This is a genomic window from Stenotrophomonas sp. 86428_Sma (assembly GCF_056481585.1).
The window spans coordinates 228940-341791 of the sequence record NZ_CM151156.1 but is presented as its reverse complement, the minus strand read 5'-3'; the positions used below and the strand labels follow the sequence as shown (position 1 = coordinate 341791).

Sequence of the window (112852 nt, the reverse complement as noted above, 5' to 3'; positions counted from 1 at the left end):
CCCCCAGTAGTGGCGCACTGCGTCCCAACGACCGTCCCCGCTGTCCTTCCCCGATGCCGCTCATCGATGTCCCCTGTCAACGCACCCCGGTATGGCCGAATCCACCCGTTCCCCGCACGCTGTCGGTGAAAGTATCCACCACCTGCAGGCTGACGCGGGCAATCGGCACGATCACCAGCTGCGCGATGCGATCGCCCGGCTCGATGGTGAAGGCCTCGCGGCCACGGTTCCAGACGCTGATCAGCAGCGGGCCCTGGTAATCGGCGTCGATCAGGCCGGTGCCATTGCCGAGCACGATGCCGTGGCGATGGCCCAGCCCCGAGCGCGGCAGGATCACCGCGCACAGGTTCGGGTCGGCAATGTGGATGGCCAGGCCGCTGGGCACCAGCGCGGTGTCACCCGGCTGCAGGGTCAGCGCGGTATCCAGCGCCGCGCGCAGGTCCATGCCGGCGCTGGCTTCGGTGGCGTAGGCCGGCAGCGGCCAGCTGTCGCCGAAGCGCGGATCGAGCAGCTTGACCTGCAGCGGTTGGGAAGTGAAAGCCTGGGTCATGCCTGGAGTCTCCGCGCGATCAGCGCCAGCAGTTGTTCGGCCAGCTCACGCTTGGAGGTGGCCGGGAATACCTGTTCACCGTCCTGCCAGAAGGCCGTGGCGGCATTGTTGTCGCTCTCGAAACCGCCGCCGCTGATGCCGACCTGGTTGGCGATCACCAGGTCCAGGCGCTTGTCGACCAGCTTGCCACGCGCGTATTTCTCCACGTCGTGGGTTTCGGCGGCAAAGCCGACCACCAGCTTCAGCGACTGCGTCTGCGCAGCCACCTCGGCAAGGATGTCCGGCGTGCGCACCAGCTCGATCACCAGCGACTGGCTGTCGGCGGTCTTCTTCAGCTTCTGCGGCGCGACCTGGCGCGGCGTGTAGTCGGACACTGCAGCGGCACCGATATAGATGTCGGCCGGCAGCGACTTCAGCACGGCATCGCGCATCTGCGCAGCCGAGCGCACGTCCACACGCTGCACGCCGGGCGGCGTCGGCAGCTGTACCGGGCCGCTGACCAGCACCACCTGAGCACCCATCGCGGCGGCGGCCGCGGCCAGGGCAAAGCCCATCTTGCCGCTGCTGCGGTTGCCGACATAGCGCACCGGATCGATGTCTTCATAGGTCGGGCCGGCGCTGATCAGCAGGCGCAGGCCCTGCAGCGCGCGGGTTTCCGGCGCGGCAACGGACGCCGCGCTGCTGCCATTGGCGGCCAGCGCGGCCACGATGTCGCCCGGTTCGGCCAGACGCCCCGGACCGGACTCGCCTTCGGCCAGCGGGCCATCGACCGGGCCGATCACCTGCGCGCCGCGCTGGCGCAGCAGGGCGATGTTGGCCTGGGTGGCCGGGTGCAGCCACATGCGATGGTTCATCGCCGGGCAGATCGTCAACGGCGCGGTACTGGCCAGGCACAGCGTGCTGACCAGGTCATCGGCATGGCCCTGGGCCAGCCGGGCCAGCAGATCGGCGGTTCCCGGGGCAACCACGATGCGGTCGGCCCAGCGCGCCAGCTCGATGTGGCCCATGGCCTGTTCGGCGGCGCTGTCCCACAGCGTGGTGCGGGTGGGCTGCCCGGACAGGGCCTGGAAACTGAGCGGAGTGACGAACTGCTGGGCACCGGCGGTCATCGCCACCTGCACCTGGGCACCGGCGTCGCGCAGGCGCCGCACCAGTTCCAGGGCCTTGTAGGCCGCGATCCCGCCTCCGACGCACAACAGCAGTTTCTGACCTTCCAGCGCGCGGGCCTGCGCGGGGGAAGCGTTGGGGGAGTCAGCCACCTGGAATTCCTGTGCAAACGAGGGCGCTAGCTTACCCGATGGTCGGTAATGTCCCGGTGCAGGGTGCACATAGCGGACAGCTATCAGTAGATGGAGCGCGCTGCGCCTGACCCTGGGTCAGCCGGGCATCGGTTTCGGACCTTTCCTATACCTCTACGGGTCTGCGCTTTTGCAGAATCAGGCATTGGCTGCCGTCTGCCGTGGCCTGTTCGACCTTCGAGGAGCCTCGTGCATCCACGCATCATCATTGCCGACGACCATCCCGTGGTCCTGCATGGCATCCGTATCGTGCTGCAGACCCACCTGATGGACATCGTCGGCAGTGCACGTGACGGCGCCCAGCTGCTGGAGCTGGTGGACCACCACGACTGCGATGCGGTGCTGACCGACCTGTCGATGCCGGGTGACGGCCCGGACGGTCCAGAGCTGATCGACGCGCTGCGCGTGCGTCACCCCGGGCTGCCGGTGGTGGTGCTGACCGGCGCCCGCCATCCCGGGCTGCTGGACGGACTGCTGCGCGAGGGCATCAGTGGGCTGGTCGACAAATGCGCCGATTTCGCCGAACTGCCGCAGGCACTGAACGCCGCACTGGCCGGGCAGGTCTTCGTCTCCCAGCAGCTGCGCCACCACCTGCAGGCGCGCGACCTGCTGTTTCCACGCGAACCGTCGCCGCTGTCGGCGCGGGAACAGGAAGTGCTGGATCTGCTGGCGGCCGGGCTCAGCGTGAATGCCGTCGCCGAGCGTTGCGGGCGCAGCCCGAAGACCATCAGCCGGCAGAAGGCCGAAGCCAAGCGCAAGCTGGGCCTGCAGAACAACCAGGAACTGTTCGACTATCTGCAGACCCGGCGCGGGCTGCAGACCCGGCGCGGGTGAGGCATCGCCCGACCCGGTGCTGCGGTATGCACCGATGGGAGCCGCCACGCAGGCTGGCGATGATGCAGGCATGCCCATCCATGACTGGCCCGAACAGGAACGCCCCCGCGAGAAGCTGATCGCGCGCGGGCCCACGGCACTTTCCGACGCCGAACTGCTGGCCCTGTTTCTCGGCTCCGGGTTCGGTGGCCGCGATGCCGTGCAGACCGCGCGCGACCTGCTGCAGGCGCACGGCCCGTTGCGGGTGCTGCTGGACCGCCCCGCGCGTGACCTGGCCCGCCTGCCCGGGCTCGGCCCGGCGCGCAGCTGTACGCTGGCTGCCGGGCTGGAACTGGCCCACCGCTACCTGGCTGCCGAGCTGGAACACGGCGAAGCGGTCGGCAACAACCCGGCCGCGGTCGGCCGCTATCTGCAGCACCGCCTGCGCGGGCAGGCCCGGGAGATCTTCATGGCCCTGTTCCTGGACAACCGGCACCGGCTGATCGCCTGCGAGGAGCTGTTCCACGGCACCATCAACGCCGCACCGGTCTACCCCCGCGAAGTGGTGCGGCGCGCCCTGCTGCACAACGCGGCAGCGGTGATCCTCAGCCACAACCACCCTTCCGGCGACCCGGAACCCTCCAGCGCCGATACCCGCATCACCGACGAACTGCAGCAGGCACTGGCGATGGTGGACGTGCGCCTGCTGGACCACTTCGTGGTCGGTGAGGGCCGCCCCGTTTCGTTTGCTGAACGAGGCCTGCTGTCGCCGCCCCAGCCCCGCCTGTTCGGCTGAGCGCCCGCCCTCCAGGCGCCATCGGTCGCCCCCACAGGCAGGTTTCGGTCAGCGTGGCCGCTGGTATCTGCGCTAAAATGGGCGATTCCGCCGCTCATTCTCACAGCAGGCCTCGTGAAAAATCTCCTCCGCGCCCTGATCAGCCAAGGCATCGAAGCCTTGCGCGCCAATGGCACCCTGCCCGCCGACTCCCTGCCGCCGGACTTCGTGGTCGAGCGCCCGAAGACCCGTGACCACGGCGACTTCGCCACCAATGCCGCGATGCTGCTGGCCAAGGCCGCGCGCAGCAATCCGCGCGCACTGGCACAGGCGCTGGTCGAGGCACTGCCGCGCAGCGAGGACGTCAGCAAGGTCGAGATCGCCGGCCCCGGCTTCATCAATTTCCACCTGGCGCCGGCCGCGTACCAGCGTGAAGCCGCGTCGGTCATCAAGGAAGCCCACGACTACGGCCGCAACCTGTCCGGCAATGGCCGCACGGTGGGCGTGGAGTACGTGTCGGCCAACCCGACCGGCCCGCTGCATGTCGGCCATGGCCGCGCGGCGGCGATCGGCGACTGCGTGGCGCGTGTGCTCGACGCCAACGGCTGGAACGCCAAGCGTGAGTTCTACTACAACGACGCCGGCGTGCAGATCGAGAACCTGACGCTGTCCACCCAGGCGCGGATCAAGGGCATCGCGCCGGACCAGGATGGCTGGCCGGAAGGTGGCTACCGCGGTGAATACATCGCCGACGTCGCCCGCGCCTACATGGCCGGCGCCAGCGTCGATCTGGAAGGCAGCACCGTGGTCGGTGCCAAGGACCCGGACGACATGCAGGCGATCCGCCGCTTCGCTGTGGCCTACCTGCGCAACGAGCAGAATCTGGACCTGGCCGCGTTCGGCGTCGACTTCGACATCTATTTCCTGGAAAGCTCGCTGTACGCCGACGGCAAAGTCGCCGAAGCGGTCGCCAAGCTGCAGGCCTCGGGTCATACCTATGAAGAAGGTGGCGCGCTGTGGCTGCGCAGCACCGACTTCGGTGACGACAAGGACCGCGTGATGCGCAAGTCCGACGGCACCTTCACCTACTTCGTGCCGGACGTGGCCTACCACCTGTCCAAGTGGCAGCGCGGCTACGAGCGCGCGATCACCGAGCTCGGCGCCGATCACCATGGTTCGCTGGCACGCGTGCGCGCCGGTCTGCAGGCGATGGAAGTGGGCATCCCGCAGGGCTGGCCGGAGTACGTGCTGCACCAGATGGTCACCGTCATGCGTGGCGGCGAGGAAGTGAAGCTGTCCAAGCGTGCCGGCAGCTACTTCACCCTGCGCGACCTGATCGAGGAGGCCGGCCGCGATGCCACCCGCTGGTTCCTGATCGCGCGCAAGCCCGATTCGCAGCTGACCTTCGACATCGACCTGGCCCGCCAGCAGAGCAACGACAACCCGGTGTTCTACGTGCAGTACGCGCACGCCCGCGTCTGCAGCCTGCTGCGCCAGGCACAGGAGAAGGGCCTGGTGTACGAACAGGGCAATGGCCTGGCCAACCTCGGCCGCCTGGCCGACGACGCCTCGCTGCTGCTGATGAACGAGATCTCGCGGTACCCGGAAGTGGTGGAGGCGGCCGGCGTGGCGCTGGAACCGCATCTGGTGGCGCAGTACCTGCGTGAATTGGCGCACGCGTTCCACACGTGGTATCACGGGACGCCGGTGCTGGTGGAAGACGCTGCGGATCGCAACGCCAAGCTGACCCTGGCCTGCGCCGCGCGCCAGGTGCTGGCCAACGGCCTCGAACTCCTGGGCGTCAGCGCCCCGGAAAAAATGTAAGCATCAGGAGACGCAGTACACATGGCAGCACGACGCGGCAAAAACCAGGCACGACGCAACAGCAGCAGCCAGGGCACACCCGGATGGGTGTGGCTGGTCGCTGGCGTGGCGATTGCGGCCGTGGTGTTCCTGGCGGCGCCGAACCTGTTCAAGGGCGAAGGCGATGGCTTCCTGCGCGCCGGTCCGCAGCCGAACCCGAACGCGCAGCCTGCCCCGGTCGCTGATGCCGACAGCGATGTCGGCACCCAGCCGGCCGCGCAGCCGGCCACGCCGAAGCCGGCCGAACCGGAAAAGCCGGCCGCCACCCAGTACGACTTCTACACCCTGCTGCCGGGCAAGGAAGTTGAAATGTCCGACGCCGAACTGGCTGCCAGCGCGCGTGCAGAAGACCAGCGCCGGGCCAAGGCTGAAGCGCAGCGCGCGCAGGCGGCACTGGAAGGCAAGCCGGTTCCGCCGCCAGCGGCTACCGCGCCCGCACCGACGGCAACCGCCAGCGTGGCCAGTACCGCGCCGGTGACCGCCACCAGCCGTCCGCTGCCGGCACCGCTGAGCGAACGACCGGCTGCGGCAACGCCTCCGGCCAGCACGCCGACGGCGTCGACCAGCACCGCCGCCGCCACTCCGGCAGCGCGTGCGGAAACCGCGCCGACCGCGGCCACTCCCCCGGCCGCTGCGGCACCGGCTGCCGCCGACAATGCCCGCTACATCCTGCAGGCGGGTGCGTTCGGTGCCTCCGGCGATGCCGAAGCGACCAAGGCCAAGCTGGCGATGATGGGCCTGGCGGCACGCGTCGAATCGGCGCAGATCAACGGCAAGACCGTGTACCGCGTGCGCATGGGACCGTATGGCAGTGCAGGTGAACTGTCTGAAGCCAAGCAGAAGCTGGATGGCACCGGCCTGCAGGCGATGGCGATCAAGGCACAGTGAGTCTGCCGAAGTGAATGAAAAAGCCGGGCACAGCCCGGCTTTTTTTTGTCTGTGTAGAGTCGAGCTTGCTCGACTGCCGTTCAAAGCAGTCGAGCAAGCTCGACTCTACAAAGGGCGAAGGGCAGTCGAGCAAGCTCGACTCTACAGACGGCGGTCAGCCTTCGCGGGCGACCTGGAAACCGGCGAAGGACTGGCTGACCGGCATCAGTTCAAGGCGATTGATGTTCAGGTGCGGCGGCAGGCTGGCCACCCAGAAGATCTGTTCGGCGATGTCTTCGGCGGTCATCGGGTTGGCGCCGGTGTAGAGCTTGTCCGACGCCGCCTGGTCGCCATGGGTACGCACCACGGTGAACTCGGTTTCGGCCATGCCCGGCTCGATCGTGGTCACGCGCACGCCGGTGCCGTGCAGGTCCGAACGCAGGCCGAGCGAGAACTGGCTGACGAAAGCCTTGGTGCCACCGTAGGCATTGCCGCCCGGGTACGGGTAGACGCCGGCCACCGACGAAATGTTGATGATTGCGCCCTTGCGCTCCACCAGCTGCGGCAGCAGGCGGTGGGTCAGCGTCACCAGCGCGGTGATGTTGGTGTCGATCATCGTGGTCCAGTCCGACAGCTTGGCGCTCTGTGCCGGCGCGGTGCCCTGCGCCAGGCCGGCGTTGTTGACCAGCAGATCGATCTCGCCAAAGGCCGGCGGCAGTGCCAGCAGCGCCGCTTCCATCGCCACCGGATCGCGGATGTCGAAGGCGGCGGCATGCACCACGTCCTTGCCGTAGCGCTCGACCAGCGGCTGCAGGCGTTCGCCGCGGCGGCCGGTGGCGATCACCTTCCAGCCCGCCTGGGCGAAGCGGTGGACGGCGGCGGCGCCGAAGCCGGACGTGGCGCCGGTAATCAGGACAGTGCGGGTCATCAGGCAACTCCAGGGGGAAAAACCAGACCCCCATTCTGGCACCGTCGGCCGGGGGTTGCGTTGCCTGATCGGCCAGATCCGGCCCCACCTGTCGGGGTGACCGGTACAATTGGGCCCATGATCAACAACGATGTCCTGCGCAGCGTGCGCTACTCCCTGGACCTGGGCGACCACCACGTGGTGACCCTGTGCCAGATGGCCGACCCGGCCTTCGCCGTGGATCCGGAACAGGTGAAGGCCTGGCTGCGCCGCGAGGACGAAGCCGGTTTCGAGGCGATGAGCGACAGCGCGCTGGCGCACTTCCTCGACGGCCTGATCGTGCACCTGCGCGGTCGCGACGAAAGCCAGCCGCAGCGTGCGGTGGAAACCCGCATCGACAACAACCTGGTGCTGAAGAAGCTGCGCGTGGCGTTCCAGCTGCGCGACGTCGATCTGATGGAGATCTTCGCCAGCGCCGGTTTCAACGTCTCCAAGTCGGAAGTGGGCGCCTTGTTCCGCCAGCCCGGGCACACCAACTACCGGCGCTGCCTGGACCAGATGCTGCGCAATTTCCTCAAGGGCCTGAGCCTGCGCCTGCGCGGCTGAGCACGGCCTCGACGAACGCCCGCGCCGCCGGTGTCGGCAGTCGCTGCCAGACCAGGTGCACGCGGCGGGTCGGGGTCGGCTGCAGCGGAATCTGTACCACCCCCTGGAACCCGTCGGCGATCAACGCTGGCACGATGCCAACCGCCAGCCCATGGCGGACGAAGCGCTCGATCAGTTCCATCAGATTGACCTCGAAGCGCACCGTGTGCGGCAGGCCAGCGGCAGCGAAGGCATCGTCGGTCTGCCGCCGCGCACCGGTGCCGCGCGGAAAGTCGACCAGCGCCTCGTCCTGCAGTTCGGTCAATGGCAGCCGCTTGCGGCGGGCCAAGCGGTGTGACGGCGCCAGCACCGCCACCAGGTCTTCTTCCTGCAGCATCTGGTGGCAGACCCCGTCCAGCCCCGCCGACGGCGCCAATCCGACCAGCGCCACGTCCAGCTCTCGCGACTGCACCTGCGCGATCAGGTCCTCGCTCTTGTCGACCCGCAGCTGGAACTCCACCTGCGGGTGCGCCTGCTGGAAGGCCGCCAGCATCGCCACCACATCGATGTCGGTCAGCGAGGAGATCTGCCCGATCGCCAGCAGGCCACGCACCTCGCCACTGACCGCGGCCACGTCGGCACGCAGGTGGCGCAGGCTGGCCAGCACCTGGCGTGCATGCACCAGCAGCGCCTCGCCGGCGGCGGTGGCCCGCACCTGCCGCGGCAGGCGCTCGAACAGGGGCGTACCCAGTTCCTGCTCCAGGTAGGCAATCTGGTGGCTCAACGCGGACTGCACCACATGGCAGCGTTCCGCGGCGCGGGTGAAATTGCCCTCTTCGGCCAGGGCGACGGCAAACTCGAGCTGTTTGAGATTCATCCAACTATCTCGTTTCCAGATGGCATGGATGATGATGATTCATTTCCATCATGGCCGCAGCAGGCGGACACTGTGCATCCCGCTTTGTGGAATACCGCGTGAGTCCGTCCCTCCCCCCTCTGCACCGCTGGCAGGTGCTGCTGATGTCGGTGGCTACCGGCGTGGCCGTGGCCAGCAACTACTATGCGCAGCCACTGCTGCACACCATTGCCGATGCCTTCGGTGTGCCATTCGGCCAGGTCGGCATGGTGGTCACTGCCGCACAGCTGAGCTATGCCGCCGGACTGATCCTGCTGGTGCCGCTGGGAGACCTGTTCGAACGCCGCCGCCTGATCGTGGTGATGAGCCTGCTGTCGGCAGGCGGGCTGGTGATCAGTGCCTGTGCACCGTCGCTGACCTGGTTGCTGGTCGGCACCGCGATCACCGGCCTGTTCTCGGTGGTGGCGCAGGTACTGGTGCCGTTTGCGGCCACGCTGGCCGCGCCGGAACATCGTGGCCGCGTGGTCGGCACATTGATGAGTGGCCTGCTGCTGGGCATCCTGCTGGCGCGCACCGTGGCCGGCCTGCTTTCCAGCCTGGGCGACTGGCGCCTGGTGTATGCGATCGCCGCCGGCACCCTGGTGCTGACCGCGCTGGCGCTGCAGCGCGGCCTGCCGCGATTCCACCACAGCGCCGGCCTCGGCTATTTCGCATTGCTGCGCTCGATCGGCGTGCTGTTCGTGCAGGAGCCGGTGCTGCGCCAGCGCACCCTGCTGGGCGCCTGCAGCTTCGCCATGTTCGCGATCTTCTGGACGCCGCTGGCGTTCCTGCTGGCACAACCGCCCTACGCCTACAGCGATGCCACCATCGGCCTGTTCGGGCTGGTCGGCGCCGCCGGTACGCTGGCGGCCGGCCTGGCCGGGCGCATGTCCGATCGTGGCCAGACCGGACGTGCCACTGCCATTGCACTGCTGCTGTTGCTGCTGTCGTGGCTGCCGCTGGGGCTGTCCGCACACTCGCTGCTGGCATTGCTGGTGGGCGTGGTGGTACTGGACCTGGCCGCGCAGCTGTTGCACGTCAGCAACCAGAACCTGATCTACGCACTGCAACCGGCGGCACGCAACCGCCTCAATGCCGGCTACATGACCGGCTATTTCATCGGCGGTTCGCTGGGTTCGCTGCTGTCGGCGCAGGTCTACCAGCGCTTCGGCTGGACCGGCGTCTGCGTGGCCGGTGCTGCGGTGGCCATGCTGGCCCTGCTGCTGTGGCTGCCCGGCGCGCTGCGCGCGCGCCAGGCTTCGGTGACTGACTAGAAGCTGCCCTGCAGCGCCAGCTCCCAGCGTCCGCCGGCATTGCCCGGAAACAGCCGCTTCGCTGCGTTGTCGGTGTCATGCACGGTGGCGCGCAGTTCCCATGCCGGGGTCAGCGAGGCGATGGCACTGAGCTGGCCATGCAGGTAATCAGGCCCCTGTGCGGTGGCCAGCCAGTACTGGCCTACCGCCGCTTCGAGGCGGAACCGTTCGTGCAACGGCACCCGCACACCCAGCTGGGCGTAGGTGCCGCGATGGCCGCCCGCCAGCGCGTTGTTGGAATGCGCCAGCTGCAGCCAGGCGCGCTGCTTCCAGGTCAGGGTGGTATTGAGCTCGGTCCAGTCCAGCGCGCGGCCGGTGCCCGGGTACACGTAGCGGGTCAGGTTGGCATCCAGTGCCCAGTCCGGTGCCAGTGCACCACTCCAACCGGCCACCAGGTCGAACTCGCTGCGCGCGCCGTTGTCCGGCTTGAACGATACGTTGGACCCCCACACGCTGGCGTACCAGCCCGATGGGATCGAGACCTTCGCGCCGGCCTGCACCGCCGGGTCGCCGTCGCTCTGCGAGCTGCCGCGCCACACGTAATCGCTGGTCAATGCGGCACTGCCACTCACCTGCACCTGCGCCTGGGCGGTGCCGATGCCGAGCAGCCCTGCCAGGGCGGCCACCACTGCCGCCATCATCCCCTTGCTGTTCACTGCACTGTGTTCCTCGTCGAAGGCGGTCACGCCGCCGGGACCGCAGTGTCGAGGCGGTGGCCGTAACGGATCGAGGGTGCTGCCGGGCCCGTGGCGCAAATTCGGCGTAAATCCCGCGGACCGGGGCCACATGCCAGCAGCGCGGTATCATGGCGCCCTGTTTCCAGGAACCAACCGCGTGGACGCCATCCTGACTCCGGTATCGATCGGCGAGCTGATCGACAAGATCACCATTCTCGAGATCAAGGCCGAGCGCATCGACGATGCCGCCAAGCTGAGCAACGTGCGCACCGAGCTGGACGGCCTGCTGCCGTTGCTGCAGCTGCAGCTGCAGGCTCAGCCGGCGCTGGCCGTGCTGAAGCAGCAGCTGAAGGCGATCAACGAGCGCATGTGGGACATCCAGGACCAGCTGCGCGACAAGGAAGCTGCCCAGGTGTTCGACGATGCCTTCATCCAGTTGGCGCGTGGTGTCTATGGCACCAATGGCGAGCGCGTGCAGGTGAAGAACGAGATCAACCGCGTGGCCGGTTCGGCCCTGGTGGAAGAAAAGCAGTACCAGGGCGAGTAACGCCACCTCAATCAGCGTCGATCAGATGGCGGAAGCGGAACAGCTCGCCATCGTTGCGGATACCCAGCTTGCGGTACGCCGCTCGCTTCTGCGTGCTGATGGTGCTGGCTGCACGCCCACTGCGGCGTGCCATCTCGCCGGTGCTGCAACCACGCAGCACCCACTGCAGGACGGTGCGCTCGCGGGTACTCAACCGTGGTGAACGCATGGACTGCTGGCGCTGCCGACGGGACTGGTTCAACTGTGCACGCAGCTCCGGCGGCACGAAGCGCCCGCCACGGGCAACCACGCTCACTGCCCGCAGCAGCATCTGCGGCGCGCAGGCCTTGGACAGGAATCCGCGCGCACCGGCCTGCAGGGCCAAGGACACGACACCCGCGTTGCAGTGTGCGGACAGCACCAGGATCGGCACTGCCGGCCAGTGGCGTGATAGGTGCCGCAGCAGTTCCAGGCCTTCGCCGCTGTCACCGATCGGCAAGGCGTCGACCAGCAGCAGATCGATCGCGGCCGCCTGCTGCTGCAGGCGCTGCAGCAGATCACCGCTGCGGCCGTAGCTTCCATCGACCTGCAGGCCCGCCTGCCGGGCCAGGACTTCCTGCACGCCATGCCGCAACAGCGGGTGTGGATCCAGCAGCAAGAGGCGGCAGGGAGAATCGCGGGGCGACGGAAACGTGGGCATCGTTGCATTCCTGCAGAACAGGCCACTCACCCTAGGGCGCAGCCGACGCCTGCGGAATCCAATTCGTTGCAATGCCGCCCTTCCGCCGCGACACGGTCAGGTAGCGTTTGCCCAGCCGGAAACGCAACAGGCCCGGCATGGGCCGGGCCTGTCGAGGCATCTTCGGCGCGCAGGCGCGCCGAGGAAGCAATTACCAGCTGAAGCGCGGGCCGACGGTGTATTCCTTGTCGCCGTCGCGGTTCATCTTCAGCTCGCCGTTCAGGCCCCAGTTCTGGTTCAGCTTGACCTGACCACCCAGGCGGCCGTACCACTGGCCTTCCGGATTGATGCCGTGCTTCTTCGAGAAATCTTCGTAGCCGACCATGCCGTAGACTTCGGCGTGGGCACCGAAGGCGGTGCGGATACCGGCTTCAGCGCTGTAGCCATTGAAGTCCAGGCCGTGCTTCTGGTCGCGCTTCTGGTAGGCAACGCGGGCAACAAAGTCGGTGGTCGGAGCGATTTCAACGTTGTAGCCGGCGCCGATCTTCCACTGGTCCAGCTTGATGTTGGTGTGGTCGATTTCCTGGCGGCTGTACTCACCGAAAGCGTGGAAGTTCGGCAGGAAGCCGTACGAACCCTTCACGCCCCAGCCGTCGGCCTTGAACGCGTCGATGTCGGTCTTGGCGTAGTCGGCTTCGGCGTAGTTGTACGACAGGTTCTCAGCAGCCGAGGCGGTGAACGGCAGGGCAGCGGCCAGGGCCAGAGCAATCAGCGAATTCTTCATGGGGGTACACCTTTACTTTCTTATGGTGTGCAGCAGCGCCAGGGCGCCATCGCATCGGGAATGTAAATTCTCCGTTATTCGCCACAACGCTCCCTGAAAACAGCGGTCTTCGCATTGCTGAATTTTTTGCCTTGATTCAGGCTGTCTCTGGCATACGCGCGCGGCGCGCGTGCATTTGTGATTCGTCGTCGATTGCAACAGGAGGTTGCCTTGTACGTTTCCGATCCGCCGCTGGTGCCTGTTCGCGCCGCGCTCCTGGCATGCGCTGCCCTGTTCCCGATCCACGCTGCGCACGCACTGCAGGCCGCTGACTACCAGCGCGCCGAACGCGTGCATGACAGTCACCTTCGCGGTGCGCTGCGCAATGCTTCGGTGCTGCCCCACTGGCTGGCCGATGGGCGCTTCTGGTACGAACGCGAAACCACGCAGGGCCGGCGCCAGGCGGTACTGGTCGATCCAGTCCAGGCCACACGCCAGATCCTGTTCGAACCCGATGCGCTGGACGCTGCGGTTGCACCTCTCGGCGCCAGCGGACCACGCCTGCGCTTGAACAACGTGCAGGTACTGGATGGAGGCCTGCGCCTGCAGTTCAACGGCGAGGCGGCGATCAGCTGTCAATGGCCACGCCTGCAGTGCGTGCCTTCGCAGGACGCAGCGCCAGCGGCCGATGCACTGCCATCGCCCGGCGGTGATGCCTGGCTGCAGGTACGCGATCACAACCTGTGGCTGCACTCGCCCGGAACGGCAGCACGAGCGCTGACCAGCGGCGGTGAATCCAATCATGGCTATGGCGTGCTGCCGGACTTCACCCTGCGCGGCATTCCCCGCCGCCAGGGCCGGATGCCGACGCGGCCGTTCGCGGTCGGCTGGTCACCGGATGGCCGCTACGTGGCCGGCATCCGCTACGACGAACGCGCGCTGCAGGACTACCCCTATCTGGAAAGCAGCCCGGCCAACAGCGCGCGGCCGCGCGTGCATACGGTGAAGCTGGGGCTGCTGGGTGACACCCGGCAGGTGCGCGACAGCCTGTATGTGGTCGACACCCGCAACGGCCAGCAGCATGACATCGCCTTGCCGGAAGGCTGGAACACCCTCAGCGAAGCCGGCGTACTCGGCTGGGACGGCGACCGGTTGTATGCCGTGATCGCGCACTTCGGCGCACCGCGCAGGCTGCGCCTGGTGGAGATCGATGCCAACAGCGGCGCGTTGCGCACGGTTCTGGAAGAGGCCAGCGACACCCGCCTGCAGCTCAACGTGTATTCCTACAACCGGCCAGCGGTGGCCATCCTGCCCGGCCAGGACGCGGCGGTGTGGTTCTCGCAGCGCGATGGCTGGGGCCATCTGTACCGGGTCCGCCTGTCCGACGGCAAGGTGCTGCGCCAGCTCACCCGCGGCCAATGGGCGGTGCGCGACCTGCTGGGCGTAGATGCGGCAGGTGGCTGGGCGTACTTCAGCGCCGGCGGCGTCCACGGTGGCGACCCCTACGTGCGCGGCCTGTACCGGGTATCGCTGCAGGGGGGACCGGTCCAGCGCCTGGCCGCCGATGGCAACGACCATCTGGCCGATGCCGGCACCGGTGCGTTGTTCGGCGGGCGCGCCCCCCAGGCGCTGTCGCCTGGCGGTGGCTACTGGTGGATACCGTTTCCCGTCTCGACCAGCCACCACGCACCGTGCTGCGGGCCAGCGATGACGGCCGTGAAGTGATGGTGCTGGAAACAGCCGATAACAGCGCGATCGTTGCTGCCGGCTGGCGCCCCCCACGGCGCGAGCGGCTGCTGGCCGCCGATGGGCGAACGCCGATCTTCGCCACCGTCTACCTGCCCCGCGACTATCGCGACGACGGCCGCTTTCCGGTGATCGACGCGATGTACGGTGGCTCCTTCGTCAGCAATGCGCCGGTGACCTACGCCGAGGCGGTGTCCGCCTTGAATCCGGTGTCACGCGCCAGCCTGGCCGAACTGGGCTTCGTGGTGGTTAGCGTCGACGCGCGCGGCACCGGTGGCCGCGACAAGGCGTTCCATGACAGCAGCTTCCTGCACGGGGCAGATGTGCAGCTGGATGACCATGTGGCTGCGCTGCGCCAGCTGGGCGAACGCTACCGGGGCATCGACCTGCAGCGGGTCGGCATCTACGGGCATTCGTTCGGTGGTTACAGTGCAGCGCGCGCCCTGCTGCGCTATCCGGCGTTCTACAAGGTGGGCGTGGCCTCGGCCGGCAGCCACAATTTCCAGGGCATGTACGGCGGTGCATTGCACGGCATGGACCGGCTGTTCGGTGGCGTGCTGCCGCCAACACCCCTGGCCGATGGCGTGCCGGCGCCCTTTGCCGGACTCGACAATGCAGCGTTGGCCGGCAGCCTGCGTGGGCATCTGATGCTGGTCTATGGCGAACTGGACGAGAACGCGCCGCCGGCGCTGACCCTGCAGCTGGCCGCCGTCCTGAACAAGGCCCAGCGCAGCTACGACCTGCTGTACCTGGCCCGGCAGGACCACGAACTGTTCCGCAACGACGCCACCTACACGCACCGCATGTGGGACTACTTCGTGCGCCACCTGGCCGGCCAGCAGTCACCGGAGACGGTGCTGGCGCCGCTGCCCGGTGGTCCGGGCTGAACGGGCGCACACAGGATGTCGATCCACGGCGCCCTGGTTCGTCGGGTACTTGAAGGCCGTGCATGCGGCACGGTCCATCCGGAGGCAGGCAATGAGCTACATCGATGGTTTCGTCCTTGCGGTGCCCACCGCCAACAAGGAGAAGTTCCTCGCCCATGCACGCACAGGCGATCCCGTTTTCATCGAGTACGGCGCGCTGCGCGTGGTCGAGTGCTGGGGCGATGATGTACCGCACGGCAAGACCACCGACTTCTTCGGCGCGGTGAAAGCCACGCCAGATGAGACGGTCGTATTTTCCTGGATCGAATGGCCGGACAAGCCGACCCGCGACGCCGGCATGAAGAAGATGATGGAAGACCCGCGGTTTGATCCGGCGAAGAATCCGATGCCGTTCGACGGCGCGCGGATGATCTACGGTGGGTTCGTGCCGCTCTACGAACTGACGCGCTGAATCCGGCGGACGTGCTCAGCGCGCGTCCGTCTCATCGCTGGCGGAGGCATGGCCGGCGCCCAGTGCGGCGCCGGCGCCGAGGCCCATGCCGCCCATTCCGGCCCCCATTCCGCCACCGCCGCCGCCACCGCCACCACCCGCACGACCGCCCTTGGCATCGCCATCGTTGCGGCCCTTGCCACCGCCACTGGCAGCGGGCCGGGTCGGGCCCTGCGGTGGAATCTGCAGGTCGGTCGGGATGGGGGCCAGATCCAGCGCTTCGCGCACGAAGTCGCGCAGCGAGACCACCAGTTCGTGGAGGTGCACCGGCCGCCCCTGTGCCAGTTCGTTGGCCGCACGCGCGGCCAGCCGCACCTGCTCGTCGGTGCCCAGCAACAGGATGTCCGACAGTGCCGCTTCAACCGCATCGCGGATACGGCGCGCGCGATCCGAGCGGGGTTCGGCGATGCCTTCGGCATTTTCGCGCTGGCGCAGGTCGCGGCGATGGCTGGGATCCACGCCCAGTTCGCCAGTGAAGGAACCACCCAAGGTCTTGTAGGCCGCCATCAGCGTGCGCAGCCGTTCGTTGATCTGCCGGTTCTCGCGCTCGCGGCGCTGTTGCAGGGTCTGCATCACCAGCAGGCGGATGCCCACGCCCAGCAGGGTGATCAGGACCAGGCCGGCCAACGTGGACAGCACGCCCTGCCAGGAACTGAAGTCGATACCACGCATGCCCCGGGGCTCCTGCAGGAAGAACCTGCATCTTGCCCCAGACCGTGCCCCAGAAACGCGAAAGGCCCCACCACCCGTTGGGTGGCAGGGCCTTCGGTCACGGCGCGATTACTTGCGCTTGGCGACCTTGCGCACGGCCTTCTTGGCCGGAGCCTTCTTGGCGGCGACCTTCTTCAGCGGCGCAGCCTTCTTGGCGACCGACTTGCGGGTGGCGGCAACCTTCTTGCCCACCGCCTTCTTGGCAACGGCGGTCTTCTTGCCGACAACCTTCTTGGCAGCAGCGGTCTTCTTGCCGACGGCCTTCTTGGCGACAGCAGCCTTCTTGCCGACAACCTTCTTGGCGGCCGCGGTCTTCCTGGTGGCGACCTTCTTGGTAGCGGCAACCTTCTTGCCGACAACCTTCTTCGCAGCCACGGCCTTCTTGCCAGCGACCTTCTTGGCGGCGACGGTCTTCTTGGCCACGGCCTTCTTGGCGGTGGCGACCTTCTTGCCGACAACCTTCTTGGCGGCCGCGGTCTTCTTGGCAACGGTCTTCTTCGCGACGGCGGCCTTCTTGGTGGCAGCCTTCTTCACGGTAGCGACCTTCTTGCCAGCAGCCTTGGTGGCAGCCTTGGTGGTCTTCTTGGCAGCGGCGGCCTTCTTGGTCACGGCCTTGCCTGCAGCCGCCTTCTTCTTGGCCACTTCCTTCTTCAGGGCAGCGGCTTCGGCCTTGGCGTTCTTCTTGGCGACTTCCAGCTTCTTCTTGGCGTTGGCAACAGTCTTGCCGACCGACTTGGCAGCCTTCTCGGCCTTCTTGGCAACGGTCTTCTCGACCTTGGCCACGGCCTTCTTGGCCTTGGCAACGCGGGTGCCGGCAGCCTTGGTGGCGCGCTTGACGGTCTTCTTGACCGACTTCACTGCGTCTTCGGCAGCGTGGGCGATGGTCTCGCCAACGTTGGTGGCGGTTTCTTTGACGTTCTCGACGGCGTCGGTCACGACCGACACACCATTACCGTTGCTCATGTTGCCCTCCTGCGGGCCTTAAGTATCAAAACGGGGCGATGCTATACCGACATTGACGATCGTGGAACGGGGCATGCGCCCGCAATCGCATCTGCTGCGACGGTAATGGTGTAGCCCAGCACCCTCTCGAGCACAGTGGGTTGACAGGAAACCCCTTTTTTTCAGTGCTGCGCCGCACGGTGCGGGTAGCGGCAGGTGCTGCCTGCGCGCACCTGCCCGAGTGCTGCGAAAGGCATGCGATATGGCGCATCGCGGCACCAGGATGCGCAGAACTGCGCAAGTATCAGCCTGTATCCACACGCGCTTCGGCAGACGTCGGCACATTGCGAAGCACGCCCGACGTTGTCGCCACCGCCCCACAGATGGCGACGCCGACCCGCGTTCCGGGCGCCCGGTTTTCATGGCGCATTTATCCAGATCGCGACACACTCATTCAGCTTGTTTTACCGTAGGGCCGAACCGCCCCCACCCACGCCAGCGAACCGACTCCCATGCGACCGCTTCCCACCCTGCTCACGCTCGCAATCGCCGCCGCCTTCGGTGGCTTCGTTGCCACCGGCATCAATGCCCACCTGGACAACCGCGCCGACGCCGCGCCGCTGCCTGCGGTACTGCCGACCACGGCGGCATTGCCGGCCTCGGTGGCCGGACAGGCGGTGCCGTCGCTGGCACCGATGCTGGAGAAGGCGATGCCGGCCGTGGTCAGCGTCAACACCAAGCAGGTGGTGCGCGTGCGCAACCCCTTCTTCAACGACCCGTTCTTCCGCCGCCTGTTCCCGGACATCCCGCAGGAGCGCATCAACGAATCGCTGGGCTCGGGCGTGATCATCGACGCCAAGGAGGGCCTGGTGCTGACCAACCACCACGTCATCGACAACGCCGATGACGTGCAGGTGACACTGGCCGACGGGCGCACGGTCAAGGCCGAGTTCCTCGGTTCGGACCGCGATACCGACATCGCGCTGATCCGCATCCCGGCGCAGAACCTGACCGACATCAAGCTCGGCAACAGCGACCAGCTTCGGGTCGGTGACTTCGTGGTGGCCATCGGCAACCCGTTCGGCTTCAGCCAGACGGTCACCTCCGGCATCGTCTCGGCGGTGGGCCGCAGCGGCATCCGCGGGCTGGGCTACCAGAACTTCATCCAGACCGATGCGTCGATCAACCCGGGCAACTCCGGTGGCGCGCTGGTCGACCTGCAGGGCCAGCTGGTCGGCATCAATACCGCCAGCTTCAACCCGCAGGGCAGCATGGCCGGCAACATCGGCCTGGGCCTGGCGATCCCCTCCAACCTGGCGCGCAGCGTGGTCGACCAGCTGGTCAAGCACGGCGTAGTGGTGCGCGGCACGCTGGGCGTGGAGAGCCAGAACCTGACCGCGCAGATCGCGCAGGGCCTGGGCCTGGGCGAAACGCGGGGTGCGCTGATCACCCGCGTGCTGGCCGGTTCGGCCGCTGCGACCGCCGGCCTGAAGCCGGGCGACGTGGTGGTTTCGGCCAACGGCCAGCGCGTGGACAGCGCAGAAGCCCTGCACAACGTGGAAGGCCTGGCGGCGGTCGGCAGCACGCTGACGCTGGACGTGCGCCGCGAGGGCAAGCCGCTGCAGATCAAGGCAACCTTGAAGGAACAGGCGCGCGCGGTCACCGGCGAGAGCCTGGACCCGCGCCTGACCGGGGCCACCTTCGTCGACCTGCCCGAGTCGCTGCGCCAGTCCGGTGTCGGTGGCGTGCTGGTCAGCGAGGTCAAGCGCGGCAGCCGCGCGGCCACCAACGGCCTGCAGCAGGGCGACATCATCACCGATGCCACCGTGGGCGAATTCGCCGACCTGGCCAGCTGGCGCGCCAACTTCCAGCAGCGCCCGCCGACCCTGGTGATACGCGTGCTGCGCAACAATGGCCAGCAGCAGGGCCAGCTCGTGATGCGCTGATCGCCCTGCCGTAACACCCCCTATACCCCGGCAATGCTATTGCTGTCAGTCCAGGTCGGCACCGCCGACTCCCATTCCCCCATCGCAACAGGAGTGATTCGATGAGCCCCACCAATACCGAGAACCTGAAGGAACACCTGGGTGAAGCCGGTTCCCACCTGAAGCAGGCCGCGTCGGCCGCCGGCGGTGCGATCAAGGGTGCAACCGGCGCAGCCGGCGACGAACTGCGCATCGGCAAGGCCAACGTCAAGGCTGAACTGTCCGACAGCGCGCTGTCCGGCCTGGCCGCCGCCGAGTTTGGTGGTGCAGCCGCCAAGGAACAGGTCGACGCACTGATGGACAAGGGCAAGGACCTGATCGACAGCGCCGCTGAGCTGATCCGTGAACGTCCGCTGGCCTCGTTCGGTGTCGCCTTCGCTGCCGGCTGGATCATCGCCAAGCTGGCCCGCGGCAGCAGCGACAAGTAAGCCGCGGCGTGAGCGAAGACAACGCGCAAGCGCCTGATCCGGCGGCTACCCCGCCGCTGGATGAGAGCATCCGCCAAGTCGGCGCGGCCGGTCGTGCCGCTGCCGATTCTGCCAAGCACACGCTGCGCTCGCTGCGCCGGTTGGCCTCGGCCGACTTCGCGCTGGCGCGTAGTGCATTCGGTCGCGCGCTGGCCTGGGCCGGCGTGGCGATCGTGTTCGGTGCCTCGGCCTGGCTGCTGATGGCCGCCACCCTCATCGCCCTGCTGCAGAGCTGGGGCCTGAGCTGGCTGCAGGCGCTGCTGATCACCTCGCTGCTGAGCCTGGCCGTCACCGGTTATGCGATCTGGCGGGTGTCCTACTTCTTCCACCACACCGGCATGCACGCTACCCGGCGCCAGCTGTCACGCCTGGGCCTGTTCGACGAACCCAGCGAAGACGATCCCGATGCCGAGGTGCAGCTGCCCGAGGGCAAGCCATGAAGTTCGGCGCGCTGCAACGGCGGGTGAAACGCTGCGAACAGGTGGTGACCGTGCGCCTGGGCGAAACCCAGGACCACTGGTCCACGCTCAGCGACGTCTGGCGAAAGGGCTGGTCGCCGCTGCGCATCGTGGTGGTCGGCTTGGCCGGTGGCTTCATCGCCGGCAAGCTGGAAGTGCCGGGCAAGGTCAACGGTGCCCGCTGGCTGCAGATGGTGGGTTCGGTCTCGAACCTGTTCGCCAGTGCACAGGCGGCGTTCGCCACGGCGATGGCGGCGCAGGCCGCAGCCACTGCCGACGACGCGGCTGAGGAAGCCGACGAAGCCAGCGAACAGGCACAGGCGGCGGCCTCCGCTGCCGAGCCACGGCCGGCACCGGCTCCACGCTCCGTGCCGGAGCCAGAGCCGGACCCGCGCGGACCGCATCCGGCCGAAGCGGCCACCGAGCTGTCCGAACGTTGATCCATGGAATCCGCCGCGCCGATCGCGGCCGGCGGATAATGCGCTCCCCTTCCCGGTTGGTGCGTCGATGAGCGAGTCCCTCCTGTCCCCGTCACCGGCCGGCCCCGAACAGCCCGACGCCCCGTTGCCGCCACCGTCGCGTCCACGCGGACCGATGTCGCTGGTGGTGCTGGCGACCCTGGCGGTGGGCTACACGCTGTGGGCGGCACAGGACATCATCCTGCCGGTGCTGCTGGCGATGTTCTTCGCACTGGTCGGCAATCCGATCCTGCGCCTGCTGCAGAAGCTGTGGATTCCGCGTGCGCTGGGCGCTCTGCTGATCCTCGGCGCGGGCCTGGGCGTGACCGGTTCGCTGGCGGTGCAGTTGATCGGCCCGGCAATGGAATGGGCACAGGAAGCACCGCAGCAGCTGCGCAAGATCGCCCGCCAGGTGCAGGACCTGACCAAGCCGGTGCAGCAGGCCAACCAGGCCGCGGAGAACTTCGCCCGTGTTGCCGGTGGCGACAGCAACCGCAAGGTGCAGGTGATCCGCGCCCAGCTCGATGACCCGTACCGCATGTTGACCCGTGCGCCGCGGCTGGCCGCCTCGGTGCTGGCGGTGGTGCTGCTGACCCTGTTCTTCATGATCTACGGGCAGAGCCTGCAACGCGCGGCGATCGCCTTGTTCCCGAACCGTCAGCAGCAGCGCTTCACCAGTGACATCCTGCGTTCGATCGAGCGCGAGGTGTCGCGCTATGTGCTGACAATCAGCGTGATCAACACCTTGGTCGGGCTGGTGTTCGCCGGCGTGCTGATGCTGCTCGGCATCGGCCTGCAGGAAGCGTTGCTGTGGGGCACGGTGGCCGCACTGCTGAATTTCGCTCCGTATGTGGGTCCGTTGATCGGCGTGGCGCTGATGCTGCTGATGGGCTCCGTGGAATTCCGCGACCCGCTGCAGGCCCTGCTGCCCGCCGCCGCCTACCTGGGCCTGCACACCCTGGAAGGGCAGATGGTGACCCCGATCGTGCTGGGCCGTCGCATGAAACTGTCGCCACTGGTGCTGATCCTTGCGCTGATGGTGTTCGGCTGGGCCTGGGGCATGATCGGGCTGCTGCTGGCGGTGCCGCTGCTGGTCTGCATCAAGCTGGTGCTGGCGCGGCTGGACGGGATGCAGGGCTGGGCGCGTCTGCTGGAATGAAAGCCCGCGCGGGCAGGGGTAGAATGGCGGGGTGAATTTCCCCGTCCAAGCCATCACCCTCGACCTTGACGACACGCTGTGGCCGTTCGCTCCGATCGGCGCCCGCATCGACCTGGTCCTGCACGAGTGGATGCGTGAGCACAGCCCCGCCACGGCCGAGATGTATCCGGTGGCGGCGATGCGCGAACTGCGCGAGCGCCTGTACCACGCCCATCCGCACCTCCATCACGACCTGAGCGCACTGCGCCGGCTGACCCTGCACGAAGCGCTGCACACCAGTGGTGCCAGCCTGGATCTGCTGGAGCCGGCGTATGACGTGTTCTTCGCCGCGCGCAACCAGGTCGAGTGCTACCCCGATGCGATCGACGCACTGGCGCGGATTGCCGCGCGGGTGCCGGTGGCGGCGCTGAGCAACGGCAATGCCGATCTGGAGCGGATCGGCCTGGCCCATCATTTCGCCTTCCAGCTGGGCGCGCGCGAACACGGCGCGGCCAAGCCGGAGGCGAGCATCTTCCACGCCGCCTGCACCCGCCTGGGTGTTGCGCCGGCACAGGTACTGCACGTCGGCGACCACGCCGAAATGGACGTGGCCGGGGCGATCGCCGCCGGCCTGCGCGGCTGCTGGATCAACCGCGAAGCAGCCACCTGGACCCATCCGCAGCTGCAGCCGGACCTGCAGTTCGACACCCTCACCGGCCTGGCCGACTGGTTGGATGCCAACCTCGACGCTGCCGCACCCCGGAGTACCTGACGCATGAGCGAGATCACTGGTTTCACTGCCGACACCGCCGCAGCACTGCCGCTGTACGTGCTGGACCGCGAGCAGTTCGCGTCCTGGAAGGACGGCCAGCCAGCCGCCACCCAGGCATGGCTGGCGTCGCAGGGCTTCACCGCCGGTGCCTTCACCACGGCGTTGCTGCCCGGCGCCGATGGCCTGGCCGGTGCGGTGATCGGCGTGGGTGATCGTGGCGATGCCTACAGCTACTCGCATGCCCCGCATGCCCTGCCGGAAGGCAGCGTGTGGCAGCTGGCCAGCGAACTGCCGGCCGCCGAACTGGCGCTGCTGCAGCTGGGCTGGGGCCTGGGCAGCTACCGCTTCGATCGCTACCGCAAGCGCCACCGTGCACCGGCACGCCTGGTAGCTGAGCCGACCGGCGAAGTGGCCGACCTGATCGCCGCCAGCCTGCGCGTGCGCGACTGGGTTAACACCCCGACCGAAGACATGGGTCCGCAGCAGCTGGAAGACGCCGCGCGCGCGCTGGCCGATGCGCACGGTGCGCAGGTCGAGGCGATCACCGGCGATGAACTGCTGAAGCAGAACTTCCCGGCCATCCATGCCGTCGGCCGCGCCTCGCACCGCGCTCCGCGCCTGGTCGTGCTGCGCTGGGGCAAGGACACCGATCCGGCACTGGTGCTGGTCGGCAAGGGCGTGTGCTTCGATACCGGCGGCCTGGACATCAAACCGGCCGACGGCATGCGCAACATGAAGAAGGACATGGGCGGTGCCGCGCATGCACTGGCCCTGGCCGGCCTGGTGATGGCGCGCGGCCTGCCGGTGCGCCTGACCCTGCTGGTGCCGGCGGTGGAAAACGCGATCGGCCCCGATGCCTTCCGCCCGGGCGAAGTGATCGCCACCCGCAAGGGCCTGAGCGTGGAGATCGACAACACCGACGCCGAAGGCCGCGTGATCCTGTGCGATGCGCTGACCTTCGCCAGCGAACAGAAGCCGGACCTGGTACTGGACTTCGCCACCCTTACCGGCGCCGCGCGCATTGCGCTGGGCCCGGACCTTCCGGCGCTCTTCAGCAACGACGACAGCGTGGCGCAGCAGTGGCTGCAGGCCGGCGACGCGACCCGCGACCCGGTCTGGCGCATGCCGCTGTGGCGCCCCTACCTGCGTTACCTGAGCAGCGGCATCGCCGACCTGGCCAACGCCGGTTCGCGCATGGCCGGCTCGGTCACCGCCGCGCTGTACCTGGAACGCTTCCTGGAAGACGGCCAGCGCTGGGCGCATCTGGACGTGTATGCCTGGAACGACGGCGAACGCCCGGGCCGGCCGGCTGGCGGTGAAGCACTGGCGCTGCGTTCGGCGTGGGCGATGCTGAAGCAGCGCTACAGCTGATCGGGTGGGTGCCGACCTTGGTCGGCACGCCGTCCCCGGCAAACTTGACGAAAAATTGAATACCGGGCCTGGAAGGGTTCTGCGAGGATGTGTGGGTCGACCACCCACACGCTCCGTGAAGGCAGGACTCCGACCATGTCGCTCTTCCGCTACACCCGCGTCGGCCAGACACCGGGCGCGCCGCGCAAGCATTCCCCCCTGCTCTGGATCGCACTGATCGCACTCATTCTGGGTGCGGTGGCGCTGGCCTTCGCCTGGTTGGCCGGCTGGATTGGCGGCCGCCTGACCGCGCAGCGCTTCACCGACACCATCGAGGCCACCGGCCCGGCCCATCCGGGCTTCCGCCGTGCGCACAGCAAGGGCGTGTGTGTAAGCGGTTGGTTCGAACCCAGTGCGCAGGCCCCCACCCTGTCCAGCGCCCGCGTGTTCTCGCAGCGCCGCGTGCCGGTGATGGGTCGCCTGTCGATCGGCGGCGGCGACCCCTACGGCGCCGACAACACCGCACGCGTACGCAGCCTCGCGGTACAGATGGTCAGCGATGATGGCCAGGAATGGCGCATGGCGATGAACAGCTTCCCGTTCTTCGCCGTGCCCAACGCCGAGGCGTTCTACGCGCAGACGCGCGCCTCCATCCCGGACCCGGCCACCGGCAAGCCAGACCCGCAGAAAATGGCCGCGGTGCTGGCGAAATACCCCAGTGCACAAGCGTTCCAGCAGTGGGCCAAGTCTGCGCCGTGGACCAGCAGCTGGGCTGACACCACCTTCAACAGCGTCAACAGCTTCTGGTTCACCAACGCGCAGGGCCAGAAACGCGCGGTGCGCTGGCGCTGGCAGCCGCAGGCGCCGGTGGTCGAGATGGATGCGGAAACGCGCAAGAACGCCAGCGTCGATTTCCTCAGCCAGGAACTGCAGCAGCGCCTGGCCAGCGGCCCGGTGCGCTGGAACCTGGTCGTGACCACCGCCGAGCCCGGCGATGCCATCGATGATCCGTCGGTACCGTGGCCCGAATCGCGTGATCAGGTGGTGGCCGGCGTACTCAGCCTGGACCGCATGCAGTCGCAGGAACAGGGCGCGTGCGGCCAGATCAACTTCGATCCGCTGATCCTGCCCAGTGGCGTGCGTGGCAGTGACGATCCGATCCTGGCGGCCCGCTCCGCCGTGTACTCGCAGTCCTTCAACCGCCGCGAACGCGAGCGCGCCACCGGCAACGTCGAGCAACCGAAGGAGGCCGCACGATGAGCACCGGCAACGGCCACTTCAACCTGCTCGCGCGCGTGCTGCACTGGTCCATGGCGCTGATGATCATCACCATGCTGTTCATCGGCGTGACCATGGTCGCCTCGCTGCACTTGCGGCCGATGCTGATCGACCTGCACCGTCCGCTGGGCATCGCCATCGGCGTACTGGTGCTGTTGCGCCTGTACAACCGGCTGCGCCATCACCCGCCACCGCTGCCGGCGGATCTTCCCGTATGGCAGGTGATGGCGGCCAAGGCCTCGCACTGGATGCTGTATGCACTGATGCTGGCGATGCCGCTGATCGGCTGGGCGATGCTGTCGGCCGGCGGTTACCCGATCGTGCTGTGGGGCGGCCTGCACCTGCCGCCGATCGTGCCGCACACCCCGGCGCTGTATGCCGCGTTGCGTAACGCGCACAGCCTGCTCGCGTATGTGTTGTTCGCCACGGTGCTGATGCACGTGGGTGCGGCGCTGTTCCACCTGTGGGTGCGGCGTGATGGGGTGTTCCAGGCGATGGCGCGCGGGAAGGATTGAAAGGGTTCGCCGGGTGTTCCCGGCGGATCGTTTCCGCGACCGCGGGGGGTGTCACTTTTCTTTTCGCGCGAAAAGAAAAGTAACCAAAAGAAACGCGCCGCCAGAGCGCGAGCCGGTGCTGCGCACCGGTGCCCTGTGCTTCTCGGTGAATCAGGGGACGGCGCCGAACTCGCTGCGCTCAAACACCGGCGCCTCTTCGCCCCTGATTCCCCTGCGATGCTCGGCTCGCTCAAGGCGGACCCAGATCAAAGACCGCAGCTGCACCCAGTAGATCCACGCCATGCGTGGATGCCTTTGCCGTTGATCTTGACCTTCCAGTCCGCCTTGAGCGAGCCGAGCACCGCAGGTCCGGCGAGGGCGAAGAGGTGCGGGTGTCTGAGCGCAGCGAGTTCCCGCACCGTCCCTCGACGGACCGAGGAGCGCAGGGCACCGGCGTGCGAAGCGCGCCGGCTCGCGGCCGGCGGAGCGTTTCTTTGGTTACTTTCTTGATGGCGCACATCCATGTGCGCCACCCTGCGGGCCGGCTACGCCGTTCCACGCTGCTCCTGCAGCGTGGTGCACGAGCAAAGAAAGTGACACCCCCCGCGGTCGCGGAAATGACATCACCGGGGAAGGCAGGCCGCCCCTACAACCACCCCTTTTGCCGCGCCAGCCGGTACGCCTCGATCCGATTTGCCACACCCAGCTTGCCGATGCACTCGGACAGGTAATTGCGCACCGTACCGTGCGACAACCCCAGCTGCTCGGCGATCTCACTGGCGGTGCGGCCCTCGCCCGCCAGCCGCAGCACGCGGCGTTCGCGGTCGGTCAGCGGGTCGGCCTGCGACCACGCATCCAGTGCCAGCTGCGGGTCGATCGCGCGGATGCCCTGCTTCACCTTGCGCAGGGCGTCGGCCAGGTTCTCGGCCGGTGCGTCCTTCAGCAGGTAGCCCAGCACGCCAGCTTCCAGCGCGCGGCGCAGGAAACCGGTGCGGGCGAAGGTGGTCACGATCACCACCTTGATCGGCAGTTCGTGGCGGGCGATGCGTTGCGCCAGCTCCAGCCCGCTCAGGCCCGGCATCTCGATGTCGGTCACGAGGATGTCCGGCTGCAGCTGCTGCAACATCCGCCAGGCGGCCTCGCCATCGGCTGCACTGCCCAGCACTTCGATGTCCGGCTCCAGGCCCAGCAGCGCCGACAGTGCGCCGCGCACCATGGCCTGGTCTTCGGCCAGCAGGATGCGGATCATGCGGCACCGTCCTGCGCCAACGACGTGGGCGACAGCGGCGTGGTCGCGGCCATCAACGGCACGCGTACCGTCAGCACGGTGCCCGCCCCGCGCGGCGACTGCAGCGTCAACTGGCCACCCAGTGCTGCGGCCCGCTCACGCATGCCACTCAACCCATTGCCCTCGGCCTGCACGCCGCCACGGCCGTCATCGCGTATCTGCATCGCCAACTGTCGTTCCTCAAGCATGAAATCCACCTGCACCCGGGTCGCCTGCGCATGGCGCACGATGTTGGTCGCCGCCTCGCGCAGCACCAACGCCAGCCCGCGCTCCACCTCCACCGGCATCGCAGGTGGCGCCGTGTACTGCAGATGTACCTGCTGGCATTCCAGCAGCAGGCGCGCCGATGCCAGCTCGCCAGCAAGGTCGCTGGCGCGGATGCCGGTCACTGCACTGCGCACCTGTGCCAGCGCTTCGCGTGCAATGTCCTCGGCCTCGCCGATCTCCTGCCGTGCACGCGCGTCATCGCGATCGTAGAGCTTGCGTGCCAGCTCCAGCTTCAGCGTGATCAGCGACAGCGTGTGCCCCAGCAGGTCGTGCAGGTCGCGGCCGATACGCTCGCGCTCGGCGGTGGTGGCCAGTCGCCGCACCTCGTCCTGCGACAGCTGCAGGGCAACGTCGCGCTGCTGGCTCAGGGCCTCCACGTTCACCACCAGCCCGACGATGAACGACACCGCCGGCATCCACACCATGGCCTGCCACGGATAGCCGAAGTACAGCGCGGTGCCGCAGAACAGCAGGTTCAGCGCGGTCAGCTGCAGCAGGTACGCCCACCAGCTGCTGCGCCCGCTCATGCGGATCATCACGCAGCCGAACACGAAGTAGCTCAGTCCCGAGGGGTACCAGGGCAGCAGTACCAGGGCCAGCACGATCATGCCCAGCGCATAGCGCCACCCATGGTGCCGTGGCGACAGCATCACCCTGGCATAGAGCAGCAGGAACAACGGATAGCTGAGCAGGGTCAGCAGCAGCCAGCGCAGCGTGAAGCCATTGCCCAGCACCGGGGTGAGGAAGATCCATACCGACCACAGCAGGTGGATCGCTCCGCTCCAGGGCGACTTGCCACGTCGCAGCAGCTCGGCCACCGCCGAATCCGGTGCGGGGCGCAGCAGGGACGCAAGCCAGCTCGACGACACGGGAGAATCCAGGCGGGGACGATCGCTGCCGATCATGCCAGTTCAGCCGATCCGGCGCAGGCGACGGCGCGCCAGCAGCAGCGCCACCACCGTGACCGCCAGCAGCACCAGCAGGTGGCCGGCGAGGCTGCCCACCGACGGCAGCCCGACCACCGGCAGCGCCAGCTGCGCCAGATGCCAGGTCGGCCACAGTGGGGCCATCGTCGAGAACAGCGTGGGCAGCACAGACAACGGCAGCCACAGGCCCGACAACAGGGCCAGCGGCAGGTAGACCAGATTGACCATCGCCGGTGCCGCGCTGGCACTGACATGGCTGCCGATCAGCAGGCCAATCGCCCCCAGCGGCAGCGCCGCCAGGCCCGCCACCGCCAGCAGCTGCACCATCTGAAACGCCTGCAGCTGCACGCCACCGAGCACGCGCGCGACGCCGATCAGCAGTAACGCCACCAGCAGCGCGAACATCACCGCCATCGCCAGCCGTGCCAGCAGCGGTGCCGCCGCCGGCATCGGCAGCGCGCGCTTGAGAGTCAGCAGGCCGCCTTCACGATCCAGCGCCAACTGCACGCCGAAGCCGAACAGGGCCGGGGCCATCGCGCCGAACACGCAGTAGGTGGCCAACAGGTACAACGGCGCATGACCGCGCCCCAGCAGCACGCCGAACAGCAGATAGAACAGCACCGGGAACAGCAACGAGGGCACCGCGAACGCCGGCGTGCGCCAGGCGCGGCGCAGTTCGGCCATCAGCTCGGCGCGGTACGGACGTAGTGCCTGTCGCCATGCAGGCAGCGGCAATCCGGTGGTACGGACAAGGGTGTTCATGCGGCCTCCCGGGTCATGTCGAGGAAGGCGTCGGCCAGCGCCGCGCCCTGTACTTCCAGTTCGCGCAGCTGCGCATCGGCGGCCAGCAGGCGCGCCACCACAGGCTCGGCCGGGCTCGCCAGCAGCTGCAGGTGCTCGCCGTCGCGCTGCACCTCCTGCACGCCCGGCCACTGCTGCACGTCCGCAATGGGCAACCCGCTGCGGCAGCGGATGCGGCGCGGCCGATCGGCCAGGCGCAGCTCGCTCAGCGGCGCGTCGGCCAGGACCCGGCCCTGCTCCAGCACCACCACCTGCTGCGCCAGCGCTTCGGCTTCCTCCAGGTAATGGGTGGTCAGCAGCACACCACAGCCTTCGGCCACCAGCTGCCGGATCGCCTGCCACATCGCCTGCCGCGCCTGGATGTCCAGGCCGGTGGTGGGCTCGTCCAGGAACAGCACGCGCGGGCGGCCACACAGCGCGATGGCGAACTGCACGGCGCGCTGCTGGCCACCTGACAGCTGGCCGTAGCGGCGGCGCGCGAGCGCCTGCAGGCCAGCTCGCTGCAGCACCTCCTGCAACGGCATCGGGTCGGGATAGCAGGCGCTGGCCTGCGCCACCAGTTCGTCCACCTGCAGCATCGGCGGCAGGCTGGTGCTCTGCAGCATCACGCCCAGGCCGAGACGGCTGGTCCGCTGCTGCGGGTCGCCGCCGAGCAGTTCGACCTGCCCGCCATCGGCGCGGCGCAGGCCCAACAACACGCTGATCGCGGTACTCTTGCCGGCACCGTTGCGGCCCAGCAGCGCCAGCACCTGGCCAGCGCGGACCTGCAGGTCGATGCCATGCAGGGCGGTATGGTCGCGGTAACGCACCTGCACCTGCTGCAGGCGGGCCAGCGACGGGGCGATCGGATCCATGGGCGGTACCGGTAGCGGGGACGTTGCCATCCTGTGCCGCCGTGGTCACGTTTCGCAGTTGCCGCCGTCAGTGTCATCGGGTGACAGCTGTCACTGCCGTCATCGCTGTGCCTGCCTTCATGCTGTGCCGCACGCTCCACCGCCGGAACCGCCGCCGTCCGCCCTTCCGGTCACACCCGCCCGAACGCCTGTGATGGAACGAATGAACGCTTCTGCCGAGCTGTTGAAGGAACTCCGTATCGACCGCAAGTCCCCGCCGCCCGCCTCCGGAGGGAGTGGCAGTGGTGGTGGCCGCCGCTGGCTGTGGATCGCGATCATCGTGGTCGTCTTGTTGCTGGCCGCTGTCGCTTTCGCCCTGTTCGGGCGTACGCCAGCGGTGGACGTGGAAACCGCGCCGGCGGTGGCCATCCAGCAGGGCAACGCCAGCAGTTCGGTGCTCGACGCCAGCGGCTATGTAGTCGCCCGGCGCATGGCCACGGTGTCGGCCAAGATCACCGGCAAGGTGCGCGAGGTGATGATCGAGGAAGGCATGCGCGTGGAGCAGGGCCAGATCATGGCCACGCTGGACCCGATCGATGCCGACGCGCAGCGCAGCCTGTATGCCTCGCAGCTGCAGGCCGCACGCAGCCAGGTGGCCGGGCTGGAGGCACAGCAGAAGCAGGCCGCCGCCGAGGCCAGCCGCCTGCAGGCGCTGGTCGGCCAGCAGCTGGTGTCGCGCTCGCAGTACGACCAGGCCGTGGCCCAGCGCGACAGCCTGCGTGCACAGCTGGACACCGCACAGCGCAACGTCAAGGTGGCCAACGACCAGCTGGCCATCGCCGACCTGGGCGTGGACAACAACATCGTGCGCGCGCCGTTCTCCGGCGTGGTCACCGCCAAGGCCGCGCAGCCCGGCGAAATCGTCTCGCCGCTGTCGGCCGGCGGCGGCTTCACCCGCACCGGCATCGGCACCATCGTCGACATGGACTCGCTGGAGATCGAAGTCGAGGTCGGCGAAGCCTTCATCGGCCGCGTGCAGCCGAAGATGCCGGTGGAAGCCACGCTCAACGCCTATCCGGAGTGGAAGATTCCCGGCGAGGTGATCGCCATCATCCCCACCGCCGACCGCGGCAAGGCCACGGTGAAGGTGCGCGTGGCACTGAAGGTGAAGGACCCGCGCATCGTGCCGGAGATGGGCGTGCGGGTCAGCTTCCTGGAGCAGGCGCAGCCGCAGGCGGCGGTCAAACCGCAGGGCGTGCGCGTGCCGGCGGGCGCCGTGGTCCAGCGCGAGGGCGCCTCGGTGGCCTTCGTGCTGGGCGACCAGAACCGCGTGCAGCAGCGCACGGTCGAGGCCGGCCAGGCGATGGGCAAGGACCGCCAGATCCTCAAGGGCGTCAGCGCGGGTGAGTCGGTGGTGGTGAACCCGCCCGACACCCTGCGCGATGGCGCCAAGGTGCAACAGAAACAAGCGCAGTAACGGCCTGGCGCCCACGGGCGCCGCCGGCAGCACCGCTCGACGCACGCCTGCGGCCCCCGCCGTGGCGCTTCCCCGTTTCCCGCCTTCCGTGGAGAACCACCCATGTCGACCCTGGTTTCACTGCGCAACATCACCAAGACCTACCAGCGTGGCCCCGAGAAAGTGCAGGTGCTGCACGGCATCGACCTGGACATCGCCAGCGGCGACTTCGTTGCGCTGATGGGTCCGTCCGGCTCAGGCAAGACCACCCTGCTCAACCTGATCGGCGGCCTGGACAACCCCAGCGGCGGCGAGATCAGCATCGAAGGCGAGCGCATCGACCAGATGAGTGGCGGCCAGCTGTCGACCTGGCGCAGCCACCACGTCGGCTTCGTGTTCCAGTTCTACAACCTGATGCCGATGCTGACCGCGCAGAAGAACGTGGAACTGCCACTGCTGCTGACCCATCTCAATGCGGCGCAGCGCAAGCGCAACGCCGAGATCGCGCTGACCCTGGTCGGCCTGGCCGACCGCCGCAGCCACCGCCCGAATGAACTGTCCGGCGGCCAGCAGCAGCGCGTGGCGATCGCCCGCGCGATCGTCTCCGACCCGACTTTCCTGATCTGCGACGAACCGACCGGCGACCTCGACCGCCAGTCCGCCGAGGAGATCCTCGGCCTGCTGCAGCAGCTCAACCGCGAGCACGGCAAGACCATCATCATGGTCACCCATGACCCGAAGGCCGCCGAGTACGCCACGCACACGGTACACCTGGACAAGGGCGAGCTGGCCGACGCGCCGCTGGCCCACTGACGGAGGCCACGGCGATGAAATATTTCTCGTTGGTGTGGGCGCAGCTGTTCCGCAGCCGCACCCGTACATTGCTGACCCTGCTTTCGGTGGTGGCCGCGTTCCTGCTGTTCGGCATGCTCGATTCGGTACGCGTGGCATTCACCTCCGGCGGCAGCGTGGAAGGCGCCAACCGGCTGGTGGTCGCCTCGCGGCTGTCGATCACCCAGTCGCTGCCGATCCGTCTGGAAGCCCAGGTGCGGCAGGTGGCCGGCGTGCGTGACGTGGCCTACGGCATGTGGTTCGGCGGCATCTACCAGGACCCGAAGAACTTCTTCCCGAACTTCTCGGTGTCACCCAACTACTTCGATGTCTACCGCGAGCTGCAGATCGATCCGGCACAGCTGGAGGACTGGAAACAGACCCGCACCGGTGCCATCGTCGGCGAGACCCTGGCCAAGCAGTTCGGCTGGAAGATCGGCGACACCATCCCGCTGCAGGCAACCATCTTCCCGCGTGGCGGCAGCAACGACTGGCCGCTGGAGCTGAAGGGCATCTACCGCTCCAAGGACCGTGCGCTGGCCGCCAACGAAGAACGCCAGCTGATGATGAACTGGAAGTACTTCGATGAATCCAACGACTACATCAAGAACCAGGTGAGCTGGTACACGGTGACGCTGGACAACCCGGACCAGTCCTCGCGGGTGGCGCAGGCCATCGATGCGATCTCGGCCAACTCCGACCACGAGACCAAGACCCAGACCGAATCGGCGTTCCAGCAGGCCTTCGTCAAGCAGTTCGCGGACATCGGCATGATCGTTACGTCGATCATGGGTGCGGTGTTCTTCACCCTGCTGCTGTTGACCGGCAACACCATGGCGCAGGCGGTGCGCGAACGCGTGCCGGAGCTGGCCACGCTGAAGACGCTCGGCTTCAAGGACAGCACCGTGCTGACCCTGGTGATGGTGGAGTCGGTGCTGCTGATCGGCCTGGGCGGCCTGATCGGCATGGGCCTGGCCGCCCTGATCCTGCCGGCGATCGGGCCGAAGAGCATGGGCATGCTGCCGCCGCACGTGCCGACGCCGACCTGGCTGATGGGGCTGGGCCTGATCGTGGTGATCGGCATCATCGTCGGCCTGTTGCCGGCGCTGCGTGCCAAGCGCCTGAAGATCGTCGACGCACTGGCCGGCCGCTGAGGAGAACGCAGACATGTTCAAGAGCAAACTCAAGAAGTGGCTGGGCAACGGCGTGACGGTGCTGCTGCTGGTGATCGGCCTGGTGCTGTGGATCAGCCTGCCGTGGATCGGCGTGCTGGCCGTGGCCGTGCTGGTGGCCCTGTGGCTGCTGCTGACCCGCGGTGGGCGACTGGCACTGGCCGCCACCCGCATCGGCGTGGCCAGCCTGCCGCAGCGCTGGGGTGCGTCCTCGGTGATCGTGGTCGGCATCGCTGGCGTGGTCGGCGTGCTGGTGGCGATGCTGGCGATGGGCGAAGGCTTCCAGGCCACGCTCAACAACACCGGCGATGACACCACTGCCATCGTGCTGCGTGGCGGCTCGCAGGCCGAAACCAACTCGGTCATCACCCGCGAGCAGGTACCCACGCTGTCCACCCTGCCCGGCATCAGCCGCGATGCCGAAGGCCGGCCGTTGCTGTCACCGGAGCTGTCGCAGGTGGTCAACCTGGTGTCAAAGTCCGACGGTACCGACGTCAATGCGCAATTCCGCGGCGTCGGCCCGCAGGCGTGGGCGGTGCATGACAAGGTCAAGATCGTCGAAGGCCGCACGTTCGCCACCGGCCTGCGCGAGATCGTGGTCGGCCAGGGCGCCAAGGGCCAGTTCCGCGATCTGGACGTTGGCAAGACGCTGACGCTGGGCAACCAGACCTGGACCGTGGTCGGTGTGTTCGCCACCGGCGATGCACACGATTCGGAACTGTGGACCGACGCCGATACGCTGGCCACCACCTACCAGCGCAGTGCGTGGCAGTCGATCAGCGTGCGCACCGATGGCAAGCCCGGCTTCGAGCAGTTCAAGGCCGCCGTCGCTGCCGACCCGCGCCTGAAACTGGACGTGGAAACCACCCGCGTGTACTACAGCAAGCAGGGCGGTGGCCTGACCAAGCTGATCGACATCCTCGGCAAGGTGATCGGCACCATCATGGCGGTGGGTGCGGTGTTCGGTGCGCTCAACACCATGTATGCAGCAGTGGCCACGCGCGCGCGCGAGATCGCCACCATGCGCGCGATCGGCTTCCGCGGCCTGCCGGTGGTGACGGCGGTGATGCTGGAGACGATGCTGCTGGCCCTGCTCGGCGGCCTGCTGGGGTGTGCAGTGGCATGGCTGCTGTTCAATGGCTACAGCGTGTCCACCATCGGCAGCAACTTCAGCGCAGTGGTGTTCAAGTTCCATGTGTCGCCGGAACTGCTGTGGACCGGCCTGAAATGGGCGCTGGGCATCGGCCTGGTCGGCGGCCTGTTCCCGGCGCTGCGCGCGGCATGTTTACCCATCACCACGGCGCTGCGCGAAACCTGAGCATCACGCAGCGACAGACTGCGCATCACGCAGGGGACGGAGCGAACGCTCCGTCCCTTTTTCTTGCGCGTCATCCGCGAATGGCGTGGATCTACTCAGGGCGATGCAGCCGGGCCTGGTGATGAACCAGTACGTCCAGTAGATCCACGCCATGCGTGGATGGATGCCTGCACACACGCACTGCTACAGATTGCGGGAAATCCGCCGCTATCGATGCCTCTGCCCATCGCCAACGCAACGCACGTGACGTTGCGCACATCACATCTGTGGATTGTTGGTTGCGATTCATTTTCGCGCACATCCGCGGCACAGCGATAAACAGTTACGAATGGAAACATTCTAGAATCGCGCCCCCACGTTGGTTTGCAGCACCCCACGCGCCCACAGAACGGGCGCATGTTTTTTCTGAAGCACGAGATTTCACGGATGTCCCTGAAAACCAATCCGCTGCGCAACGCGATCGTCATTGCGCTGGCCGCCAGCTGCACCACCCCCGCCTTCGCACAGAGCACCGGCGACGCCACCACCACTCTCGACCGCATCGAAATCACCGGCTCGCGCATCCGCCAGGCCAGTGTCGAGACCGCACAGCCGGTGATCGCGCTCAACCGCGCCGAGATCGAGAAGAAGGGCTACGTCAACGTCGCCGACATCCTGCAGGACATTCCCGCTGCTGGTTCGCCGAGCATGAGCCGCGCGTCTTCGCTGACCTCCTCGCGCGACTTCGGCGGCATGTACGTCAGCCTGCGCAACCTCGGCCCGGAACGCAGCCTGGTGCTGATCGACGGCCGCCGCATGGGCGTCAGCGCCGGCGGCTACTCCGACCTGGCCTCGATTCCGTCGGCCATCGTCGAGCGCGTGGAAGTGCTGACCGATGGCGCGTCCGCGCTGTACGGCTCGGACGCCATCGCCGGCGTGGTCAACATCATCACCCGCAAGAACTTCGACGGTGGCGAAGCCAGCGTCTATGTCGGCCAGTACGGCCAGGGTGACGGCCAGAAGCGCTCCTACAGCGCAACCTTCGGCAAGACCTTCGACCGCGGCTGGTTCACCGTGGGTGCTGAGCGCACCAAGGAAGACGAAGTGCTGGGCAAGGATCGCGAGTTCAGCCGCTATCCCAACGGCCCGCGCCACCCGACCGACAACCTGAACGGCAACACCCCGTGGGGCTACGTCACCGTCGGTGGCAAGAACCTGACCGTGGGCCCGGGCGGCGATCCGAGCCAGAAGGGCAACTTCCACGCGCCGGATCCGGCCGATGGTGCCAACAGCAAGACCAACATGAGCCTGCTGACCGGCCTGGAGCGCACCTCGGTGTTCGCCAACGGCGGCTTCTCGATCACCGACGACCTGCGCATCGTCGCCGACGCGCTGTACAGCAAGCGCGAATCGACCAAGCAGCTGGCCGGCTACCCGTACTCGGTCAGCGCCGCCCAGGCGCGCAACGGCAGCCGTGCCGCCCTGTCCAAGGACAGCACGTTCAACCTGTGGGGCCAGGATGTGCTGTTCGCGCACCGCTCCGAGGAGCTGCCGCGCGGCACCGAGAACAATCTGGAGACCAAGCGCGCCAGCATCGGCCTGGAAGGCAGCTTCGAAACCGGTTCGCGGTACTGGGACTGGAACGTCAGCTACATGTACAACCGCAATGAAGGCGAGCGCATCGGTACCGGCAGCATGTACCAGCCGCACGTCAACCAGGCCGTCGGCCCGTCCTTCATGGATGGCAACGTGGCCCGCTGCGGCTCACCGGGTGCGGTGATCGCCGGCTGCGTGCCGTGGAACCCGGCTGCGCCGATGGGTTATACCGGCCCTGGCTCGCTGAGCAACCAGGACGTACAGGACTACCTGTTCGCCCGCTTCGTCGACAAGATGAAGAGCACCACCAAGGTGGCCAGCGCCAACATCTCCGGTTCGCTGTTCACCCTGCCGGCCGGCGACATCATGGGCGCGATGGGCTTCGAGCACCGCAGCGAAGAAGCCAGCTACACCCCGGACATGCGGGTGCAGAAGGGTGAGATTACCGGCACCACCGGCCAGCCGACCCGTGGCGACTACTCGCTCAACGAGGTCTACCTGGAGCTGCAGGTGCCACTGCTGGCCGATCTGCCGTTCGCGCGCGAACTGTCGCTGGACGTGGCCGGTCGCTACTCGGATTACAACAACTTCGGCTCGACCACCAACAGCAAGTTCGGCCTGAAGTGGAAGCCGATCGACAGCCTGCTGGTCCGCGCAACCTATGGCACCGGCTTCCGTGCGCCGACCGTGGATGACCTGTACGGCGGTACCGTCAGCACCCGCGATTCGTTCACCGATCCGTGCGATACCTCGTTCGGTACCGCGGCCACCAGCCCGACCGTTGCTGCCCGTTGCCAGGCGCTGAAGGTGCCGGCCAACTTCCGCCAGCTCAACAGCGATGGCACCGTTGCCACCAAGCCGGGCCAGCAGTCGACCGTCGACTTCAACTCGGGTTCCAACGCGGCGCTGAAGCCGGAAACCGCCAAGACCTGGACCGTGGGCCTGGTGTACAGCCCGGACTTCGTGGCCGGCCTGGATGTCAGCCTCGACTGGTGGAAGATCCGCATCAACAACGCCATCGTCTCCGAGACCACCAACAGCATTCTCGAGCAGTGCTATGTGCAGGGTTCGGACGCCGCCTGTGGCCGCTTCACCCGTGGCAGCAACGGCCAGGTCAACAGCCTGGACCGCTCGCTGGTCAATGCCGGTTTCCGCGAAACCGCCGGCTATGACATCAACGTGCGTTACCGCCTGCCGGAAACCACGTTCGGCCAGTTCGCCGTCAACTGGAACACCACCTACACCGACTACCTGAAGCAGCGCAACGACAACGCCGCGACCACGCCGGTGGAGCAGCGCACCAGCTGGGGCGGCGACTTCCGCGTCCGCTCGACCTTCAACCTGGATTGGCAGTACGGCGACCTCGGCATCGGCTGGACCGCGCGCTACTACTCCAGCATGAAGGAGAAGTGCTCGTACATGGACGAGTGCAACCTGCCGGGCTTCAGTTCGTCGTACACCAGTGCATCGCCGACCAACAAGGTGGGCTCCAACACCTTCCACGACCTGCAGGTGCGCTACAGCCTGCCGTGGGATGGCACCGTGTCGCTGGGCGTGAACAACGTGTTCGACCACCAGGGTCCGATCATGTACAGCCAGCCGAACAGCAGCTTCACCTACTACGGTGGCTTCGACATCGGCCGCTTCATGTACATGAAGTACCAGCAGCGCTTCTAAGCCTGCAACCGCGTTCCCGTCACAGCCAACTCTCTCCTGGCTGTGGATGGAAGCAGAGCGGCGCCCCTCGGGGCGCCGCTCTTTTTTGTGCACACGTGTCAGCCGAGCGGACGCGGCGCTAGCGCTTGGCGCGCATCGTGCGGATGTTGTCGCCGACGAACAGCACCAGGCCGGCCCAGATCGCGGCAAAGCCGATCGCCTTTGCGGTGTCGAACGCTTCGTGGAAGAAGAACACACCCAGCAGCAGCTGCAGGCTCGGCGCGATGTACTGCAGGATGCCGACCAGCGACAGCGGAATGCGCTTCACGCCGTAGGCGAAGCCGATCAGCGGCACGGCAGTGACTGCGCCGCCGAAGATCAGCAGCAGGTCGTTGCGCCAGCCCCAGCCATGGAAGAACGCGCCGCCATGGCCGTTCTCGGCCCAGATCGCGAAGGCCAGCGCCGGCAGGAACAGGTACATGCTTTCCACGCCCAGGCCGGCCACCGGGTCGACCGAAACCAGCTTGCGCAACAGGCCATACAGGCCGAACGAACAGGCCAGGCCCAGCGCGATCCACGGCGGTGTGCCGGCGTCGATGGTCAGCCAGGCCACGCCCACCGCCGCCATTGCCACCGCAACCCACTGCAGGCGGCGCAGGCGTTCCTTCAGCACCAGCACGCCCAGCAGCACGTTCACCAGCGGGTTGATGAAGTAGCCCAGGCTGGTCTCGATGACATGGCCGGCGTTGACCGCCCAGATGTACAGGCCCCAGTTGAAGGCGATGGTCAGGCTCGACACCAGCAGGATCGGCAGCGCGCGCGGCTGCGCGGCGATCTTCTGCCACCAACCCAGGCGCGAGCTGATCAGCAGCCAGCCCAGCACCAGCACGGTGCTCCAGATGATGCGGTGGGCGATGATCTGGAACGAGGGCACCTCGTTGAGCAGGTGCCAGTACACCGGCACCAGGCCCCAGATCACGAAGGTGGACGCAGTGACCAGCAGGCCCCGGCGTTGTTCTTTCTCATCCATGCTCATTTCTTTCTCGTCCTTGCCATCGTCAGCACCACCACACCCAGAAGAATCACCACCATCGCCAACAGGTCGCGCCAGCCGAACCGTTCACCGTTGAGCAGTGCGCCCAGCAGCACCGCGATCACCGGATTGACGTACGCGTAGCTGCCCGCCAGCGCGGGGCGCACGTTCTGCAGCAGCCACACGTAGGCGGTGAACGCGACGATGGAGCCGAACACGCACAGGTAGGCCATCGCCAGCAGGCCACCGGTATCGGGCAGCGTGGTCGGGCGCTCGCCCACCGCCAGGCCGATCAGCACCAGCAGCACGCCGCCGCAGAGCATCTGCCCGGCAGCGGTCATGAACGGGCCCGGCAGATCCAGCCCGCGTGCCCACACCGAACCGAAGGCCCAGCCGATCGGCGCGATCAGCAGCAGCACCAGCCCGGTCGGCGAGGCGGTCAGGCTGCTGCCGGCGTTGAGCCAGACCACGCCCAGGAAACCGATGGCGATGCCCAGCCACTCGCCACGGCTGGCGTGCTGGCCGCGCAGCGCCGAGAACAGCGCCATCCACAGCGGCACCGAGGCCACCGCCGTGGCGGCCAGGCCCGAGGACACCTCACGCTCGGCCAGCACCACCATGCCGTTGCCCAGCACCAGCATGGTCACGCCCATGATGACAAGGTTGCGCCACTGCCGCAGGGTCGGGTTCGGCAGCTTCCAGAACAGGCGCAGCGCAAGGAACATCAGGCCGCCGGCAATGATGAACCGGCTGCCGGAGACCATCGTCAGCGGCAGTGCGCCGCCGTGCAGGGCCTTGGCGATGCCCAGGTAGGTCGAGCCCCAGACCACGTAGACCAGCAGCAGTGCCAGCGCGACAAGGCCACCCCGGGGGGCAGCCGCAGACGAAGAGGGGGGAGCCGACATGACACACCAGGGAGCCGGGGGAAGGCGGATTCTAGGACGTTTTGAGTATGGTCCGGGACCCCATACGGTGGCACGCTGTCATCCATCCATGCACCCTGCTCTGGTCTGCTACCCCGTGTTGACGGTCGATGCAGTACCAAGAGGGCTGCCCGGCCGCGCCGCCCCAAGGCCGGGCGCCGTTTTCCCTGCGCACGGACGCGCCGCATCGAGGATTCCCACCCAGATGAGCACCACGTCCCAACCTGCTGTCCCCGCGAACGACCGCGCCGCCCTGCGGCGGTCGATCTCCAACACCCTCAAAGGCTCCGCCGGCAACCTGGTGGAGTGGTACGACGTCTACGTGTACTCGGTGTTCGCCGTGTACTTCGAATCGCAGTTCTTCTCGCCCGACGACAAGAACTCCACGATGTACGTGTGGGCGATCTTCGCGGCGACCTTCCTGATGCGCCCGATCGGTGCCTGGTTCTTCGGCCGCTTCGCCGACCGCCATGGCCGCCGCCTTGCGCTGACCGTCTCGGTCACGCTGATGGCGCTGTGTTCGTTCCTGATCGCCATCACCCCCACCGCCGCCAGCATCGGCATCTGGGCCGCGGTGATCCTGCTGTTTGCGCGCCTGCTGCAGGGCTTCGCCACCGGTGGCGAATATGGTGCCAGCGCGACCTACATGTCCGAGGCCGCCATTCCCGGCCGCCGCGGCTTCCTGTCCTCCTTCCACTACGTCACCCTGGTCGGTGGTCATGTGCTGGCCCAGCTGACCCTGCTGCTGATGCTGACCTTCTGGGGCAAGCCGGAGATCTCCGAGTGGGGCTGGCGCATCGCCTTCGGCATCGGTGGCATCGCAGCAGTGGTGGTGTTCTGGCTGCGCCGGGGCATGGACGAGTCGCTGTCGGAGTCGTCCATCGAGGCCGCGCGCGAGGGCAAGGCGCAGAAGTCCGGCTCGATGTACGAACTGTTCGTGCACCAGTGGCGGCCGCTGCTGCTGTGCTTTCTGATCACCGCCGGCGGCACCGTGGCCTTCTACACCTACTCGGTGAACGGCCCGAAGATGATCCAGAGCGCCTTCGCCGGCAACGATCCGATGACCGGCACCCTGATCAACCTGGGCGTGCTGGCGTTCCTGATGGTGCTGCAGCCGGTCGGTGGCTGGCTGTCGGACATCATCGGCCGCAAGACCCTGCTGGTGTTCTTCGGCGTCGGTGGCGTGCTGTACAGCTGGTACCTGATCACCCAGCTGCCGCACCAGCATGACGCCACCCTGGCGTTCCTGACCCTGGCGCTGGCGTTCGTCATCCTCACCGGCTACACCTCCATCAACGCCGTCGTGAAGGCCGAGCTGTTCCCGACCCACGTGCGTGCACTGGGCGTGGGCCTGGGCTACGCGCTGGCCAACTCGCTGTTCGGCGGCACCGCCCCGCTGCTGTACCAGGGCGCGCTGAAGACCGGCCACGTCGACTGGTTCGCCATCTACGTGACCGCGACGATCGCGGTATCGTTGGTGGTCTATGTGTTCTTCCTCACCAACAAGGGCCCGAACTGGCTCGACGGCACCCGCAAGTAAGCGCGTTGCCCTGATCGCGGCCACCGGTGCAATGCCGGTGGCCGCTGCGTCTCCCGCCACGCCATTGATGTGGATCGCGGCGACGCTGGCCGCAGCCACGGCATTGGCCTGGCTGCTGCGCCGCCCCAGCGCACAGGCCGCGTGGCCGCGCATCGGATTCGGGATTGCCCTGCTGGTGTTCTGCGCCGCGCTGGCGCTGCAGCTGGCGGTGGACCTGGGCAGCGGCCACAGCTCGCTGCAGCTGCGCCTGCATCGCGGCATCAATGCAGGGTCGCCGGTTGGACTGCGCACGATGGTGGCGTGCTATCTGGCAGCGCTCGCCGCCAGTGGCTGGGGCGCGTGGAAGCTGCTGCGCCGGCGCTGACGAATACCCGGGCGTGCCGGCCGCTGGCCGGCAACGCCACCTCTTTCGGTAGTGCCGGCCGCTGGCCGGCAACGCCATATTCTTTCGGTAGTGCCGGCCGCTGGCCGGCAACCTCATGAACCTCCGGAAAGAGCAGGGAGTTGCCGGCCAGCGGCCGGCACTACCTCAACGGCGGGCCGCTTCGCTCTTGTCGCGCGCGCCGCGGAACTCCGATTCCTTTTCCCACGTCGGCCAGCGGCGGCTGTTGGCCAGCTCGGCGCCCAGGTCGTAGACCAGCAGGGTGTCGGCGGCGTGGCCACTCGGGTCCCAGCTCGGGGTCCAGGCATCGCACGCCTGGTGATAGCAGTCGGCGAAGTACTTCTCGCGCAGCGCGCGGCCGGCTTCAACGCCGCCGTCCAGCTTGTCCAGGCCCGGGCCGATGGTGATCGCCGGCACGCCCAGGCGGGCGAAGGCGAAATGGTCGGCACGGTAGAAGAAGCCGGCTTCCAGGTTCGGGTCCGGGCTGTAGCTGCGGCCGCGGGCCTTGGCCACGCGCTCCAGGTCACCCTCCAGCGAGACCCGGCCCTTGCCCCACGACGCGATGTCACGGGTCGCGCCATCCGGGCTGAACATTTCGATGTTCAGCACTGCAGCGGTCTTGTCCAGCGGCGCCAGCGGGTGCGCGGCGTAGTAGCTGGCACCCAGCAGGCCCTTCTCTTCGGCGGTGAGAGCCACGAAGTACAGCGTGCGCTGCGGCTGCGGGCCGGCGGCGAACACCCGGCCCAGTTCCAGCACCGTGGCCACACCGGTGGCGTTGTCGATCGCGCCGCGGCGGATGCGGTCGCCCTTGGCATCGGCCTGGCCGATACCGAACGCATCCCAATGCGCGGAGAAGATCACCGCCTCGTCGCCATGCTCGCCACCGGGCAGCTTGGCCACCACGTTGCGGGTCACCACCTGCTCGCGCTTCAGCGCGAAATCGACGCTCAGCTTCGCGTTGTCCAGCGCCACCGGGCGGAAGTCGGCACGCATCGCCTTGCGCTTTTCGGCATCGAAGTCGAGGCCGGCGTCGGCGAAGATCGCCTCGGCCAGCTCACGCTGCATCCAGCCACGCAGCGGGGTGTGCTGGGCCATCGCCTCGGCCTGGCCACGCTCGATGTCGAACAGCGGCGAGGTACCCGAGCTCTTCACCGTGGCCCAGCCATAGGCGGCCGGTGCGGTCTCGTGCACGATCAGCACGCCCTCGGCGCCACGGCGCGCGGCTTCCTCGAACTTGTAGGTCCAGCGGCCGTAGTAGGTCACCGCCTTGCCGTCGAACGCGCCCGGCGCATCGGCTTCGAAATCGGCATCGTTGATCAGTACCACGGCGATCTTGCCGTGCAGGTCCACATCCTTGTAGTCGTTCCACTGGCGTTCCGGCGCGTCGATGCCGTAACCGACGAACACCAGCGGCGCATCCTTGATCTGCACGCGCTTGCGCGGCTGCAGGCTCTGCAGGGTCACGTCCATGCCGTTGGCCAGCGCGCGCTTGCCCTGCTTCAGCGACAGGCTGGCCTTGGCCGCGCCGTCCAGCTGCGCGCGCACCAGCGGCACCGGCTGCACCCAGCTGCCGTCCACGCCGCCCGGCTGCAGGCCGTAGCTGCGGAACTGCTCGATCAGGTACTGCACCGTGCGCTCTTCGCCCTCGGTGGCCGGCGCGCGGCCCTCGAATTCATCCGACGCCAGCACGCGCACATGGCGCGACAGTGCCTGCGGATCGATGCCGCCGCCGGGCAGGTCGTTGGCCGCATGGGCCAGGCCACCGACAAACAGGCAGGACGAAAGCAGCAACACGCGCATCGGATTCACGGCAGTACCACGGCTAGCTTGGAAGTCACCAGAGTGTAACGTGGTCGTGACATCACGGCGCAGCCTGGGTCCACGTCATCCACGCGTGGCGTGGATCTACTTGCTGATGCGGTCCAGCCAGCAGGCCAGGCCCTGCGCGTTGAGTTCGATGTCCATCGCCAGCACCGCAGTCACCGCCGCATCGTCCAGCGCACAGCCATGCAGCTGTGCACGTTCCAGGTACAGCGCCTGCAGTGCGGCCAGCAGGCAGCGGTGGCGGTCCGGTCGGCCATCGCACTGGCGGCCGATGGCGGCCATCGCATCGATCTGCTCGAACAGGTCGTCGGCCAGTTTCTCCACCTGTTCCACACGACCGTAGTGGGTCAGGTACATCGCCTGCGGCGCGTAATCGAGCATGCGCCGGATCGAGGCCTTCATCGCCTCCGGATCGAACTGCACCGGCGATGAAGTGGGGAAGATGAAAGCACCCTGCGCACTATCCAGCTCGCGGTAGGAGATACCGAACGTATCGCCGGTGAACCAGCTGCGGCTGCGCGCATCCCACACGCAGTAGTGGTGCAGCGCGTGGCCCGGGGTATGCAGCAGCACCAGCTCGCGGCCGGCCAGATCGATGCGGTGGCCGTCTTCGGCCACCACCACACGGTGCTCCGGAATCGCCTCGATGCGGCCATAGCTGCGCGCGATCTCTTCGGCGCCATATACCGCCGTGGCACCCGCAATCAGGCGCGTCGGATCGATCATGTGCGGCGCACCGCGCGGGTGCAGCACCGCCTTCGCATTCGGCAACTGCTGCATCAGCAGGCCTGCACCGCCTGCATGATCCAGATGCACGTGGGTGAGCAGCAGCCAGTCCACCGCCTCCACGCCCAGGCCGGCCTCTGCCAGCGCCTGCAGCATCGCCGGCACCGACAGGCCGGTGCCGCAGTCGACGAACGCAGCACGGCCGTTTTCAACGATCAGGTACGCCGCGTCGAAATCCGGGCGCTGGAAACCGGTATCGATGGTGTGGATGCTGGGGTCGGCGGTCATCGGCACGCACCTGGCAGGATCGGGAACAGACCCCCATGGTAGGCGCGCAGGCGGCCCGGGTTCGATGCGGCTTTGGTCGGGTAGTGCCGGCCGCTGGCCGGCAACCTCGGGATAGCCAGGAGAATGCATGTGCCGGCCAGCGGCCGGCACTACCGATCAGCCGGAGCGCAATGCGAACCGCGGCCGCAGCAACAGGGCCAACACCAGCACCGCCAGGAACGCGCCGTAGGCGTACAGCACCGCCAGCACCTGCGGCCAGATCGGGCCGGCGCCCGGCTGCACCACGCCGATGCGGTAGCCCCACAGCATCGACACGATGCTCAGCGCGAATGCGAGCACCAGGGTGGTGCTGTCGAACAGGCGCCGCCGCGCGGTACGCGGCTGGCGCGGGAACAGCCAGTACAGGCTCCCCAGCAGCAGGAACCAGGGCAGGAACAGCAGCAGCGACAACCAGGCCATTTCAGACTCCATGTCATCGCGCCGGAGGCGCGCGGACATCATGCCATGGGTCAATGCCGTGGTAGTGCCGGCCGCTGGCTGGCATTTCCTATGCAAATGCCGTGGTAGTGCCGGCCGCTGGCCGGCATTTCCGGGAGCCTGGGGAACGTGCAGTTGCCGGCCAGCGGCCGGCACTACCCCTTACGCTTCGCGCAGCACGGCCAGGGCAGCCAGCACGGCGTCTACCTCGGCGTCCAGCTTGAACAGCTCGCTCTGCAACTGGTCGCCCTGCTCGGCCTGCTTGATCACCGCGATCAGCTGGCCCGCATCGCGCGGCGAATCGAAGCCTTCGCTCTGGATCAGCAGCGTGCCGTCACCGGCGGTCAGCTTGAAGTAGAAACGGCCATCCTTCTCGCGGTACTGCTTGAACAGCGGCGGTGCCACGCGGGCCACGCCGGCATCCTCGCTGGCGATATCGCCCGCGCTGGACAGATCACGCAGGCCCACCGCATGGCGCAGCTCGTCCAGCAGCGGTGCCGCCAGCTGCTCTCGCAGCTGCTGGCCACGGCGCTTGAGCAGCGCTTCGATCTTCTCCGGCTCGGCCATCAGCGCGTTGTAGCGCTCGCGCAGCGGCGACAGCTCGCAGTCGATGCGCTCGAACAGCTGCTGCTTGGCATCTCCCCAGCTGATACCGGCAGCGAACGCCTTGGCGAATTCCGCGGTCTGTTCCGGGGTGGCGAACGCCTGGTACATCTGGAACAGCGCCGAGCCCTCGGTGTCCTTCGGCTCGCCGGGTGCGCGCGAGTCGGTCAGGATCGAGAACACCAGCTTCTTCAGCTCCTCGCGCGGCACGAACAGCGGAATGGTGTTGTGGTAGCTCTTGCTCATCTTGCGGCCATCCAGGCCCGCCAGCGTCGCCACCTGCTCGTCGATCACCACGTCCGGCAGCGGGAAGTACTCCTTGCCGTACACGTGGTTGAAGCGCTGGGCGAAATCACGCGCCATCTCGATGTGCTGGATCTGGTCACGGCCCACCGGTACCTGGTTGGCCTTGAAGATCAGGATGTCGGCGGCCATCAGCACCGGGTACATGAACAGGCCGGCGCTGACGCCTGCATCCTCGTCCACGCCTTCCTCGCGGTTCTTGTCCACGGCCGCCTTGTAGGCATGCGCGCGGTTGAGGATGCCCTTGCTGGCGATGGCGGTCAGGAACCACATCAGCTCGGTGGTCTCGCGGATGTCGCTCTGGCGGTAGAACCACACGTGTTCCGGGTCCAGCCCGCAGGCCAGCCAGCTGGCCGCGATCTCCAGGGTCGCGCGCTGGGTGCGCTGCGGGTCCTGGGACTTGATCAGGCTGTGCAGGTCGGCCAGGAAGAAGAAGCTCTCGATCCCCGGCGCGCGGCTGGCCGCGATGGCCGGACGGATGGCGCCAACGTAGTTGCCCAGGTGGGGCGTGCCGGAGGGGGTGATGCCGGTAAGGACTCGGGTCGTCATGACTGCGTGGGGTAACCTTCGATGAACGGGGCCAGTTTACCTTGCACGCCACCAACCCCGTCAGGGCCTGCGGCGCGTTCATTCACGCAACCCCGCTGGAGACGCCCGATGAAACGCCTGCTGCCCCTGCTGCTGATCCTGCCCCTGGCCGGCTTCCGCCCGGCCCCGATGCCGCCGCCGGTGTACGACGGCGGCCCCGTGCGCATGGCCCTGGTCGACCGCGACCGCGGCACCGAACTGCGCAGCTACCCCGCCGAGGGCCAGCGCTGGGTGGCCGGCGAGCGCGGCCACCGCTACGCCGTGCGCCTGTACAACGACAGCCCGCGCCGGGTGCTGGTGGTGCTGTCGGTAGACGGCATCAACGCCATCTCCGGCGAAGATGCCGATCCTTCGCAGACCGGCTACGTGCTCAACCCCGGCCAGCGCGCCGACATCACCGGCTGGCGCAAGAGCCAGGACGAAGTGGCGCAGTTCGTGTTCAGCAGCCCCAGCGGCAGCTATGCCAGCCGCACCGGTCGCCCGGACAACATCGGCGTGGTCGGCGTGGCGGTGTTCGAGGAAGCGCGCCGCTGGCGTCCGGATCCGATCCTGCGCCGCAGCCTGCCGCTGCCGGCACCGGCCCCGACGGCCGAAGCGGCGGCCGATGCCAGCGCCAGCAACAGCCGCATCGAGGGCTATGCCAGCAAGTCACAGGCCCCTGCGCTGGGCACCGGCCACGGCGCACGCGAGCAGTCGTCGGTACGCGATACCGACTTCGAACGCGCCAGCCGCAGCCCGGCGCAGGTTCTGCAGCTGCGCTACGACAGCGCCCGCAACCTGCGCGCGCGCGGCATCCTGGTCGATACGCCGCCGTCGCGCCTGCCGCGCGAACCGCAGGCGTTCCCGAACCGCTACGTGCCGGACCCGCCGGCGCGCTGAGCGGCCGCCCGGACAGCACAACGCCCGCAACCTCTCGGTGCGGGCGTTGTGCCGTGGGGGGAAAACCGTAGCGCTTACTTGTAGTCCGGGTAGTCCTTGCTCACGGCATCCTGGAACTCACGGACTTCCTTCTCAGCGCGGTCCTTGGCCCAGCCATAACGTTCCTGCAGGCGGCCGGCCAGATACTCGGCATTGCCTTCAGCCACATCGAAGTCGTCGTTGGTCAGATCGCCCCACTTGGCCTGGGCCTTGCCCTTCAGCTGCGACCACTTGCCGGAAATGATGTCTTTGTTCATTGCTGGGAGTCCTTGGTTGCAACGGCGTTCTTACCGTGGCTCCAGCTTCGCGCAGCGGCTGTTGAATACCGGTCAACCGGCAATGAAATAGATGCTCACCTGCTTGAATGGTTCACTCCGCTTCGACAGCACGCAGCGAAAAGCACGCGCAAAAAAAGGCCGGGGAAATCCCCGGCCTTTTCTCTTTCCGTTCCGTGCAGGGCTCAACGGCCCTTCGCGGTGTCCTCGACCTTCTCGCCCGCCTTCTGCACGTCCTTGCCGGCACCGGCAATGGTGTTGCAGCCGGCCAGCAGGGCCACCGAGAACATCGACAACAGCATCAGGGCAACTACGCGCTTCATGGGCTTCTCCTTGGGTTTGCCGCTACACCGCTTCATTCGCGGATGGGATTGTTTCGCTCGGCGGGAGAAGGCCAACGCCCACCACCGCCGCGTGAAGTGCAATCTGGCGGCAGTGGCGTGGAGCGGGCGTGAACGGATCACAGATCCGTTCAGGCGGCGCCGTCAGTCACGCATCAGGGTGGACTTGCCGAACAGGCTTTCGACCAGGTCCACGGCCAGTTCGGCGGTGGCATTCTGCTTGTCCAGCAAGGGGTTGAGCTCGACGATGTCCAGCGAACCCATGCGCCCGGTGTCGGCGATCATCTCCATCACCAGCTGCGCCTCGCGGTAGTTCACCCCGCCCGGCACAGTGGTGCCCACGCCCGGCGCGATGCTGGGGTCGAGGAAGTCCACATCGAAGCTGACATGCAGATGGGTGTTCTCGTCGATGCCTGCCAGCGCTGCTTCTACGGTGCGCTTCATGCCGTTCTCGTCGATGTAGCGCATGTCATAGACATCCACCTTGTGGGTCTTGATCAGGCGCTTCTCGTCCGGGTCCACCGAACGGATGCCGATCTGGTGCATCTGCGCCGGGGTGATCGCCGGCACGGTGCCACCAAGGCGGGTCAACGCATCCGGGCCGAGGCCGCACAGGCAGGCCACCGGCATGCCGTGGATGTTGCCCGACGGGGTCACGTCGCTGGTGTTGAAATCCGAATGGGCATCCAGCCACAGCACGCGCAGGGTCTTGCCCTGTTCGCGGCACCAGCGCGCCACCGCAGTTATCGAACCAATGCCCAGGCAGTGGTCGCCGCCGAGCATGATCGGCATGCGGCCAGCCTGCAGTTCGGCATAGCTGGCTTCCATCAGCGCATGGTTCCACGCCACCACTTCATCCAGGTGGCGGTAGCCTTCCACCGGCGCGGTCCACGGGTTGCGCGGGCCATCCAGGTTGCCCAGGTCACGCACGTCCACGCCGCGCGCCTCCAGCGCCTCCGGCAGGCCCGCCACGCGCAGCGCTTCCGGGCCAAGTCGGGCACCACGATGGCCCGCACCCACGTCGGTGGGAACGCCAATCAGGGATACGGAGATGGGATGGGCCATGGGTGCCTCCTGCGGGGGAAAAAGAAGCACAGTCTAGCCAGAGGGATGTGACACCACTCGCGGCGGTGCAGCAGGACATTGGCATGGCATGATGCCGCGCGGACCCAGCCGCCCCTCATGGAAGATTGCGATGTCGCCCTTCATCAATACCGCGTGGCCACGCTTTTTCACCGTGGCGCTGCCCATCGCCGTTTTCGCAGTTTTTTTGAGCAACTCGATCGATGCGTCGCCGAATGGCTGGCTGATGCAGGCGACGCTGCTGGTGGTGCCGTTCTCCATCCTGGTGTTCCTTGGGCTTGGCTGGCAGCGTCTGCGCAAGGCACACGCCGAATATCCGATCCTGAAAAGCGAGCCGCAGCGGATGCTGGCAGCGTTGATCGGCAACGTGAAGGTGGCGGCGCTGTGGTTTGGCCTGACCTTGGTCGGAACGTTCGCCCTGATGCTGACGTGGGTATTGCTGCGGAAGACGTGTGGCTGACGCGCGGCGGGTCGCGCTCAGAGAATCGCCGACGACCACGCTTCGGTGCGGAACAGGCGCTTCTTCAGCACGTCGATCCGCCATTGCCCTGCCACGCGCTTGAGCACGAACAGGCGTTCGTAACGTAGAGCGCGGGATTTCTGTGCATGGTCACGTACCAGCACTTCGGCCTTGGAGGCCGTCGGCTGACCGACGGCGGCCAGCAGATCCTCCGGCACGTGCACCGGCGGATTGCCCACCGACATGCCCGTGGAATACACCCGCTTCCGGTCGGTACACCAGGCCGCAAGGATGTTCGCGCGCTCCTGTTGGAATGATGGACTACCGAGCAGGTCTCCACCGGCCTTGGCATCACGGTAACCACGCGTTTCCCACGCATGGCAGGCCAGCATATAGCCACGCACCACGGCTGCCGGTTCCCCTTCTGCGGCCGGTTCAGGCCACGCAAGCGGCGACGCCTCCTCCAACACCGGTGGCATCTGTGCGCCCGCTGCCTGCAGGCACTGCACCACAGCCGCATGCCCGCGCGCTTCGGCCAGCGACAGCGCATTGCGTCCTTCGAAATCCACGCGTGCGACATCAGCACCGCCAGCCAGCAGCAGCTCGACCATCGGCAGATGACCGCCCTGCGCCGCCACCATCAGCGGTGTGCGATGCAGTTCCGGCGAGGCCACGTCCAGCGAGGCGCCGCGTGCGATCAGCAGGCGTCCGATGTCTGCGTCGTTGCGCTCGGCCGCCCATCCCAGTGCGGTAAAGCCCACCGCCGTGCAGGCATGCTGGATGTTGGCACCGCGGTCCAGCAGCCGCGCCACCGCGTCAGCCTTTCCGGCGATCACCGCCGACAACAACGGCGTGCGACCGGTGCCCTTGTGCTGCCACTCGATGTCCGCGCCGGCATCCAGCAGTGCGTCGATGCGGTCGAGATCCTGCTTCTCAGCTGCTTTGGCCAGAAGATGGGACATGGAGGTGCCACCAGACGGGTGTATGGGGGGCCACCATACGGCCGCAGGCGCGACGAACTCAACCGCCGCGGCGGCGAACCGGCGTCAAGCTCTGCACCTGGCCGTTGTTGCGCATCATGCACAGGAAGCGGCCATCGGGATAATCGATGATCAGTTCCTGGTAATCGCTGCCCACCGGTAGCTGGGTCACCAGCGTGCCCTGCGCACCCTTGCGCATGTTGCAGGAACCCAGCCCGGTATCGCCCGCCGGCGCGCTGTTGGCCGCCTTGGACACATTGCGGAACACCGCGCGGCACCCGCCATTGACCCACACCGAATGCCGCGACAGGCCCCAGTTCTGGCCTTGTTCGCAACGGGTGTGGCTGAGCTGGCGCACGATTTCCACGTTGCCACGGGTATCCATGTCGCACGACACCTGGCGCTGGTCGGTGGACTCGCAGGTGACTTCGCGCGGTAGTGCCGTGTCGTTGTCGTCATCGTGGCGACGGTGGTCGCGATGTTCAGACGATGCGGGCGTTCCGCTGACAATGACCTGGCAGATGCCATTGGCGCCGCCTCGGCCGGTGTAGCTGATCTGCGGCGTGCCGTCCTCGTTGCTGCTGATCGACAGCGTGATGCCACTGTTGGCATCGCGTGCTTCGAAGTAGCGGTCGTTGAAGCGCTTCAGCGTGGCCTCGCGGCCCTGCACGTAGACCGGCCCGCCATCGTCGGCGTGCACATCGATGCCGCCCGGGCAGCTGGCGTTGAAGAACGGCACGGCGGCCATGGCCGGGGTAACGAAAGCGGTGGACAACAGTGCGACGGTAAGCGGCAGGGCATGGCGACGCATGTGCGGATCCCGAAGGGGCCCAGGATGGGCGTGTGGCGGCAGTATGCGGTGCAGCGCTGCGGGCTGTCCGTGAGGATTATCAAGATCCGCGTGGCGCGCGCGGGGATTCATGTCTGATAGGGTGTTCTTGGAGCTTTGCCGGGACGGTTAAGCCAGCTTTACTTCCTGGGCCATGAAGGGTTGTGCGACAGCAAGACGCACCAGGATTCGTCGTTGGCTGCAGCTCGGCGCGATATGTCGCTTCTGGCATTGCAATGTCAGATCACCCGATGCCATCGAAACAAACGACTGGCAGGCGGTGATTTCACGTGCGCATGATGAATCGCCACCTGCAAAGGTGGTCGGGTCTTCCAAGCCCGCGTAATCGATGCTGTATACGCTTGCCAGCCGGCGCCGTCTTCCCAAGAGCGGCGCCGGCTGGCAATCCGTTCGCCGATCGACGGCGGGCGGTGCGTGGGGGCCCCGTGCCCGCCGGCTCATCGATTCCCGGTCTTGGAAGCCACGCATCGCCCGCCACCCTATCGTGGCGGCACCTCTGTTCCTGACGAGGATGCCCGCATGTCCAACGCCCATCACCCGTACCTGACCGCAACCCTGGGCGAGGCCGCCCTGCGCCTGCCGCCGGAACTGGCGCAGCCGTTGGAAGCGGCCTTCGCCGCTGCGAACGAGGCACCCGCGCCAATCAACCTGCCCAGCTGCCTGCAACGCATCCGCGCCGGTGATGCCGCCGACGGACAGCCGTGGACGGGGCCCGCCAGCACACCCGGCCAGGCCGTGGCCGCCGCACGCCGGGACCGCGCTGCGGTTGGCCTGGTGTCGCTGCTGGAGCTGTATCACGCCGCTGAGCGCGTGCGCGTGGATGGGGAAGAGAAAGACGATATCGGCGATGGTGCGCGCGAGGGGCTGATATTGGCCTGCCGTGGTTTGGCGGAGTATGTGGCGTTGCAGGTGGGTGGGAGGTAGCTGGCGAGAGCTTCTGCACAAACGCCCGGATTCTACTTCGCTGTGGAATGCTTCCTTGCACTCGCACACGCGCCTCATTTCCGAGAGTGATACTCGACGACACCGACGGATACTCAATTCCAAGACCGAAGTCACATCTACCTCTGTCGATCTCATTTCAACTGCTCCGCGTGGTTTCGAAACCACGGTGGACCACGCATCCTTCTAGACCAAGGAGAGATCTAGCATGAGAATGAATTCCAAGAGCATACTGGCCGCCTCCACTATCGCATTGGGAAGCGCACTTCTGTTCACAGGTTGCACCCTGAAGAGTGTTCGAGCTTATGGCGAGTGCAGTGGAAAACAAGCAGGTGGCGGAGAGTGCAAGGCGGGTATGGAAGTTATCTGGGAAGGGGACGGTGGTGGGAAGAGGAGCATCTACAACTCCCTGCTCTCGTCTCTCAGCGTACTCCCAGATGCCGCGACGTTTGAGCTGGATACATCCGGATCAACCATACCGTATCCTGCCACGGGCAATGCGATACTCCGGGTAAAGAACGTCGCTACCGGCGCAATCAGCGCGTCCCAAACGTTTTCATGGGTCAGGACAGGCACCGTGATCCGAGTTGCGGATCCTAACGCGGTGAATGCCTGGATATACGCAAATGTGGGTAATGGCGATGCCTTGAGCTACGACCTGCTCCCCTTCCATTCGGCATACGGAAATGGCCCGCAGGTTATCGCTGGGCAAGCCAAACAGGAAGGCATTACCAAGGCGAGCTACTACCTGGAGTTCGAAGGACGGGATTGCGTCAACCACCCGTCGCCGCACTTGTGCATGGAGATGTAGTAAACAACAGGAGGTGCGGGTGCACCTTGAGCACCCGCACCTTTGGGAGAAGCGATGAAAGGAGTCGTACTCGCCGCATTCGCCGCCTCCATCCTGGCAGGCTGCGCCACAACGATTGGATTTCCACAAGGCATCCCTCCGGATGGCTATACCGAGCTGGTGTCCACGCCTCTCGGGCCATTCCGCTACTTCCGGTCTCTCTCCATTGTTCCAGGGCACAAGGACCTGCCCGCTCTGGAATCGTTTCACTGCACCAACACCCAGCACGGAATCCTGCTCTTGATGGCTGCAGGATCACAGATTGACGTTGCCGATACCTGTACGCGCATTGATGCAGCAGCGAAATTCTCCGAATCATGGATAGAAGCAAAGGCGAACAGATACCGGATTCTTCTCGTGCCAACGGATACCGCCGCGACGATACAGTCGCGTGCTTTGGGATCGTTCTCGGGTGGGAAGACATTGGCACTTGCGGCTTCGATACATGACGACCGCGGACGGACAGTTGCAAACCTTGTCGATCTGGTCGCACACGAGACATTCCATGCGCTGGGTCATGCCACAAGGCACCCTCAGGCGCTTGATGAACGCGTCGCCTACTACGCCGGGCTCTGCGCACAGCTTCAGGTAAATGGCGTTGTTCGAGAGGATTCGCTGCCTGGAGCCGCCATCGGCACGGACGACGCTGCAGTGCAGCTGTCTTCGCAAGCAGCCTATCGTGTCCGTCTCGAGACCTATCCCCTTCTCGTCGATGGCCGCATTCGAATGAATGAACAGTCTGGCGAACGTATGCTCCAGCGTTGCAACCAACTCAGAAGGGGTCTTACGAGGTCGCGTTGAACACGCCTGCAGACCCGCATTCTTTCCGGAACGGCAACGCACAAAAAAACCCGCTATTTCAGCGGGTTGATTGTTCCCCGTAGACATGTGCGGATGCCAAGGGATCGAAGATGGTGCCGCTTATCCGAATCGAACGGATGACCTACTGTTTACAAGACAGTTGCTCTACCAACTGAGCTAAAGCGGCATGGGTGGTGCACCGGCGGCAGCGCCGCGGTCCGGGGATTCTAGCGCAACCGCGTGCATTCCAGCGACCGGCTCTGTGCCGCCCCGCTGCGCTGCTGGGCCTGGGCCGGCTGCGTGCCCGCCGCCAGCTGCCCTTCCAGCCACCACTGGCCGGCGTCACCGCTGGCGACCAGGCGCGGCTGGAAGCCTGCGGCCTGCACCGCCGCCATGCGCCGCTCGGCGCCTTCGCGGTTGCGGTACTGGCCCAGCGCCACGGCATTGATGTCCTCGCCCTGGCTGATGATGTAGTAGTCGCTCAGGCCGGCGGCGACGATGCGCTTCACGGTGGCCTGCGCTTCGTCGCGGTTGGCGGCGGCCGGCAGCATCACCCGGTAACGGGCACTGCCACTGGCAGCGGGCTGTTCGCGCAGGCGCACCTGGCTGATCAGCGTGCCGGCCTTGCCCTGCGCGCTGCTCGCAGCGGCGCGGTCGGCGAACGGGCCCAGTGCGACGCAGCGCGGCGGCTCAGCGGCCGCGGGCGGGGTTGCGGGTTTTTCCGGTGACGGTACGGGTGCAGGCGGCGCTACCGGCTTGGCGGCAGCAGCAACCGCCGCAGCGTCAGCCGTCGGCGGCTTGGGAATGTCCGGCTTGGCCGGCAAGGCCGGCGCGGGCGCCACAGCCACAGCCGTCTTCGCCGCCGGTTCGCGCTCCACCAGCGGTGCGGTCGGGGCAGCGGCAGTCGCTTCGGCTGCGGCATTGGCATCCACACCACCGGGCACCCAGCGCAGCTCGGCCACACCGGCCGGTTGCGGCGGCGGCGCGGGCGGTTGCGGTGCATCGCGCAGCAGCCACCAGCAGGCGACGCCAAGATTGAGGATGGCCAGTACGACGATCAGGGCACGGGTCAGCATGCGCGGATACTAGCCTGCGGGCTGGTGCACCGCCCAGCGGGCGAGGCCATCCAGCACCAGCGATGGGTGGTAGTCGGCGCCGGGCAGCAGCGGCATCAGCGCCGGTGCGCCGCCACCATGCACCAGCAGCGACGGTGCCACGCCCAGCAGCGTGTGCGCCTGCTGTGCGCTGCGTTCGATCAGCGCCACGGCCGCGCCGTCGCAGCCAGAGGCCAGCGCGTCGGCGGTGTCGTTGGCGAACTCGCTGTAGTCGCCGCCGGTCGCCGGCAGCTGCACGGCACGCGCGTGCAGTGCTTCGCGCATGGTGGTGGGCGATGCGGAAATGCGGCCACCGTGGTGCTGGCCATCGGCGTCGAGCAGGTCAATGGTCAGTGCGGTGCCCACGCCGACCACCAGCACCGGGCGCTGCGCCTTGGCCGCAGCCAGCAGGGCCAGGAAGCGGTCGACGCCGAACTTTTCCGGCTTGGCATAGGCAATGCGCACGCCCGCGCATTCGGCGCTGGTGCGCACCACGTGCACGTGTTCGAAGCGGCGCTGCAGCTGGTCCAGCATGGCGCTGGTCAGCGACGGTGCGGCCACGCTGGCCACGAACGCGGTGGTGCCGCTGGGCAGGCTGTGCGGCGGCTGCCCGGCCATGCCTTCGGCGCCATGCGCCCAGGCCTGCACATCACCGGCTCGGTCACCCTGCAAAGGCGCGAACTTGAAGCGCGAGTTGCCCAGGTCGAACAACCAATCGCTCATGCCGCCCTCACGCTGACTTCGCCGGCGTGCAGCAGGCGTTCCTGGCCATCGATGCGCACGCGCAGCGCGCCGTCGTCAGCCAGGCCAAGTGCGGTGCCGTGCTGCCACTGCCCGTCCAGTTCCACGCGCACTTCGCGGCCGGCCAGCATGTCGAACGCGGCGTAGCGCGGCAGGAACGGGGCCAGTCCTTCGCGATCGAATTCTTCCAGCGCCGGCAGCAGGCGTGCCAGCACCGCGGCGACAACCACGTTGCGGTCCACCGGCTTGCCAGCCAGCGTATCCAGGTCTACCCACGGCTGGGTGATCTGCTCGGCGAACGACGGCGGCATGTGCGTGTTGATGCCGATGCCGATCACCGCGCGCGCCGGGCCGGCGTACTCGCCACCGCCTTCTGCGAGCAGGCCGACCAGCTTGCGCTTGCCATCGACGATCAGGTCGTTCGGCCACTTCAGCTGCGCCTGGGTGTAGCCCAGGTCGTGCAGCGCTTCGGCCACGGCGATGCCCGCCACCAGGCTCAGTCCGGCCAGGCGGCCAAGGCCACCGGAATACAGGCGCAGCACCGACAGGTAGATGTGCGCGGCCAGCGGCGAGGCCCAGGCACGCCCACGACGGCCACGGCCACCGGTCTGGCGTTCGGCCAGCAGGACGCTGACCCCGCGCTGGGGCGCGCTGCAACGCAGCAATTCGGCGTTGGTCGAGTCCACCGTCCAGGCCACCTGCAGGTCGTGCAGCAGCGGCATAACCTCTGCAGGCAGGCCTGCGCGGATCGCATCCGGGTCCAGCAGGTCGACCGGGCGGGTCAGGCCATAGCCTTCGCCAGCGCGGCCCTCGACGTCCACACCGGCGGCCCTAAGTCCTTGAATACGCTTCCAAATGGCCGCCCGGGTCTGGCCCAGCTCACGGGCCAGGGCGTCGCCGGACAGGCGACCGGCAGCGAGTTTGGCCAGCAATTGGCGATCGTCCACGGCAGCTTCCACGAAGTCAGGAAGGAATTATGCGGGAAAGCTGCCAGCGACGCCCGCCACGCTGGGTTTCGCGGGGGCTTCCAACGGGGCGCCGGGTTCGGGCTAGAATCGGGAACTCACCCTCCCTTAACGTGGATGTCGTCAATGCGCCGTTATGCCCATTGCCTGATCCTGCTGACGATGCCCTTCGCGGCGTCTGCGACGGCAGCGCTGGACGACAGCCGTGGGGCGTGCGTGTCCTCCAATGGCGATGCCGCCTCGCAGCGCGCGCCCACCGCCAGCGCATCGGCCGCCAGCACCAAGGCGGCACCGGTACGCCCGGCGGCCAGCACCACCACCGGTGGCGGTGGCAGCGACGACGACATGCTGCCGCGCATCCGCGCGCCGAAGTGGCACAGCTACCTGCCGGGAATGTTCCGCTGATCAAGTCGTTGCTGCAGTGGCTGCGGCCTGCGCCGCGGCCGATCGACGATGCACTTTGGGATGACGCCTGCCGCCGCGCAGCCTGGCTGCACGGACTGGACGACGAACGCCGCGCACGCGTGCGTGTGCTGACCACGCGCTTCCTGCATGAGAAGACCATTACCCCGATTGGTGACCTGCAATTGCAGGCCGGCGATGGTGTGCTGCTGGCCGCGCTGTGCTGCCTGCCGCTGCTGGAATTCGGCGAGGTAGGACTGGAAGGCTGGTCGCAGCTGATCGTCTACCCGGATGCGTTCCGCGTGCACCGCAGCCACATGGATGCGGCCGGGGTACTACACGAGTGGGATGACGAACTGATTGGCGAATCGTGGGACAGCGGTCCGTTGATCCTGTCCTGGGCCGATGTGCAGGCCGACCTGGCGGCGCCGCACGAGGGCTACTGCGTGGCGGTGCACGAGATGGTGCACAAGCTGGATGCGCTGGATGGCGCGATGGACGGCACGCCGCCACTGCCGCGCGAGTGGCAGCGCGAGTGGGCAGCCACCTTCCAGCGTTCCTACGACGCCTTCTGCGCGCAGGTGGATGCCGGCGAGGAGACGTTGATCGACCCGTATGCGGCCGAAGCGCCGGAAGAGTTCTTCGCGGTGACCAGCGAGTACCACTTCTCCGCGCCGGATCTGCTGCAGCAGGCGTTGCCGGAGGTGGCCGCGCAGCTGCGGCGGTTCTATGGCGAGCCGCCGGCGATCGAAACACGGTAGTGCCGGCCGCTGGCCGGCACCTTGGCAATGCCACCGAAGATCATGAGGTTGCCGGCCAGCGGCCGGCACTACCGGAACACCCGCGCTGTTGCGCCAGGCGATGCCCCGCGGACGGGAACGCGCAACTGCGGCGGTTCTATGGCGAGCCGCCGACGATCGAAACACGGTAGTGCCGGCCGCTGGCCGGCACCTTGGCAATGCCACCGAAGATCATGAGGTTGCCGGCCAGCGGCCGGCACTACCGGAACACTACACGCTGTTGCGCCAGGCGATGCCCGGCGGGCGGGAACGCGCAACTGCGGCGGTTCTATGGCGAGCCGCCGACGATCGAAACACGGTAGTGCCGGCCGCTGGCCGGCAACCTGGCAATGCCACCGAAGTTCATGAGGTTGCCGGCCAGCGGCCGGCACTACCGGAACACCACGCGCTGTTGCGCCAGGCGATGCCCGGCAGACGGGAACGCGCGGATTACGGCCCCGGCGGCAGGCGCACTTCGAAACGGGCACCGCCCAGTTCCTCGGAGCGGCCTACAGCCAGTTCACCGCGATAATCCTTGATCAGGTCCTGCACGATCGACAGGCCGATACCGTGGCCCTGCACGCGCTCGTCGCCACGCACGCCACGCTGCAGCACCTTGCCGATGTCGTCCGGGGCGATGCCGGGGCCATCGTCGTCCACCGCCAGCAGCAGGCCGGCGCGGCGCGCGTTCGGTGCCGGCAGCGGCTGCGCGGTCAGCAGCACGCGGCGGTTGGCCCACTTGAAGGCGTTTTCCAGCAGGTTGCCGAGCAGTTCCTGCAGGTCGCCCGGTTCGCCGTGGAAACGCGCGGCCGGGTCGATATCGAATTCGCACAGCACGCCCTTCGAGGCATAGACCTTTTCCAGGCCACGCACGATTTCCTCGGCGTTGGATTCGATCGGCAGCGGCGCGGAGAACAGCTTGTGGCCCGACGACGCAGCACGTGCCAGCTGGTAGGAGACCAGGTTGTTCATGCGCTGCAGCTGCACGTCCAGCTCCTCGCGCAGCGCGCCATCGCCCGCGCCACTGTCCATCTGCGTGCGCAGCACCGCAATGGGCGTCTTCAGGCTGTGTGCCAGATCGGCCAGGGTATTGCGCTGACGCTCGAGGTTCTCGCGCTCGCTTTCAATGAAGGCGTTGATGCTGTCGGTCAGGGGTTCCAGCTCGCGCGGGTGGCGCTCGCTCATGCGCGCGGTCTCGCCACGCTGCACCTTGGTCAGCTCGGTGATCACGCGGCGCAGCGGGCGCAGGCTCCACTGCAGAATGACGGTCTGCAGCAGCAGCAGGATCAGGCCGATGCCGCCCAGGTAGAACCACACCCGGCCACGGAACACCCGCAGCTGCGCACCCAGCGCGCGCGAGTCTTCCATCACGTAGATGGTGTACGGGAATTCGGTGGCGGGATCGGCGTCGGCGTCCCACACCAGGCCCAGGCCATAGCGGTACACCGAGCCCTGGCTGCCGTCGATCTGGATCATCGGCAGCGGGCCTTCGAACACTTCCTGGCGCGGCGCCAGCAGGCCACCGCCGACGGTGGGCAGCATCGGGCCTTCGGCAGACATCGAATTGCCCTTGCCGTGCGGCATCACCACCTGCAGGTACAGGCCGCTGCCGGGCACGTCGAAGCGCGAATCCGGTGGCTGCTCGCGGATGTACAGCGAGCGGTCGCGGGTGAAGTCGATGCCGGCCGCATAGGCGGTGGCGTAGTTCTTCAGGCGCTCACGCAGGTTCGCCTTCGCCGTATCGGCGAAGGCGGCGTCGAGCGCGTAACCGGCCAGCGCCAGGAACGCGACCAGGCCCACGGACGCGGCGAGCATCTGGCGCGCCTGCAGTGAGCGCGGCCGCCAGCGTCGGAAGAACCACAGACGGCCGGACATCATGGTATCGCCAGGGTGAGCCGGCTCAGCCCTCGTTGCGGGGGATCGCGAAACGGTAGCCGCGACCGCGCACGGTCTCGATCGGCTTCAGCTCGCCATCCGGATCCAGCTTCTTGCGCAGGCGGCCGATGAAGACCTCCAGCACGTTCGAGTCGCGGTCGAAGTCCTGCTGGTAGATGTGCTCGGTGAGATCGGCCTTCGAGACCAGTTCACCGGCATGCATCATCAGGTACTCCAGCACCTTGTACTCGTAGCTGGTCAGGTCGACATTGCTGCCGGCCACGCTGACGGTCTGGGCGGCGAGATCCAGCGCAACCGGGCCGCATTCCAGCGTCGGCTTGCTCCAGCCAGCGGCGCGGCGCAGCAGCGCATTGACGCGGGCCAGCAGTTCTTCGACGTGGAACGGCTTGACCAGGTAATCGTCAGCGCCCTGCTTCAGGCCCTCGACCTTGTCCTGCCAGCTCGAACGCGCGGTCAGGATCAGCACCGGGAACTTCTTGCCTTCGTCACGCAGGGCCTTGATCAGCTCCATGCCCGACATCTTGGGCAGGCCGAGGTCGATGATGCCGACATCGAACGGAACTTCGCGCCCCATGTAGAGGCCTTCCTCGCCGTCCTGCGCAGCATCGACGGCAAAGCCTTCGCGCTTGAGCCGGGCTGCCAGGGTCTCACGCAGCGGGGCTTCGTCTTCGACCAGAAGGATACGCATGAACTCTCCCTAGTGTCCTGGGTATGGCCCGGAGGCCTGTGGGGTACGGGTTGATAGCGACAACTATCCCTGTTCAGGGGTTATCGCCGCGTAGTGATGACATATCCGACCGCGGCGTGCGCGGCTGTGAACGCGACGGCGCGGGGTCGTCCATGTAGCGGACCCGGCCCCGATCGTCCATGTACTTCACCCGGTTGATATCACGACCATCGAACGGCACGCGCTCGGCGCCGAGGATGTGGCCGCCGGTGGTGCGCTGCACGCGGCGCACGGCATCGGACAGCGAACGCTCGTCGCCACGGTTGCCGCGCTCGCCCCGCTCCATCATCTCCGCCCGCCCCTGGTCGCCGCGCGGCGGCTGTTGCGCCAGCGCCGAAGACAGCGGCACAGCCGACAGGACCACGCAGGTGGCCAGGGCAATGCGGCGGTGGAAGGGAGCGGAAGACATCGATGCGATCCTAGCCGAGCACGGCGATTCGTTCAAAAGTCGTAAATCCGGCGCCGGGTTCGAAACCCAGCGTTTTACAAATCTTTTGCAAATTCTTGGTTTACAGCGGTGAATCCGGTCTGAACTTTTCCGGCCCTGCGCTCGAGTCGTTCAGCTAAGTGAACATTCGGGACGAATCGCCGTCCCTTGTCAAGTCAGGAATGTGACTGCGGTCACGCTGCGGCGCGATCAGCTTCGCGGTCGGTGACCGCCAAGGCCTGTTCGATCAGGCTCCAGCCGGCGCCGGGGCGGTGTGCGCCCTCGCTCAGCACCTGGCGGAATGCGCGCCCACCGGGCTGGCCGTGGAACAGGCCGAGCAGGTGGCGGGTGATGTGCTTCAGCGCCAGGCCTTCCCCCAGCCGCGCCTCGATGTAGGGGCGCATCGCGCGCAGCAGGTCGCCACGGGCCTGCAGCGGGGCGCCGGTGTGCAGCGCCTCCAGCTGATGCAGCAGGTAGGGGTCGTGGTAGGCCGCGCGGCCCAGCATCACGCCATCGACGTGCGCGGCCTGCGCCTGCACCGCCTCGATGCTGGCCAGGCCGCCGTTGATCACCACCGGCAGTGCCGGGCGCTCCCGCTTCAGGCGGTAGGCCCAGTCGTATTTGAGCGGGGGAACCTCACGGTTCTCCTTCGGCGACAGGCCCTTCAGCCACGCGTTGCGCGCATGCACCACCACCATCGCCGCACCGGCGGCGACCTGACGGTCGACGAAGGCGGCGAACACGTCGTAGTCGTTGTCCTCGTCCACGCCCAGGCGGCACTTCACCGTCACCGGGATATCAACCGCGTCGACCATCGCCGCGACGCATTCGGCCACCAGCGCCGGCTCGCGCATCAGGCACGCGCCAAAACGCCCGGCCTGCACGCGGTCGGACGGGCAGCCGCAGTTGAGGTTGACCTCGTCATAGCCCCACTCGGCGGCGATGCGCGCGGCCTGCGCCAGCAGCACCGGATCACTGCCACCCAGCTGCAGCGCCAGCGGCTGCTCGCTGCGGTCGAAGCCGAGCAGGCGCTCGCGGTCGCCGTGGATGACCGCGTTGGCGTGCACCATTTCCGTGTACAGGCGCGCGCCCGGCGCCAGCACGCGATGGAACACGCGGCAATGGCGGTCCGTCCAGTCCATCATGGGGGCAACGGACAGGCGCAGGGAATCGGCGTAACGGGCGGTGGCGGACGTCATCGGGGCATTGATCGTGGAGACTGGCATTGCCAGTGAGATCAATAGTTTACACAGGGCGGCTGAATGCGCCCGGTCAGCCGCGCGGCGAGCGCCGGTTGGGCCCGGCTCCGGCTGGCGGCCGGGGCGGGCTGGGCGGTGGCGGCGGACGCTTCCTGCCCTCGGGGAGCTTGGGGTTCGCGTTCTCCATGGATACGACCAACTGGTCCAGTGGTGGGTTGGAACCCTTCCTCAACTTAGCCATCGTCTGTCTCCTGGAGAATCTCGACCCACTGCACATCCACTGCGTGAATCAGTATGCCATCGAGCTGCGGAAGCTCGACCACGGCGGGGCTGGCCACGGGATCCGCTGCTGGATCGGCACCTTCATCGGGTGGATCCGCATCCACCAGCCAGGCCGGCATCTGCATGTAGAACTGTCCCGCAGCGGGGCTGATCGGCCACTCCTTGGGATAGCCGGTCAATCGACGGCCATCCTTCAATTGCAGCACCACGAAGGCAGGACGCGTACCCAGTACGCAATACCACTCGCTCGGGTGGGATGTCCTCGTGGTGAAGCCTGCGCGGCGGAGAACCCTGTGGAGGGAATCCTTGTTCGCAGCGAGGGCCAATCCTGCCCCCAGCAGTGCGGCGAGGACAAAACCCCATAGCAGGCTGCTGGTCTCGGTCCAGGTCCCCAGCACAAAGCAGCGACCCGCCAGCAGGAGCATCAGTTCGGTGAACTTGACCAGCACCTGGACCGCGAAGGTGAACACCAACGCTTCCACGGTCCGTTCGAACTGCGGCGGCTTGGGATGGGATGTCAGCCCATAGAACACCCATGCAGACAGGAAGCCCGGCAGCAGAAAGGTCAGCAGCGTGGTGGCGTTGTTGAAGAGCGAATCCATTCCGGCAGAAGTACTCCGTCGTGAGGATCACAACGGAGCACGATCACAGCGATTCTTCCACCCTGGGTGGGGTTCACAGGCTGAAGATGCAGCAACACCAACGGCGGCCATGGCGTTGCAGTTGCCCCACGAGAGCCGATAGCGTCAATGCGCGCTGCCAGCAGCGCCTTTGCCACCCACCTGCTCAATGAGGGTCTGGCTGGCCGCATTGAGCCCCACCACCGTCACCTCCGCACCGTGCGCGGCCAACTTTTCCTGCGCCCGCTCCAGCGCGGCCACGGCAGTCAGGTCCCACAGGTGCGCATCGCGCAGATCAATCTGCACCTTCGGCGCCACGTGCTGGTAATCGAACGCTGCACCCAGCTGCCCTGCCGAGGCGAAGAACACCTGCCCGCGCACGCGATAGACCTGCGTGTCATCGGCATCGTCGCGCTGCACGTCCAGCATGCGGCCAACCTTGCGCGCGAAGAACAGGGCCGACAGCAGCACACCGCTGAGCACGCCCTTGGCCAGATCATGGGTGGCCACGGTGACCACCACGGTCAGCAGCATCACCGCAGAGGAACTGCGCGGATGCGTGCGCAGGTCGCGCAGCGAGCGCCAGCTGAAGGTGCCGATGCTGACCATGATCATCACCGCCACCAGCGCCGCCATCGGGATCTGCCGTACCAGATCGCTGCCGTACACCACCAGTATCAGCAGGAACACGCCGGCCACCAGGCAGGACAGGCGGCCGCGCCCACCGGAGGTCACGTTGATCACCGACTGGCCGATCATCGCGCAGCCGGCCATGCCGCCGAGGAAGCCGGTGACCGTATTCGCCACGCCCTGGCCAACACATTCGCGGTTGCGCTCGCTCGGCGTTTCGGTGATGTCCTCAACGATCTGCAGGGTCATCATCGATTCGAGCAGGCCGACCACGGCCAGCGTGGCCGACACCGGCAGCAGAATGCGCAGCGTCTCCCAGGTGAGCGGCACATCGGGCAGCAGGAAATGCGGCAGGCTGTCGGGCAGCTGGCCCATGTCACCGACGCTGCGTACGTCCACGCCGAAGCCGATCACCACGGCGGTCAGCACCACAATGGCCACCAGAGGCGACGGCACCGCGCGGGTAATGCGTGGCAGCAGGTAGATGATCGCCAGCGCGGCGGCGCACAGCACATAGACCGTAGGCCCGCGACCGATCAGCTCGGGCATCTGTGCCAGGAAGATCAGGATCGCCAGCGCGTTGACGAAGCCGGTGATGACCGAGCGCGAGACGAAGCGCATCAACGAGCCCAGCTTGAACACGCCGGCCAGCACCTGCAGCAGGCCGGCCAGGATGCTGGCGGCGAACAGGTACTGCAGGCCGTGGTCCTTGACCAGGTCGACCATCACCAGCGCCATTGCACCGGTGGCGGCGGAGATCATGCCAGGGCGGCCGCCAGCAATAGCGGTGATGACGGCAATCGAGAACGCGGCGTACAGGCCAACCTTGGGGTCGACGCCGGCAATGAGCGAGAACGCGATGGCCTCGGGAATCAGGGCCAGGGCGACGACGATGCCGGACAGCAGGTCGCCACGGATGTTGCCGAGCCATTGCTGGCGCAGGGGGTAGGACGTTTGCATGGGAAAGCTCCGCGCACAGGCGGGCGTGGCCGCATGGCGCTGCAGTGGAAAGACACGGGTTCCTGAGCCGGGCAGGCCGGCTGCCGATGTGCGGCAAGGGTCAGGGTGGCGTGATCACTGCAGGCGGGCGTCGGTACGTGGGAGGCGCGCAGTCTACGGGAAGCGGCCCTACGGGGGTAGCGCGGTTGGCCGGCGAAGGCAGCGAAAGGCAGCGGAGCCTGGCTCCGCTCTACAATTGAACCATGGCCGCCAACCGCCCGCAGTTCTTCGACCCCGCCACCGAACAGGGCGTGCTGCGCCTGTCGATCGCCGCCTCTCTGCTGCTGGCCGCGGCGGCGATGGTGTTCGGCCTACTGGCCAGTTCTTCGCTGATCATCTTCGACGGCATCTACGGCCTGATCGACGTGGTGATGACCTGGCTGTCACTGCTGGTGGCGCGCCTGATCGCGCTGTCCACGCAGACCGATGCGCTGCAATCGCGGCTCAACCAGCGCTTCACCATGGGCTTCTGGCACCTGGAGCCGATCGTGCTGGGGGTGAGCGGCACACTGATGATCGGTGCGGCGCTGTATGCGCTGGTCAATGCGGTGGACGCGTTGATGTCCGGGGGCCGCCACATCGCCCTCGGCCCGGCCATTGCCTTCGCCGGGCTGTCGATCGTGGGCGAAGGCGCACTGGCCTGGTTCATCCTGCGCGCCAACCGCCGCATCGGCTCGGAGTTCATCGCATTGGACGCGAAGAACTGGGTGATCGCGGCCAGCATGTCGGCCTGCTACCTGCTGGCTTTCCTCGGCGGCGTACTGGTGCAGGGCACGTCGCTGGCGTGGGTCGGGCCGTACATCGACCCGGCCATCCTCGCCTTCGTCTGCGTGCTGGTGATGATCGCCCCGCTCGGCACAGTGAGGCGGGCGCTGGCCGGCATCCTGCTGGTCACCCCGCCGGAACTGCAGGCCCATGTGGATGCAGTGGCACGCGGGATCGTGGCCAAGCACGGCTTCGTCGAGCACCGCAGCTACGTGGCCCAGGTGGGGCGTGGCGAGCAGATCGAGCTGTTCTTCGTGGTACCGGAAAACGACCCGCCGCGGCCCCTGGTGGAATGGGACCAGCTGCGCGACGAGATCGGCGATGCACTGGGCGAGGCCTCGCCGGACCGCTGGCTGACCATCATGTTCACCACCGACCGCGAATGGACGATCTAGGCTGGCAGGACGATCAATCAAATTTTTCGTACGCATTGCAACCCAACGTACGCGGAAACCGGGCAAAGTAGGCTCCATCGCAACACCCACCCACCGACCAGGAGCATCCCGATGTCCATCGAAAAGGTTCTGTACACCGCCCAGGCCACCTCCACCGGCGGCCGTGAAGGCCGTTCCGTCTCCTCCGACAACGTGCTGGATATCCAGCTGTCGACCCCGCGCGAGCTGGGCGGCGCCGGCGGCCCGGGCACCAACCCGGAACAGCTGTTCGCGGCCGGCTACTCGGCTTGCTTCCTGGGCGCGCTGAAGTTCGTGGCCGGCCAGGCCAAGGTCGCGCTGCCGGCCGACACCACGGTGACCGGCAAGGTCGGTATCGGCCAGATCCCGACCGGTTTCGGCATCGAAGCCGAGCTGACCATCAGCGCTCCTGGCGTGCCGCGCGAGCAGCTGGAAGAACTGGTGCAGAAGGCACACATCGTGTGCCCGTACTCGAATGCCACGCGCGGCAACATCCACGTGACGCTGGTCGTTGCCTGATGGGGTGATGCCGGCCAGCGGCCGGCACTACCCGCGCCAGAGCAAAAAAATGGGCGGATGCCGGTCGAAACCGAACATCCGCCCATCCCACCTTCGTTGTCCCGCACGGGGGCATGAGGTTGCCGGCCAGCGGCCGGCACTACCAGGTCACGTCTCGCTGGTGATCAGCTGCACGACGCTGGAGAAGTCCAGCTTGCCGCGGCCGGCCTGGTGGTTCATCGAGTACAGGTTGCGGGCCACTTCGCCCAGCGGGATCGAGGCGCCGACACTCATCGCCGCTTCCACCGCCAAGCCCATGTCCTTCAGCATCAGATCGCTGCCGAAGCCGCCGCTGTAGCCGCGCGAGGCCGGGGCGTTTTCCAGCACGCCCGGCCACGGGTTGCACACTTCGGTGGCCCAGCTGCGGCCGGTGCTGACCGCCATCATCTGCGACAGCACCTTCGGGTCCAGCCCGTGCGCCACGCCGAGGGCGATGGCTTCGCCGGTGACCGCCATGATCACGCCCAGCGCCATGTTGTTGCACAGCTTGGCCACCTGGCCGGCACCGCTGGCGCCGACATGGAAGATGTTCTTGCCCATTGCCTGCAGCACTGGGCGGGCGCGCTCCAGCGCATCCTCCTCGCCACCGACGATGAAGGTCAGGGTGCCGGCCTGGGCACCGGCGGTACCGCCGGATACCGGCGCGTCGATCATCTGCAGGCCACGTGCGGCAGCGGCTTCAGAGACCTTGCGGGCGCTGGCCGGGGCAATCGTGCTGCAGTCGATGACCAGCGCACCGGCCGGAATCGCGGCAAGAATGCCGTCATCGCCCAGGTACACGCCTTCGACGTGGCGGCTGGCCGGCAGCATCGAGATCACCACCTCGGCATCGGCCAGGGTTTCGCGCGCCGATGCGGCCGCGCTGGCGCCGGCATCGACGGCGGCCTGCACCGCGGCCGGGACCAGATCGAACACGCGCACGATATGGCCGTTCTTGACCAGATTGGCGGCCATCGGGCCACCCATGTTGCCCAACCCGATGAATGCAATGCGGCTCATGCAAGGCTCCTTTCAACAAGGGGAGTGCCCAGGTCGGCCAGCGGATGCGCGGCATCGGCCCAGGGGGAAGCGAAGAAGGTGTCGGCCCACGCGCCGGTGGCCTCGGCCAGAGTGGCCGGGTTCCACTGCGGATTGCGGTCCTTGTCGATCAGCAGCGCGCGGATGCCTTCGGCGAAATCACCGTGGGCGGCGCAATGCAGGGCGACGATGTACTCCAGGCGGTAGATCGCGGCCAGGTCCTGGCCGGCACTGCGGCGCTGCAGCTCGTACGACAACCGTGCCGAACCGGGTGCACCGGCGGCGAGGGTCTTCTGTGCGGCCTGCAACCAGGCATCGTCGGTCTGCAGACCGGCGATGCGCGCAATGATGGCCTGCAGGTCATCGCCTTCGCACAACGCATCAACCTGCGCCGCATTGGCCAGCAGCGGGCCGGTGGCAGCATCGCTGGCATGCGACTGCAGCAGATGGCTGAGCCGTTCGTGGTTGTGTGCGGCATCGCTGGACCACGCGACCTGCAGCAGCGCATCGAACACCGCGCTGCGGCGTTCTTCGGCCACGTGCACGTCGGCCAGGCCGGCGTAGATGGCGTCGCCCGGATTGAGCAGCGCGCCGGTCAGCGCCAAGAACAGGCCGCCCTTGCCGGGTACACGCGGCAGCAGCCAGCTGCCACCCACATCGGGGAAAAGGCCGACGGTGATTTCCGGGAAGGCCAGCTTGGAGCGCTCGCTGACCACGCGGTGGCTGGCGCCGGACATCAGGCCGATGCCGCCGCCCATCACGATGCCGTGGCCCCAGCACAGGATCGGCTTGGCGTAGGTGTGGATGAGGTAATCGACGCGGTATTCAACGTCGAAGAACTCAGCGGCGTAGTCGTTCTCGCGGATGTCGCTGCGGCCGGCCTCGCGGAAGTCGACCATGCCCTTGTACAGGCTGTGCAGGTCACCGCCGGCGCAGAACGCCTTTTCGCCGGCAGCCTGCAGCACCACCATGGCGATGCCATCGTCGTCGGCCCAGGCATTCAACTGCTTCAGCAGCAGGTGTGCCATCGGCAGCGAGAAACCGTTGAGCGTACGCGGCGCATTGAGCGTGGCGATGCCGATGCGCGTGCCATTGCCAGCCACGCGCTCTTCGAACAGCACCGGTGCGTCGTCGGCAGCGGTGTCGGTGCTCATGCGTTCTTCCACTGCGCAGCGCGCTTTTCCAGGAAGGCGGTCACGCCCTCGACCTGGTCGGCGGTGTCGAACAGGTCGACGAAGGCTTCGCGTTCGGCCACCAGCGCCGAAGCGTGGGTACCGGTGCGGGTGGCCTGCACCAGAGTCTTGCAGGCGGCGATGCTGGTCGGGCTCTGCTTGCCGGCCTTCTTCGCCCATTCCAGCGCCAGCGCCTTGGCTTCGCCCTTGCCGACCTTTTCTTCGGCCAGGCCAATGCGCAGTGCGGTGTCGGCGTTGATGCGCTCGCCCAGCAGGATCATGCGCTTGGCCCAGCCCTCGCCGACCAGGCGCGGCAGGTTCTGGGTGCCACCGGCGCACGGCAGCAGGCCGACGGTGGCCTCCGGCAGCGCGACCTGGGCGTGGTCTTCGATGATGCGCAGGTCACAGGCCAGCGCGCATTCCAGGCCACCGCCCATGGCGTAGCCGTTGATCGCGGCGATCGACACGCCACGGAAACCGGACAGCGCTTCGAAGGCTTCACCGAAGCGGCGCGCAGCTTCACGTGCAGCGGCCTTGTCGCCGGAGGCGAACTGGTTGAGGTCGGCACCGGCGGAGAAGAATTTCTCGCCGTCACCGGTGATCACCAGCGCGTAGATCTCGCGGTCTGCGTTGAGCGCGCCGACCAGATCACGCAGCGCCGACAGGCTGTGCACGGTCCAGGTATGCGCCGGCGGGTTGTTCAGGGTGACCACGGCGGTGTGGCCATCCACCTCCACCTTCAGCCCCACGTGCTCCTGGGTACGCCAATCCTTCATCGCAGTTCCTCTTCGGTGTTGAGCAGGTGACGGGCAACGATCACCCGCATGATCTCGTTGGTGCCTTCCAGGATCTGGTGCACGCGGCAGTCACGCAGCAGGCGCTCGATTGGGTATTCGCGGATGTAGCCGTAGCCACCATGGATCTGCAGTGCTTCGTTGCAGACGTTGAAACCGGCATCGGTGGCGAAGCGCTTGGCCATCGCGCACCACACGTTGGCATCGCTGGCACCGGCATCGAGCTTGCGTGCGGCGGTGTGCACCATCTGCCGTGCGGCCACCAGCTGGGTGACCATGTCGGCCAGCTTGAACTGCAGGGCCTGGAACTCGGCCAGTGCCTTGCCGAACTGGCGGCGTTCGCCCATGTAGCGGCGTGCAGCGTCCAGCGCGCCCTGCGCCGCACCCAGCGAGCAGGCGGCAATGTTGATGCGGCCGCCATCGAGTCCCTTCATCGCCAGCTTGAAGCCGCCGCCTTCCTCTCCCAGAAGGTGGCTGACCGGTACGCGGACGTTTTCGAAGGTGATGCCACGGGTGGGCTGGCTGTTCCAGCCCATCTTCTCTTCCTTGCGGCCGAAGCTGATGCCCGGCAGGTCGGCCGGCACCGCAATGGCGCTGACACCGCCGGCACCGGCACCACCGGTACGCGCCATCACCACCAGCAGTTCGGTGGCACCGGCGCCGGAAATGAAAGCCTTGGAGCCGTTCAGCACATAGAAGTCACCGTCGCGCACGGCGGTGGTCTTCAGCGAGGCCGCATCGGAACCTGCACCCGGTTCGGTCAGGCAGTACGAGGCCAGCTTGCTGCCCGAGGACAGATCGGTGCCCCACGCATCGCGCAGTGCCGGCTGGCCCCACTTGGACACCATCCACGACGCCATGTTGTGGATGCTGATGTACGCCGCGGTCGACGGATCGACGTTGGCGAGCTCCTCGATGACGACGGCGGCGTCCAGTCGGCTCAGGCCGCTGCCGCCCACTTCCGGGTCCATGTACAGGCCGCAGAAGCCCAGTTCACCGGCCTTGGCGATCGCCTCGCGCGGAAAGATGCCCTCCGCATCCCATCGCGCGGCGTGCGGCGCCAGTTCGGCCTGTGCGAAGTCGCGCGCCGCCTCGCGGTACGCCTGCTGCGCTTCTTCCAGTTCCGTCGTCATCGAGTGGCTCATGGCTGCTCCTGCCGTTACTTCAGGCTGATCGTGGTGTTGACGCCATGGCTGAGCGTCTCGTCATCGAACCAGCGCGCGGTGACCGTCTTGGTCTGGGTGTAGAACAGCACCACCTGCTTGCCGTACGGGCCCAGGTCGCCCAGCTTGGACGCACGCGAACCGGTGAACGAGAACAGCGGCACCGGCACCGGGATCGGCACGTTGATGCCGACCTGGCCGACGTCGATGTCTTCCTGGAACTTGCGCGCGGCGGCGCCGGACTGGGTGAACAGTGCGGTGCCGTTGCCGTTCGGGTTGCTGTTGACCATCGCGATGGCCTCTTCCAGCGTCTCCGCTTCGAGGATGACCAGCACCGGCCCGAAGATTTCTTCCTGGTAGATGCGCATGTCGGTGGTGACACCGGCAAAGATGGTCGGGCCGACGAAGTTACCCTTCTCGAAACCATCGACCTGCGGCTTGCGGCCATCCAGCACCAGCTTGGCGCCCTGCTCCACGCCCGAGGCGATCAGGCCTTCCACGCGCTCGCGGGCGCTGCAGGAAATGACCGGCCCGACGTCGGTGCCGGCGACGGTGCCGCCGCTGACCTTCAGGGTCTTGGCCTTGGTGACCAGGTCCTGCACCCAGTTGCGTGCTTCACCGACCAGCACCAGCGTGGAGGCCGCCATGCAGCGCTGACCGGCCGCACCGAAGGCGGCGCCGACCATCGCGTTGAGGGTCTGTTCCTTGTTGGCGTCCGGCAGCACCACGGCGTGATTTTTGGCGCCCATCATGCACTGCACGCGCTTGCCGGCCAGCGAGGCACGGTTGTAGACGTGGGTGCCGACGCGGGTGGAACCGACGAACGACACGGCCTTGATGTCCGGGTGGTCGCAGATCGCGTTGACCACTTCCTCGCCGCCGTGGACGACGTTCAGCACACCCTTCGGGATGCCGGCTTCCAGGGCCAGCTCGACCAGGCGCATGGTGACCATCGGGTCCTGCTCGGACGGCTTGAGGATGAAGGTGTTGCCCGTTGCAATCGCCATCGGGAACATCCACAGCGGGATCATCGCCGGGAAGTTGAACGGGGTGATGCCGGCGCACACGCCCAGCGGCTGCATGATCGTGTAGGTGTCCACGCCATTGGCCACGTTGTTGGCCAGCTCGCCCAGCTGCAGGTTGCCGATGGCGGCGGCGTGCTCGACCACTTCCAGGCCGCGGAACACATCGCCTTCGGCGTCCGGCAGGGTCTTGCCCTGTTCGGCGGTGAGGATGTGGGCCAGCTCGCTCATGTTCTCGCGGATCAGCTGCTGGTACTTCAGGAAGATGCGCGCACGGGTGCCGATCGGGGTCTTGCGCCAGGTCTTGAAGGCTTCCTTGGCAGCGGCGACGGCGGCGTCCACTTCGCCGGTGGTGGCGAACGGCACCTTGGCCAGCACGTCCTGGGTGGCCGGATTGATCACGTCCTGCCAGTGGGAGGTGGCCGATTCAACGAACTGGCCATCGATCAGCATGCGGATACGGGGCGCTGCAACAGTCATGACGACAATCCCACAGGGTGCGAAAGATGCTTGGCATTATTCACAGCACCCACCTCGATTTCCGGGCTGAATCCGCTTAATCTGGCCAACACGCCAGACGATTCATGTTAATTCTGTGAATTATTCAGCCCCCCAGCGACAACTTGGCCTGCGCCTGCTGCGGCTGCGCGAGCAGAGCGGCTACAGCCAGGCGGATCTGGCACGGGCGCTGGGGCTGTCGGCCAGCTACCTGAACCAGATCGAGCGCAACAAGCGCCCACTGACCCCGGCTGTGCAGAAGAAGCTGGGCGAGGTATTGGGCGACGTTTCCGCACTGTTCGACGAGGATGAGCCCGCCGCCCTGCAGGAAGCGCTGGGCGAGACCCTGCGCGATCTGGGCCTGGCCGAGGTCAGCGCCACCGAACTGCGCGCGCTGGCCGGCAACCTGCCGCAGGTCAGCCGCGCGCTGCTGGACCTGCACCGCCGCCACCTGGCGCTGCGCGAGCATGCCGCGGCGCTGGAATTCCAGCTGGGCGAGCCCGGTGCCGGCAGCACCCTGCCCGCTGGCGACCAGGTACGCGAATTCTTCAACCGCATGCACAACCACATTCCCGAGCTGGACGAGCTGGCCGAGCAGCTGTTCGCCGAGTGGGGGCTGTCGCCCGGGCATGTGGCACCGCGGCTGCGCCAGCTGCTGGCCGACCGCCATGGCGTGCTGGTGGAAGTGGCCGCACTGCAGGCCGGGCGCGAGAAGCGGCAATACGATGCCGGTGCGCGGCGGCTGTGGCTGCCCGATTACCTGGAGCCCGGCCAGCAGGCGTTCCAGATGGCGGCCGAGCTGGCACTGCACGGCTACCTGCCGCAGATCGATGCGGTGGTGGCGCGTGCCGGCTTCACCGATGACGCGCGCATCGCGCAGGCAAGGATCGGTCTTTCCAACTATTTCGCCGGCGCGCTGGTGATGCCGTACATGCGCTTCCTGCGTGCGGCCGAAGCCAGCAGCTACGACATCGAACTGCTGGCGCACCAGTTCGGCGTCGGCTTCGAAGCGGTCTGCCATCGGCTGAGCACACTGGCACGGCGCAGTGCGCCTGGCCTGCCGTTCTTCTTCATCCGCGTGGACCGCGCCGGCAATGTGTCCAAGCGTCATTCGGCCACCGATTTCCACTTCTCGCAGGTGGGCGGCTCGTGCCCGCTGTGGATCGTCTACGAGGCGTTCAACCAGCCCGGCCGCATCCTTACCCAGACCGCGCGCATGCCCGACGGGCGCCGCCATTTCTGGCTGGCGCGGCAGGTCAGCAGCGGCCCGGTCGGCCATGGCCAGCCACGCAAGACCTTCGCGGTGGCGCTGGGCTGCGATCTGCAGCATGCCGAGCGACTGGTGTATTCGCTGGGGCTGGATGTGCAGAGCCCGGGGAACTCGGTATCGATCGGGCCGGGGTGCCGGGTGTGCCCGCGCGAGGACTGCATGCAGCGCGCGTTCGCGCAGTTGCCGGGGCGGTAGGGTTGGTTCGGCAGGGCTGCGCCCTGCACCTGCTTCAATCCAAGGCAACAGCAAAAGCAACAGCGGGCTTTCCGTGGGATGGCGGGGTGGATCCGGTTGCGGGGGACGCTGCAAGTCCCCCTCCGGGGCCCGGCGCAGCCGCTGGCGGCTGTGCGTTCGGGCGCTTGCGAGGCAATGCTTCGCAAGCAAAGCGCCCTCACCCATGTAAGCTCGGTCGCCGCTTGCTCGTGTGCGCAGTCCTGCGCACACGGCAAGACCGGGGTTGGGCGTCCTGCCCAACCCGCCCGAGGCATGCCTCGGGCCCATGCGGCTCACGCCCCCGCAACCGGACCCACCCCGCCTTCGACAGTTTCCCGCTGCTGTTGGTGGGTGCTGACCGTTGGTCGGCACGCTGCTGTTGGTGGGTGTCGACCTTGGTCGACACGGTAGATCCACGCCATGCGTGGATGCGCTTCGATGAAGTTTCGAAATATTCGATCTCGATCGGATTCCATCCACGCATGGCGTGGATCTACTAAACCTTTCGTGCGTAGGCTGCATCCCATTGCAATGCCCGCCCATGGAGACACCTATGTCCCTGTTGCGCTCTTGCCTGGCCCTGCTGCTCACTGCCACCGCCGCGCCGGCGTGGGCGACCTTTTCCATTGCCGCCTGCAACGAGGCCGGCGACTGCGGGGTGGCGGTGGCCACGCACAACCTGGCGGTCGGGGGCGTGGGTGTGCCGTGGGCACAGGCCAAAGTGGGCGCGGTCGCCAGCCAGTTCGAGACCAACCCGACCTATGGGTCGAAAGGCCTTGAACTACTGGCCAAAGGTCGCACGCCTTCGCAGGTGCTGAAGCAGCTGTTGGATGAAGACGGCAACTTCGATGGCACCACCCTCGCCGAGCGCCAGGTGGGGCTGGTCAGTGCGCGCGGCGGCAATGCGCAGTACACCGGCGCCACCGCGCAGCAGGCCAGCTGGGCCGGTGCGCACGGCGACGGCATGTTGAGCGTGCAGGGCAATGGCCTGGCCGGACCGGACGTGCTGGCGGCAATGCAACGTACCTTTACGGCTTCGCACGGAGCGCTGGCCACACGCCTGCTGGCGGCGCTGGAAGCCGGCCAGGCCGCGGGCGGCCAGCGCAGTGGGCAGTGGTCGGCCGCGCTGCTGGTGCGCACGCCAGGAGGCGACTGGCAGGACACCGACCTGCGCGTGGACGCCGACCCGCGTGCGGTCGCGAGGCTGCGCGAGCTGTACGACATGCGCCTGTCCAACGAGGCGATCATCCAGGCCGAGCAGCGTTGGGAGAACGGCGATGTGGCAGGTGCGCGCGCTGCGCTGGCGTCCTCGTTGTCACTGGCCCACGGCTGGGACCGTACCTGGGCGCGCGCTGCGCGCCTGGCCATGCGGCAAGGTGATTTCGCGCTGGCCCGCGAATACCTGGCCGGCCTGCGTGCGCTCAATCCGGGCTGGGTGAAGCAGGAGCTGGCGCTGCCGTTGTATGCACCCTTGCAGGGTGATGCGGTGGTTGCACCCTGGCGATGAAGCACCGCAGGGAGCAGATCATGCCGACCAAGGTCGGCACCCACCAGAACAGTTCAATCGGCCGCGGCGGAGATCAGTAGATCGGCGTCACCTTCATCTGCGGCAGCGGGCGCGGTGCGCCGTCGGTGAGGTCCGGGCCGAGGTCCTCCCAGGTACGTCCCTGCTCGACCATCAGCCCCCACAACTGCTGCGATGCCAGCCGCTTGTCTTCCGAGCCCAGCTTGTACGACGGTGGCGTCGGCTGGCCACTGGCAACCATCGAGTACGCTGCGCGGTAGGCCAGCACTTGTTGCGCCGGGTCGTCGGTGCGCGCCACTTCCAGCGAGTAGCGCTGGTAGGCCGAGGCCAGGTTGCGCCAGCGGATCCAATAGTGGTTCTCGAACGAGAACGAACAGAAGCGCGCACCGGCCAGGCTGCCCTTGTCGGCGATGCGGGTCAGCACGTCCTGCGGCATGTCCAGGTTCATGCCGCCCTCGTCGCCCTGCAGGCTGACGTGCACGATGCGGTCGCGGTAGCCCGGGGCACGCGCCTGCAGCAGGTCGCGCCAGTTCTGCATGGTCGCCACCACCGCGAACAGGAAGCGGCCCAGCTCGGCGGCCGCTAACGGCGTGGCGATCGACTGGTAGGTACGCTGCCAGCCGTGGCGGTTCTCGGTGGGCAGGAACACGGCGTGTTCCAGCGCCTGACGGCCACTGCTGCCGTGGCTCACGTCTTCGGCGTGCTGCGGGTAGACCAGATTGATGGCGAAGGTTGGCCAGCGCGGCAACGCGGCATCGAACAGGTGGATCGGGAAGTTGCTGCTGATGCCACCATCGGAGAACCAGCAGATGCGGAACGCGGTGATCACCGGTCCGCAGGTCTGCCCGGCACTGGTCAGCCCTTCCATGCTGTCGGCCACGTTGTGCTCCTGGTCGGCCGCAGGTGCGGTCGGTTCGCAGCGACGCTCGCGGCGCGAGGGCTCATGCAACGGCACCGCGCTGATAAGCAGCGGGAAGCTCAGGCTCATGCGCGTGGCCACCAGCACCGGCAGCTTCGGGCCCTGCGGCAGGTGGTAGTACCGGCGCCCTTCCACCTCCAGTGGCGGGCCGGCCTGCGTCACCAGCCACTGCACCACGCTGGCCGGGAACAGCTGCTCGAACTCCTCGCGCAGGAACCAGAACTGCGCGCCGCCCAGCGGCAACGTGCGCGGCTCGTTGTGCGACACACAGGTGGTGATCATCTGCAGGCTGATCGCATGCGGGCTGTCCGGCTCGCCGGCATAGCGCGGCGCATCGTGCAGATCGGCGAACGTGAGCGGTGCATCCAGCGGCTTGCCGGACAGCTGCTGCAGGCATTCATGCAGCCACTCGGTCAACGCCGGCGTGCGTGCATCGCGGCCCAGGCCGCTGCACAGGCCCAGCAGGTTACGGCGCGCCACCCGCGCTACCCGCAGCGCGGCACCGGCCACGCCGGCACCGTACGCGCACAGCAGTGATGGCAGCAGCGTGGCGGCCACGCCGCTCCAGCCACCGCCCCACCAGCCCAGGCCGAGCAGCAGCGACAGCGACACCAGCACTTCCAGCGGCGCGATCTCGAATACCGCGATGGCCAGGCACAGCAGTTTGTGCGGCAGGCGGGCATTGCCGGTCAGCACCACCAGCAGCCGATACGCTGCACGAGCGCCTCGCGCCGGCTGGAACAGGCTGTAGATGAAGCCACGCCGCGACAGCTGCGCCGACACCGCCGACAGCCCGCCGTAGCCTGCATCGCCGGGCAGGTGTTCACCCGCCTGCTGGCGACGATCACCGCACGCCGCCGCGGCCGCCACCGCCGCGGCAATGGCGCCGGCCGAGGTGCCGCCGATGCTCTTGAATCGATACTCGCGCGCCAGCGCCAGTACCGCATTGGGGTACACGATGCCGCTGGTGATGCCGCCTTTCATGACCAGATCGCAGTACTTCGCCGCCACGAGCCACCTCCCGTCTGTCGGTGCCCAGTATGGCAAGAGGCGCTCTCACAGCCTGAGAAGCGAGCCACAGCCCTGCGCTTTCATTGGCCCTTGACCATTGGCCTCGACGCGTCCACCGTGGGCATGCCGAAGGTATCCTTGCCGTGGCATTGATGGCGGCAGGGATTTAAACGGGAATCCGGTGAAGGCGCTTCGCGCGCCCATTCCGGAGCTGCCCCGCAGCGGTGAATGGAAACGAATCCTGCCAACAGCACTGGGCTCACGCCTGGGAAGCGGCGGGTAGTAGGTGGGCTGCGGCCCGTGTCCATCAGCCCGAATACCGGCCCCGGCCGGGGGACACGACCGTCCCCTGACTCGACCTGGAATCTCCGCGGGGAGGTTGCCGGGGCCGTCGTTGTCCTGCGCGTGCAGGCGGTGCGGCCGCGTGCGTCCTGTTCACGGTTTCCGGCCAGACCTGTTCACCCACGCGCTGATGCATGGGCCACCGCCGTTGCCGGCGGTCCATGCGGTACCTGACGATGACCGAGCTCCAACGCCCCACCCTGTCCCTGCCCGAAAACGGCCAGCGCCTGCTGCTGCACTCGTGCTGCGCACCCTGCTCCGGCGAAGTGATGGAGGCGATCACCGCCTCCGGGATCGACTACGCGATCTTCTTCTACAACCCCAACATTCATCCGGTGAAGGAGTACGAGCTGCGCAAGCAGGAGAACATCCGCTTCGCCGAACAGCACGACATCCCGTTCATCGACTGCGACTACGACACCGACAACTGGTTCAGCCGTGCGCGCGGCATGGAGAACGAGCCCGAACGCGGCATCCGCTGCACGATGTGCTTCGACATGCGTTTCGAGCGCACTGCGCTGTATGCGCACGAACACGGTTACGACACCATCAGTTCGTCGCTGGGCATCTCGCGCTGGAAGAACATGGCGCAGATCAACGACTGCGGCATCCGTGCCGCGTCGCGCTATGAAGGCCTGCAGTACTGGGACTACAACTGGCGCAAGGGCGGCGGTGCCAGCCGCATGATCGAGATCAGCAAGCGCGAGCAGTTCTACCAGCAGGAATACTGCGGCTGCGTGTACTCGCTGCGCGATGCCAACCGTCACCGCCGCGAGAATGGCCGCGAAAGGATCAAGATCGGCCTGCTGTACTACGGGCAGGACGCTGAGACGCCGCAGGGCGATTGACGTGTGGGCATGGGGCGGCCACGCTGGTCGCCCCTTCTGCTGTACCGGAACTGCCATGACCGCCCTGCCCGCCGATGTCGCCCTGCTGGTGATCGACCTGCAGCCGGACTTCATGCCCGGTGGCGCGCTGGCCTGCGACCAGGGCGATGCGCTGGTGGCACCGATCGCCGATCTGCTGGCACAGCGCCGCTACCGCACCGTGGTGGCAACACAGGACTGGCACCCGGCCGACCATGCCTCGTTCGCCAGCCAGCACCCCGGCCAACGCCCCTTCGAGACCATCCTGCTGCACGCGCAGCCGCAGACCCTGTGGCCGGACCACTGCGTGCAGGGCAGCGCCGGTGCCGCGCTGCATCCGGGCGTGGACTGGACCGTGGCCAACCTGATTCTGCGCAAGGGCACGCGCCAACAGGTGGATTCATACAGCGCCTTCCGCGAGAACCATGGCCCCGATGGCGAGCGCCCGGCCACCGGCCTGGCCGGCTGGCTGCACGAACGCCGCATCCGCGAAGTGCACGTATGCGGCCTGGCCCGCGACTACTGCGTGCTGTGGAGCGCGCAGGACGCAGTGAAGTCCGGCTTCCGGGTGAAGTTCCTGTGGGAGCTGACCAAGCCGGTGACCGACGCCAACGACGCGATGGTGCGTGAAGCGCTGGGCAAGGCGGGGATTTCGATCGCCTGAGGCGTGACCGCCGGGCATGGCCCGGCGCTACCGCGCACGTCGCTTATGCCGCTTGCGCGCTCCTGCCCACGACAACACAATCGATTCATCCAGCCCCCTAACTACGCCCCCCTACAGATCGCGGGACGGCCGAACCGGGGGCTTTTCATTGGATGAAATCAGGATTCGGTAGTGCCGGCCGCTGGCCGGCAACCTCGGGATCTCTGCAGTTGCCGGCCAGCGGCCGGCACTACCGGATAGCACCCGTGGTAGCGCCGGGCCATGCCCGGCGGACGCGGGATGGGCGATTACCGGAACACCACCGTTCGGTGCCCGTTGAGCAGGATGCGGTGCTCCACATGGCGCCGAACGGCGCGGGCCAGCACCAGCGATTCGGTATCGCTGCCCAGCCGCACCAGCTCGCGCGGCGCCATCGCGTGGTCCACGCGGGCCACGTCCTGTTCGATGATCGGGCCTTCGTCCAGATCCTCGGTGACGTAGTGCGCGGTGGCGCCGATGATCTTGACCCCGCGCGCGTGCGCCTGGTGGTACGGCTGCGCGCCCTTGAAGCTGGGCAGGAAGCTGTGGTGGATGTTGATCGCACGGCCGGCCAGCGCGCGGCACAGCGTGGGTGACAGGATCTGCATGTAGCGCGCCAGCACCACCAGGTCGATGCGCTCGCGCTCGACCAGGTCGATGATCTGCTGCTCCTGCACCGCACGCGTATCGGCGGTCACCGGCAGGTGGTGGAACGGAACCTGGTAGGACGCGGCCAATGGCGCGAAGTCGGCGTGGTTGGACGCTACTGCGGCAATGTCCACCTTCAGCTGGCCGCTGTGGGCACGGAACAGCAGGTCGTTGAGGCAGTGCCCTTGCTTGCTGACCAGCACCAGCAGGCGTGCGCGGCGGCGACCATCATGCAGCTGCCAGTCCATGCCGAAGCCGGCGGCGAGCGTGGCCATGGCGGCGTGCACGGTCTCCAGCGGCAGGCCGGCATCGCGATCGAAATGCACGCGCAGGAAGAAGCGGCCGCTCTCCTCGTCGCCGAACTGCTGGGCGTCGAGAATGTTGCAGCCGTGGTCGAACAGCAGGCCGGATACGCGGTAGACGATGCCGGTACGGTCGGGGCAGGACAGGGTGAGGATGGAATCGGGGCGCATCGCCCGAGTGTAGGGCAGCAGCCTGTCCTCGGGATCGATGGTCACCGATGCAACCGACCTGCTTGGTTCAGTCCCAAGCGATACTTGGGTTTCTCCATGGCAAGCTGGTCGGTCATGAACCTGTTGCAACTGATCCGCAGCTTCACCCGCACCGCAGAGACCGGCAGCATTGCCGCCGCGGCCCGCATCCTTGGCATCAGCGCCACCGCAGTCGGCCAGAACATCAACCGGCTGGAGGCGCATCTGGGCGTACGGTTGCTGAACCGAAGTACGCGGCAGCTGGCGCTCAGCGAGGCCGGCGCGCTGTACCTGGCGCAGGTGCGCCACATCGAAGCCGACCTGGCGCGTGCACAGGCGATGGTCACCTCTGGTGACATCGAACCGGCCGGACCACTACGCATCGCCAGCAGCAGCGCGTTCGGTCGCCACGTACTTGCCCCCTTGCTGCCTTCGCTGCAGCAGCGCTACCCGCAACTGCAGCTGGAGCTGCGCCTGACTGACCGCGCCGTGCAGCACGGCCCGGAAGCGGTGGATGCCAGCATCCGCATCGGTGCACAGCTGGAGGACGGGGTCGTCGCACGGCAGCTGGCGCGCGTGCCGTTCGTGTTCTGTGCCTCGCCGGCCTATCTGAAGGCACACGGCACCCCGCAGCAGCCATCCGACCTGGGCGGCCATCGCGGGCTGCTGCATCGCTTCCCCACCGATGGCCGGCCGCTGCGCTGGGGCCTGCTGAAGGAGGGCCAGCGCGTGGACGCCGCGCTGCCGCCGAGCATGGTCTGCGATGACATCGATGCGCTGGCGACGCTGGCCGCAGCCGGTGCCGGCATCACCCGGCTGGCCGCATTCGTGGCAGAGCCGTACCTGCGCGATGGCCGCCTGCAGGCAGTGTTCGGCGCCGACACTGCATGGCGCCCGGAGCCGATGGAGGTCTATTTCTGCGTCAGCGACCGCCGCGATTTCACTGCCAAGATCCGCGCACTGTTCGAGCACCTGCAGGCCGGCATAGCGCCGGCCTGGCGGGTGTGAGCCTCAGCGCGCCTTGAACACGCCGCGCGCATCGCGCGGCTCGCAGCGCAGGTACTGCGGCGCCGGTTCCACGCTGTCGCGCAATGCGGCGGCGGCATGCCACGGCCAGCGCGGGTCGTAGAGGATGCCGCGCGCCAGGGCTACCGCATCGGCGTGGCGATGGCGCAGGATCGATTCGGCCTGCTCCGGTTCGGTGATCATGCCCACGGCGATGACCGGCATGCGCACCTTGGCCTTGATCGCCGCTGCGAACGGCACCTGATAGCCCGGGCCGACGGTGATCTTCTGGCGCTCGTCCAGGCCACCGCTGGAGACATGCAGGAAGTTGCAGCCGCGCGCGTCCATCACCTGCGCCAGCGCTTCGCTCTGCACCAGATCCCAGCCGCCATCGACCCAGTCGCTGGCGGAGATGCGCACGCCCACCGCGACCTTGTCGGACACTGCCGCACGCACAGCATCGAACACCTCCACCAGCAGGCGCAGGCGGTTCGGCAGCGAGCCACCGTAGCCATCGGTGCGGCGGTTGCTCAGCGGCGACAGGAACTGGTGCAGCAGATAACCGTGCGCGGCATGCAGCTCGATCAGCTCGAAGCCCAGGCGCTCGGCGCGCACCGCACTGGCGGCGAAGGCGGCGATGACCTCGGCGATGCCGGCCTCGTCCAGTTCCTGCGGTGCCGGATCGGCGGCATGGAACGGCAGCGGCGACGGCGCCACGGTGGCCCAGCCACGCGCATCGTCGGCCGGCAACTGGCCACCACCGTCCCACGGACGCCTCACCGAGGCCTTGCGGCCGGCATGGCCCAGCTGGACGCCCAGCGGCATCGGCGACCAGCGGCGGACGCTGGCCAGCACCTGCGCCAGTGCGGCCTCGGTGCCGTCATCCCACAGGCCCAGGTCGGCCCAGCTGATGCGGCCGCGCGGTTCGACCGCGGTGGCTTCCAGGATCAGCAGGCCGGCACCGGACTGCGCCAGGTTGCCCAGATGCATGGCGTGCCAGTCGCTGGCGCGGCCATCTTCGGCGGAGTACTGGCACATCGGCGCGATGACGATGCGGTTGGACAGGGTCAGGGGGCCGAACGAGATCGGCGAAAACAGCTGGCTCAAGACGGTGATGAACGACGTAGGGGGTGCGTATTGCACCGCCGCACGGCCTGCGAATCAACCGTCTGGATGGATCGCTGTTTCGCGGTGGGCGTGCAGCCGAGCGTGTGCTCGGCTCAGGACGAAGCCCACGCGGCCAGCGCCTCGGCGCAGTCCCGTTCATCCTTGAACTGCAGCAGGTCGTCGGCGCGGGTGCGGCCACGGTTCAACGCCGCCACCGGCAGCCCTGCCCTGGCCGCCGCCTGCACGAAGCGGAAGCCGGAATAGACCATCAGCGATGAACCCACCACCAGCACGGCGTCGGCCTGCTGCAGGTGCTCCTGCACCGCCTGCACGCGCTCCCGCGGCACGTTTTCGCCGAAGAACACCACATCCGGCTTCAACACGCTGCCGCAATGCGGGCACTCGGGCACCACGAACGCGGAGAAATCGGTCTCCAGATCGGCATCACCATCGGGCGCGATGCCTGCCTCCAGCGCGTCCCAGCCGGGATTGGCGTCCAGCAGGCGCTGCTGGAAGTCTTCACGATCGCTGCGACGCTCACAGCCCATGCAGCGCACCAGATCCAGGCGGCCATGCAGGTCGATCACGTTGTGGCTGCCGGCACGCTGGTGCAGGCCGTCCACGTTCTGGGTCAGCAGCACCTGCAGCTTGCCTCGGCTTTCCAGCGCGGCCAGGGCCTGGTGGGTGCCGTTGGGCCGGGCCAGGCCGAAGCGCGGCCAGCCGAGCAGGCTGCGCGCCCAGTAGCGCTGGCGGGTGGCCGCCTCGCCCATGAAGGCCTGGTAGGTCACCGGCGGCGTGCGTTTCCACTGGCCGTCGGCATCCCGGTAATCGGGAATGCCCGAGGCGGTGCTGCAGCCGGCGCCGGTCAGCACGAACAGGCGCTGGGCAGGGTCGATGAAGTCGGTCAGTGGCAGGGTCATGGCTGCCAGATGGGGGCGCGGTGGCGCCCCCGCAAGCGCCGGTCCGTTGGCCGGGTCAGGCCGCCGGCAGCGGCGGTACCGCGATCGGGTGGCCTTCCTCGTCCAGCGCGATCATCACGAAGTGGCCGCGGGTGCACAGCTTGCGCTCGCCGCTGTGCAGGTCTTCGGCGACCAGTTCCACCTCCACCTTCATCGAGCTGCGGCCGACTTCGACGATGCGGCCGATGGTTTCCACCATCTGGCCGATGCGGATCGGCAGCTTGAAGTCGACCTGGTCGCTGCGCGCGGTCACCACGGTGCGGCGCGAGTAACGGGCGGCGGCCAGGAAGGCGGCCTTGTCCATCCACGCCAGCGCCTGGCCACCGAACAGGGTGCCAAGGTGGTTGGTGTGGTTGGGAAAGACGATTTCGGCCATGCGCACTTCGGTGGGCGGCACGGTCTCGGGGATGGGGGTCATGGGGGGGCTTCGGTGTGGGGTGCTGCGGATTCTAAGCGACCGGCGTGATGGCCATCGGAATGCACGTGCAACGGTCACCCGGCAGCGGTGCCTGCGCAGGCCGCGCCTGCGGCAGGCGTTACACTGCGCCACGCCCACTGCCAGGACCGCCCATGCCCGCCACTTCTGACCTGCTGGCCTTCGCGCTGGTTTCACTGGCCATGGTGCTCACGCCCGGGCCGAACATGATCTACCTGATCTCACGCTCGATCTGCCAGGGGCCGATGGCAGGCCTGATCTCGCTGGGCGGGGTGGCGCTGGGCTTCGTGTTCTACATGCTGTGTGCGGCACTGGGCATCACCGCCCTGCTGATGACCGTGCCGTTCGCCTACGACGCGCTGCGCATCGGCGGCGCGCTGTACCTGCTGTACCTGGCCTGGCAGGCGCTCAAGCCCGGTGGCCGCTCGCCGTTCGCGGTGCGCGAACTGCCGCAGGACAGCCCGCGCAAACTGTTCACGATGGGCTTCCTGACCAACCTGCTGAACCCGAAAGTGGCGGTGATGTACCTGTCGCTGCTGCCGCAGTTCCTGCATCCGGACGGCGAGGGCAGTGTGCTGATGCAGTCGATCGTGCTGGGCTCCACCCAGATCGCGGTGAGTGTGACCGTGAACGGCATGATTGCGCTGACCGCTGGCAGCATCGCCGGTTTCCTGGCCGCGCGCCCGACCTGGCAGGTGGTGCAGCGCTGGCTGATGGGCACGGTGCTGGCCGGGCTGGCGGTACGCATGGCGGTGGAAGGGCGACGCTGATTGTAGAGTCGAGCTTGCTCGACCGCTTTGCGCGAACGGCAGTCGAGCAAGCTCGACTCTACAAAGGCCCGCGTGCAGCATGACGGCCGGTAGCACCAGGCAGGCTCCGCCGGGCATGGCCCGGCGCTACCAACAAAAAACCCCCCGGCGTTGGCCGGGGTTTTTCGTTGCGACAGATCTGACCGGTTCGATCAGAAGTTCATGTCGAAGGCGACTTCGCCCTGCACGCCGACCTGGTAGGCCGAGACGCGGCGTTCGAAGAAGTTGGTCAGCTCCTGCACGTCCTGCAGTTCCATGAACGGCAGCGGGTTGCGCACGTTGTACTTCTTTTCCATGCCCAGCTTGGCGAAGTGCTGGTCGGCGCAGTGCTGCAGGTACTGGCGCATGTCACGGGTCGAGATGCCGGCCACGCCACCGGACAGCACGTCCTCGGCGAACTGCACTTCGCATTCGATGGCTTCGGCCAGCATGTCGTAGACCTGCTGCTTCATCTCTTCGTCAAACAGGTCCGGTTCTTCCTCACGCACCACGCGCACCGACTCGAACGCGAACTCCATGTGCGCGCTCTCGTCGCGGAACACCCAGTTGGTGCCCGAGGCCAGGCCCGGCAGCAGGCCGCGCGAACGGAAGTAGTACACGTAGGCGAAGGCAGCAAAGAAGAACAGGCCTTCGATGCACGCAGCGAAGCAGATCTGGTTGAGCAGGAACTGGCGGCGCTCGGCACGGGTCTCGATGCGCTTCAGGTCCTGGATCGAGTCGATCCACTTGAAGCAGAAATCGGCCTTCTTCTTGATCGAGTCGATGTTCTCCACCGCGGCGAACGCTTTGACGCGCTCTTCCGGATCCGGCAGGTAGTTGTCGAGCAGGGTCAGGTAGAACTGCACGTGCAGCGCTTCTTCATACAGCTGGCGCGACAGGTACATGCGCGCTTCCGGCGCATTCAAGTGCTGGTACAGGTTCAGCACCAGGTTGTTGGACACGATCGAGTCGCCGGTGGCGAAGAACGCGACCAGGCGGTGGATCAGATGGCGCTCACCCGGCGACATCTTGCTGTGCAGGTCGGTGATGTCGATCTGGAAGTTGATCTCTTCCACCGTCCAGGTGTTCTTGATCGCGTTCCGGTACATGTCATAGAACTGCGGGTAGCGCATCGGGCGCAGGGTCAGTTCAAAACCGGGATCGAGCAGCATCTGCTTGGGCTTGTCGGCCATGGGTGTTTCCTTGTCTTCTCGGGTCAAAACGCCGGGCATGGCCCGGCGCTACCTTGGTGTTTTCTGCAGTCGAGCATGGCTCGACTCTACAAAGGGGTGTGCCGGCCAAAGGCCGGCACGGCCGCTTTTACTGGCAGGCCTCGCAGGCTTCCGGGTTTTCCAGCGAGCAGGCGATGGCTTCGTCCGGGCTGAACACCTTGGCCGGGGCTGCGCTGCTCACCGTGGTCTTGGCGATCTTGGTGGCCGGGCGCGAACGCAGGTAGTAGGTGGTCTTGATGCCCTGCTTCCAGGCGTACATGTACATGGAGGACATCGCGCCGATGTTCGGGCTTTCCATGAACAGGTTGAGCGAGGCCGACTGGTCGATGAAGGCACCACGCTCGGCGGCCATGTCGATCAGCGAACGCATCGGCAGTTCCCACGCGGTGCGGTAGACCTCGCGCAGCGTTTCCGGAATCTGTGCCACGCCGGCGATGGAGCCTTCGGCCAGCTTGATGGCATCGCGCATGTCGGCGGTCCACAGGCCCAGCTTCTTCAGCTCGTTCACCAGGTAGCGGTTGACCTGCAGGAAGTCACCGGACAGGGTCTCGCGCTTGAACAGGTTGGACACCTGCGGCTCGACGCACTCGTAGCAGCCGGCGATCGAGGCGATGGTGGCGGTCGGTGCAATCGCGATCATCAGCGAGTTGCGCAGGCCATGCTCCTTGATGCGGGCACGCAGGGCATCCCAGCGCGCGGTGTCTTCCGGCACCACGTTCCAGGCGTCGAACTGCAGTTCGCCACCGGCGGCGCGGGTGTCGTTGAACGACGGGTGCTTGCCGCGTTCCTGGGCCAGCTCGCAGGAGGTTTCCAGCGCGTGGAAGTAGATCGCTTCGGCGATCTTCTTCGACAGGGCGCGGGCTTCGGCGCTGTCGAACGGCAGGCGCTTGCGGAAGAAAACGTCCTGCAGGCCCATGCAACCCAGGCCGACCGGACGCCAGCGCAGGTTGGCGCGGCGGGCGGTTTCGATCGGGTAGAAGTTCAGGTCGATGACGCGATCGAGCTGGCGCACGGCCAGGCGCACGGTCTCGGCCAGCTTCTCGAAGTCGAACTCGTTGTGCTCGTCGAAGTGGTTGCCCAGGTTGATCGAACCCAGGTTGCACACCGCGGTTTCATCGTTGGAGGTGACTTCCAGGATTTCCGTGCACAGGTTGGACAGGTGGATCACGTTGCCCGGACGCAGGGTCTGGTTGCTGGCGCGGTTGCACTTGTCCTTGAAGGTCATCCAGCCGTTGCCGGTCTCGGCCAGCGTACGCATCATGCGGGCGTACAGCTTGCGCGCGGAGATGGTGCGGTTGGCCTTGCCCTGGGCTTCGGCCTGCAGGTAGGCCTGCTCGAAGGCTTCGCCGAACAGGTCGGTGAACTCCGGCACGACGCGCGGATCGAACAGCGACCATTCCTGGTCGGCTTCGACGCGCTTCATGAACAGGTCCGGCACCCAGTTGGCCAGGTTCAGGTTGTGCGCACGGCGGGCTTCGTCACCGGTGTTGTCACGCAGTTCGAGGAAGTCCTCGACGTCGGCGTGCCAGGTCTCCAGGTACACGCAGGCCGCTCCCTTGCGCTTGCCGCCCTGGTTCACCGCGGCCACGGACGAATCCATGGTCTTCAGCCACGGCACGATGCCGTTGGAGTGGCCGTTGGTCGACTTGATCAGCGAACCACGCGAACGCACACGGGTGTAGCTGACGCCGATGCCGCCGGAGAACTTCGACAGCTGGGCGATGTCGCCGTACTTGGAATAGATCGACTCCAGCGAGTCCTGCGGCGAATCCAGCAGGAAGCACGAGGACAGCTGCTCGTGGGTGGTGCCGGAATTGAACAGGGTCGGGCTGGACGGCAGGTAGTCCAGGTTGCCCATGCGCTTGTACAGCGCCAGGGTCTCGGACACATCCTCGCTCAGCGCGCTGGCAATGCGCAGGAAGAACTGCTGCGGGGTCTCGATCACCTTGCGGGTGTGCGGATGGCGCAGCAGGTAACGGTCGTACAGGGTACGCAGGCCGAAGTAATCGAAGTTCAGGTCCAGCGAGATGTCGATGGCATCGTTGAGCTTGCGCGCGTTGGTCTGCACGAAGTTCAGCAGGCGATCGTTGATCAGGCCGACTTCATGGCCACGGCTGACCGACTGCGAGAAGGCATAGATTTCCTGGCCCGAGACTTCCTTGGCGATGTAGTTGGCCAGCAGGCGCGCAGCCAGGCGGCCGTACTCGGGCTCTTCACCGATCAGCAGGGCGGCGGTGCGGATGGACAGTTCGTCCAGCTCGCGGGTGGTGGCGCCGTTGTACAGGCCGGAAATGGTGCGGGTGGCCACGCGCATCGGATCGACGGCGTGCAGGCCTTCGGAGGAACGCTGCACCGCGCGCACGATCTTGTTCAGGTCCACCAGTTCGGTCGTGCCATTGCGCTTGGTCACACTCATCGCGTTGGCCGTCGGCGGCGACGTCAACAGGAATTCGCTTTCCTTCTCGATGGTGGCGCTGGATTCGGTGGTCACGGCGTGTGTCCTCTTGGCGTGATTGGTGGGTGCTCGATGCATCGGGTGACGCAGCCCGGGACATGACAGCCCAGGATGGCAGGACGGCGTCGCAGGGGATGAGACCCTGCGCCTGCCACTGCCGTTGACGATCGCGGATGGATACCCCGGGCACCCCCTGGAATTGGGGTTGCTGCGACCGACGGCCACAAGATAGTGGGGGTAATGGGGTCCGTCAACGCCAAATGTAGTGAAATTCGGCAATCCCTTGCGCCGCAAGGATCGTGCCATCGGCGCCCGGATCAGACGCTTCAGACCTGCCGGAACGGGCTGCGCAGTCAAGCCCGAAAGGCGTCATCACGGTGGTACAACGCACCGCGAAAACGGAACAATGACAGCTTCACATGACAGTGATGAAACTGGCTAGGGACAACCCTGTGGATAGGTGGTGGGCAGTCGGTGGGAATCCGGTGGACGGGTGACTTCCGGCCGGTGACGCCCGCGCGCTGGCAGCGGATGCTGGCCGCTCGCTCCCGGAAAAGGATGCTCCGATGCACCTGCGGTTGCCCGCGCTGGCCCTGCTGCCTGCCCTGTTCATTGCCCCGGCGCTGGCCGCCGAAGGGCCGGACCTGCGTTCGGACCAGTGCGGCATCCATACCGACTACGACGTGCTGGTGGACAGCGGCGGCATCTGGCTGCGGCATGGCCCGCAGGCGCCGCATGAAGTGGTGTTCCACGATGGCGTGCTGAGCCTGGACGACACGATCGTGCCGGTCAGCGAGGCCGACGCCGCCCGCCTGCGGCAGATGGAGGCCGGGGCGCGGCAGCTGATGCCGGCGGCCACCGCGCTGGCCCATGAAGTGAGTGGGCTGAGCTTCGACGTGCTCGACGGGGTCTATGAGAGCCTCACCGGCACCGCCAACAGCCGCAAGGTCCGGCGCCTGCGCCGGCAGGCCGATGACTGGATCGGCGGCACGCTGGGCAAGGGTTACTGGGAACAGGCAGTGTTCGGGCCGGGCTTCGAGGCCAAGGTGCAGGACATGGCCGAGTCGCTGTCCGCGTCCATCGCCCGCAGCGTGCTGTGGCAGGTGTTCACCGGCCGCAGCGATGCGATGGAAGAACGCGCCGACCGCCTGGACGCGCAGATGGAACAGCAGCTGGAAGGCCGCGCCGAGCGCATCGAGGCCCGCGCGCAGGCGCTGTGCCCGCTGGTGCAGTCGCTGGCCGACACCCACGACGCGCTGGAAGTGCGCTACCAGGGCCAACCGCTGCGGCTGCTGGAGCGCGGCGAGAGCGTGCGGGTGGAGCACGGCGATGGCTCGGGCCTGCATGTGTCGGCCGGGCCGGATGAGCGGCCGCGTGGGAATGCGGTGGCGCCGACCCGGTAACCGCGCGGCGGATGCCGGCCAGCGGCCGGCACTACCGGAACCCTGGCCGGCAACGCATTTACCTGGGTGGCGCCCTCACGCCCGGTGCGGGGTACCCAGGTACTCGGCGCTCTGCATTTCGATCAGGCGCGAGGCGGTGCGCTCGAACGCGCCCTGCAGGCGCTGGCCGGTGTACAGCTCGATCGGCGAGGTACTGGCGGTGCAGACCAGGTTGACGTGGCGGTCGTACAGTTCGTCGATCAGGTTGACGAAGCGGCGCGCGGCATCTTCGTTCAAACGGTCGAAGGCGGGGATGCCGCCCAGCAGCACGGTGTTGAACTCGTGCGCGATCTCGATGTAATCCGACGGGCCACGCGGGCCTTCGCACAACGCGGCGAAATCGAACCAGGCAGTGCTCTTGCCACGGCCGCGCACCGGGATCTTGCGGCCTTCGATCTCGATGTTGCCGGGCTTGGCCGGCTGGCCGCCGCTCAGTTCGTTCCAGCGCGTGGCCAGCCACTCATCACTGTCGGCGGCCAACGGTGCGCGGTACACCGGCGAGCGGGTCAGCGCGCGCATCCGGTAATCCTCGGTGCCCTCGGCGTACAGCTCCACGCAGAAGCGCTGCAGCAGGCCGATGGCCGGCAGGAAGCTCTCGCGCTGCAGGCCGTTGAGGTACAGGTTCTCCACCGCGGTGTTGGAGGTGGTCACCAGGGTCACGCCCTCGGCGAACAGGCGCTCCAGCAGCCGTGCCAGCAGCATCGCGTCGCCGATGTCGGTGACGAAGAATTCGTCCAGCACCAGCACGCGCAGGTTGCTGCGCCATTCCTGGGCGATCTTCGCCAGCGGGTCGCTCTGCCCCTGGTGCTCACGCAGGCGCTCGTGGACGCTGCGCATGAAGCGGTGGAAATGCGTGCGGTACTTCTGTTTGATCGGCAGGCCGTCGTAGAACAGGTCGACCAGGAAGGTCTTGCCACGGCCGACGCCGCCCCAGAAGTACAGACCCTTCACCGGCTCGGGCTTCTTCCAGAACGAGGACAGGCGGTCCAGCCAGCCGTCTTCGGCGCTGTCGACCAGGCCCAGGTGGATGCGGTCCAGTTCGGCCAGCGCTGCGTGCTGGGCCGGGTCGTTCTGCCAGTCGCCACGGGCAACCCCTTCCGCGTACCGCTGCGACGGGGTCAGCTCGGTTGCACTCATGCCGCCGCGCCCAGCCAGTGCTTCACGCCGTGGGTCAGCGCGCCACGCAGATCGATCAGCTTGCGGTGGAAGAAGTGGCTGGTCTCGGGCATGCGCACCAGCTCATGCGGGACGTCCAGCGTGTCCAGCCACTGGTAGACGGCCTGCGGGTCGACGATCTCATCCTGCTCGCCCTGGATCACCAGCCAGCGCGCCGGCGGCGCGATGCCATCGAAGTCCCAGCGACCGGCCGGCGGCGCGATCGAGATCAGCGCTTCCGGCTGCAGCGCGGCAGCGGCCTTCAAAGAAACGAACGAGCCGAAGCTGAAACCGGCCAGCCACAGGCGGTCGTCCGGGCGCTGGCTGCGCACCCAGGCGGCGACGGCTTTCAGGTCGTCCTGCTCGCCCACGCCATGGTCGAACTCACCGGCCGACGCGCCGACGCTGCGGAAGTTGAAGCGTACCGTGGCGATGCCCAGCTCGCGCAGCGTGGTGGCGGTCATGGTGACCACCTTGTTGTGCAGGGTGCCGCCTTCGGTGGACAGCGGATGGCAGACGATGGCCACGATCGGCTGCACCGGCACATCGGCCTTGGGCAGGTCAACGACCACTTCCAGCGGGCCGGCCGGGCCGTCCAGTTCGAGGCAGGCGGTTTCGCCGGGGGCGACGGGGAACGAAGGCTTGTGCATGGCACCATGATACCGTCCCCTGCCCCTGCCCTGTGCCCGCCCCATGCTCTACCTGTCCTTGGCCGTGATCTGCAGCGTGCTGGTTTCGGTGTTGTTGAAGGTGGCCGGACGCCGCCAGCTGGATGTTTCGCAGATGGTCACCTGGAACTATCTGGTGGCGGCAACGCTCACCGCCGTGGTGCTGCAGCCGCCGCTGGACGCACTGCGCGCGCCACATGCCCCGTGGCTGTCGCTGCTGGCACTGGCGGTGGTGCTGCCATCGATCTTCCTGGTGCTGGGCCGCGCGGTGGCGGTGGCCGGCATCGTCCGCAGCGACGTGGCGCAGCGCTTGTCGTTGCTGCTGTCTTTGGCCGCCGCCTTCCTGTTCTTCGGCCAGACTGCGACGCCGTGGAAGCTCGCCGGTCTCGGCCTGGGCCTGCTGGCGATGGTGGCGATCAGCCTGCGCCCGCGCGGCCCGGCGGTGGCGTCCTCACCCGGCGGCTGGGGCTGGCTGCTGGGCGTCTGGGCCGGGTTCGCGGTGGTCGACGTGCTGCTCAAGCAGGTGGCGCTGTCCGGCACGCCGTCGATGGCGGCGGTGCTGGCCAGCTTCAGCGTGGCCTTCGTGCTGATGCTGGCACTTCAGCTGTGGCGGCACGCCAGTGGCCGCAGCCGGTTGGCCTGGCGCAACCTCGGTGCGGGCGCGCTGCTGGGCCTGCTCAACGGCGGCAACATTCTTTTCTATGTGCACGCGCATCAGTCCATGCCGGAGAGCCCGGCCACCGTGTTCGCCGGCATGAACATCGGCGTGGTGGTGCTGGGCGCGCTGGTGGGCGTGTTCGCCTTCGGCGAGGCCACCACGAAGTGGAACCGCGCCGGGCTGGCGCTGGCGGTGCTGGCGATTGGATTGATCGCCTGGGGGTGAGCCCGGCCTCGGGGTCAGAGCCCATTTCGTTGGAATGGGATCCGACCCCGGCGCTGGGCGTTATTTATCGAAGCCCAGCAGCAACGGATCGTGGTCGGAGCTGCGCCACGGGCCCTGCACGTTGCGGCCCTGGTAGCCGCTGGCGTCCTGTTCGTCGGCATTGCTGTGCCACTCGGCGGCACCGCGCAGGCGCTGGGCCATGCCCGGGCTCAGCAGTGCATGGTCGAGGCGGCCGGTATAGCCGTTGTAGACGTAGCTGTAAGGATGCTCGACCTGGGCGACCTTGAATGCGTCCTGCCAGCCCAGGTCATGCAGGGTGCGGATCGGGTCTTCCATCGCGTAGGCGTTGAAATCGCCCAGCAGCACCACGTCCTTCACCTTCAGGCGGCCAGCTTCGGCCTGCACCCACTGGTTCAACTGCTTTGCCGATTCCACCCGGGTGGCATTCCAGCAACCCTGGCCATCGTTGCGGTCGGCATCGCCGCCGCTGGCATCACGGCAGCCCTTGGACTTGAAATGGTTGGCGACCACCATGAACGGTGCGCCCTTGCCCTGGAAGGCCTGCGCCAGCGGTGCGCGGCTGTGTTCGGCGAACGGACCGTCGGTTCTGGTCAAAGGCTTGCCCAGCGGCTTGAACGCGCTCCTGCGATAGATGATGCCAACCCGGATCGGGTTGCTGCCCGGCCCCTCGCCGGCATCGACGAAGGCCCACTGCTTGTCGGCGGCAAGACCGGCGTTGAGGGCGCTGACCAGTTCGGCGATGGCCGACTGCGGGCCATAGCCATCGTTTTCCAGTTCCATCAACGCGGCGATGTCGGCACCGAGCGCGTTGACCGTGGCCACCAGCTTGCCGACCTGCGCCTTGTGCTCTTCCAGCGTGCGTGCGCCGCGCAGGGTCGGGAAGCCACCGCCCTGGCCATCGCCATTGAAGAAGTTCTCCAGGTTGAATGCAGCGATATGCAGGCTGCCCGGCACCGTCGGCACCGCCGGACGCTTCAGCTCGGGCAACGTGAGTGCACCCTCGACCTGCAGGCGCGGACGGCCCTGTGCGTCCACGTGCACGACACCTTCCACATTGCGCAGCTGCATGCCGGTGCGCAGCACCGGGTTGGCTGGCAGGTAGGCCACGCTGGCCGGGTCGCGGGCTTCGCTGCCGTCGTCCAGCAGCAGGCGGCGGCGCTGGTTGTCGGCCATCACCTGCTCATAGCCGGCAGTACCCGGCGCGGCCACTTCGGTCGGCTGCCAGAGGCGGCCATCGAAGGCCACGGTGAGCTGCCCAAAGCGCTCCAGGCCATCGGTGCCGGCCAGGGTGAGCGGTGCGGCGATGCGCACGCGCTGGCCATCCAGCGCACGCCAGTCGGCCGGCGCGGTGGTCAGCACCACGGTGGCGCTGCTGCGCGCGGCGGACGGCGACGCGACCGGTGCGGCCTGCGGCTGGGCCTGGGCAAAGGCGCCGGCCGGCAGCAGCAGGGACAGGGCAAGGGCGAGGGAACGGCGGCGCATCGACGGGCGACTCCATGGAAGAGGCGCACAGACTAACCCTGAAATACGAAACCCCGCCTGCGGGCAGGGTTTTGACCTTGGTGGGCAAAGCCTGGGTCGTGCCGGCCGCTGGCCGGCAACCTCATGACCTTGGTGCGATGCGTGGTTGCCGGCCAGCGGCCGGCACTACCGGTTACTTCAGGTTGCCCAGCATCCAGTCCACGGTGGCGTGGATCTGTTCCTCGGTCAGCGCCGGGTTGCCGCCCTTGGGCGGCATGATGCCGCCATCCGGGCCGGTATAGCCCTCGATGGCGTGCTTGTAGAGGGTCTCCTTGCCCTGTGCGATGCGCTTGTCCCAGTGCGAATGGTCCAGCGTCGGCGCCATGCCCACGCCGGTGGTGTGGCAGGCGGTGCACAGGTTGTCGAAGATGACCTTGCCGTCCTTGGTGCCGCCGTAGGCCACCTGCGAGGCGGCCTTGGCCAGCGCGGCGGCCTTGGCCGCAGCCTGCGCGGCGGCGCCGGTGCTGCCGGCATAGACCGCGCCGGTGGGCGAGATGCGCTGTTCGGTGCGCTTGGCCGCGGTCGGCGACACCTCGGGCGGAATCCGGGTGTGGATGTATGCGGCAAGGAGGATGAGGCCGAGGGTGATGGTCGCCAGCAGCGCGATCACCATGGAGAAGCGTTTCAGGAACTCCAGATCGTAATTCCGCACTCTTCGTTACCCCTGGCTGATAGTCGTTGGACCACGGCTGAGCGACTGCGTGATGGACCGAGTATAGAACGCGCTTTGCGTGCGACAACAGGCGTCACTGCTGGTGCGGCGCAGCATTCGGACCCGGTAGTGCCGGCCGCTGCCCGGCATCGCCAGCCCGCCGGATGGATCGTGCAGAAGCCGGCCAGCGGCCGGCTCTACCGGATTACCGGGCGCCGATCGCGCGCAGGCAGAAGCTGCAGATCGCATCCACCAGTGCGTCTTCGTCGCGGTGTGCTTCGCGGCTGGGCGCGGTCGGGCCGACCATCGCCTCGGTGAAGGCGCCGACCAGGCAGGCGGCGGCCACATGCGCGTCCTGCGCCGGCAGCTCACCGGCGGCCACGCCCTCCTCCACCAGCCGCAGGAACACGTCGCCGAAGGCACGACGACCACGCATGCGCTCGGCTTCCACGTCCGGGTCGACCGGTTCGACGATGAAGGCATGCGCCAGCCCCGGCCCGGCCAGGGCGCGGCGGACGAAGGCGGTGATCGCCAACCGCAGGCGCTCGCTGGCCACCTCCGGGCCGCTGGCGATGCGCTCCATGATCGCGACCTCGTGGGCCACCGCGGCGTTGAGCACCTCCACGAACAGCTCGGCCTTGGACGGGAAGTGCCGGTAGATCAGGCCGGTGGACACCCCCGCCTGGGTCGCCACGGCGGTCACCGGGGCATTGCGCCAGCCGCCGGTGGCGACCAGCTCACGGGTGGCCAGCAGGATCCGTTCACGGGCCCCGGCCAGGCGTTCTTCCATCAGTGCAGAGCGTTTGTAGGCCATGTTTTGATTCTAGTTTCAATTTTTGAATTTGTATTCACTTCTTACCCGAACCCCGCTACGCTGGGGTCCAATCGCCCGTGCGGGCAGCGGTCCTGCAGACCGCCGCCCGCTCCCCCGCCGGGTGCGTCCATTTCCTGCCATCCCGCCGTGGAGCCACCACAATGCACGTGCCATCCCTGAACTTCGATCTTGGCGAAGACATCGACCTGCTGCGCCAGAGCGTGGCCCATTTTGCCGCCGCCGAGGTCGCACCGCTGGCCGCCGAGGCCGATGCCAGCAACCAGTTCCCGCTGGCCCTGTGGCCGAAGCTGGGCGAGCAGGGCCTGCTCGGCCTCACCGTGGAAGAAGAATACGGCGGCACCGGCATGGGTTACCTGGCCCATGTGGTGGCGATGGAAGAAATCTCGCGTGCCTCCGGCGGCATCGGCCTGTCCTATGGCGCGCACTCCAACCTGTGCGTGAACCAGCTGCGCAAGAACGGCAACGAAGAACAGAAGCAGCGCTTCCTGCCCGGCCTGTGCAACGGCAGCCTGGTCGGCGCGCTGGCGATGAGCGAGCCGGGTGCCGGTTCGGACGTGGTGTCGATGAAGCTGCGCGCCGACAAGCGCGGTGACCGCTACGTGCTCAACGGCAACAAGATGTGGATCACCAACGGCCCGGACGCCGACGTGCTGGTGGTCTATGCCAAGACCGACATGGAGGCCGGCGCCAAGGGCATCACCGCGTTCCTGGTCGAGAAGGGCATGAAGGGCTTCTCCACCGCGCAGAAGCTGGACAAGCTGGGCATGCGCTCCTCGCCCACCTGCGAGCTGGTGTTCCAGGACTGCGAGATTCCCGAAGAAAACGTGCTGGGCCAGGTCGGTGGTGGCGTGCGCGTGTTGATGTCCGGCCTGGATTACGAGCGCGTGGTCCTTTCTGGTGGCCCGCTGGGCCTGATGGCCGCGGCCATGGACGTGGTCATGCCCTATGTGCACGAGCGCCACCAGTTCGGCGAACCGATCGGCAGCTTCCAGCTGATCCAGGCCAAGATTGCCGACATGTACGTGGGGCTGGGCGCGTGCCGCGCCTACGTCTATGCCGTCGCGCGCGCCTGCGACCAGGGCCGCACCACCCGCCAGGATGCCGCCGGTGCCATTCTGTACGCCGCCGAGAAGGCCACCTGGCTGACCGGCCAGGCGATCCAGATCCTGGGCGGCAACGGCTACATCAACGAATATCCGACCGGCCGCTTGTGGCGCGACGCCAAGCTGTATGAAATCGGCGCCGGCACGTCGGAGATCCGCCGCATGCTGATCGGCCGCGAACTGTTCCAGCGCACCCTGTAAGGCCAACGCGATGACCGTCCTGAACAGCCAGCTGCAACCGGGCAGCGAAACGTTTGAAAGCAACCGCGCCGCCATGCAGGCCGTGGTCGACGACCTGCATGCCACCCTCGCCCGCACCGCGCTGGGCGGCAGCGAAGCCGCGCGCGCCAAGCACACCGCACGCGGCAAGCTGCTGGTGCGCGACCGCATCGACGCCCTGCTCGATCCCGGCAGCGCCTTCCTGGAAATCGCGCCGCTGGCCGCGCACGGCATGTACGAAGACGCCGTGCCCGCCGCGGGCGTGGTGGCCGGCATCGGCCGCGTCAGCGGCGTGGAATGCGTGATCGTGGCCAACGACGCCACGGTGAAGGGCGGCACCTACTACCCGATGACGGTGAAGAAGCACCTGCGCGCGCAGGAGATCGCCGAGCAGAACCACCTGCCCTGCATCTACCTGGTCGATTCCGGTGGCGCCTTCCTGCCGCTGCAGGACGAGGTGTTCCCCGACCGCGATCATTTCGGCCGCATCTTCTACAACCAGGCCAACCTGTCCGCGCAGGGCATCCCGCAGATTGCCTGCGTGATGGGTAGCTGCACCGCCGGCGGCGCCTATGTGCCGGCGATGAGCGATGAGACGGTGATCGTGCGCGAACAGGGCACCATCTTCCTCGGCGGCCCGCCGCTGGTGAAGGCCGCCACCGGTGAAGTGGTGACGGCCGAGGAACTGGGCGGTGCCGACGTGCACACGCGCATTTCCGGCGTTGCCGACCACATGGCCGACAACGACCTGCAGGCGCTGGCGCGGGTGCGCGCGATCATCGCGCAGTTGAACTGGCGCAAGCCGGAGCCGGCGATGGCGGTGCAGGCCAACGAGGAACCACTGTTGCCGGCGCACGAGCTGTATGGCGTGATCCCGGCCGACACGCGCAAGCCCTACGACGTGCGCGAGGTCATCGCGCGCCTGGTCGATGGCTCGCGCTTCGATGAGTTCAAGCCGCGCTACGGCGCAACGCTGGTGACCGGCTTTGCGCATCTGAACGGCTACCCGATCGGCATCATCGCCAACAACGGCATCCTGTTCTCCGAGTCGGCACTGAAGGGCGCACACTTCATCGAGCTGTGCACCCAGCGCAACATCCCGCTGGTGTTCCTGCAGAACATTACCGGCTTCATGGTCGGCCGCAAGTACGAACAGGGCGGCATCGCCAAGGACGGCGCCAAGCTGGTGATGGCCGTGGCCTGCGCCAAGGTGCCCAAGTTCACCGTGGTCATCGGTGGTTCGTTCGGTGCCGGCAACTACGGCATGTGCGGCCGCGCGTACTCGCCGAACTTCCTGTGGATGTGGCCGAACGCACGCATCGGCGTGATGGGCGGCGAACAGGCCGCCAGCGTGCTGGCCACGGTCAAGCGCGATGGCATCGAAGCCAAGGGCGGCCAGTGGCCGGCAGTGGAGGAAGATGCATTCAAGGCACCTATCCGCGACCAGTTCGAGCAGCAGGGCCATCCGTACTACGCCAGCGCGCGCCTGTGGGATGACGGCGTGATCGATCCGGCCGACACCCGCCGGGTGCTGGCCCTGGCGCTGTCGGCCAGCCTCAACGCCGCCCCGCAGCAGACGCGCTTCGGCGTGTTCCGCATGTAACCCGTGCCATGACCGAGTCTGTTGCCATGTTCACCAAAGTCCTGATCGCCAACCGTGGCGAAATCGCCTGTCGCGTCATCGCCACCTGCCGCCGCCTCGGCATCGCCACCGTGGCGGTGTATTCCGATGCGGACCGCAACGCACGCCATGTGCGCCTGGCCGACGAAGCCATCCACATTGGTCCGGCCGCCGCACGTGAGAGCTACCTGCGCAGCGATGCCCTGCTCGACGCCGCACGCCTGACCGGCGCGCAGGCGATCCACCCCGGCTACGGCTTCCTGTCCGAGAACGCCGACTTCGCCGATGCCTGCGCGGCGGCCGGCATCACCTTCATCGGCCCGCCGGCCAGCGCCATCCGCGCGATGGGCGACAAGAGCGCGGCCAAGGCGCTGATGGCCGAGGCCGGTGTGCCGCTGACCCCCGGCTATCACGGCGACCAGCAGGCGCCGGACTTCCTGCGCGCACAGGCCGACGGCATCGGCTACCCGGTGCTGATCAAGGCCAGCGCCGGCGGCGGTGGCAAGGGCATGCGCAAGGTCGAGCGCAGCGAGGACTTCGTCGATGCACTGGCCAGCTGCCAGCGCGAGGCGGCCTCGGCGTTCGGCAACGACCATGTGCTGGTCGAGAAGTACGTCGAGCGCCCACGCCATATCGAGATCCAGGTGTTCGGCGACAGCCACGGTGAGGCGGTCTACCTGTTCGAGCGCGACTGCTCGGTGCAGCGCCGCCACCAGAAGGTACTGGAAGAAGCACCCGCGCCGGGCATGAGTCCCGAACGTCGTGCTGCGATGGGCAAGGCGGCAGTCGATGCCGCGCGCGCGGTGGGCTACGTCGGTGCCGGCACGGTGGAGTTCATCGCCGGCCCGGACGGCGATTTCTACTTCATGGAAATGAACACCCGCCTGCAGGTCGAGCACCCGGTGACCGAGTACATCACCGGCACCGACCTGGTGGAGTGGCAGCTGCGCGTGGCCTCGGGCCAGCCGCTGCCGCTGCGCCAGGAACAGCTGGCGATCCACGGCCACGCCATCGAAGCGCGCCTGTATGCCGAAGATGCCGACCGGGGCTTCCTGCCCTCCACCGGCACCCTGCGCCGCCTGCGCCTTCCGACCCCGTCGGCCCATGTGCGCGTGGATACCGGCGTGGAGGAAGGCGACAGCATCACCCCGTACTACGATCCGATGATTGCCAAGCTGATCGTCTGGGACCTGGACCGCGAGGCCGCACTGCGCCGCATGAGCCAGGCGCTGGCCGACTGCCAGGTGGTGGGCGTGACCACCAATGCCGGTTTCCTGCGTCGCCTGGTCAACACCGATTCGTTCGCGCACGCCAAGCTGGACACCGCGCTGATCGAACGCGAACAGGCGGCATTGAGTGCAGTGGGCGACACGGATGATGCCCTGTGGCAGCTGGCTGCGGTGGCTGCGGTTGCAAGCACGGGCGGCGCCAGCACCGACGCGCGCGATCCGCATTCGCCGTGGCAGGCCCAGGACGGCTGGCGCCTTGGCGCATCGGCACCGCGCGTGCTGCCGCTGCAGCAGGGCGAACGCAAGCACACGCTGAAGGTGTGGACGCAGACCGATGGCTGGCGCGTGCAGTGCGATGACGCCGCGCCGGTGCAGGTGCTTGGCACGGCCGATGCGCAGCATCTGACCGTGCTGCTGGGCGAGCGCCGCTGGTCGTTGCAGCTACTGCGCGAAGGCGACCAGCTGTATCTGTTCGGCGCCGATGGCCAGCACCGCTTCACCCTGCACGATCCGGTGGGCGAATCGGACCACGCCGTGGCCGATGCCGGCAGCCTGCTGGCGCCGATGCCGGGCAAGATCGTCGCGACACTGGTCGCGGCCGGCACCGAGGTCAAGCGCGGCACGCCGCTGGTGGTGCTGGAAGCGATGAAGATGGAGCACACCCTGCAGGCACCGGCAGACGGCACGGTGAAGGGCTACCGCGCCAAGGCCGGCGACCAGGTGGGTGACGGTGCGGTGCTGGTGGACTTCGAAGCGGCGTGAACGATGACGCGCCGGGCCCTAGGGCCCGGCTGCATCGGCATTCCCTGCCCGTGGGTCCGCCCGCGGCCACACGTGGCCATCCGGGTCCAGCTCCGCGGTGATCTTTGTGCCACTGCGCCAGCCCAGCCCGCAGATCGCCAACGCACCTTCGGCCATCGGCTGCAGGCCAAGCGCACGCCCGGCCTCGGATTCATTGATGGCCGCTGTAACAAAAGCGCCCAGGCCCAGTGCGGTGGCCGACGCATACAGTGCCTGTGAAACATGGCCTGCATCCAGCGTGACAGCGCGGTAGGCCTTGGCATGGTTCCGATACTTCCAGAAGTTGCGCTCGAAGCGGCACACCAGCACCAGCAGCACGTGTGCATCGGCGAACCAATGCTGCCCGGCCAGCAAGCGCTGGCACAGCGACTCCAGGTCCTGTGGCTGTGCCGGCAGCCGGCCCAGCTCGTGCGCCACCGCATGGTAGTGATACAGCCCCGGGGCCATTCCCTCCACGTTGCGTACCAGCAAGTAGGCCTCCAGCGGATGCAGGCTGCCGGCTGAAGGCACGTTCTTCTTCAGGAACCGCACACCTGGATCGGTTTCCACCTCGGCCTGTGCCATCAGCACCTGCTGCAGCACGCGCGCCAGCAGTGGCAACGGCAGCGCACGCGCGCTATCGAAGTTGCGGCAGGTAGCCCGTGCCTGCAGCTGCGACTGCATCGGATCATCCTCGTAGCACGGCAGTGCCTGCGCGCCATGTATACGCGGAGGTGCCTCGGGTGGCGGACTGCCGTAGCTGCGCACCAGATCGCGTGCGGTCACCAGCTGGTGCTGCTCCATGTCCTGCACGCTGTCCACCTCGTCCCAGCACGACTGCTGGTAGTGCACCGCCGACAGCGGCCACCAGTGACTATCGCGCAGGCGCTGCTCGGCAGCGCAGGCCTTGGCGTGGGCCGGATCATCGCTGACCAGCAGGCCCTGCTGCAGCAATGACAGCACCCGACCGCGCGCGTCCGCTGCTTCCGGCAACGGCTGCCACTGTTCGGCACTGCAGGCCAGCAACCAGGCACAGCTTTCCGCGTCGATCACCTGCACCGACGGCAGGTGCGCCGCACGCACCTGCAGGACCGGCTGCAGCTGCACGCCGGTACCACCAGCCAGTAGTTCCTCCAGGTTGAAGGACGGGCGTTCGACCGGCTCGACGAACAAGGTCCGGCAACGACGGAATCTCATCGCAATGGCATCCGAGGGCTGTTCGGGGCGCCGATCATAGCGTGGCGGGTGCACGTACCCATCAACTTCGCGGCGCCACCGCCGATAATTCCATTTTCCCATTCTGCCGGTGCTGATCCCATGTCTGCTTCCCCCCTTTCCGCCGACGTTGTCCAGCAGCTGCTGGAGCGCCTGGCCAGCGATGATGCCTTCCGGTCCGAGTTTGCCAAGGATCCCGGCCTGGCCCTGCTCGCACTGGGTGCGGACGAAGACACCGTGCGTGCCTGCCGTGCATCACTGGCGTCCCTGGGCAGCAAGATGGAGTTCGCCCAGGCCGCATCACGCATGCGGACCCTGCTTGGGACACGCGCCGCCTTCAATGTGCCGTTCCTGTTCGAGGATGGCTTGCCTGGTCTCCAGCAGGAGTAACGATCAGGGTGCCGCTGCGTCCGGGCTGCTGTGAGAGGCCACGGGACTCTCCATTAATGCCAGCCGCTGCACGTCGTTCACGTTCAACGGCAGCAGTGCGTAGTCGCCGATGTTCTCTGCAAAGGCCAGGCCGGCATGGTGTTGAAGCCAGCGCAGCTGACGCTGCGCTGCATCGTGCTGACCCTGGGATCGCAGCAGATCCAACTGCAGCACGCGCCACTGGAACAAACTTGCCTGGCGCTGCTGCGCCAACAACTGCTGTGCACGCAGCGTTTCTCCAGCGTCCAGGGCCATGCGTGCCTGCAGCAGGTTCCACAGTTCGCGCAGGCGGGGATCGTCGTCGCGTTCGGGCAGCGCCTGCAGCGCGTCCCTTCGCTGCATGACCACCGTTGCCTGGCCGGCGCGCAGCGCATGGTAGGCAGCGGCAAGAGCGATGAATGCGTTGCGCCGTGCCGATGCAGGCTGGCCACGATCGATCGCCGCGAGCGCGCGATCGAGCACCTGCTGGTACTCCTGCCCCGGCACGGAAACGCCTTGCCGTGCACGCCAGGCCAGCGCCTGCAAAGCGAGGATGTCACACGTCCCACCTGCGCTGGGGCACTGCGACGCAGCCTGCTGCATGTCGCCCGCAGCTTCAGCGCTGCGACCCTGCATGGTCAGCACGGCAGCCCGCTCCATGCGTGTCCCGGGGCCCAGTGGCCCCATCGCGGTGAACCCGGCGTTGGCCGCTTCGAAGTCGCCAGCCAATGCGGCAATCACCGGCTCCATGCCATCGCCGTTCCAACCCGGGTGCAGCCGCGCACCGCGCAGGGCTGCTTCCGCTGCGGAGGCTTCGCCACGGGCCAATTGGATGCGTGCAACAAACGCCAGCACCAATGCACGGCGCGAATGCTGGCGTCCCAGCAGCGGCTGCGTCGCGGCCAGTGCGCCATCGTAGTCACCCTGCGCGAACTGCACCATCGAGTAGTTCATCCAGCCGGCCGGGTCGTCCGGGTACAACTCGGTCAGCATGCGCCATTTGTCAGCGATGCGTGCAGGCGGTGCCCCTTCGAAATCGGCCGCCCAGGCATCGAGATAGAGCTGGTCGCGCGCGGTCAGGTGCGTACGTTGGCTGACCGCCTTGCGGTACAGCGCCGCGGCCTGCTCCAGATTGCCCTTTGCGTGCTGGATGTTCATCTGCCCGACGTAGGCGAAGGCAAAGGCAGGATCCAGTCGGGTCGCCTGCTCGAAGAACATCAACGCATCGTCATAGCGCGCGGCAGCCGTTGCATCGACGCCCTTGGCATAGGCATGCAGTGCGTCCAGATTGGCGGTAGCCACGGTTGGCAGCGGCCGCTGGTCTGCGCCGACGTCACGAAGCGCTTCGCCAAGGTCGGTACGCAGCGCCGCAACCACTTGATCGGTCGAGGCGAGGATCGAATCCAGCCCGCGACCGTCGGCAAAGCGCGTGTAAACGGTCTGTCCGCTACGCGGATCCACGACTTCGACACTGACCCGTACTTTGCCATTGAGCTCCAGCACACTGGGGATCAGTACCGCACGAACTCCGTCACGCAGCGCGACCTCGATGGCCAGCCTGCGGTCCAGCCGCGCCTGCGGCGGCCGCTGCATCAGCTGCAGGGTGTCACGCACCTTCAGCTCGCTGAGGATGTTGACGAAACGCGACTGCCCCAGGCTGATGTACAGCGCCTGCTCCAGGCTACTGTCCAACTGGGGATAAGCCGTGGCGTTGTGCACCGCCGCCACGATCACCCAGTCGCGTTCGGCGAAGGCGATGGCCGGTGCCGGCCGAAACAGCGTCCACAGCACTCCGCATAGCGCCAGCATGAGTGCCGCCTCGGTCACCAGCGCCGCTGGGCGACGCCACAGCGGCAGATCCCGCCACGCTTTTTCACCCGAGCGCGGGCGACGTAGCGGGGCGCTGCCACGCAATCCCACTTCGAATACTTCCTGGCGTTCGCCGATGCCCTTGAAGCGCCAGCAGCCGTGATCCTTCCAGCGCAGCTCGTCAGCCGCCCAGGGCAGTTCGCTGGCTGCCCGACGTGCCATCTGTTCGGCGGCCGCGGACAGCAGGACCTGTCCAGGCCACGCCAGCTGCATCAGGCGCGCAGCCATGGGCTTGGCCAGGCCTTCCACCTCCACCGGTTTTGCGCCGTGGGCAACGGCCTCGGCACTGTTGTTCCACAGCAGCACGTCACCCACGTGCAGGCCGGCGCGTGCACGCAGAACAACGCCACGTTCGCGCCCCAGTGCATCAACGGCGTTCTGGTAGGAAAGAGCAAAGCCGATGCCATCGATGGGACGTTCGAACAGGATGAACAATCCGTCAGACCGATCGATCAGCTGGCCGTTCCAGCGCTGCTGCAGGCCAAGCACCAGGCGGTCATGCTGCTGGAACAGCTCAGCGGCGGCAATGTCACCGATCCGCTCGACCAGCTGCAGCGAATCGCACAGATCGGTGAACAGCAGAGTCCGCACCTGCGAACTCTGCATCGGGAGAAAATCCGGAATGCCGTCCATTGCCACCTCTGCTGCTCATTGTCCGCTTTCGGAGTCGCCGCCCCAGCGCAGGCAGTTGCCACCATCGCGCTTGGCCTGGTACAGCGCGCGGTCCGCGTTGGCGTACCACTCGCTCCAGCCCGCCTCCGGCGCCAGCAGGCTGGCTCCGATGCTGACCAGGCTTACATGCGGCGTGCCATGACTGCGTTCGAGCAGGCCATGCACCGCGCTGAGGATGAACTCGGCCGCGTGCTGCACGATCTCATGGTTGCCACGGCGCAGGATCAGGCAGAACTCATCGCCGCCGAGCCGGCAGGCCAGGTCCTGTTCGCCGGCCATCGAGCGCAGGATGTTGCCCATGCTCTGCAGCACACGGTCGCCGGCCTGGTGGCCGTGGCGGTCGTTGATCTGCTTGAAGCGGTCGCAGTCGATCAGCAGCAGTGCCTGCGGCAACCCTTCGCCATCGGCGCGGCATTCCTGCAGGTACAGGGTGAGGCCACGGCGGTTGTGCAGCCCGGTCAGTTCATCGGTACGTACCAGTTCACGGGTGTGGGTCAACTGGTGGGTGGTGATGTACAGGTTGTCCAGCGCGGTTTCCAGATCGTGGTTGCGCCGGCGCAGCTGGCTGATCAGCGCCTGCTCGTTGGTAAGCACGCGCATGATCGTACGGCGCAGGAAGTAGGCGACCAGGCCGGGATCGGATTCCACCAGGCGATGGAAGTCGGCCGGGCCCAGCTCCAGTACTTCACAGTCGGCCAGCGCGCGTGCACTGGCGCTGCGCAGGTGATCGCCGACCAGCAGGCCAAGCTCACCGAAGAACTCATGCTGGCCGAGCGTCTTGATCACCAGGTCCTCGCCGAAGTCCAGTTCGATCTGGCCTTGGAGGATCACATACATCCGTTCGCCGCGATGGCCACGCTGGAACAACCACTGTCCGGCATGAAGCTTGCATGGACGGGCAAATCTGGCGAACAATGCAACCTCGGCAGCGGACAGCAGCGCGTGCACGATCTCGGCCATCGCCACCCGGGCGATACCTGACGTCACATCACTGTTCTCGGCCGCACCCCTGCCGGTCATTCCCTGCACCCGCCGCCAGCGTCCCCTGGTGAGCCGCGGAGCATAGCACCGCTTTAAAGTGTGCGCCCTATCTCATTTTGACCCGTCTGCCGATCTTGATTGATGTGAAGATCGGTGGTGGCCCGTTCTGGTCACGGGTGTCCGGGCAAAACCCCTGCTGGATCAATCCGATGCTGGGTTTCACAGGCTTTCGGCCAAGTTGCCGGCACGCGGGGGTGCGCCGGATTGACGCTGGCTGCGCGCTGCTCCCTTGCATCGATACAACAACGCCGGCAGGTCCCCCGACCGGCCGGCGTTGTCTGGCCCTTCCCTGGCCACCCTGATCGGATTCCGAAGCTTCGGTAGCGCCGGCCGCTGGCCGGCTTCCCTGTGGTGCCCGAAGGATCACGTGGTTGCCGGCCAGCGGCCGGCACTACCGCATCACGCCGCGCGTTCGCTGCGCCCGCCGTGGAACTGCTCTTCCTCGGTCGAACCGGTCAATGCGGTGGTCGACGACTGGCCCTGCTGGATCGCCTGGGTCACCGCATCGAAGTAGCCGGTGCCAACCTCACGCTGATGCTTGACCGCAGTGAAGCCGCGCTCGGCCGCTTCAAACTCGGCTTCCTGCAGTTCCACGAACGCGCTCATCTGTCGACGTGCATAGCCGTGGGCCAGATTGAACATGCCGTAGTTCAATGCATGGAAGCCGGCCAGGGTGATGAACTGGAACTTGTAGCCGTAGCTGCCCAGCTCGCGCTGGAACTTGGCAATGGTGGCGTCGTCCAGGTTCTTCTTCCAGTTGAAGCTGGGCGAGCAGTTGTAGGCCAGCAGCTTGCCCGGGAACTTCGCATGGATCGCCTCGGCGAACTTGCGTGCAAACTCCAGGTCCGGCTTGCCGGTCTCGCACCACACCAGGTCGGCGTAGGGCGCATAGGCCAGGCCACGGCTGATCGCCTGGTCCAGGCCGTTGCGGGTCTTGTAGAAGCCTTCCACGGTGCGCTCGCCGGTGGCGAACGGCTTGTCGTTGCCATCGATGTCGCTGGTCAGCAGATCCGCGGCTTCGGCATCGGTACGTGCCACCAGCAGGGTCGGCACGCCCAGCACGTCGGCGGCCAGGCGCGCAGCGTTGAGCTTCTCGATCGCCTCGCGGGTCGGCACCAGCACCTTGCCGCCCATGTGGCCACATTTCTTCACCGAGGCCAGCTGGTCTTCGAAATGCACGCCAGCGGCACCGGCCTCGATCATCGCCTTCATCAGTTCGAACGCATTGAGCACGCCGCCGAAACCGGCTTCCGCATCGGCCACGATCGGCTGCAGGAAGTCGATGTCGTCCTTGCCTTCGGCGTGGTGCAGCTGGTCGGCGCGCAGCAGCGTGTTGTTGATGCGCTTGACCACCGCCGGCACCGAATCGGCCGGGTACAGCGACTGGTCCGGGTACATCTGCCCGGCCAGGTTGGCGTCGGCCGCCACCTGCCAGCCGGACAGGTAGATCGCCTTCAGGCCGGCCTTGACCTGCTGCATGGCCTGGTTGCCGGTCAGCGCACCCAGCGCGTTGACGAACTCGCGCTCATGCAGCGATGCCCATAGCTTCTCTGCACCCAGGCGGGCCAGCGAATGCTCGATGTGGACGGTGCCACGCAGGCGCACCACGTCGGCGGCACTGTAGTTGCGCTGGATGCCTTCCCAACGCGGGTTGGTATCCCAGTCGTGCTGGATCTGTTCGGCAGTGGGCAGCTTGCTCATGTCTTTCTCCAGTTCGGTTCGTGCGTGCAGCGGGGAGGGAAACGGCGGGAAACGCGGGCGGCGGTCAGTCGATGCGCGCGTAGGCCGGCAGGGTCAGGAAATCGGTCAGTTCGTCGCTGCGGCTCAGTTCGCCGAGCAGGGCGATGGCCTCGCCGATGCGTGCGCCACCGGGCAGCGCGGTGGTGTCACCCAGCCGTGCCGGCAGCTGCGCCAGCGTGGCATCCAGCAGTGCCAGGTCGATGGCGGTGCCGTCGTCCAGCTGCTGGCCCGGCGTATGCAGCCACTGCCACAGCTGGCTGCGGCTGATCTCGGCGGTGGCCGCGTCCTCCATCAGGTGGTGGATCGGCACGCAGCCGTTGCCATCCAGCCATGCCGCCAGGTAGCGCACGCAGACTTCCACATTGCCTTCGAAGCCGGCGCGGGTGATGGTGCCGGGCGGCCGTGCGATCAGTTCGTCGCGGCCGACGCGCACATCCTGGCGCAGCACGCTGTGCTGGTTCGCACCGGGCATGTGTTCGTCGAAGATCGCCATCGCCACCGGAATCAATGCCGGATGCGCGACCCAGGTGCCGTCGTGGCCGGCGGTCACTTCGCGCAGCTTGTCGGCGCGCACGCGGGCCATCGCCTGTTCGTTGGCGGCGGCATCGTTGTTGATGGGAATCTGCGCGGCCATGCCGCCCATCGCATGCGCACCACGGCGATGGCAGGTCTGGATCAGCAGCTCCGAATACGCCTTCAGGAACGGCTGGGTCATGGTCACCTGGCCGCGCTCGGGCAGCACGCGGTCGCCGTGGCGGCGGAAGGTCTTCAGGTACGAGAAGATGTAGTCCCAGCGCCCACAGTTCAGGCCGACGATGCGGTCACGCAGCGCGTACAGGATCTCATCCATCTCAAACACCGCCGGCAGCGTTTCGATCAGCACGGTCACCTTGATCTGGCCGTGCGGCAGGCCGAGCATGCCTTCGATGTGCGACAGCGCGGTCTCCCACAGCGCCGCCTCTTCCATGCTCTGCAGCTTGGGCAGGTAGAAGTACGGGCCGCGATCCTTGGCCTGCAGGGTGCGGGCGTTGTGGAAGGCGAACACCGCCGCGTCGAACAGGCCACCAGCGATGAACTGGCCATCGATGCGCACGTGCTTCTCGTCCAGGTGCCAGCCGCGCGGGCGTACGATCAGCACCGCCTGTTCGTCGTATGGGCGCAGGGCGTAGTGCTTTCCATTGGGTGCGGTGTATTCGAGATCGCCACGCACCGCGGCAGCCAGCGACTGCTGGCCGGCCAGCAGGTTGCGCCAGGTCGGCGAGGTCGAATCCTCGAAGTCGGCCATGAACACCTTGGCGCCGGAGTTCAGCGCGTTGATGACCATCTTCGGGTCGGTCGGGCCGGTGATCTCGACGCGGCGGTCCTGCAGCGCCGCCGGCAGCGGGGCAACACGCCAGTCGCCGCTGCGGATCGCGGTGGTGTCTTCGCGGAAGTCCGGCAGGCCGCCCTGGTCGAAGAACGCCTGACGCTCCCGACGGGCCTGCAGCCGTGCCTGCCGGCCCGGTTCCACCGCGCGGTGCAGCGACACCAGCAGGGCCAGCAGCGGCGCCGGCAGCAGGGTGTCCTGGCCGGCCACGCGGGTCGCCAGGGCGATGCCGGGGGTGGCCTTGCTGGCGGGGGTGGGAACAGCGGAAGCGACGGCGGACATGGGGCGACTCCAGCGGTGGGGGAACGCCTCCACGGTGCCGTCGGCGCCGAGTATTTGGCAAAACAGTTTTTGCAATGCTCTACATAAGTTGTGCTAATACTTGTGACACGATGAGCACACGCCCCCCGCCAAGTCCGCGTTTTTCCTACAAATCCGACCGGTTGAAGCCGCTGCGCGCGTTCTGCCAGACCGTGCGCCTGGGGTCGGTCTCACGGGCGGCTGAGGCGCTTTTCGTTAGCCAGCCGGCCATCAGCCTGCAGCTGCAGGCCTTGGAGCGAGAGCTGGGGGTGCCGTTGTTCGAGCGCAGCGGGCGCCGCCTGGTGCCCAGCCGCGAGGGCCAGCTGCTGTACGAGATGGCACAGCCGCTGGTGGAGAACCTGGATGGGCTGGAGGCGCGTTTCCGCGACAAGGTGCGCGGCCTGGACGCGGGCGAGCTGAACATCGCCGCCAACAGTTCAACCATCCTGTACCTGCTGCCGAAGATCGTCGAACGCTTCCGCCTGCACCATCCGGACGTGCGCCTGACCCTGCACAACGCGATCAGTGCCGATGGCACCGACCTGCTGCGCGAGGATGCCGCCGACCTGGCGATCGGCTCGATGACTGATGTGCCGGCCGATCTCAGCTACGCACCGGCCTACCGTTTCGAGCAGGTGCTGATCGCGCCGCACGACCATCCGCTGGCCAGCGGTGGCGAGCTGGAACTGGCCGACATCGCGCGTTTTCCGCTGGTGCTGCCACCGAAGCGGCAGATCACCTACCGCCTGGTCGACCAGGTATTCCAGCGCCACCGCATCGCCTACACCGTGGCATTGGAAGTGGGTGGCTGGGAGGTGATCAAGCAGTACGTGGCGATGGGCATGGGCATTTCCATCGTGCCGGCGCTGTGCCTGAACGAGGCTGACCGCGAGCGGCTGGCGGCGCGGTCGATGAAGCGCTGGTTCCCGGAACGCAGTTACGGGGTGATCGTGCGGCGTGGCAAGGCGTTGTCGGCGCAGGCGCGGGCGTTCATCGAGCTGATCCAGCCGGAGTTGTTCAGCCCGCGCGATTACGACCAGAGCGGGCATTCCGAGCGGTGAGGGGTGTTCGGCAGGGCTGCGCCCTGCACCTGCCGAAGCCGAAGCAACGGCAACAGCGGGCTATCCGTGGGATGGCGGGGCGGCGTGGGTGGGCAGGACACGCCGTAAACCCGTCCATGGGGGCTCGATGGCGCCATCCATGGCGCCAACGGTCCTGCCCACCCACGCCGTCCCGCCTCTGACAGATTCCCGCGATCTGTCGGGGTCGGATCCAGTTGCTGCGCAATGGGCTCTGACCCCCGCTGCAAATGATCGAAACCGGATTTTGTAGAGTCGAGCCATGCTCGACTGGCGGAAAAGCGATCGAAGAAGGCGACAAGCCCGGTGCCGGTCTGGCTAGACTGGCCCCATGTCCATCGAACTCCGCCACCTGCGTTACTTCCTCGCCGTTGCCGATACGCTGCACTTCGGCCAGGCGGCTGAGCGGCTGGGTATGTCGCAGCCGCCGCTCAGCCAGCAGATCCGCCAGCTGGAAGACCTGATCGGTGCGCGCCTGTTCGTGCGCAGCCATCGTCGTGTGCAGCTGACGCCTGCCGGTGAGCTGCTGCAGGAACGTGCACGCGCCATCGTGCAGCAGGTGGAAACGGCGGTGGACGAGGTGCAGCGCGCGCAGCGCGGTGAGCAGGGTGAGCTGCGCATCGGATTGACCCGCGCCACGCCGCTGTCGCCGCAGATTCCGCGTTCAATCCTGCAGTACCGCCAACGCTATCCGCAGGTGCGGCTGCAGCTGAGCGAGATGAACACCCTACAGCAGATCGATGCACTGCTCGATGGCAGCCTGGACGTGGGCATCATCCGCAAGCGCGCGTTGCCGCCGGAACTGGTTGCGCACAGCCTGTTCGTCGATCCGCTGGCGTTGATCGTGCATGCCGATCACCCTGCCCTGCGCAGACTGTCGAAACAGGGCACGCTGTCGCTGCGCGACTTCGCGCAGGAGCCGTTCGTGGCGTTCCGCCGCAGTGCCGGTGCCGGCATCCACGACCACATGATCGCGCTGTGTGCGGCGGCGGGATTCACCCCGCGCATCGTGCAGGAGGCGGGCGAGGCATCGACGCTGATCAGTCTGGCCGCTGCCGGTCTCGGTGCGGCGATCCTGCCGTCGTCCTGTGATCACATCCGGGTGGAAGGCGCGCGCTTCGTGGCGCTGGCCGATGCCGGGGCGCATTCGGAAGTGCAGCTGGCGTGGCACCGCGAGGGTGTGACGCCGCTGATCCGCAATTTTGCTGGGCTGCTGCGTGAGGCGTTCGCGGAAGGGTGAGGCGCAACTCACCCGGTAGCGGCCAACCTTGGTTGGCCCACGGCCACGGCGCCGACCAAGGTCGGCATCTACCAGAGCAGGTTCACGCCGTCACCGGCTGAGGGGCGCGCTGCTGCAGCGCCCAGACGATGCCACCGCCGATCAGGGTCAGCACGGCGGCGAACAGGCACACACCCAGCCAGTCCCACGCTGCATAGGCCAGGCCGCCCACACCACCGAGCACGCTCGAACCCAGGTAGTAGGCGAACAGGTACAGCGCCGACGCTTCGGCGCGCATCGCACCGGCGCGGCTGCCGACCCAGCTGCTGGCCACCGAGTGACCGCCGAAGAAGCCGAACGTCACCAGCGCGATACCGAGTGCCATCGTGCTCAGCCACGGCATCGCCAACAGCACGATGCCGGCACCAATCAGTGCGAACGAGATCAACAGGATGCGACCGCGCCCGTAGCGCGTGGCCTGCTGGCCCATCCACGCCGAACTGAAGGTACCAACCAGGTATACGCTGAAGATCAGCCCCACCACGGTCTGGCTGAGGTGGTACGGCGGCGCCAGCAGGTGATAGCCGAGGTAGTTGTAGAGGGTGACGAACACGCCCATCAGCACGAACGAGGTAGCGAACAGCCACGGCAGGCCCGGGTCGGCGAACAGCGTGCGCCAGCGCGACGGCAATTGGCGCAGGCCATCGCGGCGCGGGTGGAAGTGGCGCGACGGCGGCAGCTGCAGCCAGAGCAGGACGGTACTGGCGATGGCGATGATCGAGACGACGCCGATGCCCCAGCGCCAGCCCCAGTGGTCGGCGATGATGCCGGCCAGCAGGCGCCCGCTCATGCCACCGATGGCGTTGCCGCCGATGTACAGGCCCATCGCCAGGCCCAGCGCGCGGCTGTCCATTTCCTCGACCAGGTACGTCATCGCCACTGCCGGCACGCCGCTCAACGCCAGGCCGAGCAGCGTGCGCAGCACCAGCAGCGTGGTCCAGTCATCCACCAGCGCCGTGCACAGCGACAGCGTGGCCGAGGCCAACAGCGCGACGATCATCAAAGGACGGCGGCCGACCGCATCGGACAGCAGGCCGGCCAGCAGCATCGCCACCGCCAGCGTGCCGGTGGTCAACGACAGCGACATCGCGCTGCCGGCGGCGGACACACCGAAATGACGGCTGAACTCCGGCAGCAGCGGCTGCACCGTGTAGAGCAGGCCGAAGGTGGAGAAACCGGCCAGGAACAGCGCCAGCGCGGTGCGGCGGAAGGCCGGTGTGCCCTGCTGGATGCGGGTCTCGGCGATGGGATCGACAGTGGGGGGGCGGCGTTCGACTGCCGCCGCGGTTTCGCCAGTCATGGGATCGATGGGCCGGTGGGGCGGCCAAGCGTGGGAGGGAACGGGCCTCAGACTAGGCCCGTCCATCCAGTCGATCCATAACCTGATAGGTCAGGATTGATACATAAGAAGTATCAATTCAGCTTACAGACGCTGCCACTCGAAACCGTCGCCACGACGGTAGTACACCGCCACGGCGCGGCCGTAGAGCTTGTCGGCGTCAACGAAGCCGAAGAAGCGACCGTCGAAGCTGTTGCCACGGTGGTCACCCAGCACCAGTACCTTGCCGTCCGGCACCACCAGGTCAGCGATGTCCGGGCCGCCGCCCATGTCCAGGTCGAGGCTGGCATGGCGGTCGCCGAAGGC

At 67.2% G+C, this 112852-nt stretch carries 105 protein-coding genes, 1 tRNA gene, 1 pseudogene and 1 riboswitch (2 of these 108 running past the window's edge); of the genes and pseudogenes, 48 read left to right on the top strand and 59 right to left on the bottom strand.

Annotated elements, in window-relative coordinates; all coding sequences use genetic code 11:
• The 3 genes in view from ACZK3J_RS01510 to coaBC are tightly spaced (at most 12 nt apart) and all read right to left on the bottom strand, a layout consistent with a single transcriptional unit that may run on beyond the window.
• Window positions 1–64: the 5' end (the start) of a phosphomannomutase/phosphoglucomutase gene (locus ACZK3J_RS01510; protein WP_478476320.1), read on the bottom strand. Its footprint begins 2282 nt before the window's first position; only the first 64 of its 2346 coding nucleotides appear in the window; its start codon is at window positions 62–64; its stop codon lies off the left edge, out of view.
• A 12-nt stretch (window positions 65–76) separates the two neighbouring features.
• A complete protein-coding gene (gene dut / locus ACZK3J_RS01505) occupies window positions 77–550 on the bottom strand; it encodes a dUTP diphosphatase (RefSeq protein ID WP_032130326.1) in 474 nt (157 codons plus the stop codon).
• Window positions 547–1809 (bottom strand): bifunctional phosphopantothenoylcysteine decarboxylase/phosphopantothenate--cysteine ligase CoaBC, encoded by a 1263-nt coding sequence (coaBC, locus tag ACZK3J_RS01500; RefSeq protein ID WP_336684376.1) that lies wholly within the window; start codon window positions 1807–1809, stop codon window positions 547–549. Before coaBC ends, dut begins: the two co-directional genes overlap by 4 nt.
• Before the next feature lie 228 nt (window positions 1810–2037).
• Between coaBC and ACZK3J_RS01495 the strand changes: the two genes are divergently transcribed.
• The 4 genes from ACZK3J_RS01495 (at window position 2038) to ACZK3J_RS01480 (ending at window position 6187) form a co-directional block, all read left to right on the top strand.
• Window positions 2038–2682, top strand: coding sequence for a response regulator (locus ACZK3J_RS01495; RefSeq protein ID WP_182267097.1), 645 nt, complete (start codon window positions 2038–2040; stop codon window positions 2680–2682).
• A 70-nt stretch (window positions 2683–2752) separates the two neighbouring features.
• Window positions 2753–3457 carry a RadC family protein gene (gene radC, locus ACZK3J_RS01490; RefSeq protein ID WP_032130338.1) on the top strand — a complete coding sequence of 235 codons (705 nt, stop codon included), beginning with the start codon at window positions 2753–2755 and terminating at the stop codon, window positions 3455–3457.
• Window positions 3458–3571: 114 nt separating this feature from the next.
• On the top strand, window positions 3572–5260 hold the full coding sequence (gene argS / locus ACZK3J_RS01485; protein WP_478476319.1) for an arginine--tRNA ligase: 1689 nt from the start codon (window positions 3572–3574) through the stop codon (window positions 5258–5260).
• A gap of 21 nt (window positions 5261–5281) precedes the next feature.
• Window positions 5282–6187, top strand: coding sequence for an SPOR domain-containing protein (locus tag ACZK3J_RS01480; protein ID WP_100437688.1), 906 nt, complete (start codon window positions 5282–5284; stop codon window positions 6185–6187).
• Window positions 6188–6341: 154 nt separating this feature from the next.
• On the opposite strand, the gene ACZK3J_RS01475 is transcribed toward ACZK3J_RS01480, so the two are convergent.
• Window positions 6342–7094, bottom strand: a complete 753-nt coding sequence (locus ACZK3J_RS01475; protein ID WP_019337645.1) for an SDR family NAD(P)-dependent oxidoreductase — start codon at window positions 7092–7094, stop codon at window positions 6342–6344.
• A 117-nt stretch (window positions 7095–7211) separates the two neighbouring features.
• On the opposite strand from ACZK3J_RS01475, the gene ACZK3J_RS01470 reads away from it, so the two are divergent.
• Window positions 7212–7679: a YehS family protein gene (locus ACZK3J_RS01470; protein ID WP_005411992.1), complete on the top strand. Its 468-nt coding sequence runs from the start codon at window positions 7212–7214 to the stop codon at window positions 7677–7679.
• Here the strand turns inward: ACZK3J_RS01470 and ACZK3J_RS01465 are convergent.
• Window positions 7648–8535, bottom strand: a complete 888-nt coding sequence (locus tag ACZK3J_RS01465; protein WP_478476318.1) for a LysR family transcriptional regulator — start codon at window positions 8533–8535, stop codon at window positions 7648–7650. The genes ACZK3J_RS01470 and ACZK3J_RS01465 overlap by 32 nt on opposite strands.
• Before the next feature lie 143 nt (window positions 8536–8678).
• Here ACZK3J_RS01465 and ACZK3J_RS01460 point away from each other — a divergent pair, with 143 nt between their 5' ends.
• A complete protein-coding gene (locus tag ACZK3J_RS01460; protein WP_478476956.1) occupies window positions 8679–9827 on the top strand; it encodes an MFS transporter in 1149 nt (382 codons plus the stop codon).
• Here ACZK3J_RS01460 and ACZK3J_RS01455 read toward each other — a convergent pair.
• Complete coding sequence (locus ACZK3J_RS01455; protein ID WP_478476954.1) at window positions 9824–10522, bottom strand: TorF family putative porin; 699 nt, start codon at window positions 10520–10522, stop codon at window positions 9824–9826. The genes ACZK3J_RS01460 and ACZK3J_RS01455 overlap by 4 nt on opposite strands.
• 178 nt (window positions 10523–10700) lie before the next feature.
• On the opposite strand from ACZK3J_RS01455, the gene ACZK3J_RS01450 reads away from it, so the two are divergent.
• Window positions 10701–11090: a DUF6165 family protein gene (locus tag ACZK3J_RS01450; RefSeq protein WP_032130333.1), complete on the top strand. Its 390-nt coding sequence runs from the start codon at window positions 10701–10703 to the stop codon at window positions 11088–11090.
• A 7-nt stretch (window positions 11091–11097) separates the two neighbouring features.
• Here ACZK3J_RS01450 and ACZK3J_RS01445 read toward each other — a convergent pair whose 3' ends face one another.
• Together ACZK3J_RS01445 and ACZK3J_RS01440 are read right to left on the bottom strand one after the other, a co-directional pair.
• The gene (locus ACZK3J_RS01445; protein WP_049398097.1) at window positions 11098–11769 is read right to left on the bottom strand and encodes a response regulator transcription factor; all 672 of its coding nucleotides are present in this window, start codon (window positions 11767–11769) and stop codon (window positions 11098–11100) included.
• A gap of 190 nt (window positions 11770–11959) precedes the next feature.
• On the bottom strand, window positions 11960–12532 hold the full coding sequence (locus ACZK3J_RS01440; protein WP_032130335.1) for an OmpO family porin: 573 nt from the start codon (window positions 12530–12532) through the stop codon (window positions 11960–11962).
• Window positions 12533–12742: 210 nt separating this feature from the next.
• Between ACZK3J_RS01440 and ACZK3J_RS01435 the strand changes: the two are divergent.
• A pseudogene (locus ACZK3J_RS01435) lies at window positions 12743–15144 on the top strand (S9 family peptidase).
• A gap of 91 nt (window positions 15145–15235) precedes the next feature.
• Window positions 15236–15595, top strand: coding sequence for a DUF1428 domain-containing protein (locus tag ACZK3J_RS01430; RefSeq protein ID WP_049455507.1), 360 nt, complete (start codon window positions 15236–15238; stop codon window positions 15593–15595).
• A 15-nt stretch (window positions 15596–15610) separates the two neighbouring features.
• Here ACZK3J_RS01430 and ACZK3J_RS01425 read toward each other — a convergent pair whose 3' ends face one another.
• Both ACZK3J_RS01425 and ACZK3J_RS01420 read right to left on the bottom strand, forming a co-directional pair.
• Window positions 15611–16306 (bottom strand): hypothetical protein, encoded by a 696-nt coding sequence (locus ACZK3J_RS01425; protein WP_071229376.1) that lies wholly within the window; start codon window positions 16304–16306, stop codon window positions 15611–15613.
• A gap of 108 nt (window positions 16307–16414) precedes the next feature.
• Window positions 16415–17308, bottom strand: coding sequence for a histone (locus tag ACZK3J_RS01420; RefSeq protein WP_478476317.1), 894 nt, complete (start codon window positions 17306–17308; stop codon window positions 16415–16417).
• Between the two features lie 491 nt (window positions 17309–17799).
• Between ACZK3J_RS01420 and ACZK3J_RS01415 the strand changes: the two genes are divergently transcribed.
• The 9 genes from ACZK3J_RS01415 (at window position 17800) to ACZK3J_RS01375 (ending at window position 25708) form a co-directional block, all read left to right on the top strand.
• Window positions 17800–19233: a Do family serine endopeptidase gene (locus tag ACZK3J_RS01415; protein ID WP_049421476.1), complete on the top strand. Its 1434-nt coding sequence runs from the start codon at window positions 17800–17802 to the stop codon at window positions 19231–19233.
• A gap of 101 nt (window positions 19234–19334) precedes the next feature.
• Entirely contained in the window at window positions 19335–19700 is a 366-nt protein-coding gene (locus ACZK3J_RS01410) for a hypothetical protein (RefSeq protein WP_032128158.1), read from the top strand.
• Window positions 19701–19708: 8 nt separating this feature from the next.
• Window positions 19709–20179 carry a phage holin family protein gene (locus ACZK3J_RS01405; protein ID WP_049398102.1) on the top strand — a complete coding sequence of 157 codons (471 nt, stop codon included), beginning with the start codon at window positions 19709–19711 and terminating at the stop codon, window positions 20177–20179.
• On the top strand, window positions 20176–20637 hold the full coding sequence (locus ACZK3J_RS01400; protein WP_293794230.1) for a protein sip-5: 462 nt from the start codon (window positions 20176–20178) through the stop codon (window positions 20635–20637). Before ACZK3J_RS01405 ends, ACZK3J_RS01400 begins: the two co-directional genes overlap by 4 nt.
• Window positions 20638–20704: 67 nt before the next feature.
• Window positions 20705–21814 carry an AI-2E family transporter gene (locus ACZK3J_RS01395; RefSeq protein ID WP_478476316.1) on the top strand — a complete coding sequence of 370 codons (1110 nt, stop codon included), beginning with the start codon at window positions 20705–20707 and terminating at the stop codon, window positions 21812–21814.
• 31 nt (window positions 21815–21845) lie between these two features.
• Window positions 21846–22565 carry an HAD family hydrolase gene (locus ACZK3J_RS01390; protein ID WP_049398104.1) on the top strand — a complete coding sequence of 240 codons (720 nt, stop codon included), beginning with the start codon at window positions 21846–21848 and terminating at the stop codon, window positions 22563–22565.
• A 3-nt stretch (window positions 22566–22568) separates the two neighbouring features.
• Complete coding sequence (locus ACZK3J_RS01385; RefSeq protein WP_049398105.1) at window positions 22569–23936, top strand: leucyl aminopeptidase family protein; 1368 nt, start codon at window positions 22569–22571, stop codon at window positions 23934–23936.
• A 135-nt stretch (window positions 23937–24071) separates the two neighbouring features.
• Window positions 24072–25175 (top strand): catalase family peroxidase, encoded by a 1104-nt coding sequence (locus ACZK3J_RS01380; RefSeq protein WP_478476315.1) that lies wholly within the window; start codon window positions 24072–24074, stop codon window positions 25173–25175.
• Window positions 25172–25708 carry a cytochrome b gene (locus tag ACZK3J_RS01375; protein WP_478476314.1) on the top strand — a complete coding sequence of 179 codons (537 nt, stop codon included), beginning with the start codon at window positions 25172–25174 and terminating at the stop codon, window positions 25706–25708. The genes ACZK3J_RS01380 and ACZK3J_RS01375 overlap by 4 nt, the downstream gene beginning before the upstream one ends.
• A gap of 625 nt (window positions 25709–26333) precedes the next feature.
• Here ACZK3J_RS01375 and ACZK3J_RS01370 read toward each other — a convergent pair.
• From ACZK3J_RS01370 to ACZK3J_RS01355, 4 genes are read right to left on the bottom strand one after another with little or no spacing between them, the layout of a single operon-like run.
• Window positions 26334–26936 carry a response regulator transcription factor gene (locus tag ACZK3J_RS01370; RefSeq protein WP_414577803.1) on the bottom strand — a complete coding sequence of 201 codons (603 nt, stop codon included), beginning with the start codon at window positions 26934–26936 and terminating at the stop codon, window positions 26334–26336.
• Window positions 26933–28147: a sensor histidine kinase gene (locus tag ACZK3J_RS01365; RefSeq protein WP_478476313.1), complete on the bottom strand. Its 1215-nt coding sequence runs from the start codon at window positions 28145–28147 to the stop codon at window positions 26933–26935. Before ACZK3J_RS01365 ends, ACZK3J_RS01370 begins: the two co-directional genes overlap by 4 nt.
• A 6-nt stretch (window positions 28148–28153) precedes the next feature.
• The gene (locus ACZK3J_RS01360; protein WP_180838486.1) at window positions 28154–28930 is read right to left on the bottom strand and encodes an ABC transporter permease; all 777 of its coding nucleotides are present in this window, start codon (window positions 28928–28930) and stop codon (window positions 28154–28156) included.
• Window positions 28927–29823, bottom strand: a complete 897-nt coding sequence (locus tag ACZK3J_RS01355) for an ABC transporter ATP-binding protein (RefSeq protein ID WP_478476312.1) — start codon at window positions 29821–29823, stop codon at window positions 28927–28929. Before ACZK3J_RS01355 ends, ACZK3J_RS01360 begins: the two co-directional genes overlap by 4 nt.
• A gap of 202 nt (window positions 29824–30025) precedes the next feature.
• Here ACZK3J_RS01355 and ACZK3J_RS01350 point away from each other — a divergent pair, with 202 nt between their 5' ends.
• The 5 genes from ACZK3J_RS01350 (at window position 30026) to ACZK3J_RS01330 (ending at window position 37831) form a co-directional block, all read left to right on the top strand.
• A complete protein-coding gene (locus ACZK3J_RS01350) occupies window positions 30026–31279 on the top strand; it encodes an efflux RND transporter periplasmic adaptor subunit (RefSeq protein WP_478476311.1) in 1254 nt (417 codons plus the stop codon).
• Window positions 31280–31381: 102 nt separating this feature from the next.
• On the top strand, window positions 31382–32071 hold the full coding sequence (locus ACZK3J_RS01345) for an ABC transporter ATP-binding protein (RefSeq protein WP_049399872.1): 690 nt from the start codon (window positions 31382–31384) through the stop codon (window positions 32069–32071).
• Between the two features lie 14 nt (window positions 32072–32085).
• On the top strand, window positions 32086–33243 hold the full coding sequence (locus ACZK3J_RS01340) for an ABC transporter permease (protein ID WP_032128170.1): 1158 nt from the start codon (window positions 32086–32088) through the stop codon (window positions 33241–33243).
• 13 nt (window positions 33244–33256) lie between these two features.
• Window positions 33257–34579: an ABC transporter permease gene (locus ACZK3J_RS01335; RefSeq protein WP_478476310.1), complete on the top strand. Its 1323-nt coding sequence runs from the start codon at window positions 33257–33259 to the stop codon at window positions 34577–34579.
• A 426-nt stretch (window positions 34580–35005) separates the two neighbouring features.
• A complete protein-coding gene (locus ACZK3J_RS01330; protein WP_049462311.1) occupies window positions 35006–37831 on the top strand; it encodes a TonB-dependent receptor in 2826 nt (941 codons plus the stop codon).
• 118 nt (window positions 37832–37949) lie between these two features.
• Here ACZK3J_RS01330 and rarD read toward each other — a convergent pair whose 3' ends face one another.
• Both rarD and yedA read right to left on the bottom strand, forming a co-directional pair.
• Window positions 37950–38846, bottom strand: coding sequence for an EamA family transporter RarD (rarD, locus tag ACZK3J_RS01325; RefSeq protein ID WP_032128173.1), 897 nt, complete (start codon window positions 38844–38846; stop codon window positions 37950–37952).
• Window positions 38843–39748, bottom strand: a complete 906-nt coding sequence (gene yedA, locus ACZK3J_RS01320; RefSeq protein ID WP_049462312.1) for a drug/metabolite exporter YedA — start codon at window positions 39746–39748, stop codon at window positions 38843–38845. Before yedA ends, rarD begins: the two co-directional genes overlap by 4 nt.
• Window positions 39749–39971: 223 nt before the next feature.
• On the opposite strand from yedA, the gene ACZK3J_RS01315 reads away from it, so the two are divergent.
• Window positions 39972–41306 (top strand): MFS transporter, encoded by a 1335-nt coding sequence (locus tag ACZK3J_RS01315; protein ID WP_043035190.1) that lies wholly within the window; start codon window positions 39972–39974, stop codon window positions 41304–41306.
• Between the two features lie 67 nt (window positions 41307–41373).
• The gene (locus ACZK3J_RS01310) at window positions 41374–41670 is read left to right on the top strand and encodes a hypothetical protein (protein WP_049462313.1); all 297 of its coding nucleotides are present in this window, start codon (window positions 41374–41376) and stop codon (window positions 41668–41670) included.
• A 165-nt stretch (window positions 41671–41835) separates the two neighbouring features.
• Here the strand turns inward: ACZK3J_RS01310 and ACZK3J_RS01305 are convergent, their stop codons facing one another.
• The 4 genes from ACZK3J_RS01305 to ACZK3J_RS01290 all read right to left on the bottom strand — a co-directional run bounded on the left by ACZK3J_RS01305 (window position 41836) and on the right by ACZK3J_RS01290 (window position 46458).
• On the bottom strand, window positions 41836–43488 hold the full coding sequence (locus tag ACZK3J_RS01305; protein ID WP_049462314.1) for a M28 family metallopeptidase: 1653 nt from the start codon (window positions 43486–43488) through the stop codon (window positions 41836–41838).
• A 105-nt stretch (window positions 43489–43593) separates the two neighbouring features.
• On the bottom strand, window positions 43594–44526 hold the full coding sequence (locus ACZK3J_RS01300) for an MBL fold metallo-hydrolase (RefSeq protein WP_049462315.1): 933 nt from the start codon (window positions 44524–44526) through the stop codon (window positions 43594–43596).
• 156 nt (window positions 44527–44682) lie between these two features.
• On the bottom strand, window positions 44683–44985 hold the full coding sequence (locus ACZK3J_RS01295) for a hypothetical protein (protein ID WP_065724234.1): 303 nt from the start codon (window positions 44983–44985) through the stop codon (window positions 44683–44685).
• A 180-nt stretch (window positions 44986–45165) separates the two neighbouring features.
• Window positions 45166–46458, bottom strand: a complete 1293-nt coding sequence (locus ACZK3J_RS01290; RefSeq protein ID WP_478476309.1) for a tryptophan--tRNA ligase — start codon at window positions 46456–46458, stop codon at window positions 45166–45168.
• 108 nt (window positions 46459–46566) lie between these two features.
• On the opposite strand from ACZK3J_RS01290, the gene ACZK3J_RS01285 reads away from it, so the two are divergent.
• Entirely contained in the window at window positions 46567–47376 is an 810-nt protein-coding gene (locus ACZK3J_RS01285) for a hypothetical protein (RefSeq protein WP_478476308.1), read from the top strand.
• Between the two features lie 74 nt (window positions 47377–47450).
• On the opposite strand, the gene ACZK3J_RS01280 is transcribed toward ACZK3J_RS01285, so the two are convergent.
• From ACZK3J_RS01280 to rocF, 3 genes are all read right to left on the bottom strand, one after another.
• The gene (locus ACZK3J_RS01280) at window positions 47451–47672 is read right to left on the bottom strand and encodes a CsbD family protein (RefSeq protein WP_004153772.1); all 222 of its coding nucleotides are present in this window, start codon (window positions 47670–47672) and stop codon (window positions 47451–47453) included.
• Window positions 47673–47875: 203 nt separating this feature from the next.
• Window positions 47876–48013, bottom strand: coding sequence for an entericidin A/B family lipoprotein (locus ACZK3J_RS01275; RefSeq protein ID WP_008266021.1), 138 nt, complete (start codon window positions 48011–48013; stop codon window positions 47876–47878).
• A gap of 162 nt (window positions 48014–48175) precedes the next feature.
• Window positions 48176–49096, bottom strand: a complete 921-nt coding sequence (gene rocF, locus ACZK3J_RS01270) for an arginase (RefSeq protein ID WP_094001609.1) — start codon at window positions 49094–49096, stop codon at window positions 48176–48178.
• 130 nt (window positions 49097–49226) lie between these two features.
• Here rocF and ACZK3J_RS01265 point away from each other — a divergent pair, with 130 nt between their 5' ends.
• Window positions 49227–49574, top strand: a complete 348-nt coding sequence (locus ACZK3J_RS01265) for a hypothetical protein (RefSeq protein WP_049462320.1) — start codon at window positions 49227–49229, stop codon at window positions 49572–49574.
• Between the two features lie 17 nt (window positions 49575–49591).
• On the opposite strand, the gene ACZK3J_RS01260 is transcribed toward ACZK3J_RS01265, so the two are convergent.
• Window positions 49592–50536 (bottom strand): ankyrin repeat domain-containing protein, encoded by a 945-nt coding sequence (locus ACZK3J_RS01260; protein ID WP_049462321.1) that lies wholly within the window; start codon window positions 50534–50536, stop codon window positions 49592–49594.
• Window positions 50537–50594: 58 nt separating this feature from the next.
• On the bottom strand, window positions 50595–51365 hold the full coding sequence (locus tag ACZK3J_RS01255) for a DUF3011 domain-containing protein (RefSeq protein WP_032128184.1): 771 nt from the start codon (window positions 51363–51365) through the stop codon (window positions 50595–50597).
• 558 nt (window positions 51366–51923) lie between these two features.
• Here ACZK3J_RS01255 and ACZK3J_RS01250 point away from each other — a divergent pair.
• From ACZK3J_RS01250 to ACZK3J_RS01240, 3 genes are all read left to right on the top strand, one after another.
• Window positions 51924–52328, top strand: coding sequence for a hypothetical protein (locus ACZK3J_RS01250; protein WP_049462322.1), 405 nt, complete (start codon window positions 51924–51926; stop codon window positions 52326–52328).
• Window positions 52329–52554: 226 nt separating this feature from the next.
• Complete coding sequence (locus ACZK3J_RS01245) at window positions 52555–53157, top strand: hypothetical protein (RefSeq protein ID WP_152911148.1); 603 nt, start codon at window positions 52555–52557, stop codon at window positions 53155–53157.
• A 54-nt stretch (window positions 53158–53211) separates the two neighbouring features.
• Complete coding sequence (locus ACZK3J_RS01240; protein ID WP_152911149.1) at window positions 53212–53997, top strand: hypothetical protein; 786 nt, start codon at window positions 53212–53214, stop codon at window positions 53995–53997.
• 111 nt (window positions 53998–54108) lie between these two features.
• Here ACZK3J_RS01240 and ACZK3J_RS01235 read toward each other — a convergent pair.
• The 4 genes from ACZK3J_RS01235 to birA all read right to left on the bottom strand — a co-directional run bounded on the left by ACZK3J_RS01235 (window position 54109) and on the right by birA (window position 56779).
• Window positions 54109–54184: transfer RNA gene (locus ACZK3J_RS01235), tRNA-Thr, on the bottom strand.
• 40 nt (window positions 54185–54224) lie between these two features.
• Window positions 54225–55073, bottom strand: a complete 849-nt coding sequence (locus ACZK3J_RS01230; protein ID WP_049462324.1) for an SPOR domain-containing protein — start codon at window positions 55071–55073, stop codon at window positions 54225–54227.
• A gap of 9 nt (window positions 55074–55082) precedes the next feature.
• Complete coding sequence (locus ACZK3J_RS01225; RefSeq protein ID WP_005407698.1) at window positions 55083–55814, bottom strand: type III pantothenate kinase; 732 nt, start codon at window positions 55812–55814, stop codon at window positions 55083–55085.
• Entirely contained in the window at window positions 55811–56779 is a 969-nt protein-coding gene (gene birA / locus ACZK3J_RS01220; protein ID WP_049462325.1) for a bifunctional biotin--[acetyl-CoA-carboxylase] ligase/biotin operon repressor BirA, read from the bottom strand. Before birA ends, ACZK3J_RS01225 begins: the two co-directional genes overlap by 4 nt.
• A 144-nt stretch (window positions 56780–56923) precedes the next feature.
• Here birA and ACZK3J_RS01215 point away from each other — a divergent pair, with 144 nt between their 5' ends.
• Together ACZK3J_RS01215 and ACZK3J_RS01210 are read left to right on the top strand one after the other, a co-directional pair.
• A complete protein-coding gene (locus ACZK3J_RS01215; RefSeq protein WP_010486993.1) occupies window positions 56924–57202 on the top strand; it encodes a hypothetical protein in 279 nt (92 codons plus the stop codon).
• A complete protein-coding gene (locus tag ACZK3J_RS01210) occupies window positions 57169–57960 on the top strand; it encodes a M90 family metallopeptidase (RefSeq protein ID WP_478476307.1) in 792 nt (263 codons plus the stop codon). Before ACZK3J_RS01215 ends, ACZK3J_RS01210 begins: the two co-directional genes overlap by 34 nt.
• Window positions 57961–58428: 468 nt before the next feature.
• Here the strand turns inward: ACZK3J_RS01210 and ACZK3J_RS01205 are convergent, their stop codons facing one another.
• The 6 genes from ACZK3J_RS01205 to ACZK3J_RS01180 all read right to left on the bottom strand — a co-directional run bounded on the left by ACZK3J_RS01205 (window position 58429) and on the right by ACZK3J_RS01180 (window position 64719).
• Window positions 58429–59853, bottom strand: coding sequence for an ATP-binding protein (locus tag ACZK3J_RS01205; protein WP_032128221.1), 1425 nt, complete (start codon window positions 59851–59853; stop codon window positions 58429–58431).
• Between the two features lie 25 nt (window positions 59854–59878).
• On the bottom strand, window positions 59879–60562 hold the full coding sequence (locus ACZK3J_RS01200) for a response regulator transcription factor (RefSeq protein ID WP_004136763.1): 684 nt from the start codon (window positions 60560–60562) through the stop codon (window positions 59879–59881).
• Window positions 60563–60635: 73 nt separating this feature from the next.
• Window positions 60636–61010, bottom strand: a complete 375-nt coding sequence (locus tag ACZK3J_RS01195) for a hypothetical protein (RefSeq protein ID WP_049399851.1) — start codon at window positions 61008–61010, stop codon at window positions 60636–60638.
• Between the two features lie 212 nt (window positions 61011–61222).
• Window positions 61223–62254: a tRNA dihydrouridine(20/20a) synthase DusA gene (dusA, locus tag ACZK3J_RS01190; RefSeq protein WP_478476306.1), complete on the bottom strand. Its 1032-nt coding sequence runs from the start codon at window positions 62252–62254 to the stop codon at window positions 61223–61225.
• 206 nt (window positions 62255–62460) lie between these two features.
• Window positions 62461–63111, bottom strand: a complete 651-nt coding sequence (locus ACZK3J_RS01185; protein WP_049399849.1) for a DUF6338 family protein — start codon at window positions 63109–63111, stop codon at window positions 62461–62463.
• A 144-nt stretch (window positions 63112–63255) separates the two neighbouring features.
• Window positions 63256–64719, bottom strand: coding sequence for a SulP family inorganic anion transporter (locus ACZK3J_RS01180; RefSeq protein WP_149909324.1), 1464 nt, complete (start codon window positions 64717–64719; stop codon window positions 63256–63258).
• 242 nt (window positions 64720–64961) lie between these two features.
• Between ACZK3J_RS01180 and ACZK3J_RS01175 the strand changes: the two genes are divergently transcribed.
• The gene (locus ACZK3J_RS01175; RefSeq protein WP_478476305.1) at window positions 64962–65918 is read left to right on the top strand and encodes a cation diffusion facilitator family transporter; all 957 of its coding nucleotides are present in this window, start codon (window positions 64962–64964) and stop codon (window positions 65916–65918) included.
• Between the two features lie 111 nt (window positions 65919–66029).
• Complete coding sequence (locus tag ACZK3J_RS01170) at window positions 66030–66455, top strand: organic hydroperoxide resistance protein (RefSeq protein WP_414577829.1); 426 nt, start codon at window positions 66030–66032, stop codon at window positions 66453–66455.
• A 147-nt stretch (window positions 66456–66602) separates the two neighbouring features.
• Here ACZK3J_RS01170 and mmsB read toward each other — a convergent pair whose 3' ends face one another.
• From mmsB to ACZK3J_RS01145, 5 genes are read right to left on the bottom strand one after another with little or no spacing between them, the layout of a single operon-like run.
• The gene (gene mmsB / locus ACZK3J_RS01165; protein ID WP_134951693.1) at window positions 66603–67493 is read right to left on the bottom strand and encodes a 3-hydroxyisobutyrate dehydrogenase; all 891 of its coding nucleotides are present in this window, start codon (window positions 67491–67493) and stop codon (window positions 66603–66605) included.
• Entirely contained in the window at window positions 67490–68665 is a 1176-nt protein-coding gene (locus ACZK3J_RS01160; protein WP_478476304.1) for an enoyl-CoA hydratase/isomerase family protein, read from the bottom strand. The genes mmsB and ACZK3J_RS01160 overlap by 4 nt, the downstream gene beginning before the upstream one ends.
• Complete coding sequence (locus ACZK3J_RS01155; protein ID WP_049399842.1) at window positions 68662–69459, bottom strand: enoyl-CoA hydratase; 798 nt, start codon at window positions 69457–69459, stop codon at window positions 68662–68664. Before ACZK3J_RS01155 ends, ACZK3J_RS01160 begins: the two co-directional genes overlap by 4 nt.
• Window positions 69456–70622: an acyl-CoA dehydrogenase family protein gene (locus tag ACZK3J_RS01150; protein WP_121505114.1), complete on the bottom strand. Its 1167-nt coding sequence runs from the start codon at window positions 70620–70622 to the stop codon at window positions 69456–69458. Before ACZK3J_RS01150 ends, ACZK3J_RS01155 begins: the two co-directional genes overlap by 4 nt.
• A 14-nt stretch (window positions 70623–70636) precedes the next feature.
• Complete coding sequence (locus ACZK3J_RS01145) at window positions 70637–72142, bottom strand: CoA-acylating methylmalonate-semialdehyde dehydrogenase (protein WP_049399840.1); 1506 nt, start codon at window positions 72140–72142, stop codon at window positions 70637–70639.
• 115 nt (window positions 72143–72257) lie between these two features.
• Here ACZK3J_RS01145 and ACZK3J_RS01140 point away from each other — a divergent pair, with 115 nt between their 5' ends.
• A complete protein-coding gene (locus tag ACZK3J_RS01140) occupies window positions 72258–73625 on the top strand; it encodes a helix-turn-helix domain-containing protein (RefSeq protein WP_478476303.1) in 1368 nt (455 codons plus the stop codon).
• Window positions 73626–74196: 571 nt separating this feature from the next.
• Complete coding sequence (locus ACZK3J_RS01135) at window positions 74197–75150, top strand: DUF1028 domain-containing protein (protein ID WP_049399774.1); 954 nt, start codon at window positions 74197–74199, stop codon at window positions 75148–75150.
• A 73-nt stretch (window positions 75151–75223) separates the two neighbouring features.
• Here the strand turns inward: ACZK3J_RS01135 and ACZK3J_RS01130 are convergent, their stop codons facing one another.
• Window positions 75224–77071 (bottom strand): RpoH suppressor, encoded by a 1848-nt coding sequence (locus ACZK3J_RS01130; RefSeq protein WP_478476302.1) that lies wholly within the window; start codon window positions 77069–77071, stop codon window positions 75224–75226.
• A gap of 154 nt (window positions 77072–77225) precedes the next feature.
• Window positions 77226–77440, top strand: a riboswitch (cobalamin riboswitch).
• A 161-nt stretch (window positions 77441–77601) separates the two neighbouring features.
• Between ACZK3J_RS01130 and ACZK3J_RS01125 the strand changes: the two genes are divergently transcribed.
• Window positions 77602–78288: an epoxyqueuosine reductase QueH gene (locus ACZK3J_RS01125; protein ID WP_080291760.1), complete on the top strand. Its 687-nt coding sequence runs from the start codon at window positions 77602–77604 to the stop codon at window positions 78286–78288.
• A 55-nt stretch (window positions 78289–78343) separates the two neighbouring features.
• Window positions 78344–78970: a bifunctional nicotinamidase/pyrazinamidase gene (gene pncA, locus ACZK3J_RS01120; protein WP_134952187.1), complete on the top strand. Its 627-nt coding sequence runs from the start codon at window positions 78344–78346 to the stop codon at window positions 78968–78970.
• A gap of 287 nt (window positions 78971–79257) precedes the next feature.
• Here the strand turns inward: pncA and purU are convergent, their stop codons facing one another.
• Window positions 79258–80109, bottom strand: a complete 852-nt coding sequence (gene purU, locus ACZK3J_RS01115; RefSeq protein WP_032128205.1) for a formyltetrahydrofolate deformylase — start codon at window positions 80107–80109, stop codon at window positions 79258–79260.
• 114 nt (window positions 80110–80223) lie between these two features.
• Here purU and ACZK3J_RS01110 point away from each other — a divergent pair, with 114 nt between their 5' ends.
• Window positions 80224–81135: a LysR family transcriptional regulator gene (locus ACZK3J_RS01110; protein WP_149909492.1), complete on the top strand. Its 912-nt coding sequence runs from the start codon at window positions 80224–80226 to the stop codon at window positions 81133–81135.
• A gap of 3 nt (window positions 81136–81138) precedes the next feature.
• On the opposite strand, the gene ACZK3J_RS01105 is transcribed toward ACZK3J_RS01110, so the two are convergent.
• From ACZK3J_RS01105 to ACZK3J_RS01095, 3 genes are all read right to left on the bottom strand, one after another.
• On the bottom strand, window positions 81139–82239 hold the full coding sequence (locus ACZK3J_RS01105) for an NADH:flavin oxidoreductase/NADH oxidase (protein WP_180838045.1): 1101 nt from the start codon (window positions 82237–82239) through the stop codon (window positions 81139–81141).
• A 113-nt stretch (window positions 82240–82352) separates the two neighbouring features.
• Window positions 82353–83159: an NAD-dependent protein deacetylase gene (locus ACZK3J_RS01100; protein WP_478476301.1), complete on the bottom strand. Its 807-nt coding sequence runs from the start codon at window positions 83157–83159 to the stop codon at window positions 82353–82355.
• A 55-nt stretch (window positions 83160–83214) separates the two neighbouring features.
• Window positions 83215–83616 (bottom strand): acyl-CoA thioesterase, encoded by a 402-nt coding sequence (locus ACZK3J_RS01095; RefSeq protein ID WP_004153688.1) that lies wholly within the window; start codon window positions 83614–83616, stop codon window positions 83215–83217.
• A 152-nt stretch (window positions 83617–83768) separates the two neighbouring features.
• Here ACZK3J_RS01095 and ACZK3J_RS01090 point away from each other — a divergent pair, with 152 nt between their 5' ends.
• Window positions 83769–84404 (top strand): LysE family translocator, encoded by a 636-nt coding sequence (locus ACZK3J_RS01090; protein WP_032128209.1) that lies wholly within the window; start codon window positions 83769–83771, stop codon window positions 84402–84404.
• A 191-nt stretch (window positions 84405–84595) separates the two neighbouring features.
• On the opposite strand, the gene ACZK3J_RS01085 is transcribed toward ACZK3J_RS01090, so the two are convergent.
• Together ACZK3J_RS01085 and ACZK3J_RS01080 are read right to left on the bottom strand one after the other, a co-directional pair.
• Window positions 84596–85615: a ribonucleotide-diphosphate reductase subunit beta gene (locus ACZK3J_RS01085; RefSeq protein ID WP_004153683.1), complete on the bottom strand. Its 1020-nt coding sequence runs from the start codon at window positions 85613–85615 to the stop codon at window positions 84596–84598.
• A gap of 127 nt (window positions 85616–85742) precedes the next feature.
• The gene (locus ACZK3J_RS01080; protein ID WP_032128210.1) at window positions 85743–88145 is read right to left on the bottom strand and encodes a ribonucleoside-diphosphate reductase subunit alpha; all 2403 of its coding nucleotides are present in this window, start codon (window positions 88143–88145) and stop codon (window positions 85743–85745) included.
• Between the two features lie 530 nt (window positions 88146–88675).
• Between ACZK3J_RS01080 and ACZK3J_RS01075 the strand changes: the two genes are divergently transcribed.
• Entirely contained in the window at window positions 88676–89512 is an 837-nt protein-coding gene (locus ACZK3J_RS01075) for a DUF2884 family protein (RefSeq protein WP_414577501.1), read from the top strand.
• Window positions 89513–89587: 75 nt separating this feature from the next.
• Here ACZK3J_RS01075 and zapE read toward each other — a convergent pair whose 3' ends face one another.
• Entirely contained in the window at window positions 89588–90688 is a 1101-nt protein-coding gene (zapE, locus tag ACZK3J_RS01070; RefSeq protein WP_478476300.1) for a cell division protein ZapE, read from the bottom strand.
• Entirely contained in the window at window positions 90685–91356 is a 672-nt protein-coding gene (locus ACZK3J_RS01065; RefSeq protein ID WP_049400585.1) for an alpha/beta hydrolase, read from the bottom strand. Before ACZK3J_RS01065 ends, zapE begins: the two co-directional genes overlap by 4 nt.
• A 43-nt stretch (window positions 91357–91399) precedes the next feature.
• Between ACZK3J_RS01065 and ACZK3J_RS01060 the strand changes: the two genes are divergently transcribed.
• Complete coding sequence (locus tag ACZK3J_RS01060; protein WP_032128214.1) at window positions 91400–92257, top strand: EamA family transporter; 858 nt, start codon at window positions 91400–91402, stop codon at window positions 92255–92257.
• Window positions 92258–92317: 60 nt separating this feature from the next.
• Here ACZK3J_RS01060 and ACZK3J_RS01055 read toward each other — a convergent pair whose 3' ends face one another.
• The 3 genes from ACZK3J_RS01055 to ACZK3J_RS01045 all read right to left on the bottom strand — a co-directional run bounded on the left by ACZK3J_RS01055 (window position 92318) and on the right by ACZK3J_RS01045 (window position 95265).
• A complete protein-coding gene (locus tag ACZK3J_RS01055) occupies window positions 92318–93760 on the bottom strand; it encodes an ExeM/NucH family extracellular endonuclease (RefSeq protein ID WP_049400583.1) in 1443 nt (480 codons plus the stop codon).
• 172 nt (window positions 93761–93932) lie between these two features.
• Window positions 93933–94451: a c-type cytochrome gene (locus tag ACZK3J_RS01050; protein WP_149909497.1), complete on the bottom strand. Its 519-nt coding sequence runs from the start codon at window positions 94449–94451 to the stop codon at window positions 93933–93935.
• A 205-nt stretch (window positions 94452–94656) separates the two neighbouring features.
• Window positions 94657–95265: a TetR/AcrR family transcriptional regulator gene (locus ACZK3J_RS01045; protein ID WP_005407661.1), complete on the bottom strand. Its 609-nt coding sequence runs from the start codon at window positions 95263–95265 to the stop codon at window positions 94657–94659.
• A gap of 161 nt (window positions 95266–95426) precedes the next feature.
• Here ACZK3J_RS01045 and ACZK3J_RS01040 point away from each other — a divergent pair, with 161 nt between their 5' ends.
• From ACZK3J_RS01040 to ACZK3J_RS01030, 3 genes are read left to right on the top strand one after another with little or no spacing between them, the layout of a single operon-like run.
• Window positions 95427–96590 (top strand): isovaleryl-CoA dehydrogenase, encoded by a 1164-nt coding sequence (locus tag ACZK3J_RS01040; protein WP_014645571.1) that lies wholly within the window; start codon window positions 95427–95429, stop codon window positions 96588–96590.
• 10 nt (window positions 96591–96600) lie between these two features.
• Complete coding sequence (locus ACZK3J_RS01035; protein ID WP_049400582.1) at window positions 96601–98211, top strand: carboxyl transferase domain-containing protein; 1611 nt, start codon at window positions 96601–96603, stop codon at window positions 98209–98211.
• Between the two features lie 8 nt (window positions 98212–98219).
• The gene (locus ACZK3J_RS01030) at window positions 98220–100220 is read left to right on the top strand and encodes an acetyl/propionyl/methylcrotonyl-CoA carboxylase subunit alpha (protein ID WP_414574478.1); all 2001 of its coding nucleotides are present in this window, start codon (window positions 98220–98222) and stop codon (window positions 100218–100220) included.
• A gap of 18 nt (window positions 100221–100238) precedes the next feature.
• Here ACZK3J_RS01030 and ACZK3J_RS01025 read toward each other — a convergent pair whose 3' ends face one another.
• A complete protein-coding gene (locus ACZK3J_RS01025; RefSeq protein ID WP_049462820.1) occupies window positions 100239–101435 on the bottom strand; it encodes a putative peptide maturation dehydrogenase in 1197 nt (398 codons plus the stop codon).
• Between the two features lie 120 nt (window positions 101436–101555).
• Between ACZK3J_RS01025 and ACZK3J_RS01020 the strand changes: the two genes are divergently transcribed.
• Window positions 101556–101843: an NHLP-related RiPP peptide gene (locus tag ACZK3J_RS01020; RefSeq protein ID WP_049462810.1), complete on the top strand. Its 288-nt coding sequence runs from the start codon at window positions 101556–101558 to the stop codon at window positions 101841–101843.
• A 3-nt stretch (window positions 101844–101846) separates the two neighbouring features.
• Here the strand turns inward: ACZK3J_RS01020 and ACZK3J_RS01015 are convergent, their stop codons facing one another.
• The 4 genes from ACZK3J_RS01015 to aceB all read right to left on the bottom strand — a co-directional run bounded on the left by ACZK3J_RS01015 (window position 101847) and on the right by aceB (window position 108831).
• Entirely contained in the window at window positions 101847–104336 is a 2490-nt protein-coding gene (locus tag ACZK3J_RS01015; protein ID WP_478476299.1) for a putative peptide modification system cyclase, read from the bottom strand.
• 42 nt (window positions 104337–104378) lie between these two features.
• On the bottom strand, window positions 104379–105422 hold the full coding sequence (locus tag ACZK3J_RS01010) for a GGDEF domain-containing protein (protein ID WP_071229558.1): 1044 nt from the start codon (window positions 105420–105422) through the stop codon (window positions 104379–104381).
• A 420-nt stretch (window positions 105423–105842) separates the two neighbouring features.
• Window positions 105843–107144, bottom strand: coding sequence for an isocitrate lyase (aceA, locus tag ACZK3J_RS01005; RefSeq protein WP_004153647.1), 1302 nt, complete (start codon window positions 107142–107144; stop codon window positions 105843–105845).
• 64 nt (window positions 107145–107208) lie between these two features.
• Entirely contained in the window at window positions 107209–108831 is a 1623-nt protein-coding gene (aceB, locus tag ACZK3J_RS01000) for a malate synthase A (RefSeq protein WP_049462808.1), read from the bottom strand.
• Window positions 108832–108941: 110 nt separating this feature from the next.
• Here aceB and ACZK3J_RS00995 point away from each other — a divergent pair, with 110 nt between their 5' ends.
• Both ACZK3J_RS00995 and ACZK3J_RS00990 read left to right on the top strand, forming a co-directional pair.
• Entirely contained in the window at window positions 108942–109910 is a 969-nt protein-coding gene (locus ACZK3J_RS00995) for a LysR family transcriptional regulator (protein WP_049421009.1), read from the top strand.
• 349 nt (window positions 109911–110259) lie between these two features.
• Window positions 110260–111168: a LysR family transcriptional regulator gene (locus ACZK3J_RS00990; RefSeq protein ID WP_049461669.1), complete on the top strand. Its 909-nt coding sequence runs from the start codon at window positions 110260–110262 to the stop codon at window positions 111166–111168.
• 82 nt (window positions 111169–111250) lie between these two features.
• Here the strand turns inward: ACZK3J_RS00990 and ACZK3J_RS00985 are convergent, their stop codons facing one another.
• On the bottom strand, window positions 111251–112507 hold the full coding sequence (locus ACZK3J_RS00985) for an MFS transporter (protein WP_478476298.1): 1257 nt from the start codon (window positions 112505–112507) through the stop codon (window positions 111251–111253).
• A gap of 123 nt (window positions 112508–112630) precedes the next feature.
• A protein-coding gene (gene lepB / locus ACZK3J_RS00980) for a signal peptidase I (RefSeq protein WP_049461671.1) crosses the window boundary here: on the bottom strand, window positions 112631–112852 show its 3' end. Its footprint extends 405 nt past the window's final position; only the last 222 of its 627 coding nucleotides appear in the window; the start codon falls outside the window, past its right edge — the gene reads right to left on this strand; its stop codon occupies window positions 112631–112633.

Coding starts and splice junctions, on each gene's coding strand:
- ACZK3J_RS01315 (WP_043035190.1), top strand. CDS start 39,972: ATGAGCACCACGTCCCAACCTGCTGTCCCCGCGAACGACCGCGCCGCC.
- zapE (WP_478476300.1), bottom strand. CDS start 90,688: ATGAGTGCAACCGAGCTGACCCCGTCGCAGCGGTACGCGGAAGGGGTT.
- ACZK3J_RS01135 (WP_049399774.1), top strand. CDS start 74,197: ATGTCCCTGTTGCGCTCTTGCCTGGCCCTGCTGCTCACTGCCACCGCC.
- ACZK3J_RS00995 (WP_049421009.1), top strand. CDS start 108,942: ATGAGCACACGCCCCCCGCCAAGTCCGCGTTTTTCCTACAAATCCGAC.
- ACZK3J_RS01015 (WP_478476299.1), bottom strand. CDS start 104,336: ATGCAGAGTTCGCAGGTGCGGACTCTGCTGTTCACCGATCTGTGCGAT.
- ACZK3J_RS01305 (WP_049462314.1), bottom strand. CDS start 43,488: ATGCGCGTGTTGCTGCTTTCGTCCTGCCTGTTTGTCGGTGGCCTGGCC.
- ACZK3J_RS01110 (WP_149909492.1), top strand. CDS start 80,224: ATGAACCTGTTGCAACTGATCCGCAGCTTCACCCGCACCGCAGAGACC.
- ACZK3J_RS01065 (WP_049400585.1), bottom strand. CDS start 91,356: ATGCACAAGCCTTCGTTCCCCGTCGCCCCCGGCGAAACCGCCTGCCTC.
- ACZK3J_RS01045 (WP_005407661.1), bottom strand. CDS start 95,265: ATGGCCTACAAACGCTCTGCACTGATGGAAGAACGCCTGGCCGGGGCC.
- ACZK3J_RS01370 (WP_414577803.1), bottom strand. CDS start 26,936: ATGATCCGCATCCTGCTGGCCGAAGACCAGGCCATGGTGCGCGGCGCA.
- ACZK3J_RS01360 (WP_180838486.1), bottom strand. CDS start 28,930: ATGAACACCCTTGTCCGTACCACCGGATTGCCGCTGCCTGCATGGCGA.
- ACZK3J_RS01055 (WP_049400583.1), bottom strand. CDS start 93,760: ATGCGCCGCCGTTCCCTCGCCCTTGCCCTGTCCCTGCTGCTGCCGGCC.
- ACZK3J_RS01355 (WP_478476312.1), bottom strand. CDS start 29,823: ATGGATCCGATCGCCCCGTCGCTGGCCCGCCTGCAGCAGGTGCAGGTG.
- rarD (WP_032128173.1), bottom strand. CDS start 38,846: ATGAGCATGGATGAGAAAGAACAACGCCGGGGCCTGCTGGTCACTGCG.
- radC (WP_032130338.1), top strand. CDS start 2,753: ATGCCCATCCATGACTGGCCCGAACAGGAACGCCCCCGCGAGAAGCTG.
- ACZK3J_RS00990 (WP_049461669.1), top strand. CDS start 110,260: ATGTCCATCGAACTCCGCCACCTGCGTTACTTCCTCGCCGTTGCCGAT.
- pncA (WP_134952187.1), top strand. CDS start 78,344: ATGACCGCCCTGCCCGCCGATGTCGCCCTGCTGGTGATCGACCTGCAG.
- ACZK3J_RS01330 (WP_049462311.1), top strand. CDS start 35,006: ATGTCCCTGAAAACCAATCCGCTGCGCAACGCGATCGTCATTGCGCTG.
- ACZK3J_RS01385 (WP_049398105.1), top strand. CDS start 22,569: ATGAGCGAGATCACTGGTTTCACTGCCGACACCGCCGCAGCACTGCCG.
- ACZK3J_RS01085 (WP_004153683.1), bottom strand. CDS start 85,615: ATGGCCGACAAGCCCAAGCAGATGCTGCTCGATCCCGGTTTTGAACTG.
- ACZK3J_RS01335 (WP_478476310.1), top strand. CDS start 33,257: ATGTTCAAGAGCAAACTCAAGAAGTGGCTGGGCAACGGCGTGACGGTG.
- ACZK3J_RS01225 (WP_005407698.1), bottom strand. CDS start 55,814: ATGAGCGATTGGTTGTTCGACCTGGGCAACTCGCGCTTCAAGTTCGCG.
- ACZK3J_RS01260 (WP_049462321.1), bottom strand. CDS start 50,536: ATGTCCCATCTTCTGGCCAAAGCAGCTGAGAAGCAGGATCTCGACCGC.
- ACZK3J_RS01465 (WP_478476318.1), bottom strand. CDS start 8,535: ATGAATCTCAAACAGCTCGAGTTTGCCGTCGCCCTGGCCGAAGAGGGC.
- ACZK3J_RS00985 (WP_478476298.1), bottom strand. CDS start 112,507: ATGACTGGCGAAACCGCGGCGGCAGTCGAACGCCGCCCCCCCACTGTC.
- ACZK3J_RS01060 (WP_032128214.1), top strand. CDS start 91,400: ATGCTCTACCTGTCCTTGGCCGTGATCTGCAGCGTGCTGGTTTCGGTG.
- ACZK3J_RS01150 (WP_121505114.1), bottom strand. CDS start 70,622: ATGAGCCACTCGATGACGACGGAACTGGAAGAAGCGCAGCAGGCGTAC.
- ACZK3J_RS01160 (WP_478476304.1), bottom strand. CDS start 68,665: ATGAGCACCGACACCGCTGCCGACGACGCACCGGTGCTGTTCGAAGAG.
- purU (WP_032128205.1), bottom strand. CDS start 80,109: ATGCGCCCCGATTCCATCCTCACCCTGTCCTGCCCCGACCGTACCGGC.
- ACZK3J_RS01130 (WP_478476302.1), bottom strand. CDS start 77,071: ATGAAAGGCGGCATCACCAGCGGCATCGTGTACCCCAATGCGGTACTG.
- ACZK3J_RS01075 (WP_414577501.1), top strand. CDS start 88,676: ATGCACCTGCGGTTGCCCGCGCTGGCCCTGCTGCCTGCCCTGTTCATT.
- ACZK3J_RS01365 (WP_478476313.1), bottom strand. CDS start 28,147: ATGATCGGCAGCGATCGTCCCCGCCTGGATTCTCCCGTGTCGTCGAGC.
- ACZK3J_RS01020 (WP_049462810.1), top strand. CDS start 101,556: ATGTCTGCTTCCCCCCTTTCCGCCGACGTTGTCCAGCAGCTGCTGGAG.
- yedA (WP_049462312.1), bottom strand. CDS start 39,748: ATGTCGGCTCCCCCCTCTTCGTCTGCGGCTGCCCCCCGGGGTGGCCTT.
- ACZK3J_RS01230 (WP_049462324.1), bottom strand. CDS start 55,073: ATGCTGACCCGTGCCCTGATCGTCGTACTGGCCATCCTCAATCTTGGC.
- ACZK3J_RS01090 (WP_032128209.1), top strand. CDS start 83,769: ATGCCCGCCACTTCTGACCTGCTGGCCTTCGCGCTGGTTTCACTGGCC.
- dut (WP_032130326.1), bottom strand. CDS start 550: ATGACCCAGGCTTTCACTTCCCAACCGCTGCAGGTCAAGCTGCTCGAT.
- ACZK3J_RS01155 (WP_049399842.1), bottom strand. CDS start 69,459: ATGAAGGATTGGCGTACCCAGGAGCACGTGGGGCTGAAGGTGGAGGTG.
- ACZK3J_RS01475 (WP_019337645.1), bottom strand. CDS start 7,094: ATGACCCGCACTGTCCTGATTACCGGCGCCACGTCCGGCTTCGGCGCC.
- ACZK3J_RS01375 (WP_478476314.1), top strand. CDS start 25,172: ATGAGCACCGGCAACGGCCACTTCAACCTGCTCGCGCGCGTGCTGCAC.
- ACZK3J_RS01280 (WP_004153772.1), bottom strand. CDS start 47,672: ATGAACAAAGACATCATTTCCGGCAAGTGGTCGCAGCTGAAGGGCAAG.
- dusA (WP_478476306.1), bottom strand. CDS start 62,254: ATGCCAGTCTCCACGATCAATGCCCCGATGACGTCCGCCACCGCCCGT.
- ACZK3J_RS01180 (WP_149909324.1), bottom strand. CDS start 64,719: ATGCAAACGTCCTACCCCCTGCGCCAGCAATGGCTCGGCAACATCCGT.
- ACZK3J_RS01470 (WP_005411992.1), top strand. CDS start 7,212: ATGATCAACAACGATGTCCTGCGCAGCGTGCGCTACTCCCTGGACCTG.
- ACZK3J_RS01215 (WP_010486993.1), top strand. CDS start 56,924: ATGCGCCGTTATGCCCATTGCCTGATCCTGCTGACGATGCCCTTCGCG.
- ACZK3J_RS01420 (WP_478476317.1), bottom strand. CDS start 17,308: ATGAGCAACGGTAATGGTGTGTCGGTCGTGACCGACGCCGTCGAGAAC.
- ACZK3J_RS01340 (WP_032128170.1), top strand. CDS start 32,086: ATGAAATATTTCTCGTTGGTGTGGGCGCAGCTGTTCCGCAGCCGCACC.
- ACZK3J_RS01185 (WP_049399849.1), bottom strand. CDS start 63,111: ATGGATTCGCTCTTCAACAACGCCACCACGCTGCTGACCTTTCTGCTG.
- ACZK3J_RS01480 (WP_100437688.1), top strand. CDS start 5,282: ATGGCAGCACGACGCGGCAAAAACCAGGCACGACGCAACAGCAGCAGC.
- mmsB (WP_134951693.1), bottom strand. CDS start 67,493: ATGAGCCGCATTGCATTCATCGGGTTGGGCAACATGGGTGGCCCGATG.
- ACZK3J_RS01125 (WP_080291760.1), top strand. CDS start 77,602: ATGCGGTACCTGACGATGACCGAGCTCCAACGCCCCACCCTGTCCCTG.
- ACZK3J_RS01430 (WP_049455507.1), top strand. CDS start 15,236: ATGAGCTACATCGATGGTTTCGTCCTTGCGGTGCCCACCGCCAACAAG.
- ACZK3J_RS01425 (WP_071229376.1), bottom strand. CDS start 16,306: ATGCGTGGTATCGACTTCAGTTCCTGGCAGGGCGTGCTGTCCACGTTG.
- rocF (WP_094001609.1), bottom strand. CDS start 49,096: ATGGCCCATCCCATCTCCGTATCCCTGATTGGCGTTCCCACCGACGTG.
- ACZK3J_RS01040 (WP_014645571.1), top strand. CDS start 95,427: ATGCACGTGCCATCCCTGAACTTCGATCTTGGCGAAGACATCGACCTG.
- ACZK3J_RS01205 (WP_032128221.1), bottom strand. CDS start 59,853: ATGTCCGGCCGTCTGTGGTTCTTCCGACGCTGGCGGCCGCGCTCACTG.
- ACZK3J_RS01100 (WP_478476301.1), bottom strand. CDS start 83,159: ATGACCCTGCCACTGACCGACTTCATCGACCCTGCCCAGCGCCTGTTC.
- ACZK3J_RS01145 (WP_049399840.1), bottom strand. CDS start 72,142: ATGACTGTTGCAGCGCCCCGTATCCGCATGCTGATCGATGGCCAGTTC.
- ACZK3J_RS01290 (WP_478476309.1), bottom strand. CDS start 46,458: ATGACGACCCGAGTCCTTACCGGCATCACCCCCTCCGGCACGCCCCAC.
- ACZK3J_RS01250 (WP_049462322.1), top strand. CDS start 51,924: ATGTCCAACGCCCATCACCCGTACCTGACCGCAACCCTGGGCGAGGCC.
- ACZK3J_RS01460 (WP_478476956.1), top strand. CDS start 8,679: ATGTCGGTGGCTACCGGCGTGGCCGTGGCCAGCAACTACTATGCGCAG.
- ACZK3J_RS01240 (WP_152911149.1), top strand. CDS start 53,212: ATGAAAGGAGTCGTACTCGCCGCATTCGCCGCCTCCATCCTGGCAGGC.
- ACZK3J_RS01295 (WP_065724234.1), bottom strand. CDS start 44,985: ATGGCCTGGTTGTCGCTGCTGCTGTTCCTGCCCTGGTTCCTGCTGCTG.
- ACZK3J_RS01255 (WP_032128184.1), bottom strand. CDS start 51,365: ATGCGTCGCCATGCCCTGCCGCTTACCGTCGCACTGTTGTCCACCGCT.
- ACZK3J_RS01395 (WP_478476316.1), top strand. CDS start 20,705: ATGAGCGAGTCCCTCCTGTCCCCGTCACCGGCCGGCCCCGAACAGCCC.
- ACZK3J_RS01025 (WP_049462820.1), bottom strand. CDS start 101,435: ATGAGATTCCGTCGTTGCCGGACCTTGTTCGTCGAGCCGGTCGAACGC.
- ACZK3J_RS01345 (WP_049399872.1), top strand. CDS start 31,382: ATGTCGACCCTGGTTTCACTGCGCAACATCACCAAGACCTACCAGCGT.
- ACZK3J_RS01400 (WP_293794230.1), top strand. CDS start 20,176: ATGAAGTTCGGCGCGCTGCAACGGCGGGTGAAACGCTGCGAACAGGTG.
- ACZK3J_RS01440 (WP_032130335.1), bottom strand. CDS start 12,532: ATGAAGAATTCGCTGATTGCTCTGGCCCTGGCCGCTGCCCTGCCGTTC.
- ACZK3J_RS01380 (WP_478476315.1), top strand. CDS start 24,072: ATGTCGCTCTTCCGCTACACCCGCGTCGGCCAGACACCGGGCGCGCCG.
- aceB (WP_049462808.1), bottom strand. CDS start 108,831: ATGTCCGCCGTCGCTTCCGCTGTTCCCACCCCCGCCAGCAAGGCCACC.
- ACZK3J_RS01245 (WP_152911148.1), top strand. CDS start 52,555: ATGAGAATGAATTCCAAGAGCATACTGGCCGCCTCCACTATCGCATTG.
- ACZK3J_RS01410 (WP_032128158.1), top strand. CDS start 19,335: ATGAGCCCCACCAATACCGAGAACCTGAAGGAACACCTGGGTGAAGCC.
- ACZK3J_RS01445 (WP_049398097.1), bottom strand. CDS start 11,769: ATGCCCACGTTTCCGTCGCCCCGCGATTCTCCCTGCCGCCTCTTGCTG.
- ACZK3J_RS01350 (WP_478476311.1), top strand. CDS start 30,026: ATGAACGCTTCTGCCGAGCTGTTGAAGGAACTCCGTATCGACCGCAAG.
- ACZK3J_RS01275 (WP_008266021.1), bottom strand. CDS start 48,013: ATGAAGCGCGTAGTTGCCCTGATGCTGTTGTCGATGTTCTCGGTGGCC.
- ACZK3J_RS01415 (WP_049421476.1), top strand. CDS start 17,800: ATGCGACCGCTTCCCACCCTGCTCACGCTCGCAATCGCCGCCGCCTTC.
- aceA (WP_004153647.1), bottom strand. CDS start 107,144: ATGAGCAAGCTGCCCACTGCCGAACAGATCCAGCACGACTGGGATACC.
- ACZK3J_RS01265 (WP_049462320.1), top strand. CDS start 49,227: ATGTCGCCCTTCATCAATACCGCGTGGCCACGCTTTTTCACCGTGGCG.
- ACZK3J_RS01010 (WP_071229558.1), bottom strand. CDS start 105,422: ATGACCGGCAGGGGTGCGGCCGAGAACAGTGATGTGACGTCAGGTATC.
- ACZK3J_RS01285 (WP_478476308.1), top strand. CDS start 46,567: ATGAAACGCCTGCTGCCCCTGCTGCTGATCCTGCCCCTGGCCGGCTTC.
- ACZK3J_RS01035 (WP_049400582.1), top strand. CDS start 96,601: ATGACCGTCCTGAACAGCCAGCTGCAACCGGGCAGCGAAACGTTTGAA.
- ACZK3J_RS01310 (WP_049462313.1), top strand. CDS start 41,374: ATGTGGATCGCGGCGACGCTGGCCGCAGCCACGGCATTGGCCTGGCTG.
- ACZK3J_RS01170 (WP_414577829.1), top strand. CDS start 66,030: ATGTCCATCGAAAAGGTTCTGTACACCGCCCAGGCCACCTCCACCGGC.
- ACZK3J_RS01030 (WP_414574478.1), top strand. CDS start 98,220: ATGACCGAGTCTGTTGCCATGTTCACCAAAGTCCTGATCGCCAACCGT.
- ACZK3J_RS01300 (WP_049462315.1), bottom strand. CDS start 44,526: ATGACCGCCGACCCCAGCATCCACACCATCGATACCGGTTTCCAGCGC.
- ACZK3J_RS01095 (WP_004153688.1), bottom strand. CDS start 83,616: ATGACCCCCATCCCCGAGACCGTGCCGCCCACCGAAGTGCGCATGGCC.
- ACZK3J_RS01175 (WP_478476305.1), top strand. CDS start 64,962: ATGGCCGCCAACCGCCCGCAGTTCTTCGACCCCGCCACCGAACAGGGC.
- ACZK3J_RS01200 (WP_004136763.1), bottom strand. CDS start 60,562: ATGCGTATCCTTCTGGTCGAAGACGAAGCCCCGCTGCGTGAGACCCTG.
- ACZK3J_RS01195 (WP_049399851.1), bottom strand. CDS start 61,010: ATGTCTTCCGCTCCCTTCCACCGCCGCATTGCCCTGGCCACCTGCGTG.